Consider the following 115,343-nt stretch of genomic DNA (forward strand, 5'->3'; position numbering starts at 1 on the left):
ACTCCGGCTGGTACACCAGCTGGACCCAAGCCAAAGACGCCATCAACCAACTCCCCATGAAACCCCACCGCGCCCGCCTGTTCACCGCACACCAGATGGGCGGCTGCGGCATGGGCGCCGACCCGAAAAACTCCGTGGTCAACGGCTTCGGCGAACACCACCAGGTAGCCAACCTGAGTATCCACGACGCGTCCATCTTCCCCACCAGCATCGGTGCGAATCCGCAGTTGTCGGTGTATGCGTTGGCGGCAAGGAACAGTAACCGGTTGGCACAGAAGTTAAGACAGCAAGGCTAGTCTTCGCTCCTGAATACGGTGAGAACGTGAGAACCTCCCAGAGATTCCGGGGAGGCATGCAGATAGCAGAAGAGCGCGGGCCGGGGGTTGGCTTTCGGGAGTCTTGAGGGCCATGGACGGCCCGAAAGAAGCGCACAGGGAAGTGCTCGTAGCGTCTCCCGAAAGCCAACCCCCGGCTCGTGCGACCTACTCCAGCAAAGAGCAGCCTTCATCAGAAGCCCCGGACTACAGCCCGCCAAAGGTTCCTGCTATCCTACGGCCCATCAACAAAAGGAGCTGTGCATGCCCAAAGTCATCTACCCAGGCACCTTCGACCCAATCACCAACGGCCACACCGACCTCATAGAACGCGCCGGCCGCATGTTCGACGAAATCGTCGTCGCTGTTGCCTACAACCCGAAGAAACAGCCCCTGCTCAACCTCGAAGAACGCTGCGAACTGGTCCGGCAAGCCACCACCCACCTCCCGAACGTCAGCGTCACCGGCTTCAGCAACCTGCTCGCCGACTTCGTACGGGAACAGAACGCCACCGTCATACTCCGCGGCCTGCGCGCAGTCTCCGACTTCGAGTACGAATTCCAGCTCGCCGACATGAACCGCCGCCTGGCACCGGAAGTGGAGAGCGTGTTCCTGACACCCGCCAACCACCTGTCGTACATCTCATCGACCCTGATCCGGGAAATCGCCTCGCTCGGTGGCGACATCTCCGAATTCGTCGACCCCGCAGTGGCAAATGCCCTGAAAGAGAAGTTCAGCAAGTCCTGAAGGGATTAAAGCAGTGGCGGCATCGGAATCTCGATGCCATTGATATCCAGAACCAGATCCTGCAGGCGGCCAGTCATGACCAGTTGGTCGCCGGCATCCACCAGCAACCCCTGTTTGATCAAGGGTGCCACCTGCATGCGCACGGCCGGATAGTTCTCAGCCAGGGCCAACGGCATACGGAAGTCCAGCGCCCCGGTTAAGCCCTGCATCACCATCAGCATGTTGGCCCGTTCACTCTCAGACAACTCGGGATGGGACAGATCCAGGCTTCCCTGTACGGCTCCCTCTGGCGTATCCAGGCTCAACTCCCGGATGCCTGCGGAAAATCCGGCGGCCGCCAGCCCGCGAACCGAGTCGTTAAACCGCTGCATCAGGGCCATCTGCTGCTCGAACGCCGCCTGCGGGGATTGACCGGCCTGCGCCGCCATCAGTTGCATGTCGGTCATCACCGAACTGAACTCATTCCAGTTGGCAACATCAAGACCATCTACAGCGAACTCTATCCGGTGCGGGCCGAAGGTACCGTCATCAAAGACAACGGTGTCCAGCTCCAGGGCAATCGAGGAATCCAGTCGCTCGCCTTTTCGGTCTGCCTCGCTATGACTGCTCAGGGCGATACCGTTAAACGCCACGGGTGGCACCTGAGGACCCTGCATGGTCAAGGCATCAATCGTGACCGCACCGGCGCCGGTCCAGATATCACCGGATAACCAGGCAAGGCTCTGCTCCATGTGCACGTTTTCAATGGTGACATTCATCTCCGGCCCGGACAGCACCACCGCCGGCCAGACCACCAGCATGTCGGCTTTTTCACCCAAACGGCCAATATCAATCCGTGCCAGACCACCGCTGCTGCGCAAAACACCACCACCGTGTGGCTCGCTGATCTCGATAGCAGGGGCCTGCAATTCCAGCGTGGCGGAACCCCAAAGCCGGGTTTCCAGTGTCAGTTTTGGTTCGTCGTTGGGGAACCAGCCTGCCCCCTCCGGCTGCCAGCCTTCCGTAGGTCTGAAATTCAAGTGGCTGCCAGTAATGCCGTGAGAAACCTGAACCTCAAAATCTATGCGGTTACTCTCGCCCGTGGCCGGGTCCAGAAAGGTGGCTGTGCCAGACACTTCGGAGCTCATCACACCGCGCCGGTACCGATCGGTTTCCATGCGCAGGAATGGCTGGGCATTGTTGACTTCCTCGGTCGCATTCAGCCAATGTTGCTCAGTCAGATAGCCCACGCCCCAGGGGGCTACGCCAGCCACTACCAGTATCGCCGTGCCGGCGATGGTCCAACGTTTAAGATTCAAGGTTCCAATCCTGTTGTGTTTTTATTTCCTGCTGGCCGGGGCCAGCGTATTAATTCGGTTTAGAGGTTAACCGGTCCAGCAACACCAGCTGCGAAGCCAGGCGCTCCTCACCTTCTTCTGGCTGATTCTGTAGATAACTGCCATCAGACTGCAATACCCAGGACTGGCAGTTATCTGAAAGATAGGTATCCAGATCCTCGGTCACCCGCTCGATCAGCGCCGGCTCTTCGATCGGGAAGGCGGTCTCAACCCGGCTCAGCAGGTTCCGCTCCATACCATCAGCACTGGAACAGTAAACGTCGGGTTTGCCGTTGTTGCCGAAGTAATATACCCGGGTATGCTCCAGAAAGCGCCCGATGATGGACCGCACCCGGATATTTTCCGACAGGCCCGGCACCTGGGGACGCAAGCAGCAGATACCACGAATGATCAGATCAATACTGGCACCGGCCTGGGACGCCCGGTACAGGGCTTTGATCACCTGCGGCTCGGTCAGGGCGTTGAACTTGAAGATAATCCGCCCGTTCTCCCCAAGCCCGGCTTCCCGCTCTATCAGACTGATCAGGCGATTGTGCAGGGTGAAGGGGGCGTGAAACAACTTCTTGATCTTCAATGCCTTGCCCATGCCGGTCAGCTGCTGGAACAGCTTGTTGACATCGTCACCGATGGATTCGTCGCAGGTCATGAAGCTGTAATCGGTGTACAGCCGGGCGTTACCGGCATGGTAGTTACCGGTACCCAGGTGCACATAACGGCGCAGCCGGCCTTCTTCCCGGCGCACAATCAGGATCATCTTGGCGTGGGTTTTGTAGCCCACCACGCCGTATACCACAATAACCCCCGCCTCCTGCAGACGGCTTGCCAGCTCCAGGTTTTCTGCCTCGCTGAACCGGGCCCGCAGCTCAATAACGGCGGTCACTTCCTTACCCCGTCGGGCGGCATCCGCCAACGCCTCGACAATTTCGGAGTCGGCTCCGGTGCGGTACAGGGTCTGGCGGATCGCCAGCACATGGGGATCTTTCGCCGCCTGACGCAGCAGGTCGACCACCGGGCTGAAGTTTTCATAGGGATGCAATAACAGCAAGGGCCGCTTGCGGATGGCATCAAACATGGATTCCTTGCTGCGAATCTGGCGCGGAATCGAGGGTGAAAAACTGGAATAGGTCAGGTCGGGGCGATCCACCAGGCTGCCAACGGCCATCAGACGGGTCAGGTTGACCGGCCCATGCACCTGATACAGATCCCGCTCGGTCAGACCGAACTCCCGCAACAGAAACTGCACCAACTCCTCCGGGCAGTTGTCGGCCACCTCCAAACGCACTCCGTCACCAAACCGGCGACTCAACAATTCGCCGCGCAGGGCCGAGGCCAGGTCTTCCAGGTCGTCTTCCAGCTCAAGGTCAGCGTTACGGGTCAACCGGAACTGGTAGCAGCCTTTCACTTCCATGCCCGGGAACAACTCGTCCGCATGGGCATGGATCATTGATGACAGAAACACCAGGTTGTCGCCGCCGTCACAGACGTCATCCGGCAGCCGAACCAGGCGAGGCAAGGAGCGGGGGGCGGGCACAATGGCCATGCCGGTTTCCCGACCGAAGGCGTCTTTGCCATCGAGTTCAACGATGAAGTTGAGGCTCTTGTTCACCAGGCGTGGGAACGGGTGCGACGGATCCAGCCCGATGGGGCTGACCACCGGTAATATCTCTTCCTCGAAGTAGTTCCGCACCCACTCTGCCTGGGCCGGCGTCCACTCACGGCGCCGGACAAAGTGAATGTTCTCTTTCTCCAGCTCGGGGATCAGCACGTTATTGATGATGTCGTACTGCTCGTGGATGTAGTCGTGGGCCACCCGGCTGATCTCCGCCAGCACCTGGTCTGGCTGCATGCCGTCCACGCCCACGGTCTCCCGACCGTACTTCATTTGCTGGCGCAGGCCCGCCACCCGGATTTCAAAGAACTCGTCCATGTTGCTGCTGAAAATGCAGCAGAAGATCAACCGGTTGATCAGCGGATGAGTGGTATCCAGCGCCTGCTTCAACACCCGGTAGTTGAACTGAAGCTGACTCAGCTCGCGGTTGAAATAGTTTTCACTGGCGTCCAGATTGATGTCTTCACCCACCGGCGGTACATCTACCGGCGCAGGCACACTCTGGTCACTGATCTCTGCGGTTTGCGCATTCTCGGTTGTCATTACTCTTTATATCCATGGTTATTTCGGGCGCCTTCAAGCCCCTCTATGCCCGCGAACGATCCCTCATCAGTCTCGCCGCGCGCACTGCAAAATAGGTCAGGATGCCGTCAGCACCGGCACGGCGCATGGCCATCAGGCTCTCCATCATCACCGCATCGCCATCCAGCCATCCGTTCTGCGCAGCGGCCATATGCATGGCGTACTCGCCGCTCACCTGATAGACAAACGTGGGCACCTGCAGTTCGGTTTTCACCCGGTGCACAATATCCAGATAAGGCATGCCCGGTTTAATCATCACCATATCGGCACCCTCGGCCAGATCCATCGCCACTTCATGAATGGCTTCGTCACTGTTGGCCGGATCCATCTGATACGTCGCCTTGTCGGCCTTGCCCAGGTTGGCGGCAGAACCGACCGCATCCCGGAACGGGCCGTAATAGCTGGAGGCATACTTGGCAGAGTAGGCCAGAATCCGGGTATTCACATAACCGGCACCTTCCAGGGCATCGCGGATAGCCGCCACGCGACCGTCCATCATATCTGAAGGGGCAACCACATCAGCCCCCGCATCGGCATGGGACAACGCCTGGTTCACCAGAGCTTCAACGGTGACATCGTTCAACACATAACCGTTATGATCAATAATGCCATCCTGGCCATGGGTGGTGAACGGGTCCAGGGCAACGTCGGTGATCACGCCCAGTTCCGGCTGAGCTTTCTTCAGGGCACGAACCGCCCGCTGAGCCAGACCGTCCGAATCCCAGGCACCCGAGCCAGACAGATTCTTCCTCTCAGCAGGGACGACCGGAAACAGCGCCACCGCCGGAATGCCCAGCTCCACCAGTTCCGCAGCCTGCTCCACCAGAAGATCGACGCTCAGGCGCTCCACCCCCGGCATGGACGGCACCGCCTCACGCTGGTTCTCGCCTTCAAGCACAAACACCGGGTAGATCAGGTTATCAGGCGACAGCTGACTTTCCCGAACCAGTCGGCGGGAAAAATCACTGGCGCGGTTACGACGCAAACGGGTCGACGGATAGGCTCGGCTTGAGATCGGCGGGCGCTGTTTGGACACGGATAACCTCCTGAATATGGATGGCCTTGGAAAGTGATGACATCATACACCCCAGAGGCCACGCATTGCAGGTTTGAGCCCAGTGTGCCGTTGACCGATGACAATCCAGTGACAAAAAACGGACGGCCCTGCCTCAGGATGACAGTCGCCGCCCGCCAACGAAGGGAATCAGATGGATCGGTTGTTAAACCCTACTTCCACCTTGCGTGGGGAGTCCGCACGGAAGGTGGTGTCCACCTCCTGTATCCGACCGCCACTTTGCAGGAATGCTTCGATATCAGCCTGCAACTGGGCCCTGACCCGTGCCCTGCCGGCAATGGAATGGTTATCGTCACTGTCGCTGGTCCAGTTACCGGACTGCTCCAGATTGCTTTCGTCGAATTCACTCATGGTATTTTCTCCATCAACGAAAACAGAACTACAAGTACTGTTGGCTCTACGCCTGACAGCACCCCGTCTCGACCGCCGGCCGCCTGCGGCCCCGTCTTGGCGTCTTTATAATCCGGTTTTGGTGACGACGCTATTTCCTGACAACCACTTTTTTGTAACTTTTTGTATCCAATCTCAAGCCCATGATTTTAAAGATGTCTTGTATGACAAAACAAACAACTGCAAATTGACACAAAGAATGAACCATGATTCACTACTTGTAAGGAGCCGGCATGGCCTATCGTGAAACCGAAAAGATGCGCGAACGGAAAGCCCGGGCACGCCAGAACATCATCGAGCGCACCTGGGAATGTGTCGCTGAAGGTGGCTTCCGAAGCGCCCGCATCACCCGGATTGCCGGCCTGGCCGGCGTCGCCACTGGCACCATCTATCGGCATTTCGAGTCCCGCGAGGACCTTTTTGCCGAAATCTTCCGGTTGGCCACCCAGCGGGAAGTCGACAAGGTGGCCGAAGCGCTCAACGTATCCGGGAACGCCGTTGAACGCCTCGACAACGCCTTGAGGAAATTTGCCCAGAGGGCCCTCAAAGGCCCCATGAAAGCCTGGGCCCTGATCGCCGAACCGGTGGATCCGAAGGTAGAAGAAGAGCGACTGGTTTACCGAAAGGCTTACGCCAGCCTGTTTGAACAAGCGATCCGGGATGGCATAGCCGAAGGCTGCATACCGAACCAGAACGCACGGCTCGCCAGTACCTGCCTGGTGGGCGCGATATCAGAATCCCTGGTGGGGCCCCTGTCACCAACCCAGACAGACATACCGCCGGGGCAAGACAACAACGAAGATGAGCTGGTCAACACCATCGTCTGCTTCTGCATACGGGGGTTGACCGGCACCAGGAGCTAACCATGAACAGCCCGCAGCGCAAGACCGAGTCCACCGCCGACAACCGCTACCTGTCGGCCACCCACGAGGTGATCAACCAGCCACGACCGCTGGAGAACTACAACCTCTACGAACAGGACACCGCGCTGCGGGAGGCGGTACTGCGAGAGGGCGCCGGCTTCGCCAACGACGACCTGAGTCAGTTTGGCGCCTGGGCCGGCCAGGCGGATACCATTGACCTTGGTAACCAGGCCAACGCCAACAAACCCTCCTTCCGCACCCACGATCGATACGGCCACCGGGTAGATGAGGTGACCTTCCACCCGGCCTACCACGAACTCATGCGCGTGGCCCTGGAGAACGGCCTGCACAGCTCGCCCTGGACCAACCCCGGCAAGGGCGCCCACGTCGCCCGCGCCGCCAAATACTACCTGCACTCCCAGGTAGAAGCGGCCCATTGTTGCCCGATCACCATGACCTTCGCGGCCATCCCGTCGATCCAGAACCAGCCAGACCTGGCCAAACTCTGGGCCCCGAAAATCCTGGCCAACGAATACGACAGCCGCAACGTACCAGACACCGACAAAACCTCCGTGACCATCGGCATGGCCATGACCGAGAAACAGGGCGGCAGTGACGTACGTGCCAACACCACCGTGGCCTACCCGACAGGCCAGGAAGGCCCGGGCCAGCCCTACGAACTGGTCGGCCACAAATGGTTTGTCTCTGCCCCCATGTGCGACGCCTTCCTGGTCCTGGCCCAGACCACCAGTGGCCTGTCCTGCTTCCTGATGCCCAGATGGCGCCCGGACGGCACAAAGAACCCCTGGCAGGTACAGCAGCTGAAAAACAAAATGGGCAACGTCGCCAACGCCTCCAGCGAAGTGGAAATCCGCGGTGCCCTGGCGTGGATGGTCGGTGAAGAAGGCCGCGGCGTAAGAACCATCATCGAAATGGTCGCCATGACCCGCTTCGACTGCATGATCGGCAGCGCCGCCGGCATGCGCCAGGCCGTCGCCCAGGCCAGCCACCACTGCCACAACCGCAGCGCCTTCGGAGCCCGCCTGAGCGATCAGCCGCTGATGCAGAACGTCCTGGCCGACCTGATCATCGAAAACGAAGCCGCCCTCGCCTACACCATGCGCGTAGCCCGGGCGATGGACAACCAGAACAACGAACACGAACGCCTGCTGGCCCGCCTGGCCACCCCCGTAGGCAAATACTGGATCTGCAAACGCACCCCCAACCACGCCTACGAAGCCATGGAATGCATCGGCGGCAGCGGCGTGATGGAAGACTGCATCATGCCCCGACTGTTCCGGGAGTCTCCGGTCAACGCCATCTGGGAAGGCAGCGGCAACGTCCAATGCCTCGACACCCTCCGCGCCCTGCAGAAAGAACCCGAAACCCTGGACGCCTTCTTCAAAGAAGCCGCCGAAGCCCGTGGCACCGACCGCCGCTTCGACCAGTTCCTGGCCCAGCTCCAGCACGACTTCGCCGACATCAGCGACTTCCAGTACCGGGCCCGCAACCTCGTCGACCGCATGGCCCTGACCATGCAAGGCTCCCTGCTGCTGCGCTTCGGTGACAAACACGTCGCCGACGCCTTCTGCGCCTCCCGCCTGCAATCCGGCGGCGGCATGAACTACGGCAACCTGCCCTCCGGCACCAACCCGGCGGCGATTATCAAACGGGGGACGCCTGTAGTAGGCTAGGGGAAGAATTCGTCAGCTCGTCATTTCACCTCACAGAGGCGGACGAGCAAAGACTCCCCGAAGAAAGTCCGGGAATCGGTGAGGGTGGGCTGTTCAAAACCTTGCGGAGCCATGGATGGCGGAGCAGAGCGTACAAGGACGTATCCACAGCGTGTTTTGAACAGCCCACCCTCACCGGTTCCTGCACCAAACGAGCCAGACCAAACATGTCAGAAGCCCTGAGAAAACTGCTCAAAGAAGGCAAAAACCCACAACAGCACCAGGACATCACCCCCCACGTAGGCGTCCTCACCCTGCACTTCCAGCTCTACGCCTGCGAAGACCTCAAAGCCAAACGCAAAGCCTTCACCGCCATGAAAGCCATCTGGGGCAAAGAACCCGACCTGGCCGTTGCCGAAACCGCCGACCAGGAAGCACTGGACTGCGCCACCTGGACCATCGCCGCCCTCGGCGCCAGCGCCCAGCAAATCACCCAGCGCCTGGATCAGATCGAAAAGGACATCCAGGACCGCATCGACGCTGCCATCCTGGATGTTCACCGGGAAATCCTCTGACCCCAACAGAGGTCAAAATCCCCATGGCCCTCGAGGCATAGCGTCATTCCTGTTCAGGCCTTATACTACCGCCCCTCAGGGAATACATGACCTGCAAGCACGCAGGCTATACTACGAGTGTCGGGCAACGCCCGGCTTCGTCCGCCAGGTTTCCGGAACCGACCTTGCGGATAACCACTGAAAGAAGTGTGTGGCTCTATGACCGGAAAGAAAAAATCCGCCCAGGCCTCCGTTGAGGCCATGTATCGCGTATTCACGGTGCCCGAGGCGCCGGAATCCACCCTGAGCCGCATCGACCAGAACATCTCCCGGAACCTGGCGGGCTTCCTCCAGGAACACATCGTCGCCGTTGAACGCGACCTGAGCGATGTCGAAAAAAACTTCGCCGACTCCGTGATTCCGGAAAAGCCGGTATTCGTCTCCGAACAGGCCCAATTCCTGCTCGACAAACTGGTGGCCAACTCGGTACACACCGCCTCACCGGCATTCATTGGCCACATGACCTCGGCACTGCCCTACTTCATGCTGCCGCTGTCCAAAATCATGATTGCCCTGAACCAGAACCTGGTAAAAACCGAAACCTCCAAAGCCTTCACCCCGCTGGAGCGCCAGGTACTGGGCATGATTCACCGGCTGGTATACCAGCAGGACGGCTCCTTCTACCGCAAATGGATGCACGATCCCCGGCACGCCCTGGGCGCCATGTGCTCCGGCGGCACCGTTGCCAACCTCACCGCCCTGTGGGTCGCCCGCAACCGCGCCTTCCCCGCCGAAGGCAGCTTCCGCGGCCTGCACGAAGAAGGCCTGTTCCGGGCACTGAGGTATTACGGCTGCGAAGGCGCCGCCATCGTTGTCTCCAAGCGCGGCCACTATTCCCTGCGCAAAGCCGCCGACGTACTCGGCCTGGGCCGCGACGCCCTGGTGCCGGTGGAAACCGACGAATTCAACCGCATCCAGCCCGATGCCCTGCGGGACAAATGCCTGGAACTGCAGAAACAGAAAATCAAAGTCATGGCCATCTGCGGCGTGGCCGGCACCACCGAAACCGGCAACGTCGACCCGCTGGACGCCATGGCCGACATCGCCCGGGAATTCGGCGCCCACTTCCACGTCGACGCCGCCTGGGGCGGGCCAACCCTGTTCTCCCGCACCCACAAACACCTGCTGCGCGGCATCGAGAAAGCCGACTCGGTCACCTTCGACGCCCACAAACAACTCTACGTACCCATGGGCGCCGGCCTGGTGGTCTTCAAAGACCCCAGCCTCGCCAGCGCGGTAGAACACCACGCCCAGTACATCATCCGGAAAGGCTCCCGGGATCTCGGCAGCACCACCCTGGAAGGCTCCCGCCCGGGCATGGCCATGCTGATTCACTCCGGCCTGAAAATCCTCGCAAGAGAAGGCTACGAAATCCTCATCGACCAGGGCATAGACAAAGCCAAAACCTTTGCCAACATGATCGATGAACAACCGGATTTCGAACTGGTCACCCGGCCGGAACTGAACATCCTGACCTACCGCTATTGCCCGGAAGACGTACGCCAGGCACTGGCCATGGCCGACGAACTACAGGCAGAGAAAATGAACACCTGCCTGAACCGAATCACCAAATTCATCCAGAAAACCCAGCGGGAGCGGGGCAAGGCATTCGTCTCCCGAACCCGACTGGAGCCGGCCCGCTACTACCACTTCCCGTGCATCGTCTTCCGAGTGGTCCTGGCCAACCCGTTAACAACACCGGACATTCTGGAAGATATTCTCAGGGAGCAGAGGGAGCTGTCGAAGGAAGATGGTATTGCTGATGAAATTGCCATCTTGCATCAGATGGCCGAGGCAGTATTAAAACAGAACAGGAAAGAAGTCCGACAGGCCTAGCGCTTCCTGAATACAACCCCGCAGTGTGGGGCGGGGCTTGTGGGAGCCCTTTCCAAAACCTTGCGGAGCCAGTCGGCGCCCCGCAAGGGGATGGGGAGCTTCTCCCAAAACACGCTGTGAATACGTCCCTGTACGCTCTGCTCCGCCATCCATGGCTCCGCAAGGTTTTGGGAGAAGCTCCCCATCCCCTTGCTCAGAGTTCGTCATTCAACACCGGGGATTGATCAGTAAAGCGCCTCTTCGTCATCCAGCACCTCGTGCAGGATCTCCAGAAACATCTTATCCGCCTCACTCCAGTTCTCCGGAATCCGGATGGTGGTATTGGCACTGATCTCGCGGGCGATCAACTCATCGGAGTTGGGCTGCCCCTTGTATTTGCGGGCAATATCCATGGATTTGACCGCAATCGTCGGCTCGCTCATCACCTTCTTGATGAACACCCGCAACTCTTCAATCATCTTGGCCTGACGGCTCTCGGAAGATGAACTCATTCCTGACTCCCCGATTATGGATAGCGTTAAAGCAAAGCGGCCCGTTCAGGGCCTGATGCCCATAGTATGGCCAATCCGCGGGGCGGTAACCAGCCCCGCATAAGCCGTCAGATCATCAAACCACGCAGGGCGAAGAACAGGAACGCCGCCATCAGGGCAGACGCCGGCACAGTGATGATCCACGCCGCAGCAATCCGGAACAGGTGCGAGCGCTTGACCATTTCTTCCTTGTAGATCTTCTTCAGGCGCTTGCGTTCAGACTTGGACAGCGGCACCTGATCCTTCTTTTTCTTGGCCTGCTTCAGCAGATTCTCCATTTCCTCGACAGAGGCATTGCGGAAATCATCCAGGAACGGCTTCAGTCGCTCCTGCTCCGCCGGATCATGGTGCTCCATGATCTTGTGCAACTGGGTGGCATAGTTGGATTTGAGGTATTCCCGCAGGAAACCAACCCCGAACACGCCACCAATGGCAATATGGGTGGAGCTGACCGGCAGCCCCAACTGGGAAGCAAGGATAACGGTGAGTGCTGCAGACAAGGCAATACAGAACGCACGGGTTTTATCCAGCTCGGTGATTTCGCTGCCGACCGTCTTGATCAGGCGTGGGCCAAACAGCATCAAGCCCACCGCAAGACCCAGAGCACCGACCAACATCACCCAAAGCGGGATGCTGGCCGAGGTGACCACACCGCCACCGGCCTGGATTGCATCATTAATGGCCGCCAGCGGACCAATGGCATTGGCCACGTCGTTGGCGCCGTGGGCAAAGCTCAGGAGTGCTGCTGCGAAAATCAGCGGCCAGGTGAACAGCATATTCACACCATCGGTGCTGTTCTCCATGGTCGCCGCCTTGCGGCCAACCAGGGTTCTCATGGCGAAAAACACCACTGCCGCCAATGCCAGACCAATCAAGGCGGACTGGGTGAAGTCCAGCTTCACCAGCTTGCTCACACCTTTGATCATCAGATAAGTGCCGAAGGCCCACGCCATGATGGCCACCAGCCAGGGCACAAAGGTGCGGGCCGCTGACACCAGGTTCTTCTGGTACAGCACGGTCTTTTTGATCACAAACAGGAACAAGGCCGCCAGGGCGCCACCCAGTACCGGGGAAATCACCCAACTGGCAGCGATCTTGCCCATCACCGACCAGTCGGCAATGGCCCAGCCGCCAGCGGCAATACCGGCCCCGAGAACACCCCCAACAATTGAATGGGTGGTAGATACCGGCGCGCCCATCCAGGTAGCCAGGTTCAACCACAGGGCGCCTGCGAGCAGAGCAGCGGTCATCAGCCAGACAAAGGCGCGCGGATCATCAAGACTGGTGGGATCAATGATGCCACCCTTGATGGTAGAGACCACGTCGCCACCGGCAATGATCGCGCCACCGGCTTCAAACACCGCCGCCAGCAAAACCGCAGCACCAAGCGACAGGGCACCAGAGCCAACGGCCGGGCCCACGTTATTGGCAACATCATTGGCGCCAATGTTGATGGCCATGTAACCGCCAATCACGGCCGCCGCCATCAACAGCATATTATTGGGCAGGCCCTGGCTAAAGGAGCCAACCACAAGCCAGACGATAAGCAGGAACAGAACACTCAGACCGACCCGATACCGTTCCGTGGCGGGGCTGGTGAGCAGGGTATCCAGAAAGTTGCTGGAGCGGGCCATAAGCAATGTCATCTCTTGTGAGCTGAATGGACATCGGGCAGTCTTGCCACGGGGGGCAAACTATAAAATTTTTGCCATAAAATTGAAACAAAACTGACACGCAAGGCAGGCGTCACATTCCCGTAAAGAGGGACTGCAAATGCTACATAATTTGGCGCATACTTCCGGAAAGAGCGTCAAAAAACGATAAAAACGCCCATGACCCACGACACCCTAGCCGACCACGCCAGCTCCCGGGAACAGGAAGAGCGGCAAATCTCCCGCTTGCTCAATGGCCTGTCCGTGATGGCCGTCGTGTTTCTGGCGGGTATTGGCACCAAAGCCTGGTATGCGGAGCACCCGGTTCATGCCTGGGTGCTCTGGCTGTTCATTGTTCCTGTTGCGTTCAACATGATCTGGTACGCCTGGACGCGGGATCGGGTTGTTCAGAAGGCCGGCCTGCTGACCACCGTTGGGCTCCTGTTCGCCTACCTCCTGGCGTCAGGCGGCGAGGGCAACACCGGGCCTTTGTGGTTCTATGTATTCCCTCCGCTGCTTTTTTACCTGACCAGCCTGAAAGGCGGGACTGCTATTCTGCTGTTCTGCTATCTCTTGGCGATCATCGTCTTCCAGTTTCCGGGGCTACCCCTGGTGACCGCGGAATACTCCACCGACTTCAAGATTCGCTTCTTTGCCACCCTGACCTTTGAATCCATTTTCTGCTTTGTACTGGAAGCGGGGCGCCTGCGGGCCCGGAACAGGCTCCTGGCGCTGGCCAAAACCCATGAACGTGCAGCCCGCACCGACGAGCTGACCGGACTGGCCAACCGTCGGGAAATGCAGAACCGGCTGGATACCGAGTTCTCCCGTTTCAAACGCGCTGGCCACCATTTCTCTGTGGTGCTGATTGATCTGGACCTGTTCAAACGCATCAACGACGACCATGGCCACAACGCTGGCGACGCGGTGCTCCGTCAGTTCGCCGACCTTACCAATACCGTGGTGCGACAATCCGACCTGGCCGCCCGCTGGGGCGGGGAAGAATTTCTCCTGCTACTTCCAGACACCAGCCTGCTGCAAGCCCTGGCATTGGCCGAGCGGCTTCGGGCAGAGGTAGCCAGCACACAGTTCCAAAATCAGGGCGAGACACTGCCAGTCACCATCAGTGCCGGAGTCTGTTCCATTTCCAAGGCGGGTTCGGTGAATGAATTACTCAAACAGGCTGATATCCAGTTGTACAACGCCAAAGATGCGGGCAGGAACCGTATCGCGCCCCGGGTAAGAAGCCAGGGCATCACGGAGTCAACAGAAACCCGGGCTTGAGCCTGCGGGACACCATCGCTATGATCAGCCCCGGTTGGCCAGGGGGCCGAAGTCCTGACAAATATAGGTGGTGACATGGCAGCAATTCGAGTTCTGGTGGGCAGTGTTTATGGTGGCGCCCTGCTGACGGCCCGCAAGATTCGCGAGGAACTGGAAACCGACGGGCACCAGGTGGTCGTGCTGGAAAACCCTCAGCTTGATGACATCACCAACAATGACGACGCCCTTCTGGTTTGCACCTCCACCACCGGGCAAGGCGAGATACCGGCCAACCTGCTGCCTTTTTACCTGGCCCTGAGGGAACAACTGCCTCAGCAGCCCGGCCGGCCGTTCGGTATCATTGTCCTGGGCGACAGTTCCTACGGAGACACTTTCTGCGGTGCCGGCGATTTGATCGAAGAAGCGTTTTACGAAACCGGCGCCCGCAAGGTAGGCGATTCCCTGAGAGTGGATGCCCTGGAAACCATGGAGCCGGAATCCGAGGCCGTGCCCTGGGCAAAAAACTGGGTTAACGGGATTTGACCAATTTTTACACAAGTTACCAAATCTACGAACCGTGATGCTTGAGCCGCCTCCGGCGACAGGCCATACTCGTCAGCATAACGACAATAACGGTAACCTGTGACTCTGATGAACCCGGCTAAGCTTCTGGCCCTGCTGTTTCTGTTGGTAACGCTGCCGCTTCAGGCACAACCGGCAAGCGTTTCCTATATTCCGGAGATGGAGTATCTGCGCCTGGCGCCGGGTGTCCAGCTCACGCCCGAACAAGCACTGGCCTCGGCGGAGTGGCAGGTGCTGCCGGAAAAAACGCCCAATTTCGGCTACATTCGAGACCACATCTGGCTTCGCTTTCCGATCAGCAATCCGGAACTCATCACCCTGCTGGAAATCAGCTACCCACAGCTTGATCACATTGATTTTTACCTGATCCAAGACGGCGATATCGTCCGCCATGACAGCACCGGCGATCAGAAACCGTTCCGGGAGCGACCGGTTCAGCACCCTCACTTCCTGTTCCCGTTCCAGCTGCAACCGGAGAGCGCCTACCAGATCCTGCTACGTGTAGAGACCCAGGGCGCCATGCAGATTCCCCTGAAGCTCTGGAACAGCCGCAGTTATTTCGAGAAAGCCTCTGTCGCAAGCCAGCTGCACGCCGGTTACTACGGCATTCTGATTACCGTTATCTGCTTCAACCTGTTTGTGTTTATGGCATTGCGGGAACCGGTCTATCTGCTCTATGTGTTGTCCACCTTCGGTTACCTGATTCTGGTTGGCAGCCTTAACGGCATCACCTATCAAGTGCTCTGGCCAGACCTCCCCGCCATACAGAACCGGGCCATGCTATTGACCGTGCCCTTTGCTATGGTCTTCACCCTCCTGTTCTCACGCTCGTTCCTGAGGCTGAAGCGATCCAGCCCGGTGCTGGACCGGCTTATTCTGTTTACCATTGCGTTCAATGTACTGGTGGCTGCACTCACCTTTTTCACCGACTACAGCACCGGCAGCCGCCTTACCGTCGCGCTTGCCATTCCCAGCTGCCTGCTGTTGACGGTGGTGGGACCGCTCCAATGGGTTCGCGGCAATCCCCAGGCGGTCTACTACACCCTGGCCTGGGGCGCTCTAACCCTGGGCAGTGCTATTACCGCAGCCAACAAGTATGGCCTGATCCCCACCAACTTCATCACCGCCTACGGCATGCAAATAGGTTCCGCACTGGAGGCCATTCTGCTAAGCCTGGCACTGGCGGTACGTATTTACCGGGAACGCCAGGACAAGGTTCTGGCCCGGGAAGCCGAGTTGAGGGCACTGGAAGCCCGGCGTTCAGCCGAGCTGCGGCTGATGGACCAGGCCCTGCACCACCCACTGACAGGCCTCCCCAATCGCAGCAGCTTTGAAATGAAACTGAGTGAGCTCACCCACTCGAATGACCGCAAACGCTATGGCGTGGTGATTATTCACCTCAACAACCTGAACTCGGTGACCAAGACCCTGGGCCATCGCAACAGCGATCGCATCCTGGAGCTCGCGTCCAAGCATTACAATGCGGTGATTCGGGATGTACCGGGCGCCATTGCCATTGAGCAGAGTGACGTCCGAAACTTTTACGTGGCCAGCCTGGACCCGCAAACCTTTGCCTTCCTGGTTGATGCCAGCGAAGCCGAAGCTGCCACCCGGGCGGTGCTGCGAAGCATTGAGGAAGTCCGTTACCCGGTTGATTTCCTGGGTATGCAGGTGCCACTAGCGCCGCAACTCGGGGTGGCGATTTATCCCGAACACGGCACAGACGCCAACACTCTTATTCGGCGCGCGGTGATTGCCGAAGGCTCTGACCGTGCCCGGGACCGGGGGATTGCCTACTATAAGCCGTCCCGGGATTCCTACAGTGCAGAACGACTGACTCTGGTATCTGAGCTCCGACACGCCATCGACAACAACACGCTGGCGCTGTATCTACAACCCAAGTTGTCGCTCAAGTCCGGCCAGATCGTCGGATATGAAGCCCTGATCCGCTGGCCAGACCGCGAACAACCGGTCGCACCGGACGAGCTCATTGCCCTGGCGGAGCAAAGCGGACTGATCAAACCCCTGACCCGCTGGGTACTGCAGGAAGCCCTGCACATGCACAGCCGGTTGCTGGAGCTGGGCTTCGACGCAGGCATAGCGGTTAATATCTCGCCCAACAACCTCCGGGAGCCGGATTTCGCGGTATTCGTTCAGCGCCTGATGCAGAGCTTTCACTCCCATATGGGTGCCATTACCTTTGAGGTAACGGAAACCTCGATGATGCAAGACCCTGTGAACTCTCTGAAAGCACTCAATGCCCTGAACGCGGCGGGCATCCCCCTGTCCATCGACGACTTCGGCTCCGGGTACTCTTCACTGTCGTACATCAAACAGCTGCCGGCCAGTGAGATCAAAATCGACCGGTCACTGATTACCGAACTGTCGCATCGGGAGGAAGACCGGGTGATCGTGCGGACCACCATCGATATGTGTCACAGCCTGGGCTACACGGTGGTTGCGGAGGGGGTTGAGGATGACGAAACGCTGCGCCTGCTGGAAGACATGGGCTGCGACCTGATTCAGGGGTACATTCTGACCAGGCCGCTGCCCTTTGACGGGATGATTGACTGGATGTCTGGTCAGCCCAGGCGCTCGCGAATCAGCGCTTCCTGAGTCGTTGACGCCACCAGCACGCCGTCCCGGGTAAAGAAGTTGCCCCGATTAAACCCCCGCGCACCGGACGCGCTGGGGCTGTCCTTGTCATACAGCAGCCAGTCGTCCATGCGAAAATCCCGGTGGAACCAGATAGCGTGGTCCAGGCTGGCCACCTGCATCCCCTTGCTCATAAACGTTCGGCCATGGGGGTTCAGCGACGTACCGAGAAAGGTGAAATCGGAGGCGTAGGTCAACAGGCACCGGTGCAACACCGGATCGTCCGGAAGGGGCCCAGCCGCCCGGAACCAGTTCTGCCGATGGGGCGGGCGTTTCTCTGGCTTGCACGGATTCATTGGATTGACCGGGCGGATTTCAATCGGACGATCCTTGGTCATCACATCCCGCAGTTTTTCCGGTAACTTTTCTGCGATCATCTTGCCCCAGTCCTGCTCGGAACGCAGTGACTCAGGTTCTGGTGCCTCAGGCATCTCCAACTGGTGATCCAGCCCCGGTTCGGTCACCTGGAACGACATGGAGCCGGTCAGAATTTCCTTGCCATCCTGGCGGGCAATCACACGACGCACCGAGAAGGTGCCGCCATCACGCACCCTCTGCACCTCATAATCAATCGGCATGCTGTGGTTGCCCGGGCGCAGAAAATAGGCATGCAACGAATGGCACAGCCGGTCCTCGACGGTGCGACTGGCTGCCATCAGGGCCTGCCCCAGCACCTGACCACCAAACACATGGGGGAATCCCAGGTCTTCGCTTTCACCCTGAAAATGATCATCACCGATGGGGGACAAGTCCAACAGCTCCACCAGCTTACGGGTTACCTCTAGCATGCCTGCTCCTGTGTTTTGTTAGCTCACGAACGGGTTTTCTACCCCAGACAGCAAAATTTCGCAACGACAACAACAAGGCAAGGAAGAATATCGGGGCCGGATGGCCCCGATGGCAGGCTGGTCAATCCTGGTGAAGAGGCGGCACTTCCCGCGCCAGCGCCTGTTTTTCAACGGCAAACCGTCCGGTCACCGCAAAACCGAGTGTTTCACCGGCAGGCGACTTGAACAACGCTTTCACGTCTGATGCTTCCTGTTCAATCTGCCAGTTCCCTTCGGCGCCGATCGGTGGCGGGCACACGGCTGTCGGGCAGCAAGGTGTCTTGACCATGATTGGCATGGTGCCATAGCGGACCTCGGTGCGTTCGCCCGTAAGGGTTTTCGCCAGAGCACGGGCGCAGGCCATCAACGGCAGTACATACAGCAGCACCTGGCCGTCCACTTCAGCGCAGTCACCCAGGGCATAGACATCCTCTGCCGAGGTTTCCAGCGCACGGTTCACCTGTATGCCCCGCCCGGTGTCCAGCCCCGCGGCTTTCGCCAGCTCGGTTCGCGGCCGCAAACCAACCGCTGAAATCACCAGGTCAGCCTGAAGTGTTTCATCGTTACCCAGCGTCAGCCGGACGCCGTCTCCGTCCTCATCAACCCGCTCGACAACGGTTCCCAGGTGGAAACGAACCCCAAGCTCCGTCAGCTCATGGCGAACAGCCTCAGCGGCGGGCTCCGGCAACAGGCTGGGCATCACCGTGGCGTCCGGTGCAATCACGTCGACCTCATAACCACCATTGCGAAGATCGTTGGCAAACTCACAACCAATCAGCCCGGCCCCCATGATCGCTACCCGCTTACCGCCTTCCAGCGCTTTGCGGAATGCCCGGTAGTCCAGCAGGTCGTTAATGGAGTACACACGGTCCAGGCCATTACCAGCCAGACCAAGGCGGATCACGTCAGCCCCCCAGGCCAGCACCAGCTTGCTGTAACCTAGCCGCTCATCACCCAGGATCAACTCGTGTTTGCCGGTGTCTATGCCGGTCACCGTGGTGTAGGTGCGTACTTCCACCCCAAGCTGCTCAGCCATGGCTTCGGTATCGGCCTGGGCCAGCCCCTGGGCGTCTTTATCTTTGGTGAACCCGGTAGACAGCATCGGCTTGGAATAGCTGACGCCATCATCGGCGGTGACCATAACGATCGGGGTGTCTTTGTCCAGCTTGCGGAATTCGCGTACCAGCGAGTAGCCCGACAACCCGGTGCCTACAATCACAATCGGTGCCTGGTTGGTCATTCATCTGCTCCGTTTATCAGCCGATTTCGATCATCTCGAAGTCTTCTTTGCCAACGCCGCAATCCGGGCAAACCCAATCCTCGGGCACGTCTTCCCATTTTGTACCCGGCTCGATTCCATCTTCCGGCCAACCCTCGGCCTCATCGTAGATCAGGCCACAAACCACACACTGCCACTTCTTCATGCTATTTCTCCCATCAATGTTGGCGGAATATTATTGTCTGACAATGCAGCAATCAAGCATCACTTTAAAGATTTGTCCGGACAGGCCAGACAACCGCAAAGGGCCATAATACTCGTACCATTGCCGATGACCAATGCCAGCACGGACGCTCATCCCGGTATATTTGTGCCAATAGCAGTAACTACAGATAGCTACCGGGCGCCACCCCCTCCCTTCAATGGCCCCACTTCGGTATAATCGCCGGTTTTACGACAGGATCCGACCGTTATGACCGATACCGTCGCCGACATGAACCAGGTCATGGCCGAAGCCGACTGCCTGGTGAATGAGCAGCAGGTGAGTGCCGCCATCGACACAATGGCCACTGCCATTACCGAGCGCCTTAAAGACAGCAACCCACTGCTGTTCTGTGTGATGAACGGCGGTCTTATACTGACCGGGCAACTGCTGCCCAGGCTTCTGTTCCCGGTCCAGGCGGAGTACCTGCACGCAACCCGCTACCGCCAGGAAACCACTGGCGGCATCCTGGAATGGAAGCTCCAGCCTGAGGCCGACATGAAAGGCCGCACGGTATTGATTGTCGACGATATCCTCGACGAGGGTACGACCCTCTGCGCCATTGCGGATTATTGCCTGGCTCATGGTGCCCAAGAAGTCCTGACCGCAGTTCTGGTCGACAAGGAGCACGATCGCAAGGCCCGCCCTGGCCTGAAAGCAGACTTCACCGGCCTGTATGTCGAAGACCGATTCCTGTTCGGTTATGGCATGGACTACAAGGGATACTGGCGCAACGCGCCCGGAATCTATGCCGTCAAAGGACTCTGACCACCGCAACGGGCCGATCATTCCCCCCACGCGCTGGTACCGTTCTCTTGCTGCCGCCGGGCTTCACAATCCGGCGGTGCACGGCCCGGCCCGGCACTGGCTCCAGGTGGAGGGCTCGTTTACCCGGGCGCTCCAACAACAGTGCCGTTACCGCTTTCACGTGGAAGTCTGCAACGAGGGCTTCGCCGTGCCAACACTTGAGGAAGCACGGCGCCTCGGCCTCGCGCCCCGGCAGCGGGCCTGGATCAGGGAAGTACGCCTGTGCGGCGATAGCCAACCCTGGGTTCTTGCCCGCACCGTCATTCCCCTGGCCTGCCTCGAAGGCAACGGCCGACGCCTTCGCAACCTTGGCAACAAGCCTCTTGGTGCCTATCTCTTCAGCCGTCCTGAATGGCTGCGCGGCCCACTGGAAACCGGACTATGCCAGAACACCGATGACCAGCAACCACAATTGGCCCGGCGCTCCCTGTTTCACCGAGGCAACGAGGCCCTGATGGTGGGCGAGTACCTGCTGCCAACACTCTACCAACGGTAAACGCGGGTTTAACCGGCGCCGCCAGGCTGGCTATAATCAGCCACTGCCCACGCACCCGACCGATGGAAGATCCTTGCCATGCTGCAGAACGCCCTGCCAGAACACGTCCAGAGCCGTCTGGCCGACTACGCGAAGCTGCTGCGAATCGACCGACCTATTGGCAGCCTGCTGTTACTCTGGCCCACCTGGTGGGCGCTCTGGCTTGCCGCGAGCGGAATGCCGTCCCTGGCCAACATTGTGATCTTCACCCTGGGCGTGTTCTTCATGCGGGCGGCAGGCTGTGCCATTAACGACTTCGCTGACCGGGACTGGGACCGCCATGTCAAACGCACCAAAGACCGCCCCCTGACTACCGGTCGCATCCGGGCCTGGGAAGCCGTCGCCCTGTTTGCCAGCCTGTGCCTGGTGTCGTTCCTGATGGTCGTGCTGTTTACCAACTCGCTGACCCTGTACCTGTCGTTCGGTGGAGCCCTGCTGGCATTCATCTACCCGTTCATGAAACGCTATACCCACCTGCCCCAGCTGTTCCTGGGCGCCGCTTTCTCCTGGGCCATCCCCATGGCCTGGGCCGCAGAAGCCAACGAGCTGAGTCAGCTCACCTGGCTGCTGTTCACCGCCAACGTGCTCTGGACCGTCGCCTACGACACCCTCTACGCCATGGTTGACCGGGATGATGACGTCAAAGTAGGCATCAAATCGACCGCCATCCTGTTTGGTGAGGCCGACCGGGCCATTATCGGCGCCTTGCAGGCAATGGTGATTGTCATCCTGATCATGGTGGGCAACCAGGCCGAACTCGGCAGCTTCTACTACCTTGGCGTTGCCGCTATGGCCAGCCTGTTTGTCTACCACCAGTACCTGGCACGGGAACGCTCCCGGGACGGCTGCTTCAGGGCCTTTCTCAACAACAACTGGGCCGGCTTTGCGGTGTTCGCCGGCCTGGCCCTGGATTTGATGCTCTGACCATCCAGCCATGTCATATACTTGTAACAAAGACGCGTTGTAATGACCCAGCAACATTACTGGGGAGCCATTTTGCTCCCGGGGTCTGACACAGGTTAATGCTCATGACTGGAAAAACTGTCCTGATCGTCGATGACGAAGCACCTATCCGCGAGATGATCGCGGTCGCGCTCGAAATGGCGGATTATGACTACCTAGAGGCAGCGGATGCCCGCGAAGCGCATGCCCTGATCGTTGATAAACAGCCCGACCTGATTCTGCTGGACTGGATGCTGCCTGGCACCAGTGGCGTTGAGCTGGCTCGAAGGCTGAAAAAAGAAGAGGCCACGGCGGACATTCCGATCATTATGCTGACCGCCAAGGTTGAGGAAGACAACAAGATCCAGGGCCTTGAAGTGGGTGCCGACGATTACATCACCAAGCCTTTCAGCCCAAGGGAACTGGTGGCACGTCTGAAGGCCGTACTTCGCCGCGCAACGCCGGCCGGCGTCGACAGCCCTATTGAAGTGGAGGGCCTGACCCTGGACCCGGTCGGCCATCGGGTCACTTCCCCCGAGGGCGCACTGACCATGGGACCAACCGAATACCGGCTGTTGCAGTTTTTCATGACTCACCAGGAAAGGGTTTACACCCGCTCCCAATTACTGGACCAGGTCTGGGGCGGCAATGTGTATGTTGAGGAACGCACCGTTGACGTGCACATACGGCGCTTGCGCAAGGCGCTCGGCGACAAGTACGATCACCTGATTCAGACGGTACGGGGCACCGGTTACCGTTTCTCAACACGGGCCGCCTGATCCACACCGGCCGTCACGCATCAGCGCCGGACACACAACAAGGCAGACTTTGATGCAACACAACTGGTCAAGATATCTGCGTCTGATCATCGCCGGCCTTGCTGGCACCACCCTGGTGGGCTGGTATTTCGGCTACCCATTGTATGGCCTGCTTGCGGGACTGATGGCCTACCTCTGGTGGACACTGGGCCAGGCACGCCACCTCTACCAATGGCTGGCCAACCCCAGCGCCACCGGCGAGCCCCCCAAAAGTATCGGCCTGTGGGGTGACATCTTCGACAACCTGCACAAACTTCACCAGGGTCACCTGCTAACCCAGGACCGCCTGCGTGCCCGGATCAACCGGGTGCAGGAATCCACCAACGCCATGCGCGACGGGGTCATCATGACCGACGCCCGGGGCGCCATGGAGTGGTGGAATGGCTCAGCGGAATACCTCCTCGGTTTCAGGCGCAGCACCGACCAGGGGCAATACATTCACAACCTGATTCGCACACCGGCCTTCAAAGCCTACTTCGACGCCCGGGATTACCGGGAGCCGCTGGAAATTCACTCTCCTGCCCGGCCCCACATCCACCTGCAGATACAGATCAGCCTGTTTGGCGATGACGACCGGCTGATCGTCGCCAAGGACGTCACCCGACTTTATCAACTGGAACAGATGCGCAGGGATTTTGTCGGCAACGTTTCCCATGAAATGCGCACCCCGCTGACCGTCATCAGCGGTTATCTGGAAACCCTGGTTGATCACGGCGACGAACTGCCCCCGAAGTGGCGACGGGCCATCAACACCATGGCGGCGCAGTCCTCACGAATGGAAGCCCTGATAACCGACTTGATCCTGCTGTCAAAGATTGAGACCGGAGAACACACCGGCGACGATGCCCTGACCGATGTCGAACATCTAATCAATCAAATCTGCCACGACGCCAGGGCGCTCAGTGGCGACAGAAATCACAAAATTCTGGTAGAGGTCACAGACCACCGGCTGCTACGGGGCGATGAGAGTCAGCTCAGAAGTGCCTTTTCAAACCTGATTTTCAATGCGGTGAAATACACCCCGGCCAACGGCAGCATTGAAGTCTCCTGGAGTACCAACCGGGACGGCGCGCACCTGCGAGTAAAGGACACAGGTATCGGCATTGACCCGGTTCATATTCCCCGACTGACCGAGCGCTTTTACCGGGCAGACCCGAGCCGACACAAAGATACTGGCGGTACTGGCCTGGGGCTGGCCATCGTCAAGCATGTACTGATCAATCACGACGGCAATCTCGAAATTCGCAGTAAGGTTGGCGAAGGCAGCGAATTCATTTGTCATTTCCCCCGGGAACGACTGGTGGAGCGGGTTCCGGAAACCAACGACAGCTGACTCGCCAGGCACCAGGATGCGCGAGCAACTACCTACCGGCGCGGAACCGCGCCACAAACCGTGACAGATCTTCCAGTTTTTTCGGGTCCTCATCGACAAACCGGATGGTGACACTGACAAAGTCGGTATCCTGGCGTTTATCGACTGCCTGCAGCTGGTGCACATAACCATTCAGCCGAGCCATCTGCCCGTCGCCAATATCAATATCCACCACCGCCTGATCCAGAATGCCGGGAAACTCCTGGTCCCGCTTGGCAATCACCCGAACTTCCGTCAAGTTGACATCTTTCACCACAGATTTCAGAGTGCTGTCGGAAAACCTGACCGAGGCCAGGCTCATGGGCCCGCGAGCAGCCGGTCTGGACGAGGCTTCTCGCCGCCCCCCCGCCAACAGCGGATTGTCCTGTTCCGCGGCAGCAGCGGCCGGTTCTTTTCGAGGCTCCGGAGCATCCCGCTTCTGGGTTAGCAGCGCCGCGGATTCCTTGAAGGCATCCGCCGGCCCCTCCATGGATTTGCCGCCTTTCTCCATGGCGTCTTTCAGGCGCCGCCCCATAACCTTGATAATTTTCTTGCTCAACCCCTCAGGACTGAATGGCTTGCCCAGGTACTCGGACACCCCTTCCTTGACCGCCTCAATCACATGGTCCTTATCGCCCCGGCTGGTAATCATGATGAATGGCACTTTCTCGTACTGAGGCTGCTGGCGCATCCACTGCAGCAGTTCCAGACCGGACATCTCGGGCATTTCCCAGTCACACAAAACCAGATCAAAATTGCTCCGGGACATCAGCGACTGGGCCCGGCGACCATTCTGGGCATCGGTAGTCTCGATCACCGGGAATCGCTGGCGAACGGTGCGTTTTACCAGATCCCTTACAAAACTGGCGTCGTCCACCACCAGCGCTTTCAGTGTTGCCATAAAACCATCCACTCCGGGCTTGCGTGCATCCGTAAACTATAGAACATCGCGGGCTCAGCGTGACCCACCCGCAACAAAAAGACGACAAACACGACAGATGCCATCAGGCATTAAAGAATTGTCACACACCTGGCCTTCAGGCAGTGTTTTCCCGGCTGGAAAACAGGCTAACATGGCGACATCGATCGCTTACCTTCGTCCCGAGAGGTTTACTGTGGCTCATCTGATTACACGGCCGAACATCCGCCGTACCCTGGCTTCCCTGTCGCTGTCGGCCCTGGCCTTTGGTGCTCAGGGCCAGAGCATACCGGTCATGACCGACGAGCAATTTGCCGAGTGCAAACAAACCCTCGAGGCCAGGGCTGTGGGTGCCGGCGTCAGCGAGGCTACCGCCCGGGACGTTCTGGCCAACGTTAACTATATTGAACGCGTGATTGAGCTCGACCGTCGGCAACCGGAGTTCACCACCACATTTGCCGATTACTTCAACCGCCGCGTGAATGAGTCCCGAATTACCAAAGGCCGGGAGTTACTCGAAACGCATCGGGATCTGCTCAACCGGGTTACCCGGGAAACCGGAGTTCCGGCGCCCTACCTGCTGGCGTTCTGGGGCCTTGAGACCAACTATGGCAGCTACTTCGGCAAGATGCCGGTGCCCAGCTCGCTGGCAACCCTGGCCTGCGACCAGCGCCGCAGCACTTTTTTTACCGAGCAGTTCGTTGCGGCCCTGAAAATCATTGACGAAGGGGCCATTCCCGCGGAACAGATGGAAGGCTCCTGGGCTGGCGCCATGGGCCACGTCCAGTTCATGCCCACCGTGTTCCTGCAACATGCGGTCGATGCCGATGGCGACGGCCGCCGGGACCTTTGGAACAGCCTGCCGGATGCCATGATGTCTGCGGGTAAGTTCCTCCAATCCATGGGCTGGGACGGCGAGTATCGCTGGGGCCGGGAGGTCCTTCTGCCAGCCAACTTTGACTTCAGCCTGTCCGATGGCCGTCGTTTGCCATTGGCTGAATGGCGTGGCATGGGCATCACAGACGCCTTTGGCAATGCCCTGGCGAACGAACCCATTGAGGCGGCACTGGTGGTGCCCAGCGGCCATCGGGGCCCGGCGTTCCTGGTTTACAGCAACTTCCGGGTCATCATGGGCTGGAACCGTTCGGAGTTCTATGCCGTTTCCGTTGGCCACCTGGCCGATCGAATTGCTGGCGCCGGCGGGCTTCAGAATCCACCGCCGGAAGATCAGCCCACCCTGTCCCGTGACCAGATCATCCAGCTTCAGGAGAGCCTCAACACCAAGGGCTTTGCGAGCGGCAACCCTGATGGCATCCTCGGTTCAAACACCCGTAAGGCCATTCGCGAGTTCCAGAAATCCCAGGGCCTGATTGCCGACGGCATGCCTTCGGAAGCCCTGCTCGAGACACTGAACGTGATCAGTGGAAGCTGACCCTTCCTGACCGTCAGCTATTTTTACACCTTGCCAGCCAGCCAGACAGCTAACCCCTAATTAACAAAGGGTTAGCTATCTGGCACGGATCTAGCTAATTGTTCCAACGATTCCCGAAGGTAACGGGAAAAACTGACTAGCTGGTAACAAGGTGAAGATCATGAACACATTGATGAAAGGACTCGTTGCAACTGCAGCCATGGGCTTTGCGGCGACAGCAGCAGCATTCCCGGTTGACCTGGAAAGCGTATCCGGTGCCTGGGGAAGCCCCACTGGCGGCAGCAATATCCAGGGCGTGGGAACTGATAATTTGCGCTGGGGAGAAGGTCTGGTTACCTGTTCCGGCAAACTTTGGTGGAAAGAATGTTCACAAGGGCCGCAAAGCGGGTATGGGTTTGAGGGTGCCAGCAACCTGCCTGAAACCATTACTTCCAGCGACCCGTTTGTTCTTGGCAGCTTCACCCACTTCAACAACCGGATTACCGGCGACAGCATCACTGCCGTAGATCTGGACGTTTATGCAACCTTCTCGACAACCCCGGACAACGGCACTGTCACTGGCCCCTATACGTTCCAGTTTTCCCATAACGAGACGCCAAATGTCTATTGTGGCCCACTGTCCTTTATCTTCGGTTGTTCAACCAAAGACGTTGATGACATTGTGCGCCTGGACAACATGATTGAGAGCTCAGAGTTCCAGTTCGGCTCCAGCATCTACTCGCTGACCCTGCTGGGCTTTGAGGGTGGCGTTGATGAGATTTATACCGCGGAAGGCAAGGCTACCTCGGTTAACCTGCTGGCAAAACTGAACGTTCGCTCCGTGCCAGAGCCCGGCACTCTGGCCCTACTAGGCCTTGGCCTGGCTGGTCTTGGTCTGGCCCGTCGCCGTAAAGTCTGATTCTCCCACACCGGCGGCCCGCCCGCCGGTGTCTTTCCTCCCAACCAGTGATCTGATTCCGGAATCAGCGCATAATATCTGGCATATCCCTCACGATATTGTCGCGGAGATTCATGGATTCCATTACCCAAGCCGCTCTCGGCGCTTCCATTGCCGGTGCGGTTGCCGGCAAAACACTCGGGCGCTCTGTTCTGCTCACCGGCGCACTGCTGGGCACCCTGCCTGACCTCGACGTGGTCATCGATTACGGCAGTGCCGTGGCCAATTTCACCCAACACCGGGGCTTCAGCCATTCCCTGTTTATCCTGATCCCGCTGTCGTTTCTGATTGCCTGGGGCTTGTGGCGCTGGAAACCCCAGCTTTCCTATCAACGGTGGCTGGCCTTGGTGGGCTTGATCCTCGTCACCCACCCCCTGCTGGATGCCTTTACCACCTATGGCACCCAACTGTTCTGGCCCCTGGGGGACCCGGTAGCCCTCCACAGCATTTTTATTATCGACCCTTTGTATACCCTGCCCCTACTGGCAGGCTGCCTGGCCTTCCTGATTCGCCCCCCGGCAACAAACGCCGTTACCGCGAGCCTGGTGCTGTCGACCCTGTACCTCGGCTGGACCCTGGTTGCCCAGCAGTGGATCACCGACAGGGTTCAGCCGGCGTTGGCGGAGGTTGGTATGAAGGAGGCGTCCTTGCTGGTTCAGCCGATGCCATTCAACACGATTTTATGGCGGGTAACCGCCATCACGGACGAACATAGGGTTGAAATAGTCACCGGGTTTCTTGATGGCAGCGATGAACTGACCCTGGAGCACTTCCCCCGCCGGCCCGAACTGGCGCAATCGGTTGCCTCCTTGCCGGAAGCCCGCCGTCTTGAATGGTTTACCCGAGGCTTTCTGGACTACCGGCTAGCCGGCAACCAGATCACCGCCACAGACATTCGCCTGGGCATTCCCGGCGCTCACCCGTTTACCTTCATTCTGGCGGAAACCTCCGAATCCGGCGTAACCCCCATCCCCAGCGGCCGGATGCCGCGGCCTTCGGTTAACCGAGACGCCCTGCCACTGCTCTGGTCAAGACTGACGGGGCGAACGCCGGTGCTCTGCCTGGCAACCTTGTCTGCGCCTCCGCAAGGGCACAGCTGCTGATGCGACTGGATCAGTTTGTCAGTAACAGCAGCGGGCTTTCCCGCAAGGACAGCAAGCGAGCGATTTCGGCCGGGCGGGTCCGGGTGGATGGGAAAATGACCAAGAGTGCCAACAGTCGGGTGCCGGAGCACGCAAAGGTGACATTGGACAACCAGGCGCTGACTCTGCCCGGGGGCCTGTACCTGATGATGAACAAACCGGCTGGCGTTATCAGTGCCACCAACGACAGCAGCCAGCCTACCGCTGTTGATCTTCTGCCCCCTGAACTGGCCCGACAGGTTCATATCGCTGGCCGGCTCGACAAAGACACCACCGGACTGCTACTACTGACCAGCGACGGCCAGTGGTCTCATCAGGTAACGTCACCACGCCGGGCTTGCCCGAAAACCTACCGGGTCACCCTGGCCGAACCGCTGGACGAACATGCCTGCCAGGCACTTGAGCAAGGTATCGAACTGAAGGGCGAGCAAAAACCGACGCTACCCGCCCAGGTGCTGCAACACTCGGCAACCGAGATCGAACTGACCATCCGGGAAGGCAAGTACCATCAGGTAAAGCGCATGCTGGCCGCGGTGGGCAACCACGTTGTGGCACTGCACCGACAGAGCATTGGCGATATCATTCTCGACCCGGCCCTGGTACCCGGACACTACCGCTCATTGACCGCGCAGGAAATCCAGTCCGTGGCAGAGCCCGATTAGTCAGTGGCAATACGCTCGAACTTCTGGGCTTCCAGGTTTTTTCGCACCGCGCCCGCCTCAAAGACTTCACCATTCATGGCGATATAGACACCCGGTGGCAGAAGCTGCGCCGCCGCCCAGGCAAAACCGATGTTGAAGATGGCATCGGTGCGGCGCATACGGGCGGGCTGCATGGCACCGGTCAGCACAATGGTGCGATCAGCCAACGGCTTCAGAACCTGGGCGGTTTGGGCCATGGTATCGGTACCATGGGTAATCAGGATTCTGGAGCAGTCCGAGGTACGAACAGCCTCCAGAATGGTCGCCCGGTCATCGTCAGTGAGCTCCAGGCTGTCCTTGCGCATCAGCTCGCGGATGATGTAGCCATCGTGGATATTGGACTCCCGGAGCAACTCCGGGAGCAGGCTCTCACCAATTTCAAACTTGCTGTTGGCATCAAAGTACACCTTGTCGATGGTGCCGCCGGTCGTCAGTATCTGGATCATCGTCAGCTGAACCCTGTTATTGGTTGATACGCGCTGTCTGGCTTCCCTCGGTCGCCGCCCAGGCCGCGTTTTTCTCCTGCTCGTAGCGTTTTGCCGCAGCCGCCACCGACCCGGCGTCGCCACTCGCCAGCCAACGTTTGATTCGGCCGGCATCGCCCATCGGCGATCGGGTGCCCAACGAATCCAGCAGCACCGTAATCACCGGCTTGCTGTCCATTTCGGACACCATGATCAGGCAACGGCCAGCCTCCGTCAGGTAGCCCGTCTTGCTCAGCCCTACTCCCCAGCTTTGACGATGCACCAAGGCATTGGTGTTACCAAACGACAGGCTGTACCTGGGACCCCTGAATTCAGCACGGTAATAGCCAGTGGTCGAGTATTCGCCAATCAGCGGATACGCCAGTGCCGCATTGGCAAGACGTACCAGATCAGAGGCGCTGGAGACATTCTCGACAGACAGCCCGGTAGGATCAACAAACCGGGTGTTATCCATACCCAGTTCGGCAGCCTTGGCGTTCATCGCCGCGACAAAGCCATCGAAACCATCGGGATGGGATCTCGCCAGGGTGTAGGCGGCAAAATTCTCCGACGACATCAGGGCAATTCTCAGCACGTCACTCCGCTTCAATCGAGAGCCCACGCGAATACGGGTCCAGGCGTTTGCCGCTGCGGGCACGTGGCGCTCTTCGAAGGTCAGCCATTCATTCATGTCCTGGCCGGATTCCACAACCACCAGGGCGGTCATCAGCTTGGTGATTGACGCAATCGGAACCGGCCGATCGGCATTCTTGCCAAACAGCAGCGCGCCTTCTCCGGCAACCGCGGCGGCGGCATTGACCGATGCCAGTGCCGGCATTCCCTGACTCCCCGCCAGTACCGGGTTTGCCGACAACAACGTGACCGCCAGCAGCACCGGCATGATGAATAACCGCTTGATGAAAATCATACTGCGTTGCACTCCCGAACCTTATCCTGTCGCCTCGCCGAAACGCCTACTATACCAGCGCCAACCATCTGTTGCGCAGGTCTCATTTTAATCATGCGTTTTAAACAGCAAATGCAAAATACGATCAAATACATTAAAATTTGTTGAAATTCATATTGTTACAACGCGTTAACGGTTGTAATTTTAGGTAATCTTCAGCCGACCACGTTGCCAGGATGTTCACCGAATGGATTCCGAACCCGCAAACCAGACCAGCCGCCCCCCGCTGACCAGGCTGCCTTTTTTGCAATCACTGAATCGCTGGCTCCCCTTCCTCATCCTGTTTTTGGCCGCCGGCTACGGCCTAACCACTGCGCTCCTCAGTGCGCCTTCCGCCGCCCCCGACCAGAACCTGACGGCAACCATAGGCAGCGCTTCTCCAGTCAGGTTGCACCCGCAGTCCCACTACCTGCTCGCGCCACTGGCCGAGGTACTTGAGCAGCAACGCTGGCATTCCGGGAACTGGGAACCACTGTCAAAGGACCGTGCCGGCATCGGCTATCCGAGAATGCCCGCCACTTTCCGGATGACTCTGACAACCGAGGGACAGGAACCGGTCGACAGCCAACTGGTGGTACCGGCCCCCTATCTGGATCACCTCCAGCCGGCTCTGATTCATCCGGACGGTACCATCGAGACGCTCCCGGTGATGGGTGACCAATACCCGTTTGATAACCGCTATGTGGCCCTGCCCCAGTGGATCTGGCCCGTCACTCTTCAGCCCGGCGAAACCGTGTTGCTGATGGAGGTGAGGAACAGCGGCCCGGTGATGTTGCCGCTGTCTGTTGCAGGAGGCAATGAGGTCGTCAGCGAAGGTACCTTCAGCACCGCGTGGAAATCGTTTGTTACCGGATTGCTGGTGTTCGCCCTTTTGCTCAACCTGAGCATCGTCGCCAAGCTGAAACGCCCCGGGCTTGCCTGGCTCAGTGTGCTGATGATCGGCGTCATTTACAGCCAGCTGGTTATGGATGGCCTCGGGCTATGGTTATTCTGGCCGGGCATGCCAGAGCTCAACTCACTGCTCTCGGTCAGCCTGTCGCTGTGCCTGATCGCGCTGTGCGAATTCACCCCCCATTTCATGGTCATCCACCGCACGGGCCGCAGAATTCTCCGGGGCTTCAGCATGGCTGCCGGGCTGCATTTGCTGGCCGCCCCGTTACCACTGCCATTACTCGGACAAGACGTTTTTCTGATCATCAGCGCCGCCGGTGGCGCCTTCATCCTGGCCCTGGTCCTCAGCCAGCTTCGCAAACACGTTTACGCCCGCTATTACGCACTGTCGGTGCTTGCCATTGTCCTGGGTGCCGTCATTAGTTCCCTGAGGACCATCGGCTGGTTCCCGGTCACACCGCTGACCGACTCCGCCTTCTTTCTGGGGGCAGCCGCCGGATCGCTGATACTGACCAGCGGTGTTGGCCGTCTGCTGCTGGAAGAGCGTAAGCGTCGCCTGAGCTCAGACATTCGGGTGCAGGAGGAACAGAAACTGCGAGCCCGCATCGAGCGGGATTATGACCGGGTACTGAAAACCCATCGGGTTACCGGCAAACCGAACCGGCCGATGCTGGAAGAAGCCCTGGGCAACATCGACTGTCAGCAAACCCCCTACACGTTGTGCCTGATCCGCCTGGCGCGGTTCAACGAACTGGAGCAGGCCCTGGGCTACCGGACAGCCGAAGACCTGCTCAAACAATACCTGCGTCTATTGAACCGCTACCTCAAACGCACTCTCGGTGATCGGCTCATCATGATCAATGGCTACGGCATTGCCACACTCGACACCGTCAACCACGCCTTCGCCATGGATCGCGGCAGTGATCCGGCACAGGATCGCGAATTACTGGAAACCATCAGTCACTGGCTGTCAGAGAACTTCCGTGAGGGGCGGTTTTCGTTCTCCTGGGCGGCATCGATGGGGGTCGCCTATGCGCCTGAGCACGGTACCGATGCCGCCAGTGTGCTCTCCTCCGCCGGTTTTGCATCACTGGATGAAACCCGCCCGATGGCGATCTACGACCCGGCCATTGCCGACTGGCAGTACCAACAGCAAATCCTGATGCTGGATGTTGAAGATGCCCTGCGCTGCGGCGACATGTGGCTGGAATACCAGCCCAAGGTGAGCATTCGGGATGGCAAGGTGCGCTCAACCGAGGCGCTGATTCGCTGGCAACATCCGGAATTTGGCCGGATTCCCCCGGATCACTGGATTCCCCTGGCCGAACAGGTGGGTATCATTCATTCCGTGACCTTGTGGGTACTGGACCAGGCCTGCCAGGATTTTACAGCCTTGCAACAGCGTTACGGAGATAGCATCGGTGTTGCGGTTAACATCTCTGCCAAAGACGTTGCCCATCCATTGTTCCATGAGGAAGCCGGCGCCATCACCCGCCGGCACGGGGTCAGCCCCGACCAAGTCATTCTTGAGATTACCGAAACCGCCGCCATGGCCGACCCGGAAGTGGCCCGGCGCGCCATCCGCACCCTGAGCAGCATGGGGTTCCGCATTGCCCTTGACGACTTCGGTTCCGGGCACTCATCCCTGGGCAACCTGGCCAGCTTCCCGCTGGATGAACTGAAGATTGACCGCAGTTTCCTGCAAGACGTACTGCTTTACCCGGTCCGCCAGAAAATTCTGCGGGCAGCCCTGGAGTTAGGCGAGGCGCTGGACCTTGATGTGGTTGTTGAAGGGGTAGAGGATGAAGCCATCGCCCTGTGGCTGCAGCAGTTCCCCGGCCTGCACGGCCAGGGCTACTACTGGGCACGCCCTGAAAGGGTCAGAGCAGCGCTGGTCAGCCCCCGATAATCACTGAGCCGCTGCCGATCGTCACCCCGCCGCAGGATACGGCGCTACCAGTGATGGCAGCCGGCTTGCCATTGATCATTACCGAAGATGACCCTTCTGCAATCACTCTGGGGTGGCTGGAGTGCTTGGGCTTGGAATGGGGTGCCAGGGGGTCGCCCAGACGGGCAACCGGCTTGCCATCCACGAGTACATCGGGAGAACCGGCGAGAACCGGGGTGGGCGGGAAACCCTGATGGTCTGAACCAAGATCTCCCAACAGCACGATAGCTTTGCTCATTGTCTGATTCCTTTCAGGACAAGTTTGAAAGAAACATCCTATAACGTTTCTACCGATAACCCAACCCTTCGCTCGTGGCTTTGTGACGCTTCCGAAAAGATGCAATTACGACTGACCTGAATCAAGGGCTCCCCGGGCCGGGCGTTTTACACTTCTTTCACACTCTCAAGCTCGAAAGCCATGGAGGCCGCACCATGCCATCGCCCAACGTACAAGCTCCATCGCCGGCTGCTGCATACAACAGTGCAGCCTACCAACGCTGGCAGCAGGGCTATGGTGTTATCCGCCACTCGGAAGACACCGAAGCCAGGGTTCAGGCCCTGGCCCGAAAACTGGTGGCGGATGGCCTGCAGCCCGATACCGATACCGTCTACCAGAAACTGGCGTACCTCGACCGGCTAACCAGCGCAGGGCTCTGGCTGGTGGTGCACATGACCTACTGCAACCGGGTGGACATTTCCGGGGCGCCTCTGGCTGCCCAGGATTTCAAGGCATCACCTGAAGGCCATACCGGTGGCGCCCTCAATATGGTGCCTGCCTACGCAGCTTATCTGGCCTTGAACAACCTGACCGGGCAAACCCGGAGCTGGCTGATGGGCCAGGGCCATTGCGTTGCCGCCGTCGACGCCCTCAACGTGTTGACGGGCAACCTGCATCCGGAACAGCGGGCGCGCTACCTGGCACCTGAAGGTTTATCGCGGCTTGCCGCTGACTTCTACAGCTACCGCCAGAAGCCCGACGGTGCCATGGCCTCTCCCCTCGGCAGCCACGTCAATCCGCATACCGCCGGGGGCATCCTGGAGGGCGGCTACCTGGGCTTTGCCGAACTGCAGTACGCCCACATGCCGCTGCCGGGCGAATCGCTGGTGGCCTTCCTCTCGGACGGCGCCGCCGAGGAACAGAGAGGCAGCGACTGGATTCCGCGCTGGTGGCGGGCAGACGATTGCGGGCAAGTTCTGCCGATCATGATTGCCAATGGCCGAAGAATTGAACAGCGCACCGAGCTGGGCACCAGGGAAGGGCTGGAACGCTTCGCCGAGCTGCTTGAGGTACATGGATTTGAGCCGGTACGTTTCGATGGCAAAGACCCGGCGGCGTTTGTCTGCACCCTGCTTGATATGGAACGGACACTGGCGGCCCACGGCGACGCCGCCAGCCGGGGTGAAGCCAGCTACCCTGTCCGTATCCCCTACGGTATCGCCGAAACCACAAAGGGTTTCGGGTTCTACGGTGCCGGCCAGAATTCCGCCCACAACCTGCCCCTGCCGGGCAACCCACGGCTGGATACCCGGGCCCGGGACCTGTTCAACGAGCACATCCAGCCCCTGTGGGTACGTCCGGAAGAACTTGAATGGGCCGTCGCTGCGCTTAATGAGCACCGTCAGCAACAGCGCCCCCTTGAGCGGGATCACCCCCTGGCACTGCGCAACCCACGTGAACCCCAGGTTCCGGTATTGCCTTACAGCCAGGACAAGTCATCACCGATGACGGCAGTGGACGCCTTCTTCCGGGCACTGACCAAGAGCAATCCGGATCTTCGGCCCAGAGTAGGCAATCCGGATGAACTGGCAAGCAATCGGCTGACGGGTGTTCTCAAGGACCTCAGGCATCGGGTAAACGATCCGGAAAGCGATGACGAATCCATTCACGGCCATATCATCACTGCCCTCAACGAGGAAGCGGTGGTCTCTGCCTGTCTGGGGAACAAGGCAGGCCTGAATCTGGTCGCCAGTTATGAGGCCTTCTGCGTAAAAATGCTCGGTGCGGTGCGGCAGGAGCTGATCTTTGCCAGGCACCAGAAAGAGGTGGGCAGGCCCGCCCGCTGGCTTGGCTTCCCGATCATAGCCACCTCCCACACCTGGGAAAACGGCAAGAACGAGCAGTCCCATCAGGACACCACGTTCTGCGAGGCCATGCTGGGTGAAATGAGCGATGTATCCCGGGTGCTTTTCCCTGCTGACTACAACAGCGCCCTGGCGGTTCTTCCGTCGGTATTCACCGAACGCGGAAGAATCAGCTGTATGGTTATCCCGAAGCGCGACCGGCCCTGTGTGTTCAATGCCAACGAGGCTGAACGCCTGGCCAGGCACGGCGCCCTGGTGGTCGACGAAGACACCTCCGCCGGTGAGGAGCCCCTGCTGCTGATTGCCAATGGTGCCTATCAACTATCAGAGGCCATTCGCGCCTGCGAACGTTTGCGGGAAACCGGAACGCCGTTCCGTCTGGTCTACTTGCAGGAACCGGGCCGGTTCCGCCAGCCCCGGGATCCCCTTGAAGCGGCAGCCTGCCTGACCGAGTTCGAGCGGGAACGACTGTTCCCGCACCGGATGCAGCGGCGAGTGGCGCTAACCCACATGCGCCCGGAAGTATTCCGGGGACACCTGCACACTCTGTTCCCCCAGCCCGCCCATTCACGGGTATTGGGATACATCAACCGCGGCGGCACCCTGAACGAAGCCGGCATGCTGTTCGCCAACCAGTGTTCCTGGGGCCACGCTCTGGCGGCCTGTGCCGACGTTATGGACAAACCACCGGGCGAGTGGCTGTCCAGCGCAGAACTGGCAGCCGTGGAAGGTCGCGGAGATCCTTCGGTGATAACCCGGGGCTTGCCCTGAGCACCCCGGGGGGCGAGATCCCTGGCGCAAAATCCCACAAGAGGCGCTGATTTCCCATTTGATGCAGTGCAGAGTTTGGCATAATCAAGAAAATCTCGCCGGAGGGACCCCACATGAGCGAAGTTCCGACTCAGCCATCATCGGCAGGAGCACCAGGCCACACCACTGACTTGAATCGTCCCTGGCATAGCATCGGGTCTGAAGAGGCCCTGATCGCCCTTGAAACCGATCATCGCGGCCTTGCGGAGTCCGAGGCCAGCCAACGCCTTGCCAGTTATGGCTATAACCGGCTGCCTGCGGTCGATGGCCCTGGCCCACTCATTCGCTTCTTGCGTCAGTTTCACAACATTCTGATCTACATCCTGGTTCTGGCTGCGCTCGGCACAGCCTTGCTTGGGCACTGGGTGGATACCGGTGTCATTCTCGGTGTCGTTCTAATCAATGCCCTGGTCGGCTTCTTCCAGGAAGGCAAAGCCGAGCGCGCCCTCGGCGCCATTCGCAACATGTTATCACCGACCGCCCAGGTCATTCGTGACGGCAAGCGCCAGGAGGTTGCCGCCGAAATGCTTGTGCCTGGCGACATTGTCAGACTCAAGGCCGGCGATCGTGTACCGGCGGACATTCGACTGATCGAAAGTGCCGACCTGAGAATCGAAGAAGCAGCCCTGACCGGTGAATCCGAAGCGTCAGATAAAGAGGAAGCTGAACTGGAGGAAAAACTGCCCCTCGGGGATCGGGCGAATATGGCTTACTCCAGCACACTGGTCACCTTTGGCAATGGCTACGGCGTTGTGGTGGGCACCGGCCAGCAAACAGAGATTGGCCGCATAAGTGAGCTGATGGAGTCGGTAGAAGCTGTCACAACACCCTTACTGCGCCAGGTCGCCATCTTCGGACGATGGTTGAGTGCTGTGATCGTGATGGTATCAGCCCTGACGTTTGCTATCGGCTACTGGGTTCGCCAAACCGAGCTCGCAGAGATGTTTCTTGCGGCGGCCAGCCTGGCCGTTGCGGCCATTCCCGAGGGGATGCCAGCTATCCTCACCATCACGCTTGCCATTGGCGTGCAGGAAATGGCGCGCCGAAACGCGATCATCCGACGATTGCCCGCGGTCGAAACCCTAGGTGCCGTAACCACAATCTGCTCGGACAAAACCGGCACTCTGACCCGCAATGAGATGAAAGTCGAGACGGTAGAAATGGCTCACCGGAGCCTGACCGTCAGCGGTGTCGGTTACGAACCCGTCGGGGAGTTTGAGGAATCCGGCAAGCCGTTCGATCCAAACGACGACCCGGCCGTGATCCAGATGTTACGGGCAGGACTTCTTTGTAATGATGCCGAAATTGCAGAAAAGGCCGGCGATTGGATACTCAATGGAGAGCCGACAGAAGGCGCTCTGGTGGCAGTCGCGCGCAAGGCGGGGCTGAACCCTGACGACCTGAACCATCGTTGGCACCAACTGGATCGCATACCGTTTGCCTCCGAACATAAGTTCATGGCCACCCTGAACAGGGACGACGAACATGGAACCGGAAACTGGATCTTTCTCAAGGGCGCACCCGAACGAGTTCTGGAAAGATGCTCCACACAAATGGGCACAACTGAACCGGAGCCACTGGACAACGATTATTGGCATGATCGGATGCAGGCTATCACCGACGAAGGCCAGCGAGTTCTGGCGGTGGCCTGCCGAAAAGTGCCAGGCGACCTGACTCATCTGGAATGGCACGAAGTCGAGTCTGACCTTGTACTGTTGGGCTTGTACGGCATCATGGATCCCCCAAGGCAGGAGGCCATTGAGGCGGTGTCACAGTGTCAGGCAGCGGGAATCCGGGTCGTGATGATCACCGGCGACCACAGCGGCACCGCTCAGGCTATCGGCCGCCAACTCGGAATTGCCGGGGAGGAACCGGCAATGACGGGGCAGCAGCTTGAGGCCCTATCGGAGCGAGAACTGGTCGAAGCCGTTTCCCGGGTAACCATTTTTGCCCGCACCAGCCCGGAACACAAACTGCGGCTGGTCCGTGCGCTCCAGGCCCATGGAGACGTCGTGGCCATGACCGGTGATGGCGTAAACGACGCACCAGCGCTGAAACAGGCCGATGTCGGTGTAGCGATGGGCAAGAAAGGCACCGAAGCTGCCAAAGAGGCCTCCGAGATGGTGCTTGCCGATGACAACTTCGCCACCATCGCCCGCGCCGTGGAACAAGGCAGAACGGTTTACGACAATATTCGCAAAGCCATTCTTTACCTGTTGCCGACCAACGCGGGCCAGGGTCTGACCATTTTCATGGCGGTCCTGCTGGCGATGCCATTACCACTGACACCGGTTCAGGTACTCTGGGTCAATATGGTGACGGCTGTCACGCTGGCCATGGCTCTGGCCTTTGAACCCACCGAACCAGGCACCATGGCGCGCCCTCCCCGCAGTTCTCGCCAGGCCCTGATGTCCGGTGGGTTTCTATGGCGCATACCGTTTGTCGGGCTACTGCTGTGGGCGGGCACTTTCGGTCATTTCTACTGGCTCACCAGCCAGGGAGCGGATCTTGAACTGGCCCGCACGGCAGCCATCATGACACTTGTAGCCGGGCAGATTTTCTACCTCTTCAATGTGCGCCACCTGTATTCCTCGGTGCTCAACTGGCGCGGCCTGTTTGGCAGTCCTCCTATCTGGATCGCCATTGGCATTCTGGTGATTTTGCAAGCCGCCTTTGCCTATGCGCCGCCCTTACAGTTGCTGTTTGGCACCACGGGGCCCGGTGCAACGAACCTGTTACTGAGCCTGACGTTCGGGTTTTTTCTGCTCTTGGTGGTAGAGCTGGAGAAGTGGATTATCGCCCGCCTTTCCACGGGCGCGAGCGACAACCGTGATTGAACTGACCCGGGCAATGCCCGGGCCCATCGTGATATCACCCTGCAGATTGCTCCAGGCGGCGCCCCTCGGAACCAGGCAGTGTGCGCAGAGAAATCGTGGCCTGACTGAGGCTCTCATAGCTCCGGCTTTTCACGGTATCCAGAAAACGCCATTCTGAACGCGCCTCGGTCGGGGTAAACGTCACCAACATATAGCCTCTTTGGCTGATATTGAGGCTCTCCAGATCATCAACCAGTAACGCGATGCCCTGCTCAGCTTGCGGAATCATCTCTGCCGGCAGCCCCAGATACCCCTCAAGCCCAGGCGAGGTCACCGAGGCCGTGGCGAACTCCACGCCAATCTGTCGCCCTTCAATATCCCGGAGGTTGTTGGCCCACGCGTTGTGGGTGTCACCGGCCAGCACCACCAGGTTCCTGTCCAGCTGCCGGGCGGTGGCGAGAACCACTTCCCGTTCGTACTGGTAGCCGTCCCAGGCATCCAGGTTATAGGGTGCTGCCAGTTCAAGCCGTGCCAGTTCCTGCTCGGTAAGCGTGGGATCACCCTGCAGCGCCCGGGCTTTCAGCGTCGCCAGTTCGGCCAGTGATGCCGGCAGGTTTTCCAGATTCTGTGTCGCAATGGCCATCAGCAGCTCGGCGGGCAGGTTCATGCGCCCCATCAGCACCTGCTGGCCAAGCACCTGCCAGGTACCCGTCCCCTGCGCAAGTGCCGACTGCAACCACAAAAGCTGTTCGGCGCCCAGAAGGGTGCGGTTCGAATCTCCGACGGCCAACCGGAAAGCATCCACATCCAGGCCACCCTCCCCGAGGTAGTTCATGTAATCCAGCTGCTGGTCACGCCCGATAATGCGGGTATCCAGCATATGCAGATCAACCAGGTCACCAAACCGGAAACTCCGATAGATGGTTTCGTTACTGCCCTCAATCACCGGGCGGATCGGCATCCACTCAAAGAAGGCCCGCAAGGCCGCTATTTTGCGTTCCCCGAAATCACCTTCGCCGAGCTCCGGATTGTGGTTCTCTGCACCCTCGCGCCAGGTGTCGTTGGTGACCTCATGATCGTCCCATACCACGATGAACGGCATAACGCGGTGCAGTTCCTGAAGGTCCTCGTCCTTACGATAAATGCCGTAGCGTTGGCGGTAATCCTGCAGAGTAATCAACTCCCGATTATTGGCCTCCGGGAAGGTGCGCCCCAAGGCCTCGGCATCAGCTGCTGCGTAGCTGTCGGCCTCACTACTGTATTCGTAGATATAGTCTCCCAAATGAACAAGGGCATCCAGATCCTGTCGGGTGGCAATCTCCCGATACACATTGAAATAGCCCGCCGGATAGTTGGAGCACGAGACAACAGCCAGCTTCACTTGATCAATGCTGCCCTCGGGGAGGGTTCGGGTAGTACCAACAGGCGATGTGCTGTTGGCGGAGCGGAAACGGTAGAAGTAGCGCTGGCCATCGGATAAGCCCCGGGCATCCACCTTCACCGTGTAATCATGCTCCGCGCTGGCCTCGGCAGTGCCGGAGTGTACGATCTCATCAAACTCGGCATCCCGGGCAATTTCCCAGCCCACGTCTACCGAGGTACCCCGATCCGGCACCGCACGCGTCCAGAGTATGACGCTATCCTGCAACGGGTCGCCACTGGCGACACCATGGGTAAATTCAACACTGCGCTTATCGCTGCTGTCGAACACACAACCCGCCAATCCGGTTGAGACAGCTACTGCCCCCATCCCCAAGGCCGAGGCTTTCAGAAAATCCCTGCGTGTTAACCGTGCCATTCTGTTCCCCTTATTATTCATTCTGAGCTTGTCCTGTTGTTGGCGGCCGCACGACTTACGACCGCAGATCAAACGCTAGACTGCTCAGATGAAAACCGCGTTGCCGGATTGCGACATCCCTGTGGCAAATGCCGACAACTGGGGAAAGGCAGGCACCAGGTCACAAAAAAAGGGAGCCGAGGCTCCCCTTTGATAGCTGATGATTGGCAGGTTATGGCTACCCGCTGACAAACACCGGGCCGACACCGAAGTTCCAGAGAATGACCGAGCCAACACGAGTAGAAACGAGAATCACCAGGGCAACGGTCAGCAGGGCCCCGCCGTACATGACCGCACGCTCTTTCTCGATCCCCATCACGATGGGCAGGCCGTCATACATCAGCCAGGCACCGTAACAGGCTGCCGCCAGAAATACGGCCGCGTTGAACCATGGCACCGGGTACAACAATGCAAAGCCAGCCAGGAACAGCGGAGTGCAGGAATAAGCCGCAAGGGCAATACCGTTAGAAGGTACGTGTTCCTCTTTGGCACCGTAGGTTTTTGCCATCCAGTTAATGGCGTAGCCCAGGGCAAAGACGCCCACCAGCATCGCAATGTATGTCAGGACGCTCAGCTGCAACGCACTGATTTCCGTTAGCTTGATCAATCGCTCGTTGCCGACGGACCAGCCAAAATGCGCGGTTGAGATGTAAGCACAGATCGGCGCGATGGCTGCCAGAATAACCACATAGGCAACATACAGCCGGGTTGGATGTTCGTGTTCTTTCTTTATGGATGCCCACTCTTGGTCCGGGTGGGTAAACAGACCAAACGCGTGTGACAGGAGCATAGACCACCCCCTCGTTATTGATGTTATTGGTATGGGTGGATACGGTGCCTGAACGAGTTCAGACTTATCACCGTTCCTGTTCTTAACTATAGTCAAGAACGGTCAGGTTGAAAGCAGCACCTGATGCCATTTTGTTCGCGAATCCGGTGCTCTCAGATCATTTGGTTCTGTAAGCAGTATTCATCGGGTATGTCTGAACACTCGTATGACAAGGAATCCGAAATCACACAAGGAGATGACTCAGATGCCTGGAATCAGAAAAACAACACACCTCACTGCGCTCGCCCTGGCCATTGCCGGCGCCAGTGCCAACGCGGAACTTCGCACCGAAACGGTCACCTATGAAGTGGATGGCCAGACCTTTAGCGGCTACATGGCCTGGGATGATGAGGACGAGGGCAAACGGCCCGGCGTTCTGGTGGTTCACGAATGGTGGGGCCATAATGCCTTCGCCCGTGAGCAGGCAGAAAAACTGGCCGCAGCAGGCTACACAGCCTTTGCCCTGGACATGTACGGTGACGGCAAGCTGGCTGAGCACCCGGATACCGCCCAGGAGTTCATGCAGGAAGCCACCAAAAACATGGATCAGGTGAAAGCCCGTTTCATGAAGGCCAAAGAGCTGCTGCAGAACCACGAAAGCGTGGATGCCGGCCGTATTGCCGCCCAGGGTTACTGTTTCGGCGGAGCCGTAGTATTGAACATGGCTCGGCTTGGCGTTGATCTGGCGGGGGTGGTCAGCTACCACGGGGCACTGGCCAGCCCGATTCAGGCAGAGGCCGGCAAGGTAAAAGCCAAAGTGCAGGTTTACACCGGTGGCGCCGACCCGATGGTGCCTTCAGAGCAGGTGGCAGGATTGGTTCGGGAGATGCAGAACGCCGAAGTGGACCTGACGCTGGTGAGTTTCCCCGGGGTTACCCACTCTTTCACCAACCCTGGCGCAGACAAGGTTGCCGAACAGTTCGGGATGCCCATCGCTTACGATGAAACGGCCGCTGCCCGGTCCTGGAACGGCACCATGCAATTCTACAGTGAGATTTTCGCTCGCTGAACCAGTCGGGCCGGGTTAACGGCCCGAAATGCCAACAAAAAAGGCAGCCGAGGCTGCCTTTTTCTTGGTTATTGCTGAATCCCGTGGGGATTACAGAGCAACAACGTTCTCCGCCTGAGGACCTTTCTGGCCCTGAGTTACGGTGAACTCGACCTGCTGGCCTTCGGCCAGGGTCTTGAAACCAGAGCCCTGAATGGCGCTGTAGTGAACAAATACGTCCGGGCCGCCTTCACGAGTGATAAAGCCAAAGCCTTTTGCTTCGTTGAAGAACTTAACAGTACCGGTAGTAGTAGACATACTTAAACTTCCTGAAATCAATCATATTATCTGCTGCCACACACCTTCATGGTATTGGTCAGCGTTTGACGGAAAAACTGAACTCGCGGAATCAAAAACAGGACGGTCACTACTAACTGCGGAGGTACGTCTTATTCATGAACTGCTTGGCTAATCTTTCCTACACGAACCACTCTACTCTGGAATTCCCGGCTTGCCAAGGGGCTTTTCAATAATTTATGTAGGTAGTCATACCCAGTTCCGATGGCGCCCACGTACCGTTCAGCCCTTGATCAGACTGAAGGTATAAAAGCCCAGGGCAGTCATAAGAATAGACCCCACCACATGGGCGATAATGCCGGTGAGTGCCATGGCCCACTTGCCTTCCTGCAGTGCACCGAACATTTCCAGCGAGAAGGTCGAGAAGGTGGTCAGCGCACCACACAACCCGGTGATGGCAAACAAACGCCATTCCGGCGCCAGGGCGTTACTCTGGGTAAAAAAGCCAATCAACAAGCCAACCAGCCAGCCGCCACTGAGATTGGCCACCAGAGTGCCCCAGGGTACCGCGTGGTAACTGGCATTCAGCCATAAGCTGAGCGCCCAACGCAGGTTGGCGCCGATCACGGCGCCAACGCTGACTGCAACCACTGAGAGCCACATCTCATCCTGCTCCGTCAGGCCGGGTTGTGGTCGATCAGGGTGTCCTTGTTGCGGGCAAACTCATCAAACGGGAAATCGTCCACGGTGAGCATCTCCAGCACCACCTGCTCATACTGGCGCATGAAATCTGCTTCTTCCTTGGTGTAGATGCCCGCTTCCAGAGCCGCTTCAAAGCGCTCTTCCGGGTGCAATGCCGTCATCGGCAGTTCACCCTTGGCATAGGCCTTGGTGGCTTTGCGGTACAGCTGCTCGGCCTTGTCGTAATCCTTGAGCAGACCGTTGTAGCGGGCTACCGGATTTTCCACGGTACCTTCGCCGTCGGTGGTCCAGGCACCCGCCATCAGCTTGTTGCGGATGGGCGTATCGGTAGAGATCGCCCGCGCCAGCTTGCGTGCCAGATCATCATGAGGCGCATCCCAACGACATCCCAGCGGCAAGGTTACCGCCCGCAGGGCCAGGGCCACCGGACGATTCGGCAGGTTCTGCAGGAACTCATCCAGGGCCTGTTCAGTACGGTGTAGCAAAAATGCCAGGCTGTACTGCATCAGTTCTTTCTCGCCTTCCACTGGCTGGGTCTCATGCCAGTTTTTCAGCACCATGGATGCCAGGTAGAGATTAGACAGCATGTCGCCGAGACGGGCGGAGATCAACTCACGCATTTTCAGCTCACCACCCAGGGTGGTCATGGCGGCATCGGCACACAGCCCGAAGGCGGAGCTGAACCGTGCCAGGGCCTGAGCATACTTGCGCGAAGCGCTGTCAAACGGCACATCGGCCTTGCCGACGCCCAGGGCCTGGGTGAACGCACGGGCGGCGTTACCAAAGATCAGGCCGGCATGGCCAAAGAACGCCTCATCGAACGCCTTGATGTCGTCATTATCCTTGGCTGCCAACTCTTTCAGAACATACGGGTGGCAACGGATCGCACCCTGACCGAAGATCATCAGGCTGCGGGTCATGATGTTCGCACCCTCAACGGTGATCGATACCGCTGAACCGCTGAAACCGATGCCGAGGTAGTTGCGCGGCCCCAGCGTCACGGTTTTGCCACCGTGAACGTCCATGGCGTCTGTCAGGATGTCACGCTGGAACTCGGTCAGGTGGTACTTGAGAATCGCAGACGGTACCGCCGGCTTCTCGCCCCGGTCGATCATGTTGGCAGTATGGTTCACCGCCGACTGGGCGATGTAGGTTTTCGCGGCGATACGGGCCAGGGGCGCCTGCACACCTTCCATATCCGCCACCGGGGTATTGAACTGGCGGCGAATGCGGGTGAAGCCACCGGCAGTCCCAACAGCGTAGGCTGCACCACCAGCCGCACCAGACGGCAAGGTGATACAACGGCCCACCGACAGGCACTCAACCAGCATGCGCCAGCCCTGGCCGGCCATTTCCTGGCCACCGATGATGTAGTCCAGCGGGATAAACACGTCTTTGCCCTTGATCGGCCCGTTCATGAACGGGGTACCGATCGGGCAGTGGCGACGACCGATTTCCATGCCGTCGGTGTCACGGGGAATCAGGGCACAGGTGATGCCATAGTCTTTGGTGTCACCCAGCAGGCCATCCGGGTCGAACATCCGGAACGCCAGGCCCACCACCGTGGCCACCGGAGCCAGGGTAATCCAGCGCTTCTCGAAGTTCAGGCGAAGACCCAACACCTCTTTGCCGTCTACCTTTTGCTTGCAAACGATGCCGGTATCAGGAATGGACGTGGCATCCGAGCCGGCCCTAGGGCCAGTCAAACCAAAGCACGGAACCTCCCGACCATCCGCAAGGCGCGGCAGGTAATGGTTCTTCTGTTCTTCGGTACCGTATTTGACCAACAGCTCACCAGGACCGAGAGAATTGGGAACACCCACGGTCACCATCAACATCTCGTTGGCCGCCAGCTTCTGCAATACTGCTGTCTGAGCCTTGGCCGAGAACTCGAGGCCACCGTACTCCTTCGGAATGATCATGCCGAAGAACTTCTCTTTCTTGAGGAAGTCCCACAACTCTTTCGGCAGATCAGCCCGCTCCACCGCCAGATCCCAGGCATTGCACATGGAAATCGCCTGGGTACATTGATTATCAACGAACGCCTGCTCTTCGTCGCTCAACCCGGTATGACGGTTGATCAGCAGGTTGTGCCAGTCCGGGCGGCCGGTAAACAGCTCGCCGTCCCAGCCGACGGTGCCGGCTTCCAGCGCCACCTTTTCTGTTTCCGAGACCTTGGGCGCCACCTTCTTGAACATGGCAAACACCCGCGGGGTAAGCCAGTTGATCCGGAACTGCGGCAGCCCCGCCATCGCGGTAATGGCCGCACCGACAAATAACACCAGCGCGAGCCAGCCAGAGCCCGAGAAAAGGGCGATCACACCCACCACCGCCATAACACCAATAGCAGGCTTTGCACCGGATTCGCGGCGCAATACAAACAGCAGGCCGCCCAGTGCGATCAGAAACAGTATCAACGTCATCACAGGTTCTCTCTGTCTTCCGTGGATTGGAGTCTTTGGACAATAACCAAAGCCTTATAACACTTCGTTACGTTCAACTTACTCTATCAGATGCCATGTTGCCAGATAACGCCCGCAACTCAGCCAGTTAGTCCACTTCAGGAGGTAACAATCACCCGAATACCTTCCAGCGCAAGACTGGCGTGGCCCACCGCTTCCCGGGCAGCATCCAGCTGGCCGCGCAGATAATCGATTTCTTCACTGCGAATGGCCGGGTTTACCCGCTGCAAGGCTTCCAGCCGGCGCACCTCGGGAACAAAACCCGCCTCAACCTGCGCCAGCGCTTGCGCCTGCAGCTGCGCCAGATGCGGCTCTGCCAGTCGCTCAACGTGGTCCACCATGGTTTCCACCTCGGCCCGGATTTTCGGCACGATGGCCTGTGCCGTGCGCCGGCGAATGTTGGAGCACAGCTCATTCAGGCGATCATGAGGTAACGCGTTGGACAGGTCCCGGCCATTCACATCCACCACCAGGCGCAGCGGCGAAACCGGCAGATAGCGGGTCAACTGTAAGGACTCCGGCGCCGGGCAGTGTACGGCAAACAGGGCCTCCAGCAGCAGGGTGCCGGGCGGCAGTGCCTTCACGGACAGATTGGCCAGCGCCGCTTTGCCCAGGCCCGAGCTGGTGACAGAATCCATCACGCCGGTCACCATCGGGTGCTCCCAGCTCATGAACGCCATATCTTCCCGCTGCAGGGCCTGTTCACGCTCCCAGGTGACGGTCAGGCCGTCCTCCGGCAGCTCGGCAACATGGCCCGCCTGGTATTGTTCGCCAGGCTTGAGCACATCGGCATGCTCACTGTGGTCTTCTATATCCACACCCAGAATATCGAACGCCTGCACCATGTAATCACGGACCTGGGCCGAGCTTTCCTCCTGCTCGATACTGGCAATCAAGGCTTCGGCTTCATCCCGGCGGCAGGAGTTGAGCTCAATCAGGGCATCCCGGCCGTTGTGCAGCAGGGTTTTCAGCCGCGCAGTTTCCTCGGCACTGCTTGCCAGCATGGGTTCAAGGGCGGCGTCATCGCCGTCCAGGGCCTTCTGCCACTCGTCACCCACCTGGTCGTGAACCGCCACACCGACGGCACAACTCTCGGCAAAGGCGTTCAGCCCTTCCTGGAACCAGCGGTACTGTACTTCCTGGCTGGTGCCCTGCAGGTAGGGTATGTGAATCCGGATGGCCTCGGTCTGGCCGATGCGGTCCAGCCGGCCAATCCGCTGTTCCAGCAGGTCCGCGTTGGCGGGCAAATCAAACAGCACCAGGTGGTGGGCAAACTGGAAGTTACGGCCCTCACTGCCGATTTCCGAACAGATCAGCGCCTGGGCGCCCTGCTCGCTGTCGGCAAAATAGGCGGCAGCACGATCCCGTTCCAGCAGGCTCAGGTGCTCATGGAAGGCGGCGCTGCGAATGCCGGCCCGCAGCTGCAGGTAATGCTCCAGCGCCATAGCGGTATCAGCTCGGGCGCAGATCACCACCACTTTGGCCGGGCGCAGGCTGGCCAGTTTTTTCTCCAGCCAGGCCACTCTCGGATCGTCCGCCAGCCATTGTTCTTCCGGCACTGTCTGTTCAGGCGCCAGGCCAACATCACCGTAGCGACAATCATCGTAAAGAGCAGGACACGGCAGGGGTTCCGGCAGCGGCTGGCGCTCCGGGAAGCCCTGAATCGCTGCCCGGGTGTTGCGGAACAGCACTCGGCCGGTGCCATGGCGGTCCAGCAACGCATCAATCACCGCCTGGTGGGCGCCATCTCGGGCCAGAAGTTCCTCCAGCTCATCACCCAACCAGCCAGCAAGGGCGATTTTATCTTCCGGATCAATTCGGCCCGGAGTTTCAAGCAGCCGGCGCACCACTTTGTTGATGACCTCGTATTGCTGTTCCTCCTCCCGGAACGCGTCCAGGGAGTGGAACCGTGCCGGGTCCAGCAAGCGCAAACGGGCGAAATGACTGGCCACACCCACCTGTTCCGGCGTAGCGGTCAGCAGCAACAGGCCTTTGCTGGCCTCAGACAGGCTTTCAACCAGCTGATATTCCGGGCTGGCCTGTTCCGGCGACCAGGCCAGGTGGTGGGCTTCGTCCACCACCATCAGGTCCCAACCCGCCGCCAGGGCATGGTCACGGGCCTGTTCGCTCTGCACCAGAAAATCGAGACTGCACAACACCAGCTGGTCCGCCTCGAACGGGTTGACGCTGTCGTCGTCACCGAAGATGTGGTTTACCAGGGCGTCTACATCGTCTTCCTGGGCCTTGATATCGTCGTACCGGCTCTGGTCCACAATGGAAAAACGCAGGTTAAAGCGGCGCAGCATTTCCACCAGCCACTGGTGAACCAGCGAATCCGGCACCACAATCAGCGCCCTTCGGGCCCGGCCGGTGTGCAACTGATAGTGCAGGATCAGGCCAGCCTCAATGGTTTTGCCCAAACCCACCTCATCGGCCAGTAACACTCTGGGGGCATGGCGGCGCGCCACTTCGTGGGCAATGTATAGCTGGTGCGGCAAATGCTGGGTACGGGCGCCAATCAACCCCTGGGCCGGCGAAGCTCTGAGCCGATCGAGATGCTGGAGCGTGGAGACCCGCAACCGGAAGGCACCGTTACGGTCAAACTGACCGGCGAACAGGCGCTGGTGCGGTGCCGAAAAATTGACCGAACCGGCCAGCTTTACCTCGGAGATCTGCTGGATATTTTCGCCATCATCGGCGTGGTACATCAGAACACCGTGGAGATCCTCAACGGCGCGAACAATGTAACGCTCGCCGTCGTAGGTCTCTATCTCCTCACCCAGCTGATAGACAATGCGCGACAAAGGCGCATTATCGATGGCGTAGGTGCGCTCTTCATCGGCCGCCGGAAACCCCAGGGTAACTCTGCGCCCCGAGATGTCGGTAACGATACCCAAACCCAAAGCGGTATCGCTGTGGCTCACCCAACGCTGACCGATGACAAATTCCGATGTTTCCAAGAAACCTCCGCAAGCAAATTACTGTTGATTCGATGTATTTTCCCGCACCCAGTAGGCGGTTGCTCCGCACACCGCAGCCGGCACCACCACCAGATTAAGCACCGGCACCATGGCCGCCAGGGCCACCGGCAAGCCGAAACCCAGTGCTGACAGCCGCTGGGCCGCAAGATCCCGGCGCAGACGGGCAAAACTGACTTTATGGTTGTCCGCCGGATAATCCACGTACTGCAACGCCATCATCCAGCTGTTGAACAGGAACCAGAGTAAGGCCGCCACCAGGTTGACGACCGGAATCAGGCCTATGATGAACAGGCCCAGGGCGCGGGGAAGGTAATAGGCGATCTTTTGGACCTCGCGCCAGAGAATTCGTGGGGTATCCTTCAGCAGCGCCCCCCAGCCTTCGTCCGGATTGACTTCCTGGCCGGTCAGATGCTTTTCGGTAAGTTCGGCCAGATAACCGTAGAACGGCGAGCCGATAAGATTGGCAACAATCACGAAACCGTAGGCCAGCATCAGCAGAATCACCACGCCGTAAAGTAACCAGAACAGCCAGTCCAGCGCCTGCAACCAGGCCCAATCCGGCAGCCAGGCCATGGCCCCGGCGATCAAGACCGAAAACAGCTCCGCCATGAAATAGAACATCAAACCAAACAGGAGGATGTTGATCACAAGGGGAATGATGACAAACAGGCGCAGGCCCGGCAGGCGGATCAGCCTGAAACCTTCACCCAGATAACCCAGTCCTCTGAAAAAGTTACCCTTGAGCATCGCTGATGATCCTCCGCTGCCATGACAAAAACGGGGCGCAAAGCATATCATGTCAGGATCGTTCCCACAGCCTGCAACCACACCCGGATGACTTGATGCTCCCATTTCAGCAAACCGTCTCTACCCTTCTGCGCATGCGCCGGCTCTGGCAGGCAGTCTTGCTGATCTCGGTGGCCGCCATCCTGTACCTGGCCACAACCAGCTCCAGCTACCCCATCCCTGCAGCCGCCAACGACAAGGTCAACCACATTATTGCGTTTATCGAATTGACCATTGTCACCCGGCTGGCCTGGCCTCGCCTGAGTGCATTCTGGTACGCCCCTGCCCTGCTGGGCTTCGGCCTGGCGCTCGAAGCGGTCCAGGCCAACCTCCCCTATCGGGATTTTTCCATGGCCGATGTTCTGGCGGATGCCCTGGGCATCGCGATCGGCATGCTGCCCTGGCCGGGCATCCGCAATGCCGGTGAAGTGGATTTGAGAAATTCGCCCGACTCTGCGTGAGACATTTCCTACAAGCATGTAAGAACATGTAGCCGCGTAGCGTGCGCAGACGCGAGCGCTCATCCAGGAATTCATCCTATCTTTATGATTTTTAACAAAAAACATTGATGACCGCAGTTTCGTGTTCAACAAATCGTGCACAGTTCACACGTCTGTAAAGGTGGGATTGGTATGATGTTCAACGTCAAGGATGACAGGGAAAAGGACGACGCACCGGACGCACCCCTGCATGGATTGTGGGGAGAGGCAAGGACACAGGGACGCCTCGCTTAAGGGATAACGAATTGGATGGCTGGCTCGGACGCCGGCACCAGGGAACGGACGCAAGGACTGGCAACAAGGCAGTTGCCCACCGCGCACGGAGGCGCCAACCTGTTCCGAATCTGAACTGCTCAGGATGGCGGTTCAGTACCTGCGAAGGGCAGCCCGAGGGTTGCCCTTTATTTTTTCCGTCACGCCCCACTGCTTGCTGCTACAGCCTGCCCCGCGCAAGATAAATGCGCACCTTGTTGAACTCCTCGAATTCATTCAGATCCGGCCAGGTTCTAGCCTCAATCACTGCCTGCTTGTCATAGGCCGGATTGGCCAGATTCCTGATTCTGGAGTCTGCCAGCAACACCTGTTCAGCGGAAGCGCGAAAGGCCTCCAGCAGCGGCCGGTTTTCCGGGTCGTACAGCACATCAGCCACGGTGATCAGGTCCAAGTGCCCGGGCCGCTGCGCCCAGTCCGCACACAGCTCCACCTGCACGCCGTTCAACTCAGCGTTGGCTGCTGCAGCATCCAGCGCTGCCGGATCAATATCGCAGGCAATGGCTCTGGCCGCACCCGCCCGTGCAGCAGCCACCGCTACCACGCCGGAGCCGGAGCCAAAATCCAGCACGGTTTTGCCTGCCACCAGCGTCGGGTGGTCCAGAATCCACTGGGCCAACACCTGGCCACTGGCCCAGCAAAACGACCAATAGGCCGGCTCCGCCACCACGGCCTGGGCCTCGTCATGACTTAGTGGCCCCTCAAGCACAGACGGGTCAAACAGGTAGAGCGGTATCTCCGGGCAGCCGGCCGGCGCCGATTGGGCCACCCGGCCGCGACTAAGGGTTTTGCGCAGGTGCAGATTGAGTGTTTCCGGATTCATCACTGGTCCTTTCAGGCCGTTTCCGAGGCGGCATTGTACCCTTTGGCCGGGATATCAACAGTCCGGTATACTGCCGCCTCACTCTGAGTAACAGCGATTCATGGAAATGGCCAGCAGACCCGACACCGATGACTACCTCAACCTGTTCCTGAACGACATCCCGTTAATGGATGTGCGGGCACCGGTGGAGTTTGCCAAAGGCAGTTTTCCCTGTGCTGAAAATGCACCGCTAATGAACGATGAAGAACGGCACCGGGTGGGTATCTGCTACAAGGAGAAAGGTCAGGACGAAGCCATCAAACTGGGCCATCAACTGGTCTCAGGCGACATCAAGGCGCAGCGTATAGAAGCCTGGAACCGCTTCATCGCCAGACACCCCGAGGGATACCTTTTCTGCTTTCGTGGCGGGCTACGCTCACGGCTTACCCAGCAATGGATCAAAGACTCAGGCATTGACTACCCCCTGGTGAAGGGTGGCTACAAGGCGCTTCGGCGTTTCCTGATCGACAGCCTGGACCAACTGATTGCCAACGGTGATTACCGGATTCTCAGCGGCCGCACCGGCACTGGCAAAACCCGCGTCCTGCTTGACCTGCCCAATCCGGTCGACCTTGAAGGACTGGCTAACCACAGAGGCTCCAGTTTTGGCCGACAGGTTACGCCGCAACCTTCCCAGATAGACTTCGAGAACCGTGTGGCGGTTGCCATGCTGAAGGCGCATCACCTGACCGGCGGTTTGATCTACCTGGAAGATGAAAGCCGACTGATCGGCCGCTGCGCCCTGCCTGAGTCCCTGCGGGCACGAATGGCGGAATCGCCGTTGATGATTCTGGAACAACCCATGGAAGAGCGGGTTGCGATCATTCGCGCCGACTACGTAGAGGCCATGCTGCAGGACTACATTTCAAGAGACGGTGAAGAGGCCGGTTGGCTCAACTTCCGGGATTACCTGCTCAGCGCCCTGGACCGGATACGCAGGCGCCTGGGAGGTGAACGCTACCAGCAGCTCCGAGACCTGATGACCCAGGCCCTCGACCAGCAACAGGCGACCGGCACCCTGGACCGCCACCATGCCTGGATCGAAACCCTGCTCAACGACTACTACGACCCGATGTACGACTACCAGCTCAGCCAGAAACAGGGGCGAATTCTTGTACGCGGCAATCCGGAAACCATTCGCGACTACGCCAGAAACCACCACAAGCTCCTGAAATAAAGCGATTACAACATCTCCGCGCAATGCAGGTTTAATCCATTTGTACTCTATACTGCGTAGAGTCAGATTCCCTTGCGGCAATCGATTGTCCAGGCAGTTACACCTCAAAAAACACTAACGAACAAGGAGCTCCCCTATGGAAGACCTCTTCAGTGCCGACGGGCAGGCTACCCAATGGATGGATCAGGCAGTCGCCCTGACCATGGCCTATGCCCCCAAGGTGTTGCTGGCCATCATAACCCTGATCGTGGGTATGTGGCTGATCAACCGTTTTGTTTCGGTTCTTGACAAGAAACTGGGCCAAAAAGACCCCACCCTGAACAAATTCCTGTGCGGCCTCATCAGCGCGATTCTGAAGGTCATGCTGCTGATCTCGGTCGCCTCCATGATCGGCATTGCCACCACGTCGTTCATCGCGGTTATCGGTGCCGCCGGTCTGGCCATCGGCCTGGCGCTGCAAGGCAGTCTCGCCAACTTTGCCGGTGGTGTACTGATCCTGATCTTCAAGCCCTTCAAGGTGGGCGACACCATTGAAGCCCAGGGCTACCTTGGCGCCGTGGCGGAAATCCAGATTCTCTACACCGTGGTAAACACCTTCGACAACCGCCGTATCGTCATCCCTAATGGCAGCCTGTCCAACGCAACGCTGGTTAACGTCAGCATCTATGACAAACGCCGCTGCGACATGACCTTCGGCATTCACTATGACGACGACATCGACAAGGCCAAAGCCATTCTTCAACGCCTGTTTGACGAAGATGAGCGCTCACTGAAAGACCCGGCACCGCGAATCTGTGTTGGCGCCCTCGGTGACAGCTCTGTCGACCTCATGTTCCGTGCCTGGGTGGCCACTGACGACCTCTGGCCGTATTACTGGGACATGCAGGAGAAAGTGAAAAAGGCCTTTGATGCAGAAGGTATCACCATTCCGTTCCCTCAGCGCGATGTACACATGTACAAGGCCGAATGACGCGAACGGTTACACACAAATACAGATGGATACTCGCAAACAGCTCAACCTGGGCTAAGCTGACGGTAAGAAGGGGCGCCCGCCCCTCTTGCCATCGGGGCCAGGCCCGGGACGGCGGATGGCTCCACAACACCGACCATGCTGTCAGGAGGTTGTGACTATGCCGGTGAAGCAGTTAACAGAGTTCCTGGACGAGGCAGGTGTGGAATACATGTGCCTCTCCCATCCCCCTGCCTTCACTGCCCAGCAGCTGGCTCACCACGTCAAGATCGCCGGTGACCGGGTTGTTAAAACCGTCATCATCGAACTCGATGGCAAAATGGCCATGCTGGTGATGCCTGCTACCTGGCGGGTGCGCTGGGATCGACTTTCCCGGGTGCTGGACACCGATTTCGTGGATCTTGCCGACGAACAGGAATTCCAGGACCGGTTTCCCGAGTGCGAGGTGGGCGCCATGCCACCGTTCGGCAACCTGTTCGGCATGACGGTCTATTGCGCCGAAGTGCTGACGGAGCAGCCGGAACTGGCCTTCGCCGCCGGCACCCACACCGAATCCATTCACATGAAAACCGCAGACTTCCTGCAACTGGTTCACCCCATGGTGATCAACCAGGGCTTCACTCGGCCAGGCGCCCAGAAACCGGCCTGGCTGACGAAAGGCCGTCAACGGCCGGAAACCACTGAGGAGAAGACCGTCTCCAGACTCGCGGGGTACTGAAACCCGGCGGATTGATCCCGGTCGCTTGTCTGGCCCGTGGCATCGCGTAAACTGATGCCATCAGACAGGAACCGGATATGAACCAAGCATTTGACATCATCATCGTTGGCGCCGGCATGGTTGGCGCCGCCCTTGCCAATGGCCTTGGCCAGCAGGGCATCAAGGTCGGCCTGATTGACAAGGCCGAGCCCTCGGACTTTGACGCGGATGCCAGCCCCGATATCCGGGTATCAGCGCTCAGTGCCGGCAGCGAGCGCTATCTGCAAAGCCTGGGCGCCTGGCCTCGCATTCAGGCCATGCGCGCCACACCCTATCGCCGCCTGGCCGTGTGGGACGAGACCCCGCACCCGCTCAGCCGCCTGCTGCCCGGCTCGTTGACCGAAGTGGAATTCAGTGCGGCCGATCTCGGCGCAGGCCATCTGGGCCATATCGTCGAAAACAGCATCACCCAGAACGCCCTGTGGCAAACCTTACAGGACGAACCCGACGTCACGCTGATTACCGGCAAGGGGCTCAAGGCACTGACACAGAATGCCGAGCGTGCAACGATAACCCTGGACGATGGTACAGAACTGAGCGCCCAACTGATTGTCGGGGCGGACGGCGCCATGTCCAGAGTGCGGGAACTGGCCGGCATTGGCGTGACCCGCGACCAGTACGAACAACAAGCCATGGTGATTTCGGTCCGCTACCTGGGCCAGCCCGAGGACATTACCTGGCAGGGCTTTTACCCCAGCGGCCCCAGAGCCTTCCTGCCGTTACACAGTGCAGGTAAGCAACACCCCGGCGAAACCTGGGGATCACTGGTGTGGTACGACAGCCCGGCAAGGCTGGCCGAACTCAAAGCCATGGACAACAGCACCCTGATGGCGGAAATCCGCAAGGCCTTCCCGGCACGCCTGCCGCCGCTGACCCACATCGATGCCAAAGCCAGTTTCCCCATCGCCCGCCAGCACGCCAAGCACTATGTCCAGAACCGCGTGGTGCTGGCCGGCGACTCCGCCCACACCATCAACCCCCTGGCCGGCCAGGGGGTGAACCTGGGCTTTCAGGACGCCCAATGCCTGCAGGGCCTGCTGAAAGAAGCCCGACGCAGCGGCGATGACCTGGCCAGCCAGCACTGGCTGGCGCTATACGAACAGCAACGCCGGCCCGCCAACCGCCGCATGATGCTGGCCATGGACCTGTTCTACCATCTGTTCAGCAACGCCATCCCGCCGGTACACCTGGCCCGCAACCTGGGGCTTGGCGCTGCCCGCGCTTTGCCCTTCGCCCGCAACGGTGTAGCCCGCTACGCCATGGGCCTGGATGAAGAGCTGCCGGCCGTGGTCAGGCAGATCACTTCCCGGATTCCGGGTCTGAATCAGCTTTAACACCGAACAACAATCCCAAAGACAATCGAAAAGGAGCCACCATGTCAGAGACGATTTTCACCAAGATCATCAACCGGGAAATCCCCGCCGACATTCTCTACGAGGATGACCTTGCCCTGGCGTTCAGCGACATCAACCCTCAGGCGCCGGTGCATTTCCTGGTTATTCCGAAGAAGGCCATCGCCACGATCAACGACATTACCGAAGTTGATCGAGAACTGGTGGGGCATCTGTATGTGGTGGCAGCGAAGATTGCCAAAGAGAAGGGATTTGCCGACGATGGCTATCGGGTTGTCATGAACTGCGGCGAAAATTCGGGGCAGACAGTGTTCCATATCCACCTGCACGTTCTTGCCGGCAAACCGCTGGGCTGGCCGCCTTATACTGACAAGATGAAGCAGGCCTGATTCTCTACCTTCTTTCTCCGGCACGCGGCTTAGGAGTAAGCATCCGAGCCGGTAGTGCTGTTCGGGAGACGCTCAAGGCATCCATGCGCGCTTAGCTTTGGCCATCCATGGCCAAAGATACTCCCGAACAGCACTACCGGCCCGGCTGCACCCGGCCTGCTGCCAAGCCTTCCAGAGCATTGAGTCTGGGTTTGGGGAAACCAATGCCTTGGTCCGGCTGGCTGGTGTGCGGGTTGGCTTTACGGGACTATCTTTCGCCAGGGATGGCGAAAGCTAAGCGCCCACGGATGGCTTGAGCGTGTCCCGTAAAGCCAACCCGCATGCCAGCCCTCCACCAAAGCCCGCCCCCGCATGGGAACGGGATTGTGCAGATTTACCGGCCAACCACCTTCTCAGCCTCTTCCACGGGCGTATGGCGAACATCCTCGCCTTTGACCATGAAAATGACGTTCTCGGCAATGTTACAGGCGTGATCACCCACCCGCTCTAACGCACGAAGCACCCACATCACCGACATACACCGTGAAATATTGCGGGTATCTTCCATCATAAAGGTCAAGAGCGTACGGGCAGCAGCCTGATACTCCTCATCCACCCGCTTGTCTTCCTTCATCACCCGCAGCGCCTGCTCCGAATCCAACCGGGCAAACGCATCCAGCGCATCGTGCAGCATGCTCAACACATGGCTGGCAATATGGCGGATCTCGACATAGCCACGGGGCGCCTGGCCTTCTTCGGACAGTTTAATCGCCATCTTGGCGATCTTCTTGGCCTCATCGCCAACCCGCTCAAGGTCCGCCACCATCTTGATCACCGCAATCACCAACCGCAAATCCCGCGCCGTGGGCTGGCGGCGAGCGATGATCAGCGTGGCCTCTTCGTCCAGGTCAACCTCCATCCGGTCGACCTTCTTGTCTCCGGCACGGACGTCTTCAGCCTGATGGCCGTCGCCGTCTACCAGCGCCTGAACCGCACGCTCAACCTGGCTTTCCACCAGACCACCCATGTTAAGAAACTGGGTTTTCAGCTCGGTCAGCTCGTTGTTGAACTTGTGGGAAATGTGATCCCCGTATACATCGTCCTTTTTATTCGGCATATCTGATATCTCCAGTGTTCCCCGGTGCCCTTAACCAAAGCGGCCAGTAATGTAGGATTCCGTCAGCTCGTGCTCCGGCGAGGTGAATACCTTGTCAGTCTCGTTCACCTCCACCAGATGCCCCAGGTGGAAATACGCGGTGCGGTTGGAGACTCGTGCCGCTTGCTGCATGGAGTGGGTCACGATCACGATGGTGTAACTCTCCGACATCTCGGCAATCAGTTCTTCCACTTTCGCGGTGGCGATCGGGTCCAGGGCCGAGCATGGCTCGTCCATCAGGATCACTTCCGGACTAACAGCAATGGCACGGGCGATACACAGGCGCTGCTGCTGGCCGCCGGACATACCGGTGGCCGTAGCATCCAGGCGATCTTTCACCTCATCCCAAAGACCGGCTTTGCGCAGGCTGTTTTCAACAATCTCATCAAGATCGGATTTACGGTTGGCAAGGCCATGAATTCGTGGGCCGTAGGCCACGTTGTCGTAGATCGACTTGGGGAACGGGTTCGGCTTCTGGAACACCATGCCCACCCGGGCGCGCAGTTCAACGACGTCCCGTTTCGGGTCATAGATATCATGCTCGTCGATCATCAACTGACCTTTGACCCGGCAGATATCAATGCTGTCGTTCATCCGGTTCAGGCACCGCAGAAAGGTCGATTTACCGCAGCCGGAAGGCCCGATAAAGGCAATGACTTCGTTACGGCCAATGTCCAGGCTGACGTTCTTTATAGCCCGATCCTGACCATAGAACACTTCTACATTACGCAGCTTGAACTTGGGATCATCAGACAGAGGAACCCCAACGGTCGTACCTTCTTCAATGACGGTTTCCGCTGGCCGCTCGTCTTTTACCGGGATAATAGTGTCTGCCGGCATGTCCGCCTCACTCGTGATTGTCGGATTCATGGTATTCATTAGTACTCTCCTTACCACCGGCGCTCAAGACGTTTGCGCAGCCAAATGGCCAGTGCATTCATACTGATCATGAAGGTCAGCAGGATCATAATGCCCGCTGACGCCAATTCGATAAAACCCTGTTCCGCGCTGCTTGCCCACAGATAGATCTGTACCGGCAGTACCGTGGCGGAGCTGAAGAAGCCGTCCGGAATCTCCACAATAAATGCGACCATCCCGATCAGCAGCAACGGGGCAGTCTCACCCAGCGCCTGCGCCATACCGATGATGGAACCGGTCATCATGCCCGGCATCGCCAGGGGTACCACATGGTGAAGCACCACCTGCATCTTGGAAGCCCCGATGCCCTCAGCTGCCTCGCGAATGGAGGGCGGCACACTCTTGATGGCGGCACGGCTGGAGATGATGATGGTAGGCAACGTCATCAGCGCCAGTACCAGACCACCCACCACCGGCACCGAACGGGGCATGCCAAACAACCCGATGAACACCGCCAGGCCCAGCAGACCGAAGATGATCGACGGCACCGCCGCCAGGTTGTTGATGTTCACCTCGATGAAATCGGTCAGCTTGTTCTGGGGCGCGAACTCTTCCAGATAGACCGCTGCGGCCACCCCGACAGGGAAGGCAATCAGCAGGGTCACCACCATGGTCAGTAATGAACCGATGATAGCGCCCAGAATACCGGCGTTAGACGGCTCCCGGGAATCGCCAGACTGGAAGAATACGTCGTTGAACGCGGTCTCAATAACACCTCGCTCCACCAGGTAATCTACCCATTCGATCTGCTGGTCAGACAAGCGAACGCTGTAGTTGTCATTGTCCGCATGCTTCACATACACCGATACACGATCGTGGGCCAGAAAGGTCAGCGTCTGGGTAGTGCCCAGCAGTTCCGGCTGACTGCGCAACAAGTCACGAATCTGGCTCGAACCATAACTGCCCACCAGTCGGCTGAGTTCACGCTGGGCGGCACGATCCTCAACACCCGGAATCAGGTCACCGAGCGCGATGATGATCGGTGCATTGAAATCGGCCATGGAACGCTGGTCTGCATCGGTAGGATCGTCCAGATACATGGCTTCACCATCCAGATGCACATCCAGCGTAATGGTGGTTTTGATAAACCCGGTGTAGCCCTTGCCAATGATATCGGCAAACAGGATCACTAGGGCCGACAGGGCGATGGCAATGGCCAACATACCGTAGGCGCGGAACCGCCGTTCCTTGCGATACCGGCGTTTCAGGGACTGGCGGACAATCTCCGCCTGGGAGCGTTGATCAGTCATACTGTTCCCTATATTTGCGCACAATCTTGAGAGCAATCACGTTCAGAATCAGTGTCACCACGAACAGCATCATGCCCAGGGCAAAGGCTGCCAGGGTCTTGGCGCTGTCGAATTCCTGGTCGCCGGTCAGCAGGGTGACGATCTGTACGGTGACGGTAGTGACAGAATCCAGCGGGTTGGCCGTGAGGTTGGCTGCCAGGCCTGCGGCCATCACCACAATCATGGTTTCACCAATGGCGCGGGAAGCGGCCAGCAGAATACCGCCCATAATGCCGGGCAGTGCCGCCGGGAAGATCACCTGTTTCATGGTTTCAGACTGGGTAGCACCGAGAGCCAGAGAGCCGTCACGCAGAGTCTGGGGCACCGCGTTGATCACATCGTCAGACAACGAGGACACGAACGGGATAATCATCACACCCATCACCAGGCCAGCCGCCAGGGCGCTCTGGGACGAAGCATTGAGGCCAACGGTCTCGGCCAGGTCCCGGATAAACGGCGCCACGGTCAAGGCGGCGAAGAACCCGTAAACCACCGTCGGAATACCCGCCAGCATTTCCATCAGCGGCTTGATCACGGAGCGGGCTTTCTTGCCGGCGTACTCGGAAAGGAAGACCGCCGAGAGCAAACCAACCGGCACGGCGACGATCAATGCAATGGCAGAAATCAGCAGCGTACCGGTAAACAGCGGAATCATGCCGAAGGAACCGTCAGCACCGACCTGGTCAGCACGCAGTGCCGTCTGTGGACTCCAGTTGGCACCCAAGAAGAAATCCCAGAACGACACCATGCTGAAGAACCGGACGGTCTCAAAAATCACCGAGAAAACAATGCCCACAGTAGTCATTACGGCGACGGCGGCGCATACGAAGAAGATCCGGCGCAGAGTGGTTTCAACACTTTCCCGGGCATTGATATGAGGCGCAACCCGGAACCAGGCCACAACAGCACCCAGCACCGCAATCAACAGTACCAGAATGGTTTTGAAGTTCTTGCTCTGATCTCTCAGCGTCTCAAGCAGCGCTGCGGCACCGGCGATGTGCTCTGGCACAAATTCCGGATTGAGCTTGCCTGCCGCTACATTACCGATCTGGGATACAACAAGGCTTGCCTGGCCGGCAGATTCAGGGATTGCTTCCGGTGGCAGTGACCCAACGACAATACCCTGAATAACTTTACCTTCGAAACCGGCCCACAAACCGAGCGTAATCAGGGCCGGGATACCACACCATAGTGCGGCGCGGGCTGCATAATAAAATGGCAGGGATTTGAGATTCCGGATACCACCGAGGGGCTCTGCCACGGCTCGCGAGCGCATGTAGGCAAAGGTGTAAGCCACCACTGCGAGCACCAGAACGATAGGCAACAAATTGGCCGATTGCATAACTGTCTCTTTCCTGAAAGGGTTTCACGCTGACCTATTGTGCCAGCAAACCCGAAGGATCTTTACTGAATACAACAAAGGAACGCAGCCTGCCGGCTGCGTTCCTCTCATTTTCGATCATCCCTGACCTTTCGCTGCAGAATCTTACAGCTCGTTTCCAGTCATGGACTTCAGAGCCTTGGCATCCTTGGCCGCCTGCATACGAACGTTGCGCGGGTTCGGGATCAGGCCTACGTCTACCAGGTAGCCGTTGTCACCCCAGGCGCCTTCGCTGGTGAATTCGTTGACGTACTCCTGAATACCAGGAACCACACCCACGTGGGCTTTCTTCACGTAGAAGAACATGGAACGGGCAACCGGGTAGCTGTCGTCACCGATGGTTTCCTGAGTCGGCTCAACGCCACCGATGGTGCTGGCCTGGATCTGACCACGGTTTTCGTCCAGGAAGCTGTAGCCGAAGATACCGAAGGTGCCGGTGTCGCGGGCCAGACGCTGAACGATCAGGTTGTCGTTTTCGCCAGCTTCAATGAAGGCACCGTCTTCACGGATGTTGTGGCAGATGGCGCGCATGTCGCCCTTGCTCTTGGACTTGATCCAATCGTATGTCTTGCAGCCACCTTCCATAGCGATTTCGACGAAGGCGTCACGGGTACCGGAAGTCGGAGGCGGACCCATTACGCTGATGGCCATATCCGGCAGGCTGGAATCGATATCGCTCCACTTCTTGTAGGGGTTCGGTACCAGGTTCTCGCCACCCTGCGGGTTGGGAACATCCTTAGCCAGAGCCAGGAACAGCTGATGGAGGGAGATATCCATCTTTGCAGCCTGCGCGGAGTTGGCAACCACGATACCGTCAGAGCCAATCCGAACTTCCGTGATGTCCTTTACGCCGTTGTTCTGGCAGTCCTGGAACTCGCTTGTCTTCATGCGACGTGAAGCATTGGTGATGTCCGGGTGCTGGGTGCCCACACCGGCGCAGAACAGCTTCAGACCACCGCCAGAACCGGTGGATTCCAGTTTCGGGGTCGGGAAGTCGGTGTTACGACCAAAACGCTCGGCAACCACAGTGGCGAACGGGTAAACCGTGGAAGAACCCACGATGTTTACGGTATCACGGGCCATGGCCGGGGTAGATACCGCCGCAATGCTGCCAGCCAGGGCAACAGAGGCAAGAGCTGCTTTCAGTTTCATCACGTTAAGTCTCCATTATCGGTGGACGTTGTGTATGGATCTGCTTTACCGATGAGTGCATCCTAAGGAGTGTCTGTGACAACTTTGTTACAGCATTTGAAATATAGACGTCATTGTTCAAATTTTCTTGCAGCACACCGCCAGCCCGTTACCATGCAGGGAAAACAACTCATAAGTATCTACAGGCGACTCCCATGACTGCATACGATGACGACAAACCCAAACCCCGCGGGGAACTCACCCTGCAGGTGGTACCCCTGCCCTCAGACACCAACCCCAACGGCGATGTGTTCGCCGGATGGCTGGTCAAGCAGATGGACATAGCCGCCGCCACCATGGCCGGGCGTATTTCACAGGGCCGCAATGCCACCGTGGCCATGGACCGGATGGAATTTCTCTCGCCATTGCGGGTGGGTTCCCAGGTGGGCTGTTACTGCGAGCTGGTGGATATCGGCCGCAGCTCCATGAAAATCAATGTGGAGGTGTGGACCCTCGACCGCGCCTCTAAAAACCCGCGCAAGGTGACCGAAGGCCTGTTCGTGTACGTGGCCATTGATGAGCATGGCCGCATCCGGGAAGTACCGGACCAGAGCCACTGATGTTCTGCTGATGGCTCAGGGCCGGTGTGCATCCCGGCCCTGGCTCCCTATAAGGACGACTGCCATCCGTGCAGCAGCCGGGCATAGTTCAATCGCTCCCAGGTGCCGGCATCCGGCACATTATCCAGTGACAAGGCGCCACGGGCCTCCTGCAGGGATTGATAGCCTATGCTGGCCAGGCGCGTGGTGAGTTCACCCCCCAGCCTCTCGAAGGCGGCAGGGCCGTGTTGCAGAACCGTCGAAACCAGCTGTACCACCGTGGCACCAGAGAGGATCGCTTTGGCGGCATCGTCGCCCGTGTGAACGCCCCCAGACGCTGCCATGTCCAGGCCGGTGCGGTTATACAGCCTGGCCATGGCGTGCAGACGCAGTGGCAGCTCAGCACTGGTCGAAAGAACCACCTCGCGACTCAACGCCAGTTGTTCCAGGTCGATATCCGGCTGATAGAACCGGTTGAAGAGCACCAGCCCCCTGGCCCCTGCCGCCTCAACGCCCGCCACAAACGCCGGCAATGCCGAGTAGAAAGGCGAGAGTTTAACGCTGACCGGCACCGACACCTGCTCTACGACCGAACGAATCACCGCCAGCTGGCGCTGTTCCAGGGTATCGGCGGTATCGCCGGCATCGGTGGCCAGGTCGTACAGGTTGAGCTCGATGGCATCGGCCCCGGCCTGCTCCAATTCCCTGGCGTGCTGAGTCCAGCCGCCGGGGGAAATACCGTTGAGGGAGGCAATCACCGGCACCCCCAGCTCCGTTTTCAACTGTTGCAGCCGTTGCAGGTAACTGCCGGAGCCCATCTCGAAGATCTCGGATTCCGGGAAAAACGAGCGAGCCTCAGCATCCATGTTGATTCGGGAATCGATAAACTTGTGCGCGGCCATCTGCTCCGCCACCAGCTGCTCTTCAAACAGCGAGTGCATCACCACCGCACCGGCGCCGGCCTGCACGCAGGCCTTGAGGGTATCCAGCTCATCGGTCAGCGGGCTGGCGCCCAGCACCAGGGGCGACTTCAACTCCAGGCCCAGCCAGCGGGTTATCAGGTCAGTCATGGCGCTCTCCATCCCCGGCGGTTTTTTCATTCACGGGATCATGGGGTTCAAAATGAATACCGGCCAGCTGCATATACAGCTCCCGCTGTTCTTTCGCGGCATCGCTGGCATTGGCCACCAGCAACTCGTAGCGCTGAGGGTCCCGCAGTTCCAGCATGCGGAAACGAGCCTCTTCCTGCATATAGGCTTTCATCGGCACCTTCTGGCGCACGGAATCCAGCTGCAATGGCGGCAGGCCTTCCTCAATCCGCCTTGGATCAAAGCGGTACAGTGGCCAGGCCCAGCTGTCCACCGCCCGCTTCTGCTGAGCCGGGGAGTGCACCAGGTCGTAGCCGTGGGCAATACAGGGGCTGTGGGCGATGATCAACGCCGGGCCGTCAAAGCTTTCGGCCTCCTGCAGGGCCTTGGTGGCCTGATTGCTGTGGGACTGAATGGCAATCTGGGCCACGTAAACATGGCCATAACTCATGGCCAGCAGCCCCAGGTCTTTCTTGCGGGTTTCCTTGCCCGCCGCCGCAAACTTGGCCACCGCCCCCATGGGCGTGGCCTTGGATTGCTGGCCACCGGTGTTGGAATAGACTTCGGTATCCAGTACCAGCAGCTTGATGTTCTGGCCCGAAGCCAGCGCATGGTCCAGCCCGCCGTAGCCGATGTCGTAGGCCCAGCCGTCGCCACCAATCACCCAGACGCTCTTGGGACAAAGTTCATCCGCCAGGTTATCCAGCTCCTGCGCTTCTGAGCCTTGTTGGCTTTCGAGCCAGTTACGCAGTTGGACGACGGCTGCGCGCCGGGCCGCCATGGCGCTCTCGTCGAGAGTGACACAGGGGCTGGTCAGGGCCTGGTAGAGTTCAACAGGGAGCTGCGCTTTCATATCTTCCAGCAACTGCCTGGCCCGGCCAGCCAGTTTGCCCAGGCCCATACGCATACCCAGGCCCAGCTCTGCGGCGTCCTCGAACAGCGAATTGTTCCAGGTGGGTCCCCGGCCATCGGCATTCACCGTGTAAGGGGTGGTCGGCAGGTTGCCGCCATAGATGGAGGAGCAGCCGGTGGCATTAGCAATCATCAGCCGGTCACCCAGCAACTGGGTGAGCAATCGGATGTAAGGGGTTTCACCGCAGCCGGCACAGGCCCCCGAATATTCGAACAGGGGAATCAGCAGCGGTAAGGATTTGAAGTCCCGGGGAATTCGGTCTCGGGGCACATCCGGCAGGTTGCGCAGAAACGCCAGATTCGTGGCCTCAACTTCCAAATGCTCCTCAACAGGGCGCATATTGATGGCCTTGCGCTTGGGCTGGGTGCGATTCTTCGCCGGGCACACTTCCACACACAAGCCGCAGCCAGTGCAGTCTTCCGGCGCCACCTGAACCCGGTAGTCCAGCCCTTCCAGCTCCGGCGTGTGGGTTTCCGGCACCGCAAGGAAGCTATCGGGAGCATCTTTAGCACTGTCCGGCTCGAATACCTTGCTGATAATGGCGGTATGCGGGCAAATCATGGTGCAGAAATTACACTGCACGCACAGGTCCGATTCCCAGATCGGAATCTCCTGGGCAATGGCGCGCTTCTCGTACTGGCTGGTGCCAGTGGGCCAGGTGCCATCCACCGGGAAGGCGCTGACCGGCAGTTTATCACCCTGGCCATCCATCAGCAGCCGAGTAACTTTCTGCACGAAGTCCGGGGCATCCTCCGGCACTCTCGGGGGCCGGGTCCGGGTGGCGGTTACTGAACCGGGCACCGGCACTTCATGCAGGTTATCCAGGGCGGAATCCACCGCCTCCACATTGCGCCGCACCACCTCCGGCCCGCGCCGGCCCCAGGTATGGCGAATGGATTCCTTGATATGGGCAATGGCCTCGTCACGGGGCAGGATATCGGCCAGGGCAAAGAAGCACACCTGCATCACCGTGTTGATTCGCCGGTCCAGCCCGGCCTGTTCGGCCACGCTGGCGGCGTCGATCACGAACAATCTGGCTTTGCGCTCCACCAGCACCCGCTGGGCTTCCACCGACAATTGGTCCCAGGCCTGCTCTGCTGGCCAGGGCACATTCAAGAGCACCGTCGCCCCTGGCGCAGCGTGTTCCAGCACATCAAACTTCTCCAGAAACTGCGGCGCGTGCACCGCCACAAACTGGGCCTGACTAATCTGGTAACTGGAACGAATGGGATGCGGCCCGAAGCGCAGATGGGAGACGGTGGTGGCACCGGATTTCTTGGAATCGTAAACAAAGTGCCCCTGGGCGAACAGATCGGTGCCCTCGCCCAGAATCTTGATGCTGGCCTTGTTGCTGCTGACCGTGCCATCGGCACCAAGGCCAAAAAACAGCGCCCGCCGGGTGTCTGGTGATTCGATATCCAGCTCGCTGTCCACCTCCAGCGACAAATGGGTAACGTCATCCCGCACTCCCACGGTAAAGCGGGTTTTTGGTGCCGGCTCCTGCAGTTGCTCAAACACCGCGCAGACCATGGCCGGGGTGAACTCCCGGGAGGACAAGCCATAACGCCCGCCGATCACCCGGGGCAGATTGGGACGCTCACCCCGGCTGAACGCTTCCATTAGCGCGCCACTGACTTCCAGCAGCAAGGGTTCACCCTGGGCGCCGGGTTCCTTGGTGCGGTCCAGCACGGCCAGATGTTGCACGGTATCCGGCAGCGCCTGCAGGAAGCGCTCGGTGGCGAACGGCCGGAACAGGCGCACTTTGAGCACACCCACTTTTTCACCTTTTGCCATCAGCCATTCCACGGTTTCATGGGCACATTCCGCCCCGGAACCCATCAGGATCAGCACCCGCTCGGCTTGCGGATGCCCGACATAATCGAACAGCTTGTACTGCCGACCGGTGACGTTGGCAAAGCGGGACATCACCGCTTCCAGATGGTCCGGGAAGGCTTGATAAAACGGGTTAGCCGCTTCCCGGGACTGGAAAAAAGCGTCGGGATTCTGGGAGGTGCCCCGCAGCACCGGGTGGTCTGGCGTCATCCGGCGGTTACGATGAGCTTCGATGCCCTGATAAGGCACCAATGCTTTCAGTTCATCGTCGCTGAGCGGAACAATCTTGGCGATTTCATGGGAGGTACGAAAGCCGTCGAAAAAGTGCATCACCGGCACCCGGCTTTCCAGCGTGACTGCGTGACCAATCGCGGCCATGTCCTGGGCTTCCTGTACTGAGCCGGAGGCCAGCAGGGCGAAGCCGGTGCCCCGGGCACTCATGACATCAGAGTGGTCACAGAAGATCGACAAGGCGTGGGTGGCCAGGCTGCGGGCGGCCACGTGCATGCAAAACGGCGTCAGCTCGCCGGCAATCTTGTACAGGTTGGGCAGCATCAGCAGCAGGCCCTGGGAGGCAGTGAACGTAGTCACCAGTGAGCCCGCCTGTAAGGCGCCGTGCATGGCGCCGGCCGCGCCGGCTTCGGACTGCATTTCCACCACACCCGGTACCTGGCCCCAAACGTTTGTTTTGCCCAGGGCCGCCCAGTCGTCGGCATGCTCCCCCATGACAGAGGCCGGAGTAATCGGATAGATGGCGATGGTTTCACTCAACCGATAGGCCACTGAGGCAACGGCTTCGTTGCCGTCGAGGGTGCGGAACTCCATGGATACCATCCTTGTTGAAACGGCGGGATAATATCCAGTCTAGGCAGGGCCTGTGAGGCCCGCAAGTTGGCGCCAGACCAACCTAACGGCCAGCAATCAGGTCATCCAGCAGGGCCTGGTAACGCCCCGCCAACCGAGACGCCCGCCAGGCATCAGGGGAAGTAGAAGCGGGTTTATCCACCATGATCTGTTCCAGGCAGTTAACCCCAGCCATGGCTTCCGCTTCTGGGCTCGATTCATCACTCCGGTAACGGCAAGGCTCGGGCACATACTCCCGGTACGCCAGCCGGTCCGGCACCAGGGCCACACAGCCCGACGCCATGGCTTCCAGCACCGCCAGGCCCTGGAAGTCGTGCAAAGCTGTGGACAAAACAACGTCTGCCTCGCGCAGCAACCGGTCGTACTCATCGCGACTGTCCATATAACCCCAGTGCTCGATGTAACCAGCAAATTGATGGTGGATCCGGTCAAATGCCTCCGGGTAACGGCGGAAGCCCTCACCCACCACACTCAAACGAAAGGGCATGGACCGGCCCGCCAGCGTCTGCAAAAACGTCAGCAAGCGATCCGGCCCCTTATCGTATTCCCAGCGATGGTTCCAGAGCAGGTGTGGGCACCGCCAGTTCAAGGCGCGCCCCTGGTCGACAAACAGGCGGTCTTCAATCGGCACCGGCAGCACCCGGGATTTCTCTGTTAATGCCTGCACCACCCCCGGCGGCACCGCATCGGGCATTTTGTTCAGTAAGGCGTCAACGCCCCGCAAGAAACTGTCACGGTTCCAGGCGCTGTTGAACGCTACCGCGTCCGCCGCCAGCGCGCTGTATAGATTCACCATCTGCGGCTCCAGCCGACCCTGCTGCTGTTCGCTCACCGGAAAGGCAAACTGGTTTTCATGCATGTAGAGCAGGCACGGAGTGGTTGCCAGCTGGGGATGCAGACCCCGCAGGGTGGCCAGATCCACCATGGACGTGGCGACTATCAGGTCCCAGGGTTGTGACAGGCATGGCTCGGCCAGCCAGCTTACCGGGTTACCGCGAATGCGCCACTGGAAGAACCGGGGAGGAAGCGTCAGGGTCTGCCAGTGATAGTCGGGACACATCGCCACCAGCTGGTTCCGCCAGCGCTGGTGGCTGGCGGCGTCGTAGGCGGACAACAGAAGAATTCGCGGGGTCATGGCGATCCGTAACAGATGGGGCGGCTGAATCGGGCTATTGTATCAGGCTGGCGCCTTGCCTCGGCCCAGCGATAGCAATCCGAATACCGGCCCCGGCAGCAACAGCAACGCCACCCACACCCCCCAGGGGCTCCAGAGCCCGCTGGTGATCCAGATAGCGGGCAGCGTCAGACCAAACCCGACGGCATTCATCACCGCCAGTGAGGAACCGACCGTTTCTTTCGGTGCGGTAGCCGCCGCCAGAGCCGAGAACTGGGGCGAATCCGCCACCACGGCAATGCCCCAGATCATCAGTAAAGCGATCAGCAGTATTGGCGACAGGCCGTGCAACCAGGGGTACAGCAGGCACAGCGCCCCGGAGACCATCAGCGCCCGCCGCGCCACCCACTCACTACCCCGGGTCCGACTAAGCCGGCCACCGCCAATGCAACCGGCCGCGCCGATACCGATCACCACGAACGATAGCCAGGGCACCAGCGCCTCACCCTGCCCCAGTCGGTTTAGTTCCCGGGCAATCAGTAACGGCACCAGGGTCCAGAACGCATAGAGCTCCCACATGTGGCCAAAGTAACCGCCGGCCACCGCCCGGAACCGGGGAATTCGCAGGGCTGCCAGGCCCTGAGTGATGGGCAGCCCGCCATTGGCTTTGGGCAGGTGCGGGCCATCACCGAGCAGGAACACCAGCAATCCACCCGCCAGCGCCAGAACCGACGCCGCCAGCAACGGCCACTCCCACGGCAGGCCCAGGGTTGCACCCCGCATTAAATGAGGCAGCGCAGTCCCCAGCGTGAGCATGCCCACCAACCACGCCAAAGCGGCGCCTGCGTGCTTGGGCGTCCAGGCAATGACCAACTTCATGCCCAGAGGGTAGATACCAGCCAGGCACAGGCCAGTGGCGAACCGCAACAGGCTATCCACCGGAAACACCCCCGCAACCAGGACAAAACCGGCATTGGCCAGGGCGCCCAGGACGCTGGAGACCAGAAAAATCCGACTGGCGCCAAAACGGTCGGCCAGCCCGGTAACCGCCAGGGTCAGCGTACCGACAATAAATCCGGCCTGAACCGACAGGGTAAGCCGCCCCAGATCCGATTCCGCCAGCCCCAGCTCACCAGCCAGGGATAACCAGACCCCATTGATACTGAACCAGAGGGACGTGCCAAACAGTTGTGCCAATACAATCACTGGCAGGGGATAACGTTGCAGTAGTCCGATCATCTTGTTGTCTTTATTGCGGGTGAAGCCCAAGCCTAGCCCCAAAACCGCTCGAGTACCCATGCTACTTTGGTGCCCGGTCAGGGTTCTATCAAACGATCCAGCCGCAGCCGCTCCCGCTCATCGAACAGCCGGCGACCACCCCAGCCCACCGCCATGACGGCTCCAAAACCGGTGCCGGCGGTAATGATCAGCATCACCAGAATCTGGTATTTCACCGCCACCGCCGGTGGGCTGCCCGCCAGAATCTGACCGGTCATCATGCCCGGCAGGCTGACAATCCCGGCCGCAGCCATGGCGTTGATGGACGGCATCATGCCACTGCGCATGGCGTCCCGGCGGATATCCTCCAACGCCTGCTGCCAGGTCTGGCCCAACATTAGCCGGTTCTCGATCACTGCCCGCTGGCGCCACACCGAGTCATTCAGGCGATCCAGGGCCAGGCTGACACCGGTCATGGTGTTGCCCAGCATCATTCCCAGCAACGGAATGGCGTACTGGGGCGCATACCAGGGGTCGGGGCCTATCACCACCGTCAGCGCAAGCACCGTCACAGTAAAAGAGGACACAAACATGGCCCCGGTACCGATGCCAAACGCCCACCAGCCACGAAGGCGCCGGCCCTGGCGCGCCACCACCTCCCGGCCAGCCACCAACAGCATGATCAGCGCCAGCAGGGCAATCCAGTAGAACGCCGAAGAGGCAAAGAGCGCTTCCAGTACCAGCCCGATCAGGGCCAGCTGGATAACCGTGCGGACAGTGGCAATCAACAGACTGCGGGACACACCCAGCCGGGCCATATGACTGGTTAATGCCAACGCCAGGATGAGCAGCGCCGCCAGCCCCAGCTTCCACCAGGCCAGATCAATCACTTCCATGTTCGGGCTCCAGTGCCGTTCCGCGAATCCGATAGTGGGCATCCGCCACGCGGCGAATCTGGGCCGGGTCGTGGGCTACCCATAAAGTTGCAATCTGCTGGCGCTGAATCTCGTCCAGCAGCCAGTTTTCAATGTTGAGGGTGCTGTCGCCATCAAGATTCGCCGTCGGCTCATCCAGCAACAGCGCCTGTGGCTTAAGGGCCAATGCCCGCCACAATGCCAGCCGCTGCCGTTCACCGGATGACAGCCGGCTGACCGACCAGGCCATCACGTCCGCAGGGAACCCCAAAGCGGCAGGCAGCCGTTCGCCAGCCCCTTCGGGAAAGTGGGCACTCACCTCGTCAAACCACCACTGACTGTCCGCCGGCACCATCACCACCTGGCGTCGCCACTGATGGGCCGGCACCGCGCCCTGGCTGGTGCCATTCAGGGAAATCTCTCCACCGTGGGGTTCCAGGTCTGCCGCTGCCCGCAATAACCGGCTTTTACCACTGCCGGATGGCCCGGACACACAGACTACCCGGCCAGCGGGTACCGCCAGTGACACCCCGGTAAGGGCACCAACGCTGACCTGATCCAGCAACAGGCCCGTCAAAACCGGCTCACCAGGGCAGCTCCTCACCGTTGCTGTGCCAGAACGAACCGGAGTTCTCCAGGTTCAGGTTGGCAATGCGCTCGGCCAGCCCTTTGGCGGACTCTTCCGGAGTGATCAAACCACCAAAATTCACCATTCGGGTCTTCACATAACCGGGATGCAACTGAACCACCGCAATGCCCCGCGGTTTCAGGTCCACGGCCAGTGATTTGCCAAAAGCGTTGAGGGCCGCCTTGGAGGCACGATAGCCGTAGCGGCCGCCGGAGTCGTTGTCGGCAATGGAACCCATGCGGCTGGTGATGTTGGCGATCTTGCCGCCTTCACGGATTTGCGGCACCAGGGCTTCGGTGACCCTGAGGGGTGCGTAGGCGTTGATTTCCATCTGAGTGCGGATGGAATCGAAATCGATACTGCCCAGCTGCTCATCCTGCAACAGCCCGGCGTTGTTGATCAGCAGGCTGATGGACTTGTCAGCAAGGCCGGTTTTGAGTGCGTCAATACCGGCATCGGTGGTGACATCCACCCCGTCAATCACCTGATTCGCAACCGTAGCCAGGTCGTCCGAGGACTGCCGGCATACGCCGATCACCTCACAGCCCTCCCGCGCGTAATGCCGGGCCAGTTCCAGGCCAATGCCACGGTTGGCACCGGTAATCACAACCACTTGGGGTTCAGACATAACACCTCCCTTTTACACGGTTTGTTCAGCCCTATTGGCAGGGTCTGCCGAATCTGTAATGGTTACACCATTGCACACCATCTTGCCAGTAACCCACCGCAGAGTATCGGCGCCCATGAACATTCGAACCCTCACCGCTGTCACACTCACTCTGGCGCTGGCCTCATCACCGGCAGCGGCAGACATCGGTTTGTCACCGTTTGCCGGTTATCGCATGGGTGGCTCGGTGGATATCGAGACGGCCGGCGCCAGCACCGATGACCAGATCCGCTTTCGCGATTCCGTCAGCCATGGGCTGGTGGTCAACTTTGACCTGCCGGAAGCCGGCAAACAGGGCGAGCTCTACTTTGGCCGGCAAAGCACCTCGGCCAGGCTGGACAACGGGTTGTTCGCACCGGGCACCCGCTCCATCGACCTGACCATCTACCAGCTGCAGTTTGGCGGGCTCTACTTTCCGGGCGGTAAAACCTATGGCGGGTTTGTCTCCGGCGTGCTGGGCGTTACCCGGCTGGAACCGGACGATTCCAGTTACGACACCCACCACCGAGCCGCCCTGTCGCTCGGCGGCGGCTACCAGTTTTTCCTGAGTGAACAATTGCGCCTGCGACTGGACCTGCGGGGTGTCTACACCGCCCTGGATTCGGGCGGCTCGGTGTTCTGCTCCGGGGGATGTGAGCTCAAGTTCCGCAGCAGCGGATACCTGCAGGTAGAAGCCAGTGCTGGCCTGGTGGTACGTTTTTAGTACCCGCTCAGGCCATCACCTGTCGCCGCTCAGGCAGCAGCATTGATAGCGAAGCCGCCATAGCAACCAGCCCCGCCGAAATCCACAAACAGGCCTCCAACCCATACACCTGATACACCCAACCGGACAGGATGGTACCCAACAACCGGCCGGCAGCGTTGGACATGTAATAGAACCCCACATCCAGTGAGACGCCATCGCCCCGGGCGTAGCTGACGATCAGGTAGCTGTGCAGGGAGGAGTTGATGGCAAACAGCACGCCGAACAGCAACAAGCCCCCGACAATGACCACCTGTGGCGACCAGCCCGCCATCAGGCCACTGGCAATGGCTGCCGGAATAAGCGCCAGAAACGCCGCCCAGAGTACCGCCGGTTTCTTGCCTTCCATATTGCCGGTAATCCTGGGGGCTATGGTCTGGATAAAGCCATAGCCGATGATCCAGCTGGCCATAAAGCCGCCCACTTTCCAGTGGTCCCAGCCAAATACGGTGTGCAGGTACACCGGCAACGCCACCACAAACCACACGTCCCGGGCACCAAACAGGAACATCCGCGCGGCAGACAGCACGTTGATGGCCCGACTCTTGGACAGTATTTCACTGAACTTGGGCTTGGCCTTGCTCTTGCCCAGCTCCTGTTTGAGCAGGAACAGGCTGGCCAGCCATACCAGCCCCAGAGCCACCGCCATGATCACCACGGCACCTGTAAAGCCGGCCGCCATTAGCAGCACGCCACCCAGGAAGAAACCTACCCCTTTAAGGGTGTTCTTGGAGCCGGTGAGAATGGCCACCCACTTGTACAAGGTGCCCTGTTGCTCATCCGGCACCAGCAACTTGATGCCACTCTTGGCGGACATTTTGTTCAGGTCTTTGGCAATGCCGGACAACGCCTGTGCCGCCATCACCCAGGGCACGGTCAGCATGGCCGCCGGCACCGCCAGCATGGCCAGGGCCACAATCTGCAGGAACAGCCCGATGTTCATGGTGCGGTTCAGGCCCATACGGGCCCCCAGATAACCGCCCACCAGGTTGGTTACCACCCCGAAGAACTCGTAGAAGATGAACAGCAGGGCAATTTCCAGGGGTGAGTAACCCAGCTGGTGGAAATGCAGTACCACCAGCATCCGCAGGGCTCCATCCGTGAGGGTGAAGGCCCAGTAGTTGCCGGTGATGACCAGGTACTGGCGAATGGCGGCATTCATATCAGGCCAGGCCCACCTTGCGCGCCAGCTCGGCGGTACGGTTGGCATAACCCCACTCGTTGTCGTACCAGGCGTAGATCTTTACCTGGGTGCCGTTGATAACCAACGTGGACAGCGCATCAACGATGGATGAACGGGGATCGGTTTTGTAATCGATGGACACCAATGGACGCTCTTCATAGCCCAGGATGTCTTTCAGCTCGCCCTCGGCGGTTTCTTTCAGCAGCCTGTTAACCGTCTCCACGTCTGTGGGCTTTTCCACTTCGAAAACACAGTCGGTCAGTGATGCGTTGGTGAGCGGAATCCGCACCGCGTGGCCGTCCAGCCGGCCCTTGAGCTCCGGAAAGATCTCGATAATCGCGGTGGCGGAACCGGTACTGGTGGGAATCAGTGAACTGCCACAGGCCCGGGCCCGGCGCAGATCCTTGTGGGGCGCATCGATGATGGTCTGGGTGTTGGTCAGGCTGTGAATGGTGGTGATGGAACCGTGCTTGATGCCCAGTTTCTCATGGATCACTTTAACCACCGGGGCCAGGCAGTTGGTGGTGCAAGAGGCCGCGGTGATAATCCGATCGGTGGCCGGGTCGAAGATGTGTTCGTTCACCCCCATCACAATGTTCTTGGCGCCCGCTTCCTTTACCGGCGCGGTGACCACCACCCGCTTCACCCCCTGGTCCAGGTAGGCCTGCAAAACCTCGACTTTCTTGTTCACGCCGCTGGCTTCAATCACCAGATCACAGCCCGACCAGTCGGTGTCCGAAATGGCCCGATTTCGGGTAACCCGCAGGCGCTGTCCTTCAATCACCATGTCGTCGCCATCGGCACTGGCTTCATGGCTCCAGCGGCCGTGGATACTGTCGAAATTCAGCAGGTGCGCGAGGCTTGCCGCGTCTGCTCCCGGGTCATTGATGGCAACGAACTCCAGTTCCGGCCAGCCCCAGGCAGCCCGCAGCGCCAGCCGGCCAATGCGTCCAAATCCGTTGATACCTACTTTGATCTCGCTCATCGTGATCTCCTTGCGACCTTCGCAATCCGTAAACTTATTAAGTGATCAGGGGCACTGTACAACCGGGCGATCCGCCATGGCCTGCAATTGCGCCAGGGGGCGCTCGATCAACGCCCCGTTACTCAGAGCGGTCTCATCCAGAACCCTCGCCACCCAGGCCGGTAGCCGGGGGTTAAGGTAATAATAGACCCATTGGCCACGACGCTCGGTTTCCAGAAGCCCGGCATCCCGCAGGCTCGCCAGGTGGCGGCTGACTTTTGGTTGCGACACCTCGAAGGCTTCGGTCAGCTCACATACGCACAGTTTTTCCTGATCCTTGATCAGTAACAGCGCGGCCAGGCGCAGGTCGTCGGCCATGGCCTTGAAGATCGCAACCGGGCTGTAGTCAGCGGGTTTCAGGCCGGTTTCTTTCTGGTGCACCAGGGTAAAAAGGCCAAGGCGCTCCTTCAGTTCTTTCAACGTCAGGGCAAAGGTGGCGTGGCGATTGGTCTCTGCCGGGTCCGGAAAGTCCCAGGCAATCTGCTGGGCACCCTGGCACGCGGCGGTGCATTCCCGGGCAGCTTTTTCACACAGGGTGATCACGTAGTCCCAGTACTGGCCCTTCAGCTCAGCCAGCTGTTTGCTAAACAGCCCTTCGGTGGCAATACCGGCCTCGGACAATACCTGCAGCGCCAGCGGATGCGGCTCTGTGGGCTGGGTGCCGGCGCTGGCCACTTCAAACTGGTCTCCGGCCATGTGCCGCAGCAAGGCCTCTGCCATGATGGAACGGGCACTGTTTGCGGTACAAATAAACAGAACTCGGCGCTTCATATCCACATCCCCAAATATACGTTTTTACGAATATCTAATTTTATGCATAATAGTGTGACAAGATGATGTCGTAAAGGACGAAAACGGAATCATGAAACTCCAAAACCTCCCCAACGTTGACGCCGACCTGTTCGAGACACCGACAACCGGCAGGGTATTCTCGGCAACTCCATCAGACCACCCAGCCCGAATCCTGCTGCTATACGGCTCCCTGCGGGAACGCTCGTTCAGCCGCCTGACGGTGGAGGAGGCCGCCCGGTTGCTGGAAGCCATGGGCGCGGAAACCCGCATCTTCAACCCGCGCGGTCTTCCCCTGGCCGACGCTGAAGACGCCTCACACCCCAAGGTTCAGGAACTGCGGGAACTGGTGCAGTGGAGTGAAGGCATGGTGTGGTGCTCTCCGGAGCGGCACGGCGCCATGACTGGCATCATGAAAACCCAGGTCGACTGGATTCCCCTGTCCCTGGGCGCTGTGCGCCCTACCCAGGGCAAAACCCTGGCGGTGATGCAGGTGTGCGGCGGCTCCCAGTCGTTCAACGCGGTAAACCAATTACGGGTGCTGGGCCGGTGGATGCGGATGCTGACCATTCCGAATCAGTCCTCGGTGCCCAAAGCATTCATGGAATTCGATGACCATGATCGAATGAAACCGTCGTCCTACTACGACCGCATCGTGGATGTCATGGAAGAGCTGGTAAAGTTCACCCTGCTGGTGCGGGACCGCAGCGATTACATGACCGATCGTTATTCCGAGCGCAGGGAAAGTGCAGAACAATTGTCCAAGCGCGTGAACCAACGTTCCATTTAAGGAAGTGCAATGAGCAGTAACGAACTGGCCGCGGAAGCCTCATCCAGCGACATGGGTGTTTTCGAGCGCTACCTGTCTGTCTGGGTAGCCCTGGCGATTGTTGTCGGCGTAGCCCTGGGCCAACTGGCGCCCTCCGTGCCGGAAACCCTGTCCCGGTTTGAATACGCACAGGTATCCATCCCCATCGCTATCCTGATCTGGGCAATGATCTTCCCAATGATGGCCCAGATTGATTTCAGCGCCATTGTCGGGGTGCGCAAAGAGCCCAAGGGGCTGGCCATCACCACTACGGTAAACTGGCTGATCAAGCCGTTCACCATGTTTGCCATCGCCTGGTTCTTCCTGATGGTGGTGTTCGAGCCCTTCATTGCGCCCGAGCTGGCGAGCGAATACCTGGCCGGCGCTATCCTGCTGGGTGCTGCTCCGTGCACTGCCATGGTGTTTGTCTGGAGTTACCTGACCCGTGGTGACGCCGCCTACACCCTGGTGCAGGTGTCTTTGAACGACATCATCATGCTGTTTGCCTTTGCGCCGATTGTCGTGTTCCTGCTGGGTATTTCTGACATCCAGGTGCCCTGGGATACGGTCATTCTCTCAGTCGTGTTGTACATCGTGATTCCGCTCACCGCCGGCTACCTGACCCGCCGAACCCTGATCGCACGCCACGGCCAGCGCTGGTACGACGAGGTGTTCATGAAACGCCTCGGCCCGGTGACGCCGGCGGCCCTGATCGTCACACTGGTACTGCTGTTCGCGTTCCAGGGCGAGGTTATTCTGGAAAACCCGCTGCACATTGCCCTGATTGCCGTGCCGCTGATCATCCAGACCGTGCTGATCTTCTTTATTGCCTACGGCTGGGCAAAATTGTGGAAGGTACGCCACTGTATTGCTGCACCCGGCGCCATGATCGGTGCCAGCAACTTCTTTGAACTGGCGGTGGCCGCCGCCATAGCGCTGTTCGGCTTGCAGTCCGGCGCAGCGCTGGCCACGGTGGTTGGTGTGCTGGTGGAAGTACCGCTGATGCTCATGCTGGTGCGCATTGCCAACAAGACCCGAGGCCACTTTCCTGCCTGAGCGAACTGAAACCTGCCCGCGCGACGCCTGTCCTGCGGGTAATCTCAACTGCCTGTTCAGCCCCGCCCGCGCCTGATACTATCGCCCGCTGGTAAACCGGGAGGGGCTTCTCCCAGCAGACGGACAGGACAACATGGATTTTTTTCAGGCATTATTCCTCGGCCTTCTCCAAGGCTTGACCGAGTTTCTCCCGATCTCCAGCTCCGGCCACCTGATCCTTGTACCCGCCTTTTTTGACTGGACCGACCAGGGCGTTGGCTTCGACTTGTCCGTCCACGTGGGTACGCTGCTGGCCGTGGTGATCTACTTTCGCCGGGACGTGTTCAGCATCACCCGGGACGGCCTGCTTTCCCTGAGCCAGCGACGGATGATTGGCCAGGGCAACCTGGCGTGGTTTCTGGTAATCGGCACCATCCCCGCGGGTCTGGCTGGCCTGGCCCTGCTGGACATGATCGACAACGAATTGCGGGCGGTGGAGGTGATGTTCTTCACCACCCTGATTTTCGGCTTGCTGTTGGGCTGGGCTGACTGGCGTCCCAACAAGGGGCGCACGATGGACTCCCTGACCTGGAAAGACGCCGTTCTGGTCGGCTGTGCCCAGGCGCTGGCCCTGATTCCCGGCACTTCCCGTTCCGGGGCCACTATCACTGCCGGCCTGTTCCTGGGCCTGTCCCGGGAGACGGCGTCCCGGTTCTCGTTTTTGCTCGCGATTCCAATTATCACGCTGGCGTCTGCGGTTAAATTGCTGGATGTGGCTTCATCGGATGTGATTGTCGACTGGAGCGGTTTTCTGGTCGGTGGTGTTACGTCGTTCATCACCGCCATCACCGCCATCCATTTCTTCCTGAAGTGGCTGAACAAGGTAGGCATGTGGCCCTACGTTCTCTACCGCATCGCGTTGGCGGGTGTGATTTACGCGGTTCTGATGTAACGGCGGCCAACACATTGCTTGGGGCGCAGGGTTGGGTAGGCCTTTCCAAAACTGTGCGGAGCCATGGATGGCGGAGCCCAAGCGTCACATGGATGTGCCGAAGGAGCGTGTTTTGGAAAGGCCTACCCAACCCTGTGCGACACTCCTGAACTAGCAGGCTTCCAACGGAGCATAAGCCAACACCAGCCACTTGGCCCCTTCATCAAAGTTCACCTGCACGCGGGTGTGGTGCCCCGTCCCCTCGGAGTTCATCACGATGCCCTCACCAAACTTCGGATGACGAACGCGCTGGCCGAGGCTGAAACCGGACTGCTGGGCCGAATCCTGGCTGAACATGCTTTCATTGGGACGCCCCACCATCGCCGGGCGCGTCACCGTATTGCGCAACCGCACTTCCTGCAGGCAATCCGCCGGAATCTCCCGCACAAACCGCGACAACGCATGGAACTTCTCCTGCCCGTACAAACGGCGGGATTCCGCGTAAGTAAGCACCAGCTTTTTCATCGCCCGGGTAATGCCCACATAGGCCAGCCGACGCTCCTCTTCCATGCGCCCCGGCTCTTCCAGCGACATGCTGTGAGGGAACAAACCTTCCTCCACACCCGCCAGGAACACCAGCGGGAATTCCAGGCCCTTGGCCGAGTGCAGAGTCATCAACTGCACGCTGTCTTCATGGGCATCGGCCTGGGCCTCGCCCGCATCCAGTGCTGCCTGGGCGATGAACTCCGCCAGCGGATCGACACCGTCTTCCACTTCAAAATCCGACAGCGCGTTCACCAGTTCTTCCAGGTTCTCTACCCTCGCCTGGCCCTTCTCACCTTTCTCGCTGGCGTGGTAGTCCTTCAGGCCACTGGCTTCGATGGCCTGTTTCATCAGGCCCTGCAATGACGCCTCACCGACCATTTCAGACAAGCCGTTGATGATGTCCATAAACGACTGCAACCCGGTTTTCGCCCGGCCTTTGACCTGGCCCGCCGCCAACAGTCGCTCGGCGGATTCCCACAGGGAAATGCCTTGCTCGGTGGCGTATTCCCGCAATTCCGCCAGGCTCTTGGCACCGATGCCCCGAGTGGGAATGTTTACTACCCGTTCAAAGGCGGCGTCGTCCCGGTGGTACTGCACCAGGCGCAGGTATGCCAGGGCGTTGCGGATTTCCTGGCGATCATAGAAGCGCAGGCCGCCGTATACCCGGTAAGGAATGCCCTGGCGCATCAACGCCTCTTCCAACACACGGGATTGCGCATTGGAGCGATACAGGATGGCGGATTCGCTGCGCAGATTGCCGTCGTTAACCCAGGCATTGATGGAATCGGCGATGTAGTTGGCTTCATCCTGCTCGTTGAACGCGGCGTACAGGCTGATGGGCTCGCCATCCGGGCCGTCGGTCCACAATTCCTTGCCCAAACGGCCCTGGTTGTTGGCGATCACCGAGTTGGCGGCCTTCAGGATCATCTGGGTGGAGCGGTAGTTCTGCTCCAGTCTGACCAGCCGGGCATTGGGAAAGTCCCGCTGGTACTGCTGTATGTTCTCGATCTTGGCGCCACGCCAGCCGTAGATGGACTGGTCGTCATCACCCACCACGGTCAGCGGAACGCGGTTACTGGCCAGCACCTGCAACCAGGCGTATTGAATGGTGTTGGTGTCCTGGAACTCGTCCACCAGAATGTGCTGGAAACGCTGCTGGTAATGCTTCAGCAATTCCGGCCGATGCAACCAGAGTTCGTGGGAGCGCAGCAGCAGCTCGCCAAAATCCACCAGGCCGCCCTGCTGGCAGAGCTTTTCATACTGGCGGTAGATCTTCAGCATGATGCTGGTGAAGTGGTCGCCCGGGTTTTCCTGGATGTGATCCGCGCGCAGGCCTTCGTCTTTCTGGCTGTTGATGAACCACTGGGCCTGCTTGGGCGGCCACTGGCTTTCATCAATCTGGAACTCCCGCATCACTCGCTTGATCATGCGCAGCTGGTCGTCGCTGTCCAGCACCTGAAAATTCTCCGGCAGGCCGGCGTCTTTCCAGTGGGAACGCAACAGGCGGTGGGCAATGCCGTGAAAGGTGCCGAACCACAATCCCCGAGACGGAATATTCATCATCTCTTCGATGCGGTAGCGCATCTCCTTGGCGGCCTTGTTGGTAAAGGTCACCGCCAGGATACCGGTGGGCGGTACCCGGTCTACCGTCATCAGCCAGGCAATCCGGTGCACCAGTACACGGGTTTTACCACTGCCCGCGCCGGCCAGCACCAGCAGGTGATCGTTCTGGGCGGTAACGGCCTCGCGCTGGGCGTCGTTCAGGGGGTCGATAATGTGGGAGACATCCATGGAGATAGACTTCATCACTGTTTAAATTTACAGGGCATTGTATCAGGCCTGATCAACTACGTCCTTTGTCCTGAGATCCTACCTAAAAACGGGTATACCACCTGAAATTTCAATGAGTAACCTTCAAGAGAGTGGCGTTTCAGCCGATACACCCTTTAACACACTGACACATTAATTCTGTGTCAGGCGTTCAAAAAACAACCTAGAATGCCGGCCGACTAAAGTCTTAGGACTGACCGACAGGGACTGACAACATGCTCTCATCACTCAAAATTTCTCACAAACTGGCCCTGCTGGTTGTGGTTGCCGTTACCGCCTTTGTGGTCAGCCAGACGTTTTCCATTATCACCGAACGCAACAACTCCGAGCGCTTGACCGAGGTGCGCGACCAGCTCTATCCATCTCTTGAGTTATCCACCATTAATCAGGGGCGGTTACAGCTGATCGAAAATCAGGTCAATAGCGCGGTCACCACCGGCGACGACCAACAACTGGCCGCCACCCGTAATCTGAAAGATGAGATTGCAGCCAATCTCCGCAAGATCGCTGCGCTCAACCCAGGCTTAAGCCAACAGGCAAGCAGCCTGAGCAGAGACCTCGAGACCTATTACGGTAACGCAACGCGCATCGCCACGGCCATTATTGAGGGCACCGCCGATTTCAACCGGATCGGCCAGGAGGCATCCGCCAACGCCAATCGTCTGGAAAAGCTGCGGAATGACCTGAACGCCATGCGCAGCACCATGGAAGCACGCCTGATCCAGGCCATTGACAACACCACGGCCGCCTCCAGTGAGGCTGGCACCGTGTCACTGGTCATTCTGGTGGTGGCATTGATTGCCCTGGTCACCCTGAGCCTGATTATTGGCCGCTCGATCTCAAGCAGCCTGAACCAGATCATCAGCTCTCTGCGCAACATGGCCTCAGGCGAAGGAGACCTTACCTCCCGTATTCATTACGAGGGCAAGGACGAACTCCGGGCACTGGTGAACCAATTCAACAAGTTCGTTGAGAAACTTCACGGGTCTTTCGCAACGATCCAGCAGGATATTGGTGAACTTAACAGTGTTGCCTCGCACCTGGCCGGCACCAGCCGGACCAACCTGGGGCGCATCAGCCAGCAGGCCCAAGCCATCTCCTCAACCCGAAACTCCGTTGAAGAACTGGTCAAGAGCGTTGAAGAAGTGGCGGGCTTTGCCTCGTCCGCGTCTGACCAGACTCAAGACGCTGCAAAATTTGCCACTGCCGGTCAGCAAAAGGTCAACAGCAATATCAGCACCATCCGGGAATTGATGGCAGAAATCGAAAAGACTGCAGGCCTGGTAAACCAGTTTGACGAATTCTCCGTGAAGGTAGGCGGGCTGCTGGAAACGATTCAAACCGTCGCTGAACAAACCAACCTGCTGGCACTGAATGCTGCCATCGAAGCTGCCCGCGCCGGCGAACACGGCCGAGGTTTTGCCGTGGTGGCAGACGAAGTACGGGGACTGGCCGTGCGCACCCACAAAGCAACCGAAGAAATCCAGCAGGTGATTTCCGAGTTGTCGAAGTTGTCAGGTAACGCCGTTACCTCCATGAAGGGCAGCGTGGAAATGGCCCGTGAGGGCGTTGATGCCACCACTGAGTCCGGCGAGGTCCTGAGCAAGATCCTTGAAAACGTTCAGCAGATCAGCGAGCTGAACGAACAAATCGCTGCTGCCACCTATGAGCAGAGCACCACCTTCAGCGAAGTCACCGGCCACATGGGCGATATGCATCGCAACGCCGAGGCGGTGATGGAAAGCACCGATGAGCTGGACAACGTCAGCCGCAAGATCCAGGACGTCAGTAATGGATTGCAGAGCGTTGCCGGCCAGTTCCGCGTTTAATACCTAACCAAAGACTAGGATGTACCTGATGAAGAGACTGTTCTCCGTCGCGCCCTTGGCGTTGGCGATCACCGCCGCACCCGCCATGGCACAAGACACCGAGCAAACCCTGGAGCGCATGCAGCAACAGCTGAACGCCATGCAGCAGCAGTTGAACTCGGCCCGCAACACCGGCGTCCGGTTTAACGGCTTTTTCAGCACCGGCTACGCACGTGCGAGTAACGACGCGGGCTACGCTGGTATCACCGAAGAATCCGAAGTCAAAGACCTGAGCCTGTTCGCGCTTCAGGGTACTTTTGACGTTACCCAGAAAAGCCAGATTGTGATGCAGCTGGTTGGCCGTGGCGCCGATGATTGGGAGCCAGAAGTCGAATGGGCCTACCTGAGCCACCGCCCCACCAACAACCTGCAGCTGCGTGCCGGCAAAATGCGTATTCCGTTCTTCATGTACTCGGATTCTCTGGAAGTTGGCTACGCCCAGCCCTGGGCCCGTCCGCCCCAGAGCGTGTACGGCCCGATTGCTGTCACCAGCTATGTGGGGGCCGATGCCAGCTACAACTGGAACTTCGATAACTCCTCACTGAATGCCAACTTCTTCACAGGCTTTACCGACGAAGACGGTAACTCGGGGGATGTGCAACTGCGCAACATAGCCGGCCTGAACCTGAGCTGGACCGACTATGTGTGGACCATCCGGGGCGTTGCTGCAACGGCTGAAGCCGATATTGATGCGACACGACTGGGCGCGCTGGCGGCACAGAGCGGCATTACATTACCGGCTGGGATCACCCAACTCGCCGACGGCGATCGAGGGAACTTCTATGGTCTGGGCGCGAGCTATGACAACGGCAGCTGGCAGATCATCGGTGAAGTCACGCGGGTAGAAGTCGATGGCAAGTTCGCCGATACCGACTCCGCTTACTTGTCTGTTGGTCACCGTTTCGGCAGCTGGACGCCGTATGTTGCAACAGGCTGGACAGAGAGCAAGGACGATAACGAGCGCACGGGTGCCTTTATTCCTGGCGTGGTGCCGGAGTCGATCCTCAACTACCAGCGCAATGAATACAGCGTTGGTACTCGCTGGGACATCACCCCGGGCGTAGCCATCAAAGCAGACATCACCCACGTTCGTGGGCTCGATAAGGGCTTTGGCAATCTGAACACCGCCTACATGCTGGAAAGCAACGCCAGCAGCACCAACGTCTACACCCTGAAAATCGACTCAGCGTTTTAAGGAGGCCCCATGAAGAAGCTTAGCCTGTTGTTAGCGGCCTGCTTGATGGCCAGCCCCCTCGCCTTGGCAGATGTGGTGATTATTGGTCACCCGAGTGGCCCGGACAGCATCAGTTCCAATCAAGTTCGTGATCTGTACCTGAACCGCAGTCAGGCGCTACCGGATGGCCAAAGTGCCAACCCCTTCGAGCTGCCGGAAGGCGACGCGACCCGCGCCGAGTTCCACAGCAAGGTCACCGGCCGTAACGATGCCCAGCTGAAAGCCTTCTGGTCTCAGCAGGTGTTCACCGGCCGTGGCCAACCGCCGGAAGAAGCGGGCAATGCCTCCGCCATGAAAGCCCAGGTCGCTTCCACGCCCGGTGCCATTGGTTACATCGACTCCGCCGATGTGGATGACAGCGTCAAGGTGATCCTGACGCCCTGAGCTCCGGCTCTGAAATGCAAAAAGGCGAGCCGAGGCTCGCCTTTTTGCCGTTTTGAGGTTGATGATCAGAAACCTCTGGGCACCGTCTGCGCTTCCACAAACTCAAACAGGCCTTCCAGACCACCTTCACGGCCAATACCGGAGGCTTTCATACCACCAAAAGGCGCTTCCGGCGTGGGGCCGGTTCCAGTGTTCCAGCCAACGTGGCCAAAGCGCAGGCCAGCGGCGACCCGCTGGGCACGCTCGGCATCGGCGGTGAACACGTAGGACGCCAGGCCGAACTCGGTGTCATTACCGGCATCGATGACTTCTTCCTCAGTACGGAACAGCGCCATGGGCACCAATGGGCCGAAGGTTTCTTCCTGATAACAACACATGTCCCGATTGACGCCCATGACCACGGTGGGCGGGAAAAACAGACCCTTGCCCAACTCCGCCGGCTGCTTGCCGGCCACCAGCTTGCCGCCTTTCTCTAGGGCATCTTCAAGGTGGCGTTTGACCTTGTCGAAACCGGCTTGGTTAACCAGCGGGCCAATGTCGACCCCGTCTTTCATGCCATCGCCAACGGTCATCTTGTTAACCCGCTCAGCCAGCTTCTGGCCAAAAGCTTCCGCGACCTTTTCATGCACGAAAATCCGGTTGGCGCACACGCAGGTCTGGCCGCCACCACGGAATTTGTTGGCGATCAGGTTGTCAGCAGCGGCGTCCAGGTCGGCATCGTCAAAGACGATAAACGGCGCATTACCGCCCAGCTCCAGCGCCAGTTTTTTCACCTGCTCCGCCGTATCGAGAATCAACCGGCGCCCCACTTCGGTGGAACCGGTAAAGCTGAGCATCGGCACATCTTTGTGCTCGCACAACACCTTGCCGATCATGCTGGCCTTGCCCATGACCAGATTGACCATGCCATCCGGCAACCCGAGCTTGTCCATCACGCTGAAGAAGGCCACCATCGTCAGCGGTGTTTCACTGGCCGGCTTGATCACAGACGGGCAGCCAGCCGCCAGGGCAGCCGAGAGCTTTTTGGCAATCATGCCAATGGGAAAATTCCAGGGTACGATCAGGCCGGTCACGCCAACGGGCCGGTAATGCACGGTCCAGGTGCAATCCTTGGGCTTCTCCGGGATGGTATGGGCATCCAGGGCATTGACGTGTTTGGCACAGTAATCGAAGAAACCCGCAGCGTAGTCCACCTCGCCCTGGGCTTCCTTCAACGGCTTACCGTGCTCCATGCACAGGATTCGGCCAATTTCCTCGCGATGTTCTTTCAAACCATCGCGAATGTCTTCCAGCCACTTGCGCCGGGTCTCGATGGGCCAGGGGTTGGTGAGCCGGAGCGCAGACTTGCCTGCCTCGACGGCATCCAGCACATCCTGCTCTGACATGGACGGCACTTTGGCAACCACTTCACCGGTGGCTGGATTGAACACATCAAAGGTGTTGCCGCCGGCACTGTCGGTCCAGCGCCCACCGATGTAGCCTGTCAGGTTTTTCAGCAGTGGTGACTCGATCATTTCGGCTCCTCTTCAATAACCTGGGTGCGCCCGGGTGCGACGGGGCGCGGGTGTATTGGAACGTCTTTCATAGTGGATGCTGATCGCCGGCCTGTAAAGGCAGCGTGTAAAAAACGCGGCCGGCGTTTCGTTGACCCCTCAGTGTCACTGCCTATACTCGGAAGAGTATTTCCAGACTCCCGAGGAGGCGGTTCAATGAAGGCATTTTTTCATCCGGCGCAGGATCTGCATATTCCCAAAACGTATTTCACCCGTGGCCAGATGCGTCAGCCTCAGGAGGTTCCCGACCGCACCAGCCAGATGCTGGAAGGCTTGAAGGCGATGGGGATTCCGGTTCTTCAGCCGGCCGATCAGGGCGCGGCGCCGATATCAAAGGTGCACGACCTGGGCTACCTTCGTTTCCTGGAGTCTGCCCATCGTCGATGGATGGAAAACGAGGACTGGGGCGATGAGGTGATGTCCAATATCTTCGTGCGCTCGCCCAATGCCATGCGCGGCATACTGGCTGAGGCGGCATGTTATCTGGCAGATGGCAGTTGCCCGATTGGCGAAAACACCTGGAAAGCGGCCTATTGGTCGGCCCAGACCGCCCTGGGCGCGGCGGATGCCCTGATTGCAGGTGAACGCACCTCCTATGCGGTGTGTCGCCCACCAGGCCACCATGCCCGCAAAGACGCGGCCGGGGGCTTCTGTTATCTGAACAATGCGGCCATTGCCGCCGAGCATATGAAAAGCCGGTTTCCGCGCACTGTCATCCTGGATACCGATATGCACCATGGCCAGGGCATACAGGAGATTTTCTACGACCGCAGCGACGTGCTGTACATCTCCATTCACGGCGACCCCACCAACTTCTATCCGGTGGTCAGTGGTTTTGAGGATGAACGGGGCGAGGGCGAAGGTTACGGCTACAACATCAATATGCCGATGCCCCATGGCGCCAGCGAGGACGATTTCTTTGCCAAGGTTGAGGAGGCCCTGGCCGCAATCCGGCTGTACCAGCCGGATGCACTGATCCTGACCCTGGGCTTTGATATCTACAAAAACGACCCGCAGGCCAAGGTCTCGGTAACATCCGAGGGCTTCTGCAGATTAAGCACCCACATCCGCCAGCTGGGCCTGCCGACGCTGGTGGTGCAGGAAGGCGGGTATGACCTGGACACCCTCAGCGAGAATGTCCAGCAGTTTTTCAAGGGGTTGGCGGGCTGACTCAGGCCGCAGGCGTGTAAACCTTCACATTGCCATGCCCTTCCGCCTTCAGGTGACCGGCGTGCATCCGGCTCATGGTGCCCCGGTCGCAGTACAGCAGGTACTGGCGGTTGGCCGGCAGATCAGACATCTGCTGGTTGAGTTCGTAGAACGGAATTTTCAGGATTTCATTGTTGGTCAGTGTCAGCGGTGAACGTTCTTCCTCCGACGGGTGCCGCACATCGATGATCACGTCTTCCACCGCAGGGGTCTGCACCAGCTCCACTTCTTCCGGTGTGGTGATGGTATCCAGCAACTGGCTCACCATGGTGCCCTGCTGATTGGCAATGGCCTGCGCCAGCACCTCCGGGTTCATGTTGGCTTCTTCTTCCTCAACCCGGTGCAGCTTGGCGCGGGTCACCGGCTTGCTGGAAATAACCCCGCAGTACTCCGGCATGGTCCGGGCGAAGGGCTCGGTGCCAATTTCTTTGGCAATGCGGATGATTTCCTGCTTGTCCATGGCAATCAGCGGGCGCAACACCACTTCGTCACTGGCCCGGTCAACCACGTTCAGGTTGGTCAGGGTCTGGCTGGACACCTGGGCGACGGCATCGCCCATCACCAGGCCGGTAGCCGTATAATCCCGGGCAATTTCCGCCGCGGCTTTGAGCATCTGGCGCTTAAGTACCACACCCCAATGCCGGTGATTCACTGACTGCATGATCTCGGCCACCACACCTTCAAAGGGTACCGAAATAAACTTCACGCCATGGGAGGCCCCATACCGCTGCCAAAGGTAATGCACCACCTGGCGCACACCCACCTCATGGGCGGTGCCGCCCAGATTGAAGAACAGGAAGTGGCTGCGGATACCTCGGCGCATCATCAGGTAGGCAGCAACAGAGGAGTCATAACCGCCAGACACCAGGGTCATCACCGTTTCCACGGTACCCAGAGGATAGCCCCCAAGGCCCTCATGGCGGCGATGGGCGATATGGAACTGTTCCTCATTGAGCTCAATCCGCACTTCCAGGTCCGGATTCTTCAGGTCAACTCCCCGGGCGTTCGAAGCCTGGAGCAATGCGGCACCCACTGAGCGTTCAAGATCAATGGACCGGAACGAATGACTGCCATGGCGCCGGGCCCGCACGGCGAAGGTTTTGCCCGCAAGGCGGTCTGCGTAGGCCTGCACCGCCTTTTCGCCGACGTCGTCCATGTCGACAAAGGGAAAGACGCCGATTTCCTGGATGGTCGAAATACCCGGTATACGGGTCAGCTCATCGATCACCGGGCCCTCCAGGCTGCGGTCATCGGGAACCTCCACATCCACCCGGTCCCAACTGCCGTCCACCCGAATCTCAGGGTCCAGCCGGGACAGCAACTTACGAATATTCTGCCGCAACTGGCGCATTTGCTGCTGGCGAACGGGTTTACTCTTGATGGCCACTTCCGGGGCGGGACGAATAAGCAGTTTCATAAAAAAGTCTTTGATCGGAATAACGTCGGGTAGCGTAATAAGCAGAAAGGCCTTAGTGTACCCTTTTGCCAGAGTGGCTCAAAATCCGTCATTGCCGAAACCATCAGGAGCTCCATCAACGATGACCGAATCCACCATGAATGCCCTGGTTTCCCCGGAGGGCAGCCTCGAAATCCTCTCCAACCACGAGGTCAACCGGCTCAAGGACAAGAGCGAGGGTGGTTTGTACCGTCTGTTCCGCCAGTGCGCCCTGGCCGTGCTCAACACCGGCGTTGAAACCGACGACTGTAAGGAATTGATGGAGGCCCATGCCGATTTCGATGTTCGCCTGGTGCCCCAGCCCCGCGGCCTGAAGCTGGAATTGATCAACGCGCCCGGCCACGCTTTCGTGGATGGCGAAATGCTGCGGGCAATCCGTGAGCACCTGTTTTCAGTGTTGCGGGACATCGTATATAGCCATTCCATTCCCAACACCGTCGCGGGTTTCCGCCGGGACAACCCGGAAGACATCACCAACCTGGTGTTCCATATCCTGCGCAACGCCCGGGTGCTGGAGGCCGGTCGCCAGCCAGATCTGGTAGTGTGCTGGGGTGGCCACTCCATCAGCCACGATGAGTACCAGTACAGCAAAGACGTAGGCCATCAACTCGGCCTGCGCGGGCTCAGCATCTGCACCGGCTGCGGGCCGGGAGCCATGAAGGGGCCGATGAAGGGGGCCACCATCGGCCACGCCAAGCAACGGGTGAAGAACGGCCGCTACATCGGCATTACCGAACCAGGCATTATCGGTGCCGAAGCCCCAAACCCGATTGTGAATGAGCTGGTGATCATGCCAGACATTGAAAAACGCCTGGAGGCCTTTGTCCGCTGCGGCCACGGCGTGATCGTGTTCCCGGGTGGCGTAGGTACTGCGGAAGAAATTCTGTACCTGCTGGGCATCCTGCTACACCCGGACAACGCCGACCTGCCCTTCCCGGTCGTCTTCACCGGGCGCAAGGAGAATGCCGAATACTTCGAAATGATCGACAAGTTCATCCGCAATGCCCTGGGCGACGAGGCGGCCAATAAATACGAGATCATCATTGATGACCCTGGCCGAGTGGCACAAACCATGAAGCAGGGCATGAAAGACGTGGAAACCTTCCGGCGCGCCATGCAGGATGCCTATTATTTCAACTGGATGCTGAAGATCGACCCGGTGTTCCAGTTACCGTTTGAACCGAATCACGACAACATGCGGGCACTCGAGCTGCACCGAGACCAGCCGGTGCATCTGCTGGCAGCGAATCTGCGCAAGGCCTTCAGCGGCATTGTGGCGGGGAACGTCAAAGAGAGTGGTATCCGGCAGATCCAGGAGAAGGGTCCGTTTGAGATCGCCGGTGATCCGACGCTAATCCGGCCCCTGGAGGCCATGCTGGAGCAGTTTGTGGAGCAGAACCGGATGAAACTGCCCGGCACGTCGGCCTATCGGCCCTGCTACCGGATTGTCAGTGGTGCGGCCTGAGCCGCACCACTTTCAGAGCAGAAAGTCTTACTTGCCGCCGTCAGCCGGCAGGCTGGCGTAGTAGGCTGCCAGGTTGGCGATGTCTTCATCGCTCAGGCCAGTAGCCTGACCCTGCATCACCGGAGCCTGACCACCCTGGCGCTGGCCGTTCTTGTAAGCCTTCATGGAAGCAACCAAATACTGTTCTTTCTGACCGGCCAGGTTCGGGTACATCGGGATCTGGGAGATACCGTTTTGCCCGTGGCAGGCGGCGCAGACTGCAGCTTTGGCTTTGCCAGCAGCGGCATCGCCCGCAACAGCCGCAAACGGAGCGGCTGCGCCCAGCGCAAACAGACCAGCAACTGCGAAGTGCTTCAGATTCATTGTGTTCACCCTCTCATCGTTTTAACGTTCACTCACCGGCGATGATGCCGGACAGTAATTCAGGTTTCACTTATAGCACAGGCGGCCCCTGCCTCAAATGTGATAGATCAAGGACATTCGTGCGACCATGGTCCTCTTTTACTCTCGGACCGGGTAAAGGACAGTACGAACAAACCGCTAACTGCGACCTGTAACGGAACAATGTGATTGCCGGAGAGACACTTCATGCCTGTAGAGGTTCAGGAACTCCCTTGCCGGGAAGGCCATATTGGCCTGCTGACACTGAATTCACCCGATACCCTGAATGCATTGACCGAAGAGATGATCATTCAGGCTCAGGAGGCCCTGGATGCCTGGGCCGAGGACGATCGGATCTGCCTGGTGGTACTACGGGGGGCTGGTGACCGCGCATTCTGCGCCGGCGGTAACATCCGTACTCTCTACGATGCCCTGAAAGGCCAAGGCGACGCCGAGGCCCCGGCCCGCTTCTTTACTCGTGAATACCGCCTGGACTTCAGCGTTCACCGTTTTCCAAAACCGGTCATCGGCCTGGCACACGGCATTGTCATGGGGGGTGGGCTGGGCCTGTTATCGGCCTGCCGCTACCGCCTGGTAACCCCGGATGTCACCCTGGCCATGCCCGAGATCAGCATCGGTCTGTTTCCGGATGTCGGTGCCAGCTGGTTCCTTAACCGCCTGCCAGGGCGCCTGGGCCTGTTCATGGGCCTGACCGGAGCGCGGCTCAACGTCAGCGACGCACTTCGGGTGGGCCTGGCCGACCTGGTTATCGAGCCTGAGCAGGCTAGCGCCCTGCTCTCTCGGCTACAGGACGAACGCTGGACAGGTGAAGCGGCGGCAGACGACAACCGTCTGTTCCGCCTGCTCAGTCAGATTGAAGCGCTGGACTATCGCAGTCTGGCGGCCGGCCACCTGGAGCAGCACGAACAGACCATTGCGCGCCTGAGTGCTGGCGATGAGCTGCCAGCCGTGGTGGACCAACTGCTGTCTGCCCGCAATGAAGACCCCTGGTGGCAAGCCTGTCAGCAAACCCTCCGGCAGGGTTCACCGGTCACTGCCTGGCTGGTTTGGCACCAACTGCAAAAAGGTCAGCAGATGTCGCTGAAGGACATCTTCCGAATGGAGCTGGCAATGGCACAGGAGTGCACGCGCCGCCCCGATCTGGTGGAAGGCATTCGCGCGCTGCTGGTCGATAAAGACCGGTCGCCGGTGTGGTCCTACCCGTCGGTAGCGGATGTGCCTGAGGACGTTATCGAGCGGCACTTTCAGCCGGTGTGGGATGATACCGACGACCCGATGGGCCTCGACTAACCCGGCCCGGCTACCGCGCAGCGCCCGCCTGGACCAGCAACATTTCCAGGTCCTGGTTGTTACTGGCCCGGGCCAGGTCCAGGGCGGTGCGACCATCGGCGCTCCGGAAGTGGACATCGGCCCCAGCCGCCAGCAGCATTTCGGCGGTCAGCAAGTCGCCGCTTTCCACCACTTTCATCAACAGGGATTGCCCGTCCTGGCTGACATTCACATTGGCTCCGGCCGCCAGCAAGGCCCTGACCACCGCCAGGTGGCCGTTTTCCGCCGCGTGAATAACGGCAGTATAACCACGGGCATCCCGGGCATTCACATCTGCACCCGCCGCCAGAAGCAAGCGCACAATCCGGCGATTACCGTTAGTTGAGGCCACCATCAGCGGGCTTTCCCCGGCATCAGCCTGAACATTCGGACTGACTCCCTGCGACAGCAGGTTGAGCACTGCCCGGTCTTCATCGGCCTTGACCGCTGCCATTAGCTGGCCCGGATCTCCGGGATTGTCGGCTGCACCTTTTCCGGCGCCCGTTGACGCGCAGCCAGACAGCAACGCTAATGTGACGGTGACGAATAGAAGAACAACCTTGCCTGCTTCCCTGGCCATAATGAGCAATCTCTTGTGTGATTTTTGCAGCTATTCTGAGCAGCCGATGGCAAGAATTAAATCGAACCGTTCACAACTCGGGCCCGTTTTGCAGAAGTTGACAGGCCAACCCCCGGAGCCGCTGCTCACCATCCCGCTGACCGCTGCACAGTAACGCAGCCTGCAGTGCTGCCCACGACCAACCCTGAAGCACCGCCCGGCACCACAACGGAAAGTCCGGTTGCTGGCAAAGCCAGGCCATCACTCCCGGGGCGGCGCTTACCGCTTGCAGCATCGGCAAGCTCAGCTCGAACCCGCGATAACCATGGGCAAAACTGTTCAGGTCACGCCGGTCGTTGTTATCCGGGCCGGTGTCTGGCGGCAAGTCTGCGCCCAGGGTGCCCATCAGTACCGGCTCAAGCTGCGACCAGTGGCGAGGAACCAACACTTGCCAGTGGCGGGCAAACCGGGTTCTCAGTTGCGTTTCCAGACTGGCTCCGGCATCGGACAGGCCGCGCATCATCTGCACCGGAAACTCGCCGGTGCTCGCTTCCTGGCGCAAACCCAGACGAACCACCCGAAAATCACAAGCCTGCCAGAATCTGACCAACGGGTCGTTGCCACCAAAGCTGGTACCGATCGCGTCCAGGCCCTGCCCGCGGCAAGCCGCGGCGGCAGCATCCACCAGTTGGCGACCTATCCCCAGATGGCGGGCCTGTTCCACAACTGCAATGCGGACCACTCTCAGGGTTTTCAGGCTGGCCGCTTCCGGAAAGCCACCATGGCTGGCCAGGGATTGTGCCAGCAGGTGGCCCCGCAACCGGCGACGGCCCTGCGCTACCTGCTCGGCCAACCCTGCTTCAATGCCACCTTCCACAGTACCCCAAAGCACACCCACCGTTTGTCCCAGATACACTGCGCGCCAGGATTGCGCGCCGGGGTCATCCAGCCATTGCCGCAAGTCTGCCGGCGTTGTCCGGTAGTGAGCATCGACCAGCAGACCGAAAGCCTGTGACAGCTCCTGCTCGCTGGCGTCAGCCGGTACCCAGGGCTGAATATCAACGTCAGCGACCTCCGGCACGGGTTCTACCGCACCCTCGGCGGCCAGCAGAAACAGCCTGAACACCAGCTGTTCCAAAGGATCATCACCAGCCCAGCGTACCGGCTGGTGTAACGGGATTCCGCGCCAGTGGGGCGTTTCCCGGTCGAGAATCTCGCGAAACCGGATAGCAAAACCACGCCCGGTGCCTTCATAGCCATGAACCGTGGTGGCAAAAGCCACCCTCGGCCAGCCCAACAGTATGTCGCGTAACCAGTGCGCCGGCAGACCGGCCGCTTCGTCCACCAGAACCACTTCGGCGGCCGGGCGGGCGGCAAGCAGCTCTGGCACTGGCATGTAGCTCAGGCGGTGGCCTGTACGGCTCACAAGTTCCGATTCCGATTGCTCAGCCAGTTCTTCGCCAAGTTCGAGCACTGCGTGCCTGAACAGGGTATCCACGTTATCCCGGGAAGGTGCCGTCACCAGCACCTGCTCGCGACCGGCCAGGAGCAGACGGGCCGCAGCGATGCCCATGGCGGCAGACTTGCCACGGCCCCGGTCGGCGGTGATCACCAGGGGGCGTCGGCGGCGGCCCTGGCCGAACCGCACCAGGTGTTGCAGCAGTTGTTGCTGTTCATCGGTGGTTTGCGGGGTGAAACCGGCAGTATGTGCCGGCAATTCCGGCCAGTTAGCCAAGCCTGAGTCGTCTGCCTGTACCCGGATGATGGAGGCATCGCCACCGATCACCATCGCCAGCCTGGCGGCAAATGGATGCTCTTCGGCTTGATCAAGGCCGGTGCGGACATAATCCGGATCGCCATGGTGACGCCACCGATCCAGGGGCGGCACCAGCCAGAACAGTAACCCTCCGGCCTGCAGCGTGCCTGCCAGTGCCGCAAAGGCATCTGGCGGATTGCCTTGCCAGCCGTCCCAAACCAGGAGGCTGGTTTCCCGGCCCAGCCATTGCTGGTAATGGTTGGCCTGAAGGTGTGGCAGGCCCACGGCTTCGGCGTGTTCGGCCCGGCCAACCCACAGGCTGTGGCTGGTATTCATCCGGGACAGTTGCCGGTGCATCCAGGTGCAGGTGTTTTCCTGCGAGCCCTCTACCAGAATCAGGCGGCGGTGGCCGATGGTTCTGAGCCTGGCTTGCAGGCTTTGCCAGTCTGCGGTCGGATGCTCCCGGCTTGTGTCAGTCATTCAGCTGAGATCCGCGGCATGGGCTTTTAGGTCAGCAAGTTCGCAAGCTTCAAGGGCTCTTTGGTGGGTGGCGCGCAGTTTGACCCGCGGGGCACTGTTGGCTTCGAAGGCTTGTTGCCAGCGGCCGGCGCAGAGGCACCAGCTGTCGCCCGGTTTGAGGCCGGGGAAGCCGAATTCGGGTCTGGGGGTGGAGAGGTCGTTGCCCTGGACTTTGGAGTAGTCGAGGAAGTCGGCGGTGACGATGGCGCAGACGGTGTGGTTGCCCAGGTCATCGGGGCCGGTGTTGCAGCAGCCTTCGCGGTAGAAGCCGGTTTTCGGGTTGTTACCGCAGGTTTCCAGTTTTTCGCCCAGTACGTTTAGCGATTGCTCAGTTTTCATCTTTCCCCATCTCTTCAGGTTTCGGAGTTGGCAAGGTGTTGGGTAAGCCTTTCAAAACACGCTCCTTCGGCCCATCCCTGGGGCGCTTGGGCTCCGCCATCCATGGCTCCGCACAGTTTCGAAAGGCTTACCCAACCCCTTGCATTCAACAGGTGAGTAATATTCCCCATAATCCAATCTTTTAGATTATGCGGGAGCGCTATTCCCGCTACCAGTTGGCCAGTACAATAGCTCGCATGCCTACCAAACCCCAAATCCCGGATACCTCTCACCTGCCCGAGTTTCTCACCGATGAGCAGCGGGCGATTATTACGGCCGGCTATGAGCATGCGGTGATCACTGCCGTGGCGGGCAGTGGCAAGACGTCGACGCTGGCCTGGCGGATTCGGTTTTTGCTGGAGCAGGGCCATGATCCGGACCGGATGCTGGTGTTGATGTTCAATCGCAGTGCCCGAGTGGATTTTGAGCGGAAGCTGCAGGAGGTGTGTGATCGGTCCGGGCTGGCATTGCCGGAGGTTCGGACGTATCACGCCATGGGGCTGCGGTTGTACAAGCGGTTTGTTCGGGAGGGGTATCTGCCCGGGTTTTCGGAGAAGATTCTGACCGAGCAGGAGATTGCGTTTCAGGCCTGGTTGTTGACCCGGCGGCTGGCGCCGGAGGATCTGGCGGATGAGATTCGGCGCAACAAGAAGGAGTTTGTGGAGACGGCCACCGGGTTTATTGATCGGGTGAAGACCGGGTTGTCGCCGGCGGAGGTGGTGTTTGAGGAGTTGGGATATTCGGATAAGCACCGGTATCTGATCGATTTGTTCCACAGTTTCGAGCAGTGGCGCAAGGGCCAGGGGCGGATCAGTTATGCGGATATGTTGTATGAGCCGGTGATGGCGATTCATCAGAACCCGCCGTTGCAGCGCTTGGTCGGCAACAAGATGGATCTGATTTTGGTGGATGAGTACCAGGATACCAATGAGATTCAGCATCTATTGTTGCGCTACGTGGCCGGTGACCGGGCGCGGGTGACGGTGGTGGGGGATCCGGACCAGACCATTTATGAGTTTCGCGGGGCGAAGCCGGAGTTTATTTTGCGCCGGTTCAGTGATGAGTTTGAGAGCCCGCTGGAGCAGACGCTAAGATACACCTTCCGGTACGGGCATCAGGTGGCGCTGCTGGCCAATCATCTGATCTGTCACAACACCGGGCGCAAGGATGTGATGTGTCATTCGCATCCGTCCACGCCGGCGACCACCGTGGACCTGCATCGGGCGGAGAATGACGGTGATCAGGTGCTGCGTATTCTGCAGCAGCAAGCGCCGGAGCAGAACAGCCAGACGGCGATTCTGTTCCGGGTGTGGAGCCAAAGTGTGCCGATTGAGCTGAAGTTGCTGGCCCAACAGGTGCCTTATCGGATTGACGCCGGCAAGGGTGCGCTTTTCAGTCGCGAGGTGCAGGCCATCACCGCCCTGCTGATGGTGGTGACCGGCCGGCTGAAGTTGCTGCCGGATGCCGACCGGCTGGATCTGGCGCGGCTGCTGCTCCGGTTTCCCCATGTGGGCCTGAAAGAGCCTGAACTGGAGAACCTGGCACAGTTCCTGGCGGCGTTTGACGGGGCCTGGCATGAGCGGCTGCTTGCAATGGATTTTGACGCGCTTGCCCCGATGGCGGGCCGCAAACTTCGCAAGCTGGGGGAGGTGCTGGCGCAGCTTGAGCGATACAAGGGGCCGGTGGCCGGGCTGATCAGTGTGTATGCGGAGCACATGGAGCTCTACGAGGGCATTCGCAGCCTGGCGCTGACCCACGACAGTGCCGAGGAGCGCATTGATACGGTACAGGGCTTCCGGGATTACCTGAAGGGCCTGGATTTGACTGCTGAGGGCGCGCTGGATCATCTCAAGGCATTGAAGCAGCAAGCTGGAGAGAAGCAAGATCACGGGGTGCTGCTGTCCACCATCCATCGCACCAAGGGGCTTGAGTGGCCAGTGGTGATTATTCCTGGCCTGCAGGAGAAATACCTGCCCTACAGCCCAAGGCCCCAGGACGATGCCAGGGCACTGTTGGAAAGCGAACGGCGCCTGCTCTACGTGGCCATGACACGAACCCGACAGGCCCTGCATCTGATCACCCGGCCAGCCAGTCAACAACCCCACCTTGAGGGCGACCAGGGTCCCAGCCGGTTTGTGGCCGAGTTGTGCTTTGAGCTGTCCAGGGAACTGGGTGCCGCACTGGAGGGGAACTATCCGACAGGAACAGGGTCACTGAGCCTGAGCGTCCCGCTGACACCGGTCAGCCTGCGTTATGCAGGCCGGGAGGGAATTGTCATTGAAGGCCAGACTGCGCCTCAGGCTGATACCACGGAACCAGTTTGGCACCATACGCGTGTTGTCCACGCCATCTTTGGCGCTGGCGACGTGACGTCAGAGGATGAAAGTTCGTTTGAAGTGCGTTTTGCCAATGGCGATACCCTGAACTTCAGCAAGAAGAGCGCTCATCTGTATTTCACGGCGACATCGGATTAAAACGACGCTGTCAGTGAACTGCGTACAATTCCCGACGTACCAACTACTGTCATTTTTTTGTTTTTTTTGGCTTACTGGCCTAAATTCCGAGTAATACAGGTGTTTTTCGGAGTTTTCATTCCTGAGAGAACTGCAGGAAATAACAACTAAACAGGAGGTTCTGCATGAAGATCATGCGCCCGGTCGCTCTGGCCGCCCTTACAGCATCCCTTGCCACTCCCGCTCTGGCCGACCGCCAGGAAACCATTTACCTGAACCCGTTCGCCGGCTTCCAACTGTTTGATGACAAACGGGATCTGAGCGAAACCGGCACCTTTGGTGTTGGTGTTGAGTACCGCTTCCTGCCGCGCTGGTCTGTTGAAGCTGTGTATTCCCGGGCTAACGCCGATCGCAAATACGTGCCGGGAGAATCTGACTTTCAGGAACTGAGAATTGACGGCACCTACTATTTCGCGGGGCCGGATGCGGCCTGGAACCCGTATGTATCACTGGGTGCCGGCCATGCAGAATTTGGTGTGGGTGATACCATTTCTTACACCACTGCAGGCACCGATCACGAAGAAACCCGGGTCAATGTTGGCGTGGGCTTCCGCTACAACGTCAGCAACGGCATTTCCATCCGTGGTGATCTCCGCGAGTTCCACGGTATTGACGAAAGCACCTTTGACACCATGGCCTCACTTGGCCTGAGCTGGGCCTTCACCCGCACTGTTGCTTCCTCGAAGCCCGCTCCTGCCCCTGAACCCGCGCCAGCACCGGCTCCTGCAGATTCAGACGGTGATGGTGTGCCCGATAACCGCGATCAGTGCCCGAACACGCCAGCCGGTGTTCAGGTAGACAGCCGGGGCTGCCCGGTGGACAGCGACGGTGACGGCGTGCCGGATTACCGCGACGAATGCCCGAATACCGCTGCCGGTGCCACCGTTGACGAGCGCGGCTGCGAAGGTGTGACTGAAACCGTGGAAACCATTGAGCTGCGGGTTCAGTTCCCCACGAACAGCTCCGTGATTGATGCCACGTTCGATAACGAAATCCGTCGCGTGGCGGACTTCATGGCCGAGTACCCGGAAACCACCGTGGAAATCGCGGGTCACTCCGACAGCATTGGTGACGCCGAGTACAACCGCTTCCTGTCCCAGCGTCGTGCCGAGGCCGTTGCTAACCGGCTGACCACGGTTCTGGGCGTTGACCCGGATCGCGTAAGCGCCATGGGTTATGGCGAAGCCGAGCCGATTGCCAGCAACGACACGGCCGCTGGCCGTGCCCAGAACCGCCGTGTTGAAGCACGCATTCAGGTTAGTCGCTAAGACCAACACATAAGGTAATGAGCAAACAAGGCGCCCTCTGGCGCCTTGTTTGTTTCCGGGCCAACGCTCTTCAGAAAAACATCAGTCCGATACCCTGACCGCATCCAGCAACAGGTTGCGCGGAGTCAGTGAGCGCTCACAGAAGGCCCCCAGCCGCACCCGATAGCCCTGCTCCTCAAGAAACACCGCATAATCGAACACCAGCCAGAGCTCCAGCGGCCGCCGGAACAGGTGCCGCAGCAGTTCGTGCCGGCGTACCTGATGGAACCGGCGCTCCCCTTCCGCCAGCCAGCGCTGCCAGTCCAGATTTTCCGGCAGCTCCAGGCGCTTTTTATCGGCCGCCCAGGCACAGAAGGTTCTGAAATCACCCGCATTCAAACGCCCGGGATGGGATGGTACTGGAAGGTAGCTATCAACGCTGCGAAGGTGCCGCTGAAGAGCATCAAAGCCCAGGCGCCAGATACTGATTTGCCAGGTTTGCTCGCGCACCCTGGCCGGCGCCGTAACAGTCTCCTGAACGGCCAGTCGCAGGCCATTTCGGTCGAGGGTGACCGCACCGGTGTATTGCGATGCCTGATCAGACATCAACCGGTAGTTTTCATGATCCGTCAGATGATAACAGCAGGGTGAAAAGCTCAGGCGCGACGCCTGTTCCGCGCTGCCTCGGCGAATCAATTGCCGGTGCAGGTCGCCGCAGGCATGCAAGGCAACACCATGAACCTTGCCGGGCCAGGCCAGGGTTTCAGCCATGACATCCTGATGGCGCAGGATGACAGGATCCTGGTAATGCTGCGCGAGGCGATTGCCATCCGCCACCAGTTCCGGATTCCATTCAAACCCCAGCACCGAAGGCGCTCCTTGCCCAACCAGAGTGCGGGCCAGATGGCCCTTGCCGCAGCACCAGTCCAGTACCGGCCCAGTCAATGGCCGCACCGATGCTGAAAAGGCGCCCGCTTGCTCGCGCTTGCGCCCCGGCATATCCACCGCAGCCACTTCGGCCAGCGCCGCCGCCCGGCTTTCTTCCGTTGTGCTCAGCGCGGGCACTGCAATCAAGTCAGGGTAACCGGCGAGGTCCGGGACGAAACGGGCGACGTTCTGCGAGAGCTCCGCCAGATTCTCTTCCAGATACTCACAGGCATGGTCATCCAGCGCTTCGAGCCAGCCCGCCAGTTCCGGATAATCCCGGGTCCACGCCGGCGCGGGCTCCATGAAAGGAATCGGACGCCAGAGGGGTTGATGCCGGGCAAGCCAGTCGTTCACGGCCTGCCAGCGGTTGTAAAAAGTCACGGGCGACTGGTGTACACTCGCCGCCGGAGGTAATGTCATGAAACTGGCCTTTGTACTGGTTGAACCAAAAGTTCCGGAGAACGTCGGCGCGGCTGCCCGGGCCCTGTGCACCATGGGCTTTTCCGAGCTGTGGCTGGTCAATTCCGACCTGCACACCCGGCCGGAAGCCCACTGGCTGGCGCATGGCAGTGATCACATTCTCGACAATGCGCGCATTTTCCCTGATCTGGCCGCGGTAAGAAACTCCGCGGATCTGCTGATGGGCACCTCGGCCAAGCCCCGGCATAACCGGCAGGACTGGCACGAGCCAGCCGCACTTCGCGCGGTGCTATCCAATAAGGGGGAGTCGGCTGCCACCGCTGCCCTGGTATTCGGGCGGGAAGACCGGGGCCTGGCCAACGAGGAGCTGGCCCTGTGCGATCTGCTGACCGGATTCCCCATGGCGGTGACCTATCCATCCCTGAACCTGGCCCAGGCGGTCATGCTCTACGCCTGGGAGCTGTCCGGGCTGCAAAAGGCCGGTCCACAGCAAGAGGCAGCAGCCAGCGCGCCGGGACTGGCGGCACTGCGCTCGCGGCTGGAGGGCCTGTTGCCAGAACTGGACGCTCCGGCGGACGAAAAGCTGTCCCAGTGGGTGTTCGAAAAACTGCCGCTGCTGTCTGACCGGGATATCGGCTTCGTTCACACCCTGTGCGGCAATATCGAGCGCAAACTCTGACGCTATTCCGAAAAGCGTCCGGGCCGGAAGGGGTCCAGTACCACTGCCGGCTCTTCACCATCGATTACCTGCGCAATCACGTCTGCACTGCCGGCAGACAGGGTCCAGCCGAACGTGCCGTGGCCGGTATTCAGGAACAGGTTGTCCCTGGGGCCTTTGCCGATGATGGCTGGGCCATCCGGCGTCATCGGGCGGAACCCGGTCCACGTCTCTGCCGCCGCCAGGTCCGCACACCCCGGAAAACGGGTTTCAACGGACCGTTTGATGGTATCAATCCGCGCTTGCGGAATGTCCCGGTTGAAGTCCGCCAGCTCGACAAATCCGGTTGCACGCAACCGGTCACCCAGGCGGGTAGACACCACCTTGAAGTTGTCATCGTGAATCGTACTGACCGGCCCCTTGGCCGCATCACGCAGGGGTACGGTGATGCTGTAACCCTTGATCGGATAGATTGGCAAACGCAGCCCCAGTGGTTGTAGCAGTTGCGGTGACCAGCAACCAGCGCAGACTACAAAGGCGTCTGCCTCCAGAGTTTCCAGCCGGCCGTCCGCGTTGGTCAGTTGCACCGCGTTTACCCGAGTTTCGTCGGCAACCAGCCGCTCCACTTTCACGTCGTATCGAAAGTTTGCGCCCAGTTGCTCACACACCCTTGCCAGTGAGCGGGAAAACAGATGGCAGTCGCCCGTGCCATCCGTGTCGTAGCTGATGGCACCGTACAGGGGGCCATCACCGGTCATGCCCGGTTCCGTTTCCCTGACCTGTACAGGCGTCAATAGCCGGGAGGCAATACCCATGTCATTCAGCAGTTCGTGAATAGCCCGGTAGTCATCCATGGCCTCCGGCTTGCTGGCCAGGTGCAGCAGCCCCCGATGCTGGCCGTCGAAGGCCAGATCGTGTTCCTGCTCAAGGGCCAGGAAGCGCTCCCGACTGTGCATGCCCAGGCGCAACATGGCCCGTTTGTTCAATCCGAACAGACCCGGCGACCAGGCATAACGAAGTGTGGCGAACATGAACCGCATGGCATCCAGTGACGGCGGCACTTTCAGTTTCAATGGGCCGGATTTCTGCAGAATCCAGGGCAAGGCCTTGAACACCATCGAGGGGTCTGCCCAGGGATAGACCACACCATAGGATCGCTGGGCCGCGTTGCCTTTGCTGGTCTCGTTACCGGCCAGCGGATGGCGCTCCAGCACCGTTACCTGGTGGCCACGGCGCAGCAGCTCACGAGCCGTGGTAACGCCGACCACACCACCGCCTACAACCACGATATGCATAACTCGCCTCCGTTACTCCACGCCATTCTCAGCCAGCAGGGTCCGATACTCTTCCAGTACATCCGGATGCTCCTCCGGATAATCCGGTGCCAGCTGCTTCAAAACTTCGGCCACCAGGGCTGCGACAACGGCCCGAGCCTCGGATTTGCGATCTCCGGGCACAATAAACCAGGGAGCCTCATTTGTGTGGGTGGCTGCCAGCGCTTCCTCCGCATACGCCTGGTATTTGTCTCGCAGTTTCCAGCCCTCGATATCGGAGCGGTCAAACTTCCACCGTTTACGAGGCTTGTCCAGGCGCTTTAGCAACCTTCGCTTGTGTTCGTCTTCCGACAGGTTCAGCCAGACCTTCACCACACAGGTACCCTCACTGACCAGGTGCTGCTCGAAATCCCGAATCGCCCGGTACCGGGCTTGCCAGTCGTAGGTTTCCTCAGCCCGCACCGGCCAAACCCGTTCCGCAATCACCGCTTCGTGGTGGCTTCGGTTGAAGGCGACCATCTGCCCGTAGGCCGGCAACAAAGGGGTGACACGCCAAAGAAAATCATGGGCGGATTCTGTTGCTGTGGGCCGGCTGAACGACCAGGCATGAAAGCCGGCCGGGTCAGCATAGGTAGCAAGGGTTCGAATCAGGCTGTCCTTACCACTGGTATCCGGGCCATGTATCACCAGCAACAGGGCTTTCCGACCATTGGCCCAAAGCCGGCGCTGGTACTCGCCGATATCTTCCAGGCTCGCCTCCAGTGCCGGTAGTTTTTCATCGTCATCCAGCAGACTGGGGTATCGACCCAGCGCCGGTTTTTTCGGGTCCAGAAACCATGTTCGTGCGAACGCCGTATACTCCATCAAGGAAACTCCCTATCAGCACGATGCAATGCAACAATCACCCAAGGTGATAAACTGACGTGATTCAATTCTCAGAATAGCAGCCAAGCGACGGCTGTGATGGAGCATAGACCCCAGGCATGAGTAAGAAACGTCGTGAGATTCCCGTATTTGATCACCCGATCATCGAGACCCACTGCCATCTGGATTACCTCAAGGATCGGCCGCTGGCCGAGACCCTGGAACAGAGCCGCAAGGTGAACATCGAAAGGGTGATCACCATTGCCGTGTCGCCGGACAACCTGGCTGCTGTGCGTGAACTAAGCCAGCTTGAGCCCTGGGTGTACGGCACCCAGGGCATTCACCCCCACGAAGCGGAAAGCTATTCCGATGAAGTGGAGGCGGAAATCCGCGAACACGCCCGGGACGACAAAATCGTCGCCATTGGCGAGATCGGTCTGGATTACTACTACGACAATGCCGACCGGGGCGTGCAACGGGAGGTATTCCGTCGCCAGCTGCAGATTGCCTGCGACAACGATCGCCCCGTTGTGATTCACAGCCGCGACGCAGACGACGACACCATTGCCATCCTGCAGGAGTTTGAGCAGACCCTGACCCGCCGGGGCGTGATTCACAGCTTTACCTCCGGCCCCGGGCTGGCCCGTTATGCGCTGGATCAGGGCTGGTGCCTGGGCTTTAACGGCATCACCAGCTTCAACAAGGCGGAAAACGTTCGGGATATCGTACGCATGGCCCCGATCGAGCAGATTCTGCTGGAAACCGACGCACCCTTCCTGACGCCGGTACCCTACCGTGGCCGGGAAAATGCCCCGTTCTATCTGCCGTTTGTTGCCGAGAAAATCGCCGAGGTGAAGGATCTCCCCCTCGACCAGGTCTTAACCCAGACCTACCAGAACAGCCTGAGGACGTTCTTCCCACAACCATGATCAAACGCATTCCCATCGCTGCGTTGAAGGTCGGCATGTACATTTCCGACCTGAATAACGACTGGATTCCCCATAACACCCAACGCAAGAAAGGGGTGATCAAGCGGGAAGAGACCATCGAGAAAATCCGCAGGATGGGGGTCCAATACGTCTATATCGACGTTGAGAAAGGGCTGGACTCCCAGGACGCTGAGACCGCCCAGGAAGTGGACCGGCGCAATGAACAGGCCCTGCAGAAGGCAGGTGAACAGCGCCCGGGCATCCAGCACAAGGTTGCCCTGACTGAAGAGATTGTCATCGCCCAGCGGATTCACAGCCAGGCCCAAGGCCTGGTAGGCAGTTTCATGAACAACGTCAAAATGGGTGCCGCCATTGATATCGCGCCCATTCACCAACTGGCCGACGAACTGCAAAACTCCGTTCTGAGAAACGCCAACGCCCTGAGTTGCCTTGGCCGCATCCGCGAGAAAGACAACTACCTGTTGGAACACTCCGTTAACCTCAGTGTGCTGATGTCGCTGTTCGGCAACTACCGTAACCTGCCGGCAGACGTACTGCATCAAACCGTGGTGGGCGCCCTGCTCCACGATCTGGGCAAGATCCTCACCCCCGATGACATCCTGCATAAACCCGGCCGCCTGACGGCGGAAGAATTTGAGGTGATGAAACTGCACGCCCGGCACTCCAGGGACATTCTTGCCAGCACCGAAGGCATCGGCGAAATCGCCGTGATTACCGCTGCTCAGCACCATGAGAAACTGGATGGCAGTGGTTACCCGGAGGGTCTCAAGGGCGAAGAAATCACCGAATACGGGCGTATGGTAGCGATCACCGATGTTTACGACGCCATCACTTCCGACCGGGTGTATCACAAGGGTATGACGCCGTCCCAGGGGCTGAAAAAACTGCTCGAATGGAGTGGTGACCATCTGGACCCGGAACTGGTGAAACAGTTTATCCGCTGCATCGGCCTGTACCCGGTGGGCTCGCTGGTGCTGCTTGAGAGTGGACGGCTGGGGGTGGTGGTGGAAACCAACGATCAGGATCAGCGCCTGCCCGTGGTAAGGGTGATGTACCACACCCGGTTTCGACTACCGATTACAGTGGAAACCATCGATCTATCCCGCGCCGGCAATCAGGACCGGATTGTCCGGGCGGTGGACCCGGAAGACTACAAACTGGATGTGCGCAAATTCCTGGCCTGAGGCATCGCGCCGGCCAACCTCTGCTACACTCGCCACTAATCCGCAAACCACAACGACAACCGAACCATGATCTCATCCGTGTTCCAGATTCTCGGTGGCTTGGCGCTGTTCATGCTGGCCATGGAAATGATGACCACCGGCCTGAAGAACGCCGCTGGCCACCAGTTACGACACCTGTTAGGTACCTGGACCAGGACACCCCTGCGGGGCCTGATGGCCGGCTTCGCCATCACCGGTATTGTGCAGCATTCCGGGGCGGTTACCGTTGCCACCATTGGCTTTGTCAACGCGGGCCTGCTGACCCTGGCTCAGTCTCTCGGGGTCATTTTCGGTTCCAACATAGGCACCACCATGACCGCCTGGCTGGTCAGCCTGGTGGGGTTCGGGTTCAAGATCGAAGCCCTGGCGCTGCCGCTGCTGGCCGCCGGTGTCGGCTTCAAGATGATCAGCCGCAATCAGCGGAACCAGTTCCTGGGGGAGGCGCTGGCGGGCTTTGCGCTGTTTTTCCTCGGCCTGTCGATTCTCAAGACCGCACTGGAATCCCTGGCCGGAGGCTTTACCGACGGCGGTATTATCAGCCCGGATTACGGCCTGTTTACGTTTCTGGTCATCGGGTTTCTGGCCACGGTTCTGACGCAATCCTCCAGCGCCGCCCTGGCCATTGTTCTGACCGCTGCAGCCGGTGGCTTGATCGGTCTCGACAATGCGGCAGCAGCGGTGATCGGCGCCAACCTGGGCTCCACTTCTACGGCTGCCCTGTCGGCCCTCAAAGCCACCGCCAATGCCCGCCGGCTGGCGATTGGCCATATCCTGTTCAACGTGTTTACCGGCGCCATCGCCCTGATAATCCTGCCGGTGATGCTGTGGACCGTGGCGATGCTGACCGACTGGCTGAACCTGGAAGCCAACCCCGCTGTGTCTCTGGCGCTGTTCCACACCCTGTTCAATGTGCTGGGGGCGGCCATTATGCTGCCGTTTACCAAACCCTTTGCCCGGTTTCTGGGCCGGATGTTCCGGAGCAAGGAGGAAGATAACGCCGTGCCCCGTTATCTGGACGATACCCTGATCACCACGCCAGAACTGGCGATCGGGGCGGTGGACCAGGAAATGAAACGACTGATCGGCCATAGCCGGGGCCTGCTGAGGGTGTGTCTTGATCGGGAGAGCCTGACCGAAGCCGATATCCGGCCGAAAGCCGATGCCATCCGCAACCTGAACCAGGCGATCACTGACTATATCGGCCGGTTGAGGGCGGAAAAAATGCACCCGTCGGTGGTGGATGCCCTGACCATCAGCATCCGCACCTGCCGCTACCTGGCCGAAGCCACTGATCTGACCACCCGGCTATTGCAGCTGCGGCAGCTAAGCCACCGGACAGAGTTTGCCGAGCAAGCTGAGACACTGGAGCACTATCTGGATACCATCCGGGAGCTGGTCGCATCAGAAGGCCCGGCTGAGGCGTTGCTTGCCGAGGCAGAGGGCACTTACCACCGGTTGAAAAACGCGATGTTGCAGATGATGGTACGGCGGGATTTCAGCACCGCCCTGGGGGACCAGGCTCTGGATACCCTGAGTTCTGTACGGCGGCTCAATGACCAGTGGAGCAAGGCCCTGAAATGGCAACCGGCCACCCATTTGCTCAATGGCGCCCAGCATCAGCTGCCGGAGTCGGAAAACCTGCAGTAGCGGTTTTTGCCCTCCCGTTTGGCGCGATACATGGCCTGGTCTGCCTGGCGTAACAGCTGGTCGCCATCCAGCTCCGCGTTTTTCGGGTACAGGGTATAACCCAGGCTGGCAGACACCTCAACACTGTGGTCAGCTACCCACACCGGGTCGCCAATCTTGGTTAATAAGCGCGCCAACAACGCCTCCAGGGTTTGCTGGTCGGCGACGTTCACCACGATGGCGGCAAATTCATCACCTCCCAGCCGGGCCAGGGTGTCTTCCTCGCGCAGGGTTGAACGCATGCGGCGGGCAACTTCCACCAACAAACCATCCCCTGCGTGGTGCCCGAAGGCATCGTTGATGGGTTTGAAATGATCCAGATCGATGTAAATCACCGCCAACTGATAGTTCTGCCGGCGGGCCTGGGCCATGGATTGCTGCAGACGGTCCGAGAACAGCACCCGATTCGGCAAGCCGGTCAGTGAATCATAGTGCGCCATGGTGCGCAGCTGTTTCTCGGTTTCCTTAAGCTGGGTGACATCACTGAACACCCCGACGAAATGACTGAGCTGCCCCTGCTCATCGAACACGCTGCTCAGGGTGAGGCTGAGCACGATGGCGTGACCATCCCGATGCCGGCTGGAGAATTCGCCGGTCCAGACGCCGTGCTTACGCGCCGCAATCAGGATGGCACTGCCTTCGTCCATGGGCATGGGTGGCAGGCTGCCCACCGCCACCTTGTGGTCCCGCCCGGTAATCAGTGAGTAGGCTTCATTGATGTCCATGACAACACCGTGGGCATCGGTGATAAAAATAGCTTCACGGGCATTCTCAAACACTCGCAGGGCCAGTCGCTGGCGCTCCTCTGCATACTTACGGCGGGTAATGTCGTACCAGGAACAGAGAATGGAAGGGCTCTCCTGATCGTGCTCATAGACCGGCGCCAGGGTCATATCCACCCAGACATCGGAACCGTCCGAATGCACGAACAGCCACTCGGACTGTGCCACTTCTCCGGTCGTTACCCGCCTGATCAGTGCATCCGCTTTTTGCAGGGAAGGTGTACCGTCCGGCTGCGCATGGGGCGAGAAAGTGGGCAAGCCCTTACCTAAAAGCGATGCCTCGGAGGTGTAACCCACCAGATCCACGGCGGCACGGTTGCAATTGATCAGTTCCCCGTTACGGATCATCAGCATCGGCTGGGGCCAGCTGCCAATGAGCTCACGCTGGCGCCGTTCCTCGGTAGCCAGTTGGCGCTTCTTGCGGCTTAGCCAGAGGCTGGTGACCACGAGCATTACAAAGAGTACCGCAACCGTCAGCACCCAGATCCGATACTGGTTCAGCACATCCACCCAGGTGACTCGCGGCACCTGGTCATAGGGCGCCACTTTCAGGGTTCGGGCCACATCCTCAACTGACTCGTAGTCGGCTGGAGGCGAGAATCCCGCCAGGCCTGCCGCCCGTGCGGCAGGATGACCAGGTTCCAGAGCAAACAGCGCAGACGCCACCCTACGCACAATCCGACTATCCACATGAGGTAGAGAGACCAGCGGCCACTCAGGATATAGCCGGGTAGACACCGAAAACGGAAAGCCGGTCAGTGTCTGCACATGAATCATTTTCAGCTTGTTTGCCAACGCCGGATTTTCCCGGATGAGTTCTTCGTATATACCGGTTCGGACAAACCCGACATCGGTATCGCCGGTCAATACCGCTCGAATGACTCGGTCGTGATTACCCAGATGCACCATCCGGTTGTGGCGGAGAATGTCCACACCCGCATCCCTCAGCTCCAGCGCCGCTGCCTGAAAGCCACCGAGGTAATGAATACCCGGGGTAGCTATGCTTTTGCCTCTGAGGTCTGCCAGGCGATCGATGTCACTGCGTTCGGCGCGGGTAAGGATAAGGCCACCAATACTGCCAGTGGAACGGCCTTGCCACTCCCGTTGCAGGGTGGCCAGCACCCCGGTCAGGCTGCGCTCGCTGCGAATCATCAGGAAGTGGCTGGGGTTGGTCAAAAAGAAATCCACCCGATTCGAGGCCAGCGCCCGGTTCATGTCATCCTGGTTGAATACCCACAGCCGTACCTCCAATCCGGTTTCCTGGCTCAAATACTCTGCCAGCAGGCTATAACGTTCCTGGATCACCGGTTCTGGCCGGTAAGACAGAATCCCCAGAGTGACCGCCCCCTTGGCCACGGCTAACGGTGCCCAGAGCCCGGCCAGCAGGCCTAGCACCAGAATAAGCGTGCGGGAACACCGCCGGTTCATGACAAACTCCGGGGCAGGAATGACGGGTCGCAAAGGCGTTCGTAAACAGGATGGCTGGCCATCAACCCCTCGCGGACCAGAATGCCGGACAGTCGTTTCGCGACCACCTCAATCCGGCCATGATGCGCCAGGTATCGTTGGTTGGCTGCAAGCTCCGGAAGCATCACCGTGGCCAGGGACCGGCGCACCGAATCCGGCGTTATTCCCTGACGGGTGGCCACTCGATACACTGCATCATGCATGCTGCGCACCAGGTGATGCTGGCCCCGGAAGTAGCCGTACACCAGATCACGCACCGCACCGGGTTTTCGGCGGGCGGCTGCCTCAGTAACTATCAGGGTATCAAAGATGGTATCGGGCACCTGACTGCTGTCGAATAACCGGGTACCTCCGGCCTGCTCCAGCACCGAGGCGGTCGGCTCGTAGCATACCGACGCTTCAATATCGCCATTTTGCCAGGCGGACAAATGGCGATTCACCGGCAGATCAACCAACGAAACCTGATCGGTGCTCAAGCCGGCCCGCTCCAGAATAGAGAACAGCATAATCCCCGAGACGCCACCCAGTTCGACGGCGATGGGCCGGCCCCGGAGCCCGGCAAGACTGGTGATGGAGGGTTTGACCATCAGGACATCGGCACCAACAGACACGTTGGTAACCGTTACCACACGCAGGGGTACGCCCTCCGCATAGACCCGTAACGCCTCATCCAGGGTCAAGGCAGCGGCATCCAGCTCGCCGGCCAGCAGGCCCGCCATGGAGTCGCTGGCTGCCGAATGTTTGACCAGCCGAACGGAATCCGGCAGCCAGCCAAACTCCTCCGCCAGGTACAGGGGTTCGTAACCAATCCAGGGATGAATGCCAGTACGCAACGGTGCGGATTTTGAACAACCGGCCAGCCCCAGAGCCGAAAGGGCGGCAACGGACAGTTGCAGGAATTGGCGGCGGTTCATTCAGGCTCCGGAGCGGCATCGATTATTCGGATACTAATACGTAGCCACTATAGCGGTAAATCTGACCAAAGCATTGCACCGGGTCAATTTCAGATTCTGAATGTCATCAGATTCTTGCCGCTCAACCCAAAGCCAGAAAGATCCCCATTAACACCGGCGACAGAAACGACAGTAAAAAGCCGGAGGCAATCGCCACCGGTACACAGGCAAGGCCGCCGCTGCTTCGAATAACGGGAAGGGTGAAATCCATGGCGGTTGCACCACCGTAGCCGATGGCCATGGCCGGGCGCGCACCAATAACCAGCGGAATGATGGCAAGGGCGATGATCTCCCGCAGCACATCGTTCAGGAAGGCCACGCCACCCCAGGCGGGCCCCAGAGCATCGCCGATCACGATGCCAGACAACGAATACCAGCCAAATCCGGAGGCCAGAGCCAGGGATTGGTGCCAGGGCACATCCAGCCACGGAATCAGCAAAAGACCCGCCAGCAGGGAACTCAACGCCATCGCCAGCGCAATGCCCAGGCCCTGGCGGTTCATCAGCAATTTGCGGAGCGACAACCCGGCATTACGCAACTGCAGCCCAATAAAGAACAGCAACAGCATCAGCGCCCAGGTAGCCACATCGTCAACCAGCGGCAGTTGCGGTAACAGGAAGTAGCCGGCCAGGGCCCCAGCGACAACCGCCAGTAGCGGTTTCAAGCCGGCAAGGAACAACCGGCGATAACTCGGCCACTCCTGACCGGCTTCCTCTCCCGTGGACATGGGCTGCCAGCGGTGGAACAACCACAGGCCCACCATGTTGGCCACCAGCAGCACCATTACCAACCCCGCCACCTGAGCAGCCATGGTGCCTAACTGGTCCAGCAGGCCATCCATCTGACCCAGGCCAAGACCCAGCAGCGCCAGAATGAAATAGACCAGAGCTTCCACGGTATAGTGTATTACCGTCATCAGACGGCGGTTAGAGAGCGCTATGGCAAAGCCCAGGAACAAAGGCGCCAGAACAAGCAACGCACCGGTCAGCATAAACCCCTCACGGGCAGGTTAGACAATATAGGAAACCGGCTTCGTGAGCCGGCAACAGGACTGGGTCAATGCAGGCCCTGGCCAGTACGGTCCTGAACCAGCACCCAGGGGGCAATCACCACGGCCCAGAGTTCGGCATTGCGATCGTACCAGGCGCGGGCGAGATCGGGCGCGACCTCCCCTACCTGGCCGCCCGACATCCAGTGCTCGAACTGCGCCTTGTTGTCGGCGGTCAGTTCGGCCGCCACGTTCAACAGATCCAGCTCCGGTGCTACCCGCACCACCTGGCCGCGGGCGTAATAGGTTTGCAGCTCGTGCCAGTGAATGCGGGAGGTTTCCAGGTTCAGCCGTGCTTTGATGTCATCTGGAGATTCTGGGGAGGACATAGTTACCTCAGCAGCGAGTTCGTTTTCAGGGCGCCAGCCTACCCTAAAACCGGCACCTTGGCACCCTGATCAATCTTTGCCCATAAAGGCACGAATTTCGTTCGCAAGGGTCATTGGGTCAAAGGGCTTGGGGATCACACCAATGGCACCAAGGGCAAGATAGGACGCCTGTTCTGAAGGTTGAAGCCGAGCGGTCATGAACACCACCGGCACCTGCAATCCGCCGGGCCTTTTTTTCAGAGCGCGAAGCGTTTCAGGGCCATCCATCGCTGGCATCATGACGTCCAGCAAAATCAGGTCTGGCGCAAACCCATCAATCTGCGCTAAGGCCTGGGCGCCAGATTCGCACAAACAAACCTCGAAACCACCAACGTCAACCAGGGCCAATTCTGCCACTTCCCGGATATCCGGGTCGTCTTCAACGTACAGAATCCGCTCCCTTCGACCGCCAATCATGGTTTGTCCCTCTGCGCTGAATTTCCTGTGCCGTCATCGAGCCCGAGCCGGCGCAATAGCCGCCGGCATTCCTCGGTGCGCTCCTGACCCTCAGCCATTAGTGCAGCGGCCCGCATGATCAACCGTTCTTCCCTGGTGCTGTCACGGGGTAAAAAGTGCACCGCACCGATCATGTCCCGCAGGCCCAGGGGGAGGCGCCATTGTACTTTCAAGCGATTGCCGTATGGTTGCGCCCACTCTTTCAGACACCGCCGGGCAAGCTCTGCAGACACTTCACCACCCCGGGAGGCAAACTGGTTGAGAATATGCAAAACCGCCAGCTCGCCCACGCGGCTCAACAACCCTGCTTTCTGGTACATCACCGGCGAGTGCTTCAGTGTGATGGCTAGTCGCTGGGCTTCTCTACCCACATGACTGGCCGTGTCCTGAAAACCGGCCGCCAGTTCAACCAGAACCGACACATGAAACTTACGGCTGACATCCAGAGACAGTGCCAATGCCAGATTCAGTGCCATAGGCACGCCCAGCAGTGTGATCGCATCCTTGACGGTTTCGACAGGTTTGCCCGTGCGGCGAAAGGAACTGCCATTGGCCACATCCAGCAATCGGGTGACGAGAGCCGTTTTTTCCCGCCAGCGTTCCGCCAACTGAGCGGCCGACAGTTGATCGGCACGCTCAATCAGCTCCAGGATGTCCTCCGGATTCTGGTCACCCGGTAATTGAACTGACCGCTCCAGCCCGGACTTGAGCATAGTCTCCAGATCTGGCCGCCCATACTGCCCCTCGGATGTCAGCAGCTCGGCCAGGCGCTGATGCAGGATCTCCACACTGAAAGGCTTGGTGATATAACCGCTGATACCATAGTGAGCCGCTTTCAGCACGGAATCCCTGTCTGCCCGCCCCGAAACCATCACCAAGGGCACCTCGGAATCACGCCTGCGAACCTGCCGCACAAGCTCCAGGCCAGAGCCGTCCGGCAGGTTCCAGTCGGCCACTACCAGATCAAAAGATTCAGTGTCGACTTTGGCCAAGGCCTGAGCCAGGGTTCCAGTCAGGCGCACCCTCGCCCCCGGGTAGCTCCCGGCAATCACGGTTTCAAGCAGTTCTGCGACCAGTTCGTCGTCTTCCAATACCAGTACGTTCATCGAATCACCGGATTGTCAGTGGGCTCCCGTCCTTCAAAAACCACTTCACGATCACGCCCCTCGCGCTTGGCCTGATATAAAGCCTGGTCTGCGGCCTCTATGGCATCACTGCCACATTCAAACGCGTTGACCTGGGCGATACCGGCTGACAGGGTGACCCTGAAACTGTCCCCACCGCACTTGAATACCAGCCCGGAAAAACTCGCCCGGAGGTCTGCCATTCTCTGTCTCGCGTCTTGTTTACCGCATCCAGGCAGCACCAGCAGGAACTCTTCACCGCCGTAGCGGCCAATCCGATCGGTTTCTCGCAGGCGGTTGCGTAAAAGGTTAGCCAATGCCTTGATAACGGTATCGCCACAGCGGTGGCCATGAATGTCATTCACCTGCTTGAAGTGATCAATATCCAGCATCACCACACAGGCTTCCAGGCCTTCGCGGCGGCATCTGGACAGCTCCTTGTCGGCCTCCTGTTTGATCAGGGAGTGCTTAAGCAGTCCGGTGAGGCTGTCCCGGTTCATCAGCCCGGACAGCTGGCGGGCCCGGAAGCACCGGATCAGAACCGATCTCACCAGATAGCCATCAGAGACCGGTTTGGTCAAAAACTCATCCGCGCCCCGGGACAAGGCGTCAAGCTGCACATCCCGGTCAGCCTCGGAGGACAGGTAGATAATCGGCAGGCTGAGCCACTGGGGGTCAAATCGCACCAGTCGAGCCAGGTGAACACCCGAGTACTCGCCCAGCTGCACGTCCATCAGAATGATGTCCGGGCGAAATTCCGACAGCTGGTGCATCAGCTCGGTTGGCTCCCTGACCCAACACACGTCCACCCCGGCAGACGTGAGAATCAGGCGGAAATGTTCCGCCAGCTCCTGGTCGTCCTCCACCATCAACACCCGCCCACGAACATGGGCACTGCGTTCGATCGCCAGGTACTCAATCCGCTCGGCCAGTTCGGGCACATCCACCGGCTGTCCGAAGAAAGCGACAGCCCCCAAGGACGCGGCCTGATACCGGTTGGCAAACGATGTATCCGGACTCAGGCAAACAACTGGAACGCGTTCAACCGACGGCTCGGCATTGGCTCGAAGCAGAGCCATGACGGACATCAGACGGGCATCGGAGCACAATATCGCACGGGGCTGCTCAACCAGTTTAGCAAGGCAACCAGCCAGCTTGTCATCGGCAACACTGTATCTGTGACTTTCAAACCCGTAACCACCCAGAGCATCCGACAGGCTACGGGATTCTGCGGCGTCGTCCAGTACCAACACCACCTGAACCCGGGCACCGTGGCTGCCCAATGGCGATTCCGACGATGTTTCTGAGGCACTGTCACCAACAGTGATGGGTGCCCTCTGCAGCAAATGTTTGAGTTCGGAGACTCGCAGCAACAGATCAGCGGGCTGCTGTGTGGGGCCATCGGCATCAGGCAGTAAACGTTTCTCCAGGACCCTGGCGGCCTCGCCCAGAGCCGGCTGCCCGAATGTGCCCGCAGAACCCGCCAACTGATGGAGGCGACGGGCAATCTCCGCCAGTTCCTCCTGGCCTGCCTTCTCCCCGGCACCAAACCCGGCAGCCTGTTTCTCGAGGCTATCCAGCTCCATCTCGGCCCGCACCCGAAAGCGGTCCCGCAAGGCAGCGAGCCGATCGTTGACCGTACTGGTTGCTCCTGATTCCACCATAGACTTTCTGCCTGATATTCTGAGGCTGTGTAATCCAGTAGTTTAGACTGTTCGCCATAAAACCATGTTTGTGCCGGTTCGGCCATTATCACTTGGGGTTACTTTTTGAAAAACCTGTCCTTTGGCGGCCGTTTTGCCATCCTTTCCGTGTGCAGCACCTTACTCACCGTAGGTCTTCTGGCATTCGTTGCCTACCGGGAACTGGTGGCAGACTTTGAGCAGGTGCTGACCCAGCGTCAGCAACTGGAGGCCCAAAGCTACGCGAACCGCGTTAACCAGCGGCTCCAGCTTCGCTTG

At 59.3% G+C, this 115,343-nt stretch carries 99 protein-coding genes (2 of these 99 cut by a window edge); 46 read left to right on the top strand and 53 right to left on the bottom strand.

Going from position 1 to position 115,343, the window contains the following annotated elements; translation table 11 throughout:
- Positions 1-296, top strand: the 3' portion of a protein-coding gene (locus tag ACNSOI_RS17845) for a GMC family oxidoreductase N-terminal domain-containing protein (RefSeq protein ID WP_420194687.1). It extends 1,303 nt beyond the left edge of the window; the window shows 296 of its 1,599 coding nt (coding positions 1,304-1,599); its start codon lies off the left edge, out of view; its stop codon occupies positions 294-296.
- 282 nt (positions 297-578) lie between these two features.
- Positions 579-1,061, top strand: a complete 483-nt coding sequence (coaD, locus tag ACNSOI_RS17850) for a pantetheine-phosphate adenylyltransferase (protein ID WP_061330830.1) — start codon at positions 579-581, stop codon at positions 1,059-1,061.
- A gap of 5 nt (positions 1,062-1,066) precedes the next feature.
- Here coaD and ACNSOI_RS17855 read toward each other — a convergent pair whose 3' ends face one another.
- The 4 genes from ACNSOI_RS17855 to ACNSOI_RS17870 all read right to left on the bottom strand — a co-directional run bounded on the left by ACNSOI_RS17855 (position 1,067) and on the right by ACNSOI_RS17870 (position 6,015).
- Complete coding sequence (locus ACNSOI_RS17855) at positions 1,067-2,359, bottom strand: DUF945 family protein (RefSeq protein ID WP_420194688.1); 1,293 nt, start codon at positions 2,357-2,359, stop codon at positions 1,067-1,069.
- A gap of 49 nt (positions 2,360-2,408) precedes the next feature.
- Positions 2,409-4,550 carry a polyphosphate kinase 1 gene (gene ppk1 / locus ACNSOI_RS17860; RefSeq protein ID WP_061330832.1) on the bottom strand — a complete coding sequence of 714 codons (2,142 nt, stop codon included), beginning with the start codon at positions 4,548-4,550 and terminating at the stop codon, positions 2,409-2,411.
- A 43-nt stretch (positions 4,551-4,593) separates the two neighbouring features.
- Positions 4,594-5,625 (bottom strand): porphobilinogen synthase, encoded by a 1,032-nt coding sequence (hemB, locus tag ACNSOI_RS17865; RefSeq protein WP_171039992.1) that lies wholly within the window; start codon positions 5,623-5,625, stop codon positions 4,594-4,596.
- A 168-nt stretch (positions 5,626-5,793) separates the two neighbouring features.
- Positions 5,794-6,015 (bottom strand): hypothetical protein, encoded by a 222-nt coding sequence (locus ACNSOI_RS17870; RefSeq protein WP_061330833.1) that lies wholly within the window; start codon positions 6,013-6,015, stop codon positions 5,794-5,796.
- A gap of 272 nt (positions 6,016-6,287) precedes the next feature.
- Here ACNSOI_RS17870 and ACNSOI_RS17875 point away from each other — a divergent pair, with 272 nt between their 5' ends.
- The 4 genes from ACNSOI_RS17875 to panP all read left to right on the top strand — a co-directional run bounded on the left by ACNSOI_RS17875 (position 6,288) and on the right by panP (position 11,040).
- Positions 6,288-6,917 (top strand): TetR/AcrR family transcriptional regulator, encoded by a 630-nt coding sequence (locus ACNSOI_RS17875; RefSeq protein WP_061330834.1) that lies wholly within the window; start codon positions 6,288-6,290, stop codon positions 6,915-6,917.
- Between the two features lie 2 nt (positions 6,918-6,919).
- Positions 6,920-8,611, top strand: coding sequence for an isovaleryl-CoA dehydrogenase (locus ACNSOI_RS17880; protein WP_420194689.1), 1,692 nt, complete (start codon positions 6,920-6,922; stop codon positions 8,609-8,611).
- 206 nt (positions 8,612-8,817) lie between these two features.
- Entirely contained in the window at positions 8,818-9,165 is a 348-nt protein-coding gene (locus ACNSOI_RS17885; RefSeq protein ID WP_354444725.1) for a DUF503 domain-containing protein, read from the top strand.
- Between the two features lie 198 nt (positions 9,166-9,363).
- Positions 9,364-11,040 carry a pyridoxal-dependent aspartate 1-decarboxylase PanP gene (gene panP / locus ACNSOI_RS17890; protein WP_420194690.1) on the top strand — a complete coding sequence of 559 codons (1,677 nt, stop codon included), beginning with the start codon at positions 9,364-9,366 and terminating at the stop codon, positions 11,038-11,040.
- A gap of 224 nt (positions 11,041-11,264) precedes the next feature.
- On the opposite strand, the gene ACNSOI_RS17895 is transcribed toward panP, so the two are convergent.
- Positions 11,265-11,531 (bottom strand): hypothetical protein, encoded by a 267-nt coding sequence (locus ACNSOI_RS17895; RefSeq protein ID WP_058091522.1) that lies wholly within the window; start codon positions 11,529-11,531, stop codon positions 11,265-11,267.
- Positions 11,532-11,638: 107 nt separating this feature from the next.
- On the bottom strand, positions 11,639-13,204 hold the full coding sequence (locus ACNSOI_RS17900) for an inorganic phosphate transporter (RefSeq protein WP_061330838.1): 1,566 nt from the start codon (positions 13,202-13,204) through the stop codon (positions 11,639-11,641).
- 198 nt (positions 13,205-13,402) lie between these two features.
- Here ACNSOI_RS17900 and ACNSOI_RS17905 point away from each other — a divergent pair, with 198 nt between their 5' ends.
- The 3 genes from ACNSOI_RS17905 (at position 13,403) to ACNSOI_RS17915 (ending at position 17,683) form a co-directional block, all read left to right on the top strand.
- Complete coding sequence (locus ACNSOI_RS17905; RefSeq protein ID WP_420194691.1) at positions 13,403-14,506, top strand: GGDEF domain-containing protein; 1,104 nt, start codon at positions 13,403-13,405, stop codon at positions 14,504-14,506.
- Between the two features lie 75 nt (positions 14,507-14,581).
- On the top strand, positions 14,582-15,028 hold the full coding sequence (locus ACNSOI_RS17910; protein ID WP_106693984.1) for a flavodoxin: 447 nt from the start codon (positions 14,582-14,584) through the stop codon (positions 15,026-15,028).
- Between the two features lie 108 nt (positions 15,029-15,136).
- Positions 15,137-17,683: an EAL domain-containing protein gene (locus ACNSOI_RS17915; RefSeq protein WP_420194692.1), complete on the top strand. Its 2,547-nt coding sequence runs from the start codon at positions 15,137-15,139 to the stop codon at positions 17,681-17,683.
- On the opposite strand, the gene tesB is transcribed toward ACNSOI_RS17915, so the two are convergent.
- The 3 genes from tesB to ACNSOI_RS17930 all read right to left on the bottom strand — a co-directional run bounded on the left by tesB (position 17,650) and on the right by ACNSOI_RS17930 (position 19,973).
- Positions 17,650-18,510, bottom strand: a complete 861-nt coding sequence (tesB, locus tag ACNSOI_RS17920; RefSeq protein ID WP_420194693.1) for an acyl-CoA thioesterase II — start codon at positions 18,508-18,510, stop codon at positions 17,650-17,652. The two genes, ACNSOI_RS17915 and tesB, sit on opposite strands and share 34 nt — an antisense overlap.
- Positions 18,511-18,631: 121 nt before the next feature.
- Positions 18,632-19,789, bottom strand: coding sequence for an NAD(P)/FAD-dependent oxidoreductase (locus ACNSOI_RS17925; RefSeq protein WP_420194694.1), 1,158 nt, complete (start codon positions 19,787-19,789; stop codon positions 18,632-18,634).
- Between the two features lie 16 nt (positions 19,790-19,805).
- Positions 19,806-19,973, bottom strand: coding sequence for a rubredoxin (locus ACNSOI_RS17930; RefSeq protein WP_008173532.1), 168 nt, complete (start codon positions 19,971-19,973; stop codon positions 19,806-19,808).
- A gap of 267 nt (positions 19,974-20,240) precedes the next feature.
- Here ACNSOI_RS17930 and ACNSOI_RS17935 point away from each other — a divergent pair, with 267 nt between their 5' ends.
- The 5 genes from ACNSOI_RS17935 (at position 20,241) to phoR (ending at position 24,465) form a co-directional block, all read left to right on the top strand.
- Positions 20,241-20,798: a hypoxanthine-guanine phosphoribosyltransferase gene (locus ACNSOI_RS17935; protein WP_061330843.1), complete on the top strand. Its 558-nt coding sequence runs from the start codon at positions 20,241-20,243 to the stop codon at positions 20,796-20,798.
- Positions 20,779-21,333 (top strand): chorismate--pyruvate lyase family protein, encoded by a 555-nt coding sequence (locus ACNSOI_RS17940; protein WP_420194695.1) that lies wholly within the window; start codon positions 20,779-20,781, stop codon positions 21,331-21,333. The genes ACNSOI_RS17935 and ACNSOI_RS17940 overlap by 20 nt, the downstream gene beginning before the upstream one ends.
- 78 nt (positions 21,334-21,411) lie before the next feature.
- Positions 21,412-22,296: a 4-hydroxybenzoate octaprenyltransferase gene (gene ubiA, locus ACNSOI_RS17945; RefSeq protein WP_420194696.1), complete on the top strand. Its 885-nt coding sequence runs from the start codon at positions 21,412-21,414 to the stop codon at positions 22,294-22,296.
- A gap of 104 nt (positions 22,297-22,400) precedes the next feature.
- Positions 22,401-23,093 carry a phosphate regulon transcriptional regulator PhoB gene (gene phoB / locus ACNSOI_RS17950; RefSeq protein WP_058091532.1) on the top strand — a complete coding sequence of 231 codons (693 nt, stop codon included), beginning with the start codon at positions 22,401-22,403 and terminating at the stop codon, positions 23,091-23,093.
- A gap of 52 nt (positions 23,094-23,145) precedes the next feature.
- Complete coding sequence (gene phoR, locus ACNSOI_RS17955; protein ID WP_061330846.1) at positions 23,146-24,465, top strand: phosphate regulon sensor histidine kinase PhoR; 1,320 nt, start codon at positions 23,146-23,148, stop codon at positions 24,463-24,465.
- Positions 24,466-24,493: 28 nt separating this feature from the next.
- Here phoR and ACNSOI_RS17960 read toward each other — a convergent pair whose 3' ends face one another.
- Positions 24,494-25,384 carry a response regulator gene (locus ACNSOI_RS17960; RefSeq protein ID WP_286252239.1) on the bottom strand — a complete coding sequence of 297 codons (891 nt, stop codon included), beginning with the start codon at positions 25,382-25,384 and terminating at the stop codon, positions 24,494-24,496.
- Positions 25,385-25,598: 214 nt separating this feature from the next.
- Between ACNSOI_RS17960 and ACNSOI_RS17965 the strand changes: the two genes are divergently transcribed.
- The 4 genes from ACNSOI_RS17965 to ACNSOI_RS17980 all read left to right on the top strand — a co-directional run bounded on the left by ACNSOI_RS17965 (position 25,599) and on the right by ACNSOI_RS17980 (position 29,575).
- Positions 25,599-26,834 carry a lytic murein transglycosylase gene (locus ACNSOI_RS17965; RefSeq protein ID WP_396631717.1) on the top strand — a complete coding sequence of 412 codons (1,236 nt, stop codon included), beginning with the start codon at positions 25,599-25,601 and terminating at the stop codon, positions 26,832-26,834.
- A 160-nt stretch (positions 26,835-26,994) separates the two neighbouring features.
- Positions 26,995-27,732, top strand: a complete 738-nt coding sequence (locus ACNSOI_RS17970) for a THxN family PEP-CTERM protein (RefSeq protein ID WP_061330849.1) — start codon at positions 26,995-26,997, stop codon at positions 27,730-27,732.
- 113 nt (positions 27,733-27,845) lie between these two features.
- Positions 27,846-28,874, top strand: a complete 1,029-nt coding sequence (locus ACNSOI_RS17975; protein WP_420194697.1) for a metal-dependent hydrolase — start codon at positions 27,846-27,848, stop codon at positions 28,872-28,874.
- On the top strand, positions 28,874-29,575 hold the full coding sequence (locus ACNSOI_RS17980; RefSeq protein WP_286252246.1) for a pseudouridine synthase: 702 nt from the start codon (positions 28,874-28,876) through the stop codon (positions 29,573-29,575). Before ACNSOI_RS17975 ends, ACNSOI_RS17980 begins: the two co-directional genes overlap by 1 nt.
- On the opposite strand, the gene ACNSOI_RS17985 is transcribed toward ACNSOI_RS17980, so the two are convergent.
- Both ACNSOI_RS17985 and pbpG read right to left on the bottom strand, forming a co-directional pair.
- Positions 29,572-30,060, bottom strand: a complete 489-nt coding sequence (locus tag ACNSOI_RS17985; RefSeq protein ID WP_286920553.1) for an asparaginase domain-containing protein — start codon at positions 30,058-30,060, stop codon at positions 29,572-29,574. The genes ACNSOI_RS17980 and ACNSOI_RS17985 overlap by 4 nt on opposite strands.
- Before the next feature lie 16 nt (positions 30,061-30,076).
- Positions 30,077-31,006, bottom strand: a complete 930-nt coding sequence (gene pbpG, locus ACNSOI_RS17990) for a D-alanyl-D-alanine endopeptidase (RefSeq protein ID WP_286252249.1) — start codon at positions 31,004-31,006, stop codon at positions 30,077-30,079.
- Positions 31,007-31,232: 226 nt separating this feature from the next.
- On the opposite strand from pbpG, the gene ACNSOI_RS17995 reads away from it, so the two are divergent.
- A complete protein-coding gene (locus ACNSOI_RS17995) occupies positions 31,233-33,845 on the top strand; it encodes an EAL domain-containing protein (protein WP_420194698.1) in 2,613 nt (870 codons plus the stop codon).
- On the opposite strand, the gene ACNSOI_RS18000 is transcribed toward ACNSOI_RS17995, so the two are convergent.
- Complete coding sequence (locus ACNSOI_RS18000; RefSeq protein ID WP_061330853.1) at positions 33,832-34,122, bottom strand: type VI secretion system PAAR protein; 291 nt, start codon at positions 34,120-34,122, stop codon at positions 33,832-33,834. The two genes, ACNSOI_RS17995 and ACNSOI_RS18000, sit on opposite strands and share 14 nt — an antisense overlap.
- A gap of 194 nt (positions 34,123-34,316) precedes the next feature.
- Between ACNSOI_RS18000 and ACNSOI_RS18005 the strand changes: the two genes are divergently transcribed.
- Positions 34,317-36,737, top strand: a complete 2,421-nt coding sequence (locus ACNSOI_RS18005; RefSeq protein ID WP_420194699.1) for a xylulose 5-phosphate 3-epimerase — start codon at positions 34,317-34,319, stop codon at positions 36,735-36,737.
- A gap of 113 nt (positions 36,738-36,850) precedes the next feature.
- Positions 36,851-39,613, top strand: coding sequence for a cation-transporting P-type ATPase (locus ACNSOI_RS18010; RefSeq protein WP_420194700.1), 2,763 nt, complete (start codon positions 36,851-36,853; stop codon positions 39,611-39,613).
- 34 nt (positions 39,614-39,647) lie between these two features.
- On the opposite strand, the gene ACNSOI_RS18015 is transcribed toward ACNSOI_RS18010, so the two are convergent.
- Complete coding sequence (locus tag ACNSOI_RS18015; RefSeq protein ID WP_420194701.1) at positions 39,648-41,390, bottom strand: alkaline phosphatase D family protein; 1,743 nt, start codon at positions 41,388-41,390, stop codon at positions 39,648-39,650.
- Between the two features lie 217 nt (positions 41,391-41,607).
- On the bottom strand, positions 41,608-42,219 hold the full coding sequence (locus tag ACNSOI_RS18020; RefSeq protein WP_072676108.1) for a Yip1 family protein: 612 nt from the start codon (positions 42,217-42,219) through the stop codon (positions 41,608-41,610).
- Positions 42,220-42,463: 244 nt separating this feature from the next.
- Between ACNSOI_RS18020 and ACNSOI_RS18025 the strand changes: the two genes are divergently transcribed.
- Entirely contained in the window at positions 42,464-43,267 is an 804-nt protein-coding gene (locus tag ACNSOI_RS18025; RefSeq protein WP_286252256.1) for a dienelactone hydrolase family protein, read from the top strand.
- 90 nt (positions 43,268-43,357) lie between these two features.
- Here ACNSOI_RS18025 and ACNSOI_RS18030 read toward each other — a convergent pair whose 3' ends face one another.
- The 5 genes from ACNSOI_RS18030 to cysZ form a co-directional block, all read right to left on the bottom strand.
- Positions 43,358-43,564, bottom strand: coding sequence for a cold-shock protein (locus tag ACNSOI_RS18030; protein WP_008172950.1), 207 nt, complete (start codon positions 43,562-43,564; stop codon positions 43,358-43,360).
- A gap of 261 nt (positions 43,565-43,825) precedes the next feature.
- Complete coding sequence (gene crcB / locus ACNSOI_RS18035) at positions 43,826-44,206, bottom strand: fluoride efflux transporter CrcB (RefSeq protein ID WP_420194702.1); 381 nt, start codon at positions 44,204-44,206, stop codon at positions 43,826-43,828.
- A 14-nt stretch (positions 44,207-44,220) separates the two neighbouring features.
- Positions 44,221-46,668: an acyl-CoA dehydrogenase gene (locus tag ACNSOI_RS18040; RefSeq protein WP_420194703.1), complete on the bottom strand. Its 2,448-nt coding sequence runs from the start codon at positions 46,666-46,668 to the stop codon at positions 44,221-44,223.
- Positions 46,669-46,805: 137 nt separating this feature from the next.
- Entirely contained in the window at positions 46,806-49,667 is a 2,862-nt protein-coding gene (gene rapA / locus ACNSOI_RS18045) for an RNA polymerase-associated protein RapA (RefSeq protein ID WP_420194704.1), read from the bottom strand.
- Between the two features lie 18 nt (positions 49,668-49,685).
- Complete coding sequence (gene cysZ / locus ACNSOI_RS18050; protein ID WP_420194705.1) at positions 49,686-50,435, bottom strand: sulfate transporter CysZ; 750 nt, start codon at positions 50,433-50,435, stop codon at positions 49,686-49,688.
- A 95-nt stretch (positions 50,436-50,530) separates the two neighbouring features.
- Here cysZ and ACNSOI_RS18055 point away from each other — a divergent pair, with 95 nt between their 5' ends.
- The gene (locus ACNSOI_RS18055) at positions 50,531-50,935 is read left to right on the top strand and encodes a VanZ family protein (RefSeq protein ID WP_061330863.1); all 405 of its coding nucleotides are present in this window, start codon (positions 50,531-50,533) and stop codon (positions 50,933-50,935) included.
- Between the two features lie 472 nt (positions 50,936-51,407).
- On the opposite strand, the gene ACNSOI_RS18060 is transcribed toward ACNSOI_RS18055, so the two are convergent.
- Complete coding sequence (locus ACNSOI_RS18060; protein WP_420194706.1) at positions 51,408-52,067, bottom strand: 50S ribosomal protein L11 methyltransferase; 660 nt, start codon at positions 52,065-52,067, stop codon at positions 51,408-51,410.
- Positions 52,068-52,173: 106 nt separating this feature from the next.
- Between ACNSOI_RS18060 and mnmH the strand changes: the two genes are divergently transcribed.
- The 5 genes from mnmH (at position 52,174) to ACNSOI_RS18085 (ending at position 56,751) form a co-directional block, all read left to right on the top strand.
- Positions 52,174-53,283: a tRNA 2-selenouridine(34) synthase MnmH gene (gene mnmH / locus ACNSOI_RS18065; RefSeq protein ID WP_061330949.1), complete on the top strand. Its 1,110-nt coding sequence runs from the start codon at positions 52,174-52,176 to the stop codon at positions 53,281-53,283.
- Between the two features lie 136 nt (positions 53,284-53,419).
- Positions 53,420-54,253 carry a mechanosensitive ion channel family protein gene (locus ACNSOI_RS18070; protein WP_420194707.1) on the top strand — a complete coding sequence of 278 codons (834 nt, stop codon included), beginning with the start codon at positions 53,420-53,422 and terminating at the stop codon, positions 54,251-54,253.
- 160 nt (positions 54,254-54,413) lie between these two features.
- Positions 54,414-54,971 (top strand): aminoacyl-tRNA deacylase, encoded by a 558-nt coding sequence (locus ACNSOI_RS18075; protein WP_072676099.1) that lies wholly within the window; start codon positions 54,414-54,416, stop codon positions 54,969-54,971.
- Between the two features lie 77 nt (positions 54,972-55,048).
- The gene (locus tag ACNSOI_RS18080) at positions 55,049-56,344 is read left to right on the top strand and encodes an FAD-dependent monooxygenase (protein WP_420194708.1); all 1,296 of its coding nucleotides are present in this window, start codon (positions 55,049-55,051) and stop codon (positions 56,342-56,344) included.
- 41 nt (positions 56,345-56,385) lie between these two features.
- A complete protein-coding gene (locus ACNSOI_RS18085) occupies positions 56,386-56,751 on the top strand; it encodes a histidine triad nucleotide-binding protein (protein WP_420194709.1) in 366 nt (121 codons plus the stop codon).
- 373 nt (positions 56,752-57,124) lie between these two features.
- Here ACNSOI_RS18085 and phoU read toward each other — a convergent pair whose 3' ends face one another.
- From phoU to ACNSOI_RS18110, 5 genes are all read right to left on the bottom strand, one after another.
- The gene (gene phoU, locus ACNSOI_RS18090; protein ID WP_420194710.1) at positions 57,125-57,847 is read right to left on the bottom strand and encodes a phosphate signaling complex protein PhoU; all 723 of its coding nucleotides are present in this window, start codon (positions 57,845-57,847) and stop codon (positions 57,125-57,127) included.
- 30 nt (positions 57,848-57,877) lie between these two features.
- A complete protein-coding gene (pstB, locus tag ACNSOI_RS18095) occupies positions 57,878-58,765 on the bottom strand; it encodes a phosphate ABC transporter ATP-binding protein PstB (protein WP_420194711.1) in 888 nt (295 codons plus the stop codon).
- An 11-nt stretch (positions 58,766-58,776) separates the two neighbouring features.
- Complete coding sequence (gene pstA / locus ACNSOI_RS18100; RefSeq protein WP_420194712.1) at positions 58,777-60,054, bottom strand: phosphate ABC transporter permease PstA; 1,278 nt, start codon at positions 60,052-60,054, stop codon at positions 58,777-58,779.
- The gene (gene pstC / locus ACNSOI_RS18105) at positions 60,047-61,435 is read right to left on the bottom strand and encodes a phosphate ABC transporter permease subunit PstC (protein ID WP_420194713.1); all 1,389 of its coding nucleotides are present in this window, start codon (positions 61,433-61,435) and stop codon (positions 60,047-60,049) included. The genes pstA and pstC overlap by 8 nt, the downstream gene beginning before the upstream one ends.
- Before the next feature lie 144 nt (positions 61,436-61,579).
- On the bottom strand, positions 61,580-62,629 hold the full coding sequence (locus ACNSOI_RS18110) for a substrate-binding domain-containing protein (protein WP_420194714.1): 1,050 nt from the start codon (positions 62,627-62,629) through the stop codon (positions 61,580-61,582).
- Between the two features lie 191 nt (positions 62,630-62,820).
- Between ACNSOI_RS18110 and ACNSOI_RS18115 the strand changes: the two genes are divergently transcribed.
- The gene (locus tag ACNSOI_RS18115) at positions 62,821-63,225 is read left to right on the top strand and encodes an acyl-CoA thioesterase (RefSeq protein WP_106694013.1); all 405 of its coding nucleotides are present in this window, start codon (positions 62,821-62,823) and stop codon (positions 63,223-63,225) included.
- 47 nt (positions 63,226-63,272) lie between these two features.
- Here the strand turns inward: ACNSOI_RS18115 and ACNSOI_RS18120 are convergent, their stop codons facing one another.
- The 7 genes from ACNSOI_RS18120 to ACNSOI_RS18150 all read right to left on the bottom strand — a co-directional run bounded on the left by ACNSOI_RS18120 (position 63,273) and on the right by ACNSOI_RS18150 (position 72,404).
- A complete protein-coding gene (locus tag ACNSOI_RS18120) occupies positions 63,273-64,274 on the bottom strand; it encodes a dihydroorotate dehydrogenase-like protein (RefSeq protein WP_420194715.1) in 1,002 nt (333 codons plus the stop codon).
- Positions 64,267-67,863 (bottom strand): pyruvate:ferredoxin (flavodoxin) oxidoreductase, encoded by a 3,597-nt coding sequence (gene nifJ / locus ACNSOI_RS18125; RefSeq protein WP_420194716.1) that lies wholly within the window; start codon positions 67,861-67,863, stop codon positions 64,267-64,269. Before nifJ ends, ACNSOI_RS18120 begins: the two co-directional genes overlap by 8 nt.
- Before the next feature lie 82 nt (positions 67,864-67,945).
- Positions 67,946-69,037, bottom strand: a complete 1,092-nt coding sequence (locus ACNSOI_RS18130) for a tRNA-queuosine alpha-mannosyltransferase domain-containing protein (protein ID WP_420194717.1) — start codon at positions 69,035-69,037, stop codon at positions 67,946-67,948.
- Between the two features lie 42 nt (positions 69,038-69,079).
- Positions 69,080-70,255, bottom strand: coding sequence for an MFS transporter (locus ACNSOI_RS18135; protein ID WP_420194718.1), 1,176 nt, complete (start codon positions 70,253-70,255; stop codon positions 69,080-69,082).
- A gap of 77 nt (positions 70,256-70,332) precedes the next feature.
- Positions 70,333-71,130, bottom strand: coding sequence for an ABC transporter permease (locus ACNSOI_RS18140; protein WP_061330877.1), 798 nt, complete (start codon positions 71,128-71,130; stop codon positions 70,333-70,335).
- The gene (locus ACNSOI_RS18145) at positions 71,117-71,725 is read right to left on the bottom strand and encodes an ABC transporter ATP-binding protein (RefSeq protein WP_319635809.1); all 609 of its coding nucleotides are present in this window, start codon (positions 71,723-71,725) and stop codon (positions 71,117-71,119) included. The genes ACNSOI_RS18140 and ACNSOI_RS18145 overlap by 14 nt, the downstream gene beginning before the upstream one ends.
- A 7-nt stretch (positions 71,726-71,732) precedes the next feature.
- Positions 71,733-72,404 (bottom strand): SDR family oxidoreductase, encoded by a 672-nt coding sequence (locus ACNSOI_RS18150; protein WP_420194719.1) that lies wholly within the window; start codon positions 72,402-72,404, stop codon positions 71,733-71,735.
- Between the two features lie 115 nt (positions 72,405-72,519).
- Between ACNSOI_RS18150 and ACNSOI_RS18155 the strand changes: the two genes are divergently transcribed.
- Entirely contained in the window at positions 72,520-73,146 is a 627-nt protein-coding gene (locus ACNSOI_RS18155; protein WP_058091567.1) for an outer membrane beta-barrel protein, read from the top strand.
- Between the two features lie 7 nt (positions 73,147-73,153).
- On the opposite strand, the gene arsJ is transcribed toward ACNSOI_RS18155, so the two are convergent.
- The 3 genes from arsJ to ACNSOI_RS18170 are packed head-to-tail and all read right to left on the bottom strand — an operon-like array spanning position 73,154 to position 76,163.
- Positions 73,154-74,347 carry an organoarsenical effux MFS transporter ArsJ gene (arsJ, locus tag ACNSOI_RS18160; RefSeq protein ID WP_106694019.1) on the bottom strand — a complete coding sequence of 398 codons (1,194 nt, stop codon included), beginning with the start codon at positions 74,345-74,347 and terminating at the stop codon, positions 73,154-73,156.
- A gap of 1 nt (position 74,348) precedes the next feature.
- The gene (locus tag ACNSOI_RS18165; protein WP_420194720.1) at positions 74,349-75,353 is read right to left on the bottom strand and encodes an ArsJ-associated glyceraldehyde-3-phosphate dehydrogenase; all 1,005 of its coding nucleotides are present in this window, start codon (positions 75,351-75,353) and stop codon (positions 74,349-74,351) included.
- Between the two features lie 45 nt (positions 75,354-75,398).
- Positions 75,399-76,163, bottom strand: a complete 765-nt coding sequence (locus ACNSOI_RS18170) for a metalloregulator ArsR/SmtB family transcription factor (protein WP_106694021.1) — start codon at positions 76,161-76,163, stop codon at positions 75,399-75,401.
- Between the two features lie 91 nt (positions 76,164-76,254).
- Here ACNSOI_RS18170 and arsH point away from each other — a divergent pair, with 91 nt between their 5' ends.
- The 3 genes from arsH (at position 76,255) to ACNSOI_RS18185 (ending at position 78,976) form a co-directional block, all read left to right on the top strand.
- Entirely contained in the window at positions 76,255-76,971 is a 717-nt protein-coding gene (gene arsH, locus ACNSOI_RS18175; RefSeq protein ID WP_286252298.1) for an arsenical resistance protein ArsH, read from the top strand.
- 9 nt (positions 76,972-76,980) lie between these two features.
- The gene (arsB, locus tag ACNSOI_RS18180) at positions 76,981-78,045 is read left to right on the top strand and encodes an ACR3 family arsenite efflux transporter (RefSeq protein WP_138435961.1); all 1,065 of its coding nucleotides are present in this window, start codon (positions 76,981-76,983) and stop codon (positions 78,043-78,045) included.
- A gap of 133 nt (positions 78,046-78,178) precedes the next feature.
- Complete coding sequence (locus ACNSOI_RS18185; RefSeq protein WP_058091572.1) at positions 78,179-78,976, top strand: undecaprenyl-diphosphate phosphatase; 798 nt, start codon at positions 78,179-78,181, stop codon at positions 78,974-78,976.
- Positions 78,977-79,126: 150 nt separating this feature from the next.
- Here ACNSOI_RS18185 and uvrD read toward each other — a convergent pair whose 3' ends face one another.
- Positions 79,127-81,292 carry a DNA helicase II gene (gene uvrD, locus ACNSOI_RS18190; protein ID WP_420194721.1) on the bottom strand — a complete coding sequence of 722 codons (2,166 nt, stop codon included), beginning with the start codon at positions 81,290-81,292 and terminating at the stop codon, positions 79,127-79,129.
- A gap of 254 nt (positions 81,293-81,546) precedes the next feature.
- Between uvrD and ACNSOI_RS18195 the strand changes: the two genes are divergently transcribed.
- From ACNSOI_RS18195 to ACNSOI_RS18205, 3 genes are read left to right on the top strand one after another with little or no spacing between them, the layout of a single operon-like run.
- Positions 81,547-83,160 carry a methyl-accepting chemotaxis protein gene (locus ACNSOI_RS18195; RefSeq protein ID WP_420194722.1) on the top strand — a complete coding sequence of 538 codons (1,614 nt, stop codon included), beginning with the start codon at positions 81,547-81,549 and terminating at the stop codon, positions 83,158-83,160.
- A gap of 28 nt (positions 83,161-83,188) precedes the next feature.
- Positions 83,189-84,394, top strand: a complete 1,206-nt coding sequence (locus tag ACNSOI_RS18200) for a hypothetical protein (RefSeq protein WP_420194723.1) — start codon at positions 83,189-83,191, stop codon at positions 84,392-84,394.
- 9 nt (positions 84,395-84,403) lie between these two features.
- On the top strand, positions 84,404-84,817 hold the full coding sequence (locus ACNSOI_RS18205; RefSeq protein WP_061330887.1) for a substrate-binding domain-containing protein: 414 nt from the start codon (positions 84,404-84,406) through the stop codon (positions 84,815-84,817).
- Positions 84,818-84,882: 65 nt separating this feature from the next.
- Here ACNSOI_RS18205 and ACNSOI_RS18210 read toward each other — a convergent pair whose 3' ends face one another.
- Positions 84,883-86,331, bottom strand: a complete 1,449-nt coding sequence (locus ACNSOI_RS18210) for an NAD-dependent succinate-semialdehyde dehydrogenase (protein WP_061330888.1) — start codon at positions 86,329-86,331, stop codon at positions 84,883-84,885.
- 195 nt (positions 86,332-86,526) lie between these two features.
- On the opposite strand from ACNSOI_RS18210, the gene ACNSOI_RS18215 reads away from it, so the two are divergent.
- Positions 86,527-87,540, top strand: coding sequence for a histone deacetylase family protein (locus ACNSOI_RS18215; protein WP_061330889.1), 1,014 nt, complete (start codon positions 86,527-86,529; stop codon positions 87,538-87,540).
- Between the two features lies 1 nt (position 87,541).
- Here ACNSOI_RS18215 and thiI read toward each other — a convergent pair whose 3' ends face one another.
- Complete coding sequence (gene thiI, locus ACNSOI_RS18220) at positions 87,542-88,996, bottom strand: tRNA uracil 4-sulfurtransferase ThiI (RefSeq protein ID WP_106694026.1); 1,455 nt, start codon at positions 88,994-88,996, stop codon at positions 87,542-87,544.
- 121 nt (positions 88,997-89,117) lie between these two features.
- On the opposite strand from thiI, the gene ppnN reads away from it, so the two are divergent.
- The gene (ppnN, locus tag ACNSOI_RS18225) at positions 89,118-90,500 is read left to right on the top strand and encodes a nucleotide 5'-monophosphate nucleosidase PpnN (RefSeq protein ID WP_072676079.1); all 1,383 of its coding nucleotides are present in this window, start codon (positions 89,118-89,120) and stop codon (positions 90,498-90,500) included.
- A gap of 27 nt (positions 90,501-90,527) precedes the next feature.
- Here the strand turns inward: ppnN and ACNSOI_RS18230 are convergent, their stop codons facing one another.
- The gene (locus tag ACNSOI_RS18230; protein WP_061330892.1) at positions 90,528-90,863 is read right to left on the bottom strand and encodes a c-type cytochrome; all 336 of its coding nucleotides are present in this window, start codon (positions 90,861-90,863) and stop codon (positions 90,528-90,530) included.
- Positions 90,864-91,088: 225 nt separating this feature from the next.
- Here ACNSOI_RS18230 and ACNSOI_RS18235 point away from each other — a divergent pair, with 225 nt between their 5' ends.
- A complete protein-coding gene (locus tag ACNSOI_RS18235; RefSeq protein ID WP_106694027.1) occupies positions 91,089-92,192 on the top strand; it encodes an enoyl-CoA hydratase/isomerase family protein in 1,104 nt (367 codons plus the stop codon).
- 10 nt (positions 92,193-92,202) lie between these two features.
- Here ACNSOI_RS18235 and ACNSOI_RS18240 read toward each other — a convergent pair whose 3' ends face one another.
- From ACNSOI_RS18240 to ACNSOI_RS18250, 3 genes are all read right to left on the bottom strand, one after another.
- Complete coding sequence (locus ACNSOI_RS18240; protein ID WP_061330894.1) at positions 92,203-92,790, bottom strand: ankyrin repeat domain-containing protein; 588 nt, start codon at positions 92,788-92,790, stop codon at positions 92,203-92,205.
- Between the two features lie 70 nt (positions 92,791-92,860).
- Complete coding sequence (locus ACNSOI_RS18245) at positions 92,861-95,005, bottom strand: tRNA(Met) cytidine acetyltransferase TmcA (protein WP_420194724.1); 2,145 nt, start codon at positions 95,003-95,005, stop codon at positions 92,861-92,863.
- On the bottom strand, positions 95,006-95,383 hold the full coding sequence (locus tag ACNSOI_RS18250; protein ID WP_420194725.1) for a DUF2237 family protein: 378 nt from the start codon (positions 95,381-95,383) through the stop codon (positions 95,006-95,008).
- Between the two features lie 188 nt (positions 95,384-95,571).
- On the opposite strand from ACNSOI_RS18250, the gene ACNSOI_RS18255 reads away from it, so the two are divergent.
- Positions 95,572-97,896 (top strand): ATP-dependent helicase, encoded by a 2,325-nt coding sequence (locus tag ACNSOI_RS18255; RefSeq protein ID WP_420194726.1) that lies wholly within the window; start codon positions 95,572-95,574, stop codon positions 97,894-97,896.
- Between the two features lie 164 nt (positions 97,897-98,060).
- Positions 98,061-99,203, top strand: a complete 1,143-nt coding sequence (locus ACNSOI_RS18260; RefSeq protein WP_061330898.1) for an OmpA family protein — start codon at positions 98,061-98,063, stop codon at positions 99,201-99,203.
- A gap of 81 nt (positions 99,204-99,284) precedes the next feature.
- Here ACNSOI_RS18260 and ACNSOI_RS18265 read toward each other — a convergent pair whose 3' ends face one another.
- Positions 99,285-100,529 carry a methyltransferase gene (locus tag ACNSOI_RS18265; protein ID WP_420194727.1) on the bottom strand — a complete coding sequence of 415 codons (1,245 nt, stop codon included), beginning with the start codon at positions 100,527-100,529 and terminating at the stop codon, positions 99,285-99,287.
- Here ACNSOI_RS18265 and ACNSOI_RS18270 point away from each other — a divergent pair.
- On the top strand, positions 100,528-101,208 hold the full coding sequence (locus tag ACNSOI_RS18270; RefSeq protein WP_420194728.1) for a tRNA/rRNA methyltransferase: 681 nt from the start codon (positions 100,528-100,530) through the stop codon (positions 101,206-101,208). The two genes, ACNSOI_RS18265 and ACNSOI_RS18270, sit on opposite strands and share 2 nt — an antisense overlap.
- A 2-nt stretch (positions 101,209-101,210) precedes the next feature.
- On the opposite strand, the gene ACNSOI_RS18275 is transcribed toward ACNSOI_RS18270, so the two are convergent.
- Together ACNSOI_RS18275 and ACNSOI_RS18280 are read right to left on the bottom strand one after the other, a co-directional pair.
- Positions 101,211-102,482 carry a D-amino acid dehydrogenase gene (locus ACNSOI_RS18275; RefSeq protein WP_420194729.1) on the bottom strand — a complete coding sequence of 424 codons (1,272 nt, stop codon included), beginning with the start codon at positions 102,480-102,482 and terminating at the stop codon, positions 101,211-101,213.
- 12 nt (positions 102,483-102,494) lie between these two features.
- Complete coding sequence (locus ACNSOI_RS18280) at positions 102,495-103,325, bottom strand: polyphosphate kinase 2 family protein (protein WP_420194730.1); 831 nt, start codon at positions 103,323-103,325, stop codon at positions 102,495-102,497.
- 119 nt (positions 103,326-103,444) lie between these two features.
- On the opposite strand from ACNSOI_RS18280, the gene ACNSOI_RS18285 reads away from it, so the two are divergent.
- The 3 genes from ACNSOI_RS18285 to ACNSOI_RS18295 all read left to right on the top strand — a co-directional run bounded on the left by ACNSOI_RS18285 (position 103,445) and on the right by ACNSOI_RS18295 (position 107,145).
- A complete protein-coding gene (locus ACNSOI_RS18285; protein ID WP_061330902.1) occupies positions 103,445-104,254 on the top strand; it encodes a TatD family hydrolase in 810 nt (269 codons plus the stop codon).
- Complete coding sequence (locus ACNSOI_RS18290; RefSeq protein ID WP_061330903.1) at positions 104,251-105,459, top strand: HD-GYP domain-containing protein; 1,209 nt, start codon at positions 104,251-104,253, stop codon at positions 105,457-105,459. The genes ACNSOI_RS18285 and ACNSOI_RS18290 overlap by 4 nt, the downstream gene beginning before the upstream one ends.
- Positions 105,460-105,525: 66 nt before the next feature.
- Positions 105,526-107,145: a Na/Pi cotransporter family protein gene (locus ACNSOI_RS18295; RefSeq protein ID WP_374812594.1), complete on the top strand. Its 1,620-nt coding sequence runs from the start codon at positions 105,526-105,528 to the stop codon at positions 107,143-107,145.
- Here ACNSOI_RS18295 and ACNSOI_RS18300 read toward each other — a convergent pair.
- From ACNSOI_RS18300 to ACNSOI_RS18330, 7 genes are all read right to left on the bottom strand, one after another.
- Positions 107,115-109,394, bottom strand: coding sequence for a diguanylate cyclase domain-containing protein (locus ACNSOI_RS18300; protein ID WP_061330905.1), 2,280 nt, complete (start codon positions 109,392-109,394; stop codon positions 107,115-107,117). The genes ACNSOI_RS18295 and ACNSOI_RS18300 overlap by 31 nt on opposite strands.
- On the bottom strand, positions 109,391-110,347 hold the full coding sequence (locus ACNSOI_RS18305) for an ABC transporter substrate-binding protein (RefSeq protein WP_061330906.1): 957 nt from the start codon (positions 110,345-110,347) through the stop codon (positions 109,391-109,393). Before ACNSOI_RS18305 ends, ACNSOI_RS18300 begins: the two co-directional genes overlap by 4 nt.
- A gap of 121 nt (positions 110,348-110,468) precedes the next feature.
- Positions 110,469-111,377 (bottom strand): lysine exporter LysO family protein, encoded by a 909-nt coding sequence (locus ACNSOI_RS18310; protein WP_420194731.1) that lies wholly within the window; start codon positions 111,375-111,377, stop codon positions 110,469-110,471.
- A 65-nt stretch (positions 111,378-111,442) separates the two neighbouring features.
- A complete protein-coding gene (locus tag ACNSOI_RS18315; protein WP_420194732.1) occupies positions 111,443-111,763 on the bottom strand; it encodes a DUF2288 domain-containing protein in 321 nt (106 codons plus the stop codon).
- Positions 111,764-111,832: 69 nt separating this feature from the next.
- Positions 111,833-112,219 (bottom strand): response regulator, encoded by a 387-nt coding sequence (locus tag ACNSOI_RS18320; protein ID WP_106694042.1) that lies wholly within the window; start codon positions 112,217-112,219, stop codon positions 111,833-111,835.
- Positions 112,216-113,364 carry a response regulator gene (locus tag ACNSOI_RS18325; RefSeq protein WP_420194733.1) on the bottom strand — a complete coding sequence of 383 codons (1,149 nt, stop codon included), beginning with the start codon at positions 113,362-113,364 and terminating at the stop codon, positions 112,216-112,218. Before ACNSOI_RS18325 ends, ACNSOI_RS18320 begins: the two co-directional genes overlap by 4 nt.
- The gene (locus ACNSOI_RS18330) at positions 113,361-115,046 is read right to left on the bottom strand and encodes a diguanylate cyclase (protein ID WP_420194734.1); all 1,686 of its coding nucleotides are present in this window, start codon (positions 115,044-115,046) and stop codon (positions 113,361-113,363) included. The genes ACNSOI_RS18325 and ACNSOI_RS18330 overlap by 4 nt, the downstream gene beginning before the upstream one ends.
- A 105-nt stretch (positions 115,047-115,151) precedes the next feature.
- On the opposite strand from ACNSOI_RS18330, the gene ACNSOI_RS18335 reads away from it, so the two are divergent.
- Positions 115,152-115,343, top strand: the beginning of a protein-coding gene (locus ACNSOI_RS18335; protein ID WP_420194735.1) for an ATP-binding protein. The gene runs 1,596 nt beyond the window's last position; only the first 192 of its 1,788 coding nucleotides appear in the window; it begins with the start codon at positions 115,152-115,154; the stop codon falls past the right edge of the window.

Origin of the sequence: Marinobacter sp. GH_1 (genome assembly GCF_048595985.1) — a bacterium.
Lineage (GTDB): Bacteria > Pseudomonadota > Gammaproteobacteria > Pseudomonadales > Oleiphilaceae > Marinobacter > Marinobacter shengliensis.

Bases quoted from the DNA above. Each gene is read 5' to 3' on its own strand.
- ACNSOI_RS18200 (WP_420194723.1), top strand. From the start codon at position 83,189: ATGAAGAGACTGTTCTCCGTCGCGCCCTTGGCGTTGGCGATCACCGCC.
- ACNSOI_RS18235 (WP_106694027.1), top strand. From the start codon at position 91,089: ATGCCTGTAGAGGTTCAGGAACTCCCTTGCCGGGAAGGCCATATTGGC.
- phoB (WP_058091532.1), top strand. From the start codon at position 22,401: ATGACTGGAAAAACTGTCCTGATCGTCGATGACGAAGCACCTATCCGC.
- ACNSOI_RS18300 (WP_061330905.1), bottom strand. From the start codon at position 109,394: ATGAACCGGCGGTGTTCCCGCACGCTTATTCTGGTGCTAGGCCTGCTG.
- ACNSOI_RS17915 (WP_420194692.1), top strand. From the start codon at position 15,137: ATGAACCCGGCTAAGCTTCTGGCCCTGCTGTTTCTGTTGGTAACGCTG.
- ACNSOI_RS18330 (WP_420194734.1), bottom strand. From the start codon at position 115,046: ATGGTGGAATCAGGAGCAACCAGTACGGTCAACGATCGGCTCGCTGCC.
- ACNSOI_RS17900 (WP_061330838.1), bottom strand. From the start codon at position 13,204: ATGGCCCGCTCCAGCAACTTTCTGGATACCCTGCTCACCAGCCCCGCC.
- ACNSOI_RS18085 (WP_420194709.1), top strand. From the start codon at position 56,386: ATGTCAGAGACGATTTTCACCAAGATCATCAACCGGGAAATCCCCGCC.
- ACNSOI_RS17960 (WP_286252239.1), bottom strand. From the start codon at position 25,384: ATGGCAACACTGAAAGCGCTGGTGGTGGACGACGCCAGTTTTGTAAGG.
- ACNSOI_RS18080 (WP_420194708.1), top strand. From the start codon at position 55,049: ATGAACCAAGCATTTGACATCATCATCGTTGGCGCCGGCATGGTTGGC.
- ACNSOI_RS18150 (WP_420194719.1), bottom strand. From the start codon at position 72,404: ATGTCTGAACCCCAAGTGGTTGTGATTACCGGTGCCAACCGTGGCATT.
- ACNSOI_RS18260 (WP_061330898.1), top strand. From the start codon at position 98,061: ATGAAGATCATGCGCCCGGTCGCTCTGGCCGCCCTTACAGCATCCCTT.
- ACNSOI_RS18280 (WP_420194730.1), bottom strand. From the start codon at position 103,325: ATGGAGTATACGGCGTTCGCACGAACATGGTTTCTGGACCCGAAAAAA.
- ACNSOI_RS18170 (WP_106694021.1), bottom strand. From the start codon at position 76,163: ATGAAGCGCCGAGTTCTGTTTATTTGTACCGCAAACAGTGCCCGTTCC.
- ACNSOI_RS18055 (WP_061330863.1), top strand. From the start codon at position 50,531: ATGCTCCCATTTCAGCAAACCGTCTCTACCCTTCTGCGCATGCGCCGG.
- thiI (WP_106694026.1), bottom strand. From the start codon at position 88,996: ATGAAACTGCTTATTCGTCCCGCCCCGGAAGTGGCCATCAAGAGTAAA.
- ppk1 (WP_061330832.1), bottom strand. From the start codon at position 4,550: ATGACAACCGAGAATGCGCAAACCGCAGAGATCAGTGACCAGAGTGTG.
- arsB (WP_138435961.1), top strand. From the start codon at position 76,981: ATGAGCAGTAACGAACTGGCCGCGGAAGCCTCATCCAGCGACATGGGT.
- ACNSOI_RS17985 (WP_286920553.1), bottom strand. From the start codon at position 30,060: ATGATCCAGATACTGACGACCGGCGGCACCATCGACAAGGTGTACTTT.
- ACNSOI_RS18195 (WP_420194722.1), top strand. From the start codon at position 81,547: ATGCTCTCATCACTCAAAATTTCTCACAAACTGGCCCTGCTGGTTGTG.
- ACNSOI_RS18285 (WP_061330902.1), top strand. From the start codon at position 103,445: ATGAGTAAGAAACGTCGTGAGATTCCCGTATTTGATCACCCGATCATC.
- ACNSOI_RS18240 (WP_061330894.1), bottom strand. From the start codon at position 92,790: ATGGCCAGGGAAGCAGGCAAGGTTGTTCTTCTATTCGTCACCGTCACA.
- ACNSOI_RS18030 (WP_008172950.1), bottom strand. From the start codon at position 43,564: ATGTCTACTACTACCGGTACTGTTAAGTTCTTCAACGAAGCAAAAGGC.
- coaD (WP_061330830.1), top strand. From the start codon at position 579: ATGCCCAAAGTCATCTACCCAGGCACCTTCGACCCAATCACCAACGGC.
- ACNSOI_RS18270 (WP_420194728.1), top strand. From the start codon at position 100,528: ATGAAACTGGCCTTTGTACTGGTTGAACCAAAAGTTCCGGAGAACGTC.
- ACNSOI_RS18185 (WP_058091572.1), top strand. From the start codon at position 78,179: ATGGATTTTTTTCAGGCATTATTCCTCGGCCTTCTCCAAGGCTTGACC.
- ACNSOI_RS17895 (WP_058091522.1), bottom strand. From the start codon at position 11,531: ATGAGTTCATCTTCCGAGAGCCGTCAGGCCAAGATGATTGAAGAGTTG.
- ACNSOI_RS18075 (WP_072676099.1), top strand. From the start codon at position 54,414: ATGCCGGTGAAGCAGTTAACAGAGTTCCTGGACGAGGCAGGTGTGGAA.
- phoU (WP_420194710.1), bottom strand. From the start codon at position 57,847: ATGCCGAATAAAAAGGACGATGTATACGGGGATCACATTTCCCACAAG.
- ACNSOI_RS17975 (WP_420194697.1), top strand. From the start codon at position 27,846: ATGGATTCCATTACCCAAGCCGCTCTCGGCGCTTCCATTGCCGGTGCG.
- ACNSOI_RS18010 (WP_420194700.1), top strand. From the start codon at position 36,851: ATGAGCGAAGTTCCGACTCAGCCATCATCGGCAGGAGCACCAGGCCAC.
- ACNSOI_RS18025 (WP_286252256.1), top strand. From the start codon at position 42,464: ATGCCTGGAATCAGAAAAACAACACACCTCACTGCGCTCGCCCTGGCC.
- ACNSOI_RS18130 (WP_420194717.1), bottom strand. From the start codon at position 69,037: ATGACCCCGCGAATTCTTCTGTTGTCCGCCTACGACGCCGCCAGCCAC.
- ACNSOI_RS17930 (WP_008173532.1), bottom strand. From the start codon at position 19,973: ATGAAGAAGTGGCAGTGTGTGGTTTGTGGCCTGATCTACGATGAGGCC.
- ACNSOI_RS18155 (WP_058091567.1), top strand. From the start codon at position 72,520: ATGAACATTCGAACCCTCACCGCTGTCACACTCACTCTGGCGCTGGCC.
- ACNSOI_RS17910 (WP_106693984.1), top strand. From the start codon at position 14,582: ATGGCAGCAATTCGAGTTCTGGTGGGCAGTGTTTATGGTGGCGCCCTG.
- ACNSOI_RS17935 (WP_061330843.1), top strand. From the start codon at position 20,241: ATGACCGATACCGTCGCCGACATGAACCAGGTCATGGCCGAAGCCGAC.
- ACNSOI_RS17870 (WP_061330833.1), bottom strand. From the start codon at position 6,015: ATGAGTGAATTCGACGAAAGCAATCTGGAGCAGTCCGGTAACTGGACC.
- pbpG (WP_286252249.1), bottom strand. From the start codon at position 31,006: ATGATTTTCATCAAGCGGTTATTCATCATGCCGGTGCTGCTGGCGGTC.
- ACNSOI_RS18135 (WP_420194718.1), bottom strand. From the start codon at position 70,255: ATGATCGGACTACTGCAACGTTATCCCCTGCCAGTGATTGTATTGGCA.
- panP (WP_420194690.1), top strand. From the start codon at position 9,364: ATGACCGGAAAGAAAAAATCCGCCCAGGCCTCCGTTGAGGCCATGTAT.
- ACNSOI_RS18215 (WP_061330889.1), top strand. From the start codon at position 86,527: ATGAAGGCATTTTTTCATCCGGCGCAGGATCTGCATATTCCCAAAACG.
- ACNSOI_RS18255 (WP_420194726.1), top strand. From the start codon at position 95,572: ATGCGGGAGCGCTATTCCCGCTACCAGTTGGCCAGTACAATAGCTCGC.
- ACNSOI_RS17880 (WP_420194689.1), top strand. From the start codon at position 6,920: ATGAACAGCCCGCAGCGCAAGACCGAGTCCACCGCCGACAACCGCTAC.
- uvrD (WP_420194721.1), bottom strand. From the start codon at position 81,292: ATGGATGTCTCCCACATTATCGACCCCCTGAACGACGCCCAGCGCGAG.
- ACNSOI_RS18165 (WP_420194720.1), bottom strand. From the start codon at position 75,353: ATGAGCGAGATCAAAGTAGGTATCAACGGATTTGGACGCATTGGCCGG.
- ACNSOI_RS18115 (WP_106694013.1), top strand. From the start codon at position 62,821: ATGACTGCATACGATGACGACAAACCCAAACCCCGCGGGGAACTCACC.
- cysZ (WP_420194705.1), bottom strand. From the start codon at position 50,435: ATGCTCAAGGGTAACTTTTTCAGAGGACTGGGTTATCTGGGTGAAGGT.
- ACNSOI_RS18290 (WP_061330903.1), top strand. From the start codon at position 104,251: ATGATCAAACGCATTCCCATCGCTGCGTTGAAGGTCGGCATGTACATT.
- pstB (WP_420194711.1), bottom strand. From the start codon at position 58,765: ATGAATACCATGAATCCGACAATCACGAGTGAGGCGGACATGCCGGCA.
- ACNSOI_RS17885 (WP_354444725.1), top strand. From the start codon at position 8,818: ATGTCAGAAGCCCTGAGAAAACTGCTCAAAGAAGGCAAAAACCCACAA.
- ACNSOI_RS17905 (WP_420194691.1), top strand. From the start codon at position 13,403: ATGACCCACGACACCCTAGCCGACCACGCCAGCTCCCGGGAACAGGAA.
- ACNSOI_RS18005 (WP_420194699.1), top strand. From the start codon at position 34,317: ATGCCATCGCCCAACGTACAAGCTCCATCGCCGGCTGCTGCATACAAC.
- arsH (WP_286252298.1), top strand. From the start codon at position 76,255: ATGAAACTCCAAAACCTCCCCAACGTTGACGCCGACCTGTTCGAGACA.
- ACNSOI_RS18060 (WP_420194706.1), bottom strand. From the start codon at position 52,067: ATGAATCCGGAAACACTCAATCTGCACCTGCGCAAAACCCTTAGTCGC.
- ACNSOI_RS18040 (WP_420194703.1), bottom strand. From the start codon at position 46,668: ATGACGTTGATACTGTTTCTGATCGCACTGGGCGGCCTGCTGTTTGTA.
- ACNSOI_RS18305 (WP_061330906.1), bottom strand. From the start codon at position 110,347: ATGAACCGCCGCCAATTCCTGCAACTGTCCGTTGCCGCCCTTTCGGCT.
- ACNSOI_RS17980 (WP_286252246.1), top strand. From the start codon at position 28,874: ATGCGACTGGATCAGTTTGTCAGTAACAGCAGCGGGCTTTCCCGCAAG.
- ACNSOI_RS18070 (WP_420194707.1), top strand. From the start codon at position 53,420: ATGGAAGACCTCTTCAGTGCCGACGGGCAGGCTACCCAATGGATGGAT.
- ACNSOI_RS17970 (WP_061330849.1), top strand. From the start codon at position 26,995: ATGAACACATTGATGAAAGGACTCGTTGCAACTGCAGCCATGGGCTTT.
- arsJ (WP_106694019.1), bottom strand. From the start codon at position 74,347: ATGAATGCCGCCATTCGCCAGTACCTGGTCATCACCGGCAACTACTGG.
- ACNSOI_RS18250 (WP_420194725.1), bottom strand. From the start codon at position 95,383: ATGAAAACTGAGCAATCGCTAAACGTACTGGGCGAAAAACTGGAAACC.
- ACNSOI_RS18320 (WP_106694042.1), bottom strand. From the start codon at position 112,219: ATGATTGGCGGTCGAAGGGAGCGGATTCTGTACGTTGAAGACGACCCG.
- ACNSOI_RS18230 (WP_061330892.1), bottom strand. From the start codon at position 90,863: ATGAATCTGAAGCACTTCGCAGTTGCTGGTCTGTTTGCGCTGGGCGCA.
- ACNSOI_RS18120 (WP_420194715.1), bottom strand. From the start codon at position 64,274: ATGACTGACCTGATAACCCGCTGGCTGGGCCTGGAGTTGAAGTCGCCC.
- ACNSOI_RS18000 (WP_061330853.1), bottom strand. From the start codon at position 34,122: ATGAGCAAAGCTATCGTGCTGTTGGGAGATCTTGGTTCAGACCATCAG.
- pstC (WP_420194713.1), bottom strand. From the start codon at position 61,435: ATGCAATCGGCCAATTTGTTGCCTATCGTTCTGGTGCTCGCAGTGGTG.
- ACNSOI_RS18205 (WP_061330887.1), top strand. From the start codon at position 84,404: ATGAAGAAGCTTAGCCTGTTGTTAGCGGCCTGCTTGATGGCCAGCCCC.
- ACNSOI_RS18020 (WP_072676108.1), bottom strand. From the start codon at position 42,219: ATGCTCCTGTCACACGCGTTTGGTCTGTTTACCCACCCGGACCAAGAG.
- nifJ (WP_420194716.1), bottom strand. From the start codon at position 67,863: ATGGAGTTCCGCACCCTCGACGGCAACGAAGCCGTTGCCTCAGTGGCC.
- crcB (WP_420194702.1), bottom strand. From the start codon at position 44,206: ATGTGGCTCTCAGTGGTTGCAGTCAGCGTTGGCGCCGTGATCGGCGCC.
- ACNSOI_RS18315 (WP_420194732.1), bottom strand. From the start codon at position 111,763: ATGTCCTCCCCAGAATCTCCAGATGACATCAAAGCACGGCTGAACCTG.
- ACNSOI_RS18275 (WP_420194729.1), bottom strand. From the start codon at position 102,482: ATGCATATCGTGGTTGTAGGCGGTGGTGTGGTCGGCGTTACCACGGCT.
- ACNSOI_RS17995 (WP_420194698.1), top strand. From the start codon at position 31,233: ATGGATTCCGAACCCGCAAACCAGACCAGCCGCCCCCCGCTGACCAGG.
- tesB (WP_420194693.1), bottom strand. From the start codon at position 18,510: ATGCTAGAGGTAACCCGTAAGCTGGTGGAGCTGTTGGACTTGTCCCCC.
- ACNSOI_RS18140 (WP_061330877.1), bottom strand. From the start codon at position 71,130: ATGGAAGTGATTGATCTGGCCTGGTGGAAGCTGGGGCTGGCGGCGCTG.
- ACNSOI_RS18310 (WP_420194731.1), bottom strand. From the start codon at position 111,377: ATGCTGACCGGTGCGTTGCTTGTTCTGGCGCCTTTGTTCCTGGGCTTT.
- ACNSOI_RS17925 (WP_420194694.1), bottom strand. From the start codon at position 19,789: ATGACCAACCAGGCACCGATTGTGATTGTAGGCACCGGGTTGTCGGGC.
- ACNSOI_RS18245 (WP_420194724.1), bottom strand. From the start codon at position 95,005: ATGACTGACACAAGCCGGGAGCATCCGACCGCAGACTGGCAAAGCCTG.
- ubiA (WP_420194696.1), top strand. From the start codon at position 21,412: ATGCTGCAGAACGCCCTGCCAGAACACGTCCAGAGCCGTCTGGCCGAC.
- ACNSOI_RS18265 (WP_420194727.1), bottom strand. From the start codon at position 100,529: ATGACATTACCTCCGGCGGCGAGTGTACACCAGTCGCCCGTGACTTTT.
- mnmH (WP_061330949.1), top strand. From the start codon at position 52,174: ATGGCCAGCAGACCCGACACCGATGACTACCTCAACCTGTTCCTGAAC.
- pstA (WP_420194712.1), bottom strand. From the start codon at position 60,054: ATGACTGATCAACGCTCCCAGGCGGAGATTGTCCGCCAGTCCCTGAAA.
- ACNSOI_RS18295 (WP_374812594.1), top strand. From the start codon at position 105,526: ATGATCTCATCCGTGTTCCAGATTCTCGGTGGCTTGGCGCTGTTCATG.
- ACNSOI_RS18210 (WP_061330888.1), bottom strand. From the start codon at position 86,331: ATGATCGAGTCACCACTGCTGAAAAACCTGACAGGCTACATCGGTGGG.
- ACNSOI_RS17875 (WP_061330834.1), top strand. From the start codon at position 6,288: ATGGCCTATCGTGAAACCGAAAAGATGCGCGAACGGAAAGCCCGGGCA.
- ACNSOI_RS18325 (WP_420194733.1), bottom strand. From the start codon at position 113,364: ATGAACGTACTGGTATTGGAAGACGACGAACTGGTCGCAGAACTGCTT.
- ACNSOI_RS18015 (WP_420194701.1), bottom strand. From the start codon at position 41,390: ATGGCACGGTTAACACGCAGGGATTTTCTGAAAGCCTCGGCCTTGGGG.
- ppnN (WP_072676079.1), top strand. From the start codon at position 89,118: ATGACCGAATCCACCATGAATGCCCTGGTTTCCCCGGAGGGCAGCCTC.
- phoR (WP_061330846.1), top strand. From the start codon at position 23,146: ATGCAACACAACTGGTCAAGATATCTGCGTCTGATCATCGCCGGCCTT.
- ACNSOI_RS17940 (WP_420194695.1), top strand. From the start codon at position 20,779: ATGCCGTCAAAGGACTCTGACCACCGCAACGGGCCGATCATTCCCCCC.